Source organism: Vicinamibacterales bacterium, from assembly GCA_035699745.1.
In the GTDB taxonomy this organism is placed as follows: domain Bacteria; phylum Acidobacteriota; class Vicinamibacteria; order Vicinamibacterales; family 2-12-FULL-66-21; genus JAICSD01.
The window spans coordinates 1-99,402 of sequence record DASSPH010000079.1 but is presented as its reverse complement, the minus strand read 5'-3'; the positions used below and the strand labels follow the sequence as shown (position 1 = coordinate 99,402).

Below are 99,402 nucleotides of genomic sequence, written 5' to 3'. Positions count from 1 at the left end.
TGCGGAAGTGGCGGAACTGGCAGACGCACCAGCTTGAGGGGCTGGCGGTAGCAATACCGTGTAGGTTCAAATCCTATCTTCCGCACCAATATCATCTGAGGGGCTTCGCCCCTCAGACTCCCCTGCACGCTCTCTCGCTCGCGGCACCCACCGAACGGCGAGGGCGCCGCTCACTCCGTTCGCGTGGCTCGCTCGCTGCGCTCACTCGCGCGTGCGCGTGACGCTTACGTCCCGCGCACCAACATCATCTGAGGGGCTTCGCCCCTCAGACTCCCCTGCACGCTCTCTCGCTCGCGGCACCCACCGGACGGTGAGGGCGCCGCTCACTCCGTTCGCGTGGCTCGCTCGCTGCGCTCACTCGCGTACCTGACCGTTCGCCGCACACGACCGAGTCACGGCGGCTACTTCGGACACGCGACAGGAGCGGGTTGATGCCGTGCCGTGTCGCACGCAAGCAGCCGGAGGGGAAAACGGGAGAGTTTCGCCGTTACACCGCGAACGTTCCCCAGCGTCGACGACACACCCAGACAAGCGTTCCGGCCGCGACGATGGGACGTAAACCGTTCGCGTCTAAATGGCTTATGCCAAGGTGGCTCGGCGCTTTGAGGGGCTGGCGGTAGCAATCCCGTGAAGGTTCGAGTCCTTTCTTCCGCACCAATAACTTACGGCGTTTCCGGGGGGACCGAGAGCTGGTGAACGTGGGGGGCTGGCTAGAGGCTTGACGATCGTGCCGAATTGATTTCAGTCTATCGAGACCTCGGTTTCACGAGCGAACTTGAGCGAGCGTTATTACACGCGGAATCGAAGTGTTTCTCGCAGCTGACGATGCCTTCGACTTCAAAGCAGTGATGGGAAGCGTCCGGGCGTGTCTAGAAGAGATTGTAACCGCCGCCATTCAAAGATATGGCGACGTCGTCGGGGTCGATCCAAATTGCTGACCGCGCTGGGGATGTTTGGTGCATGCCGTAGTTCGATGGTGAAGAACGGTCTGCTCTCAAAGATTGAAGGCGATGCAATTCAAGCGTTCTATGACTTCTTGTCGGTCGAAGGTGCTCACGCGCTGAGCAGCCAACGGACGCAAGCACGACTCTCAAAGAACATGACCATCGAGTGGGGACTCTTGATTCTGAGTCGGGTTCGCGCGGCTGCGCCGTCGTAGATCTCACTTAGAACGCTGCGCCGGCTCGCTCCGTTTGCCTGACTACTTGCACGGATGGGCTGACGCATCCGTATTGAAGATGTGCGAGTCGATCAGCCAGCCAGAATCAGACCGCCTGAGCGTCCAAATATAGCGGCGCGTCTCCTTGACGGGACTCTTCGCAGCCGACGAACACGGGAGTAAGACCGAGTATGTTCCGGTGTTGTACGCGAGAGGACCCTCGTACACCAGTTGGTCCGAATCCATCGTGACAGACGAGACTCCTGCAGCAAACGCGCGTTGATACCAGCGCTCGATATTTGCGCGACCCTTCACGGCCGGTTCGTTCGATGGAAAGAGGGTCGCGTTGTCCGCATACAACCGCGCGACACCGGCGACGTCTTTATTCGCAAACGCCGCGAGAAAATCAGCCAGGACCTTCGGCTTGATCTGAGGCTCCTGGGCGCGAGCACTCAGGACCATCGTGAAGAGGGCTACTGCACTCGAGACGACTCTCAGCCTAAGCATGACGGCTCCTTGGCTTGTTGCCGATTGACGACGGTGGCCATCGTACATGATCACTGCATACCACGCTCGGGCGGGCTGCGCCATCACCGCAACGTGGCGCAGCGAGTCGGCAGTACCGACCTGCCGGTTGAGGTAGTGCACTCGCCCCGGGGCGAGTGGGCTACCGCGGAGGGTTCGCTTCGAAGCTCGGAGCGCCTGCTTACTCATCGACGAGAAAGCGCGGGGGGGATCGCTGTCACTGGAAGAAGATCCGGCGATACCCGCCGGCGATGAGGGCCGAGACATCTGCGAGCACGCGTGGCAGTCGAAGACCGCCCGGATAGGCAAGATATCGCGGTTCCCACACGGGATCGAACTTCTCTTTGAAGGCGCGCAGCCCCTGGAAGTTGTAGACGGCCTCGCCGTGCTCGTAGAGAAACGACGCGAGTCGATTCCACAACGGCGCCACGGGTGACTGTTCGAACCCCGAGAGCGGGGCCATGCCCAGCGAGAACCATCGGTAGCCCTGCGCCCTGCCCCACAGCATCACGTGCGCGAAGAGCGCGTCCATGACCTCTTTGGGTGCGTGCTGGTCGTAGCGCATGAGATCCACCGAGAGTTCGACCCGCCGTCCGCCCTCCCAGAGGTTGGCGAATGCGACGATCCGACCGTCGCGCTCGATGACCGCGACCGGAAACCGCGCGATATAGTCAGGCGCAAAGAACCCGAGGGAGAACCCCTTCTCGGCCGCGGCATGCCGCGCGAGCCAGTCATCCGAGACGGCGCGCAGCTGATCCATCACCCGCGTCACCTGTTCGGCCGGCAGCACTCGGAACGAGCCCCGTTCCTTCTCGAGCCGTGCGAGGGCGTATCGACGCTTCTTGCCGCGGCCGCCTTCGATCGTGAAGGTCGTCAGGTCGACGCGCGCCTCCTCGCCGAGCTTGACGAACGTCAATCCGACGTCGGCGTAGTGGTGCAGATGCTCGGGCGAGACTTCATAGAACACTGGCACCCCGCCGAAGTCGTCACAGCGTTCCAGAAAGCGTCGAACGAGAGCGCCGACCCGATCCCGTGGCCCCACCGGGTCGCCCAGCGCCGCCCAGGTGCGGCCCTGCACGCCGTACATCACGAACGCAGACCGGTCGTCGTCGAAGAGGAGCGCCTTGTCACGCAGGAAGACGAGGTTCGGGAACGTCCCTGTCTGTGCAGCGATCACGGCGGCGGCGGCGTGCAGCTCGGCATCGGTCGGCTTCGGCGCCTCGTGCGGGGCGTACCCGAACAGGCGCGCAAGGGCGAAGAGGAGCAGGGTGATGCACGCGCCAACCGTCGCGCGCAGCATGCGGGACGCTTCGCCGTGCAACTCGAACTGCCACCACAGGTCGTTCGAATACTCGACGTGCTTGAAGGCGAACAGCCCGAGCCAGAGTGACGCGCCGACCGCCGCGATGACGGCCATGATCCAGCCCGGTGAGAACTTCGTATCGAACAGCGACGCCCGGCGATCAAAGGCCGGCTGCGCGCGCCAGAGTACGACCAGGACCGCGGCGAGGACGATCGCCTCTTCGTAGTCCGCACCCTTGAGGAGCGATGCCAGCATGCCGCCGGCGAGCGCGACGGCGGTGAGCACGTAGGCGGCGTCGAGCCGGCGCGCGAGTCCCTGCGAGAGCAGTAACAGAACCGCCCCGACGACACTGCCCGCGAAATGGGAGAGCTCAATCACACCAATGGGCAGCACGCGATCGAGGAAGCTCAGGCGGCCTGGCGCAGCCGGCGTGGCGCCCGACGCCAGCAGGACCACCCCCGCCAGGAAGGTGAATGCGGCGAGCACCCGCGGCGTCAGCTGCTCGGTCAACCATCCGAGCGCCGCACCGACCCGCGCCGCTTGCGACCGCCGCTGATGGAGCTCGTCGGCCACGAGCCCGATTGCGGCGATCGACAGGGGAAGCAGGTAGTACACGGCACGATAGGCAATCAGCGCGGGCACGAGAGCCGTCGACGGGATGAAGGGTTTCAGGAGCAGCACCATCAGTCCTTCGAACACGCCCATGCCGCCGGGAACGTGACTGGCAAGGCCGAGGAGCTGCGAGGCCAGGAACGCACCGAGCAGGGCGAGAAACGGGACAGCGCCGGACGGCAGCAGCAGGTAGAGGACCGCCGCTGCGATCGTCCAGTCCAGAACCGAGATCGCGAGCTGCGCCAGTGCCAGCGTCGCCGATGGAAGCGGGAGTTCGAGACGCCGAAGCCGGATCGGGCCCAGTCGGAGCGCGGCGGCCGCGACATAGCCGATGCTGATCAGCATCAGCAGCCACCCAATCGGTGCCACCATGGACGCCATCGGAACGCCCAGGTCGCCCGGCAACGGACTTCGCGCGAGACTGAGACCGCCGATCAGCAGGAGACCGAGCCAGAACGTGACCACGTACGAAAAGACGATTCGCGACAGCTCTTCTGCGGAGATCCCCCATCGCGTGTAGAACCGGTAGCGAATGGAGGCCCCCGACAGCATCGCGAACCCCACGTTGTTCGAGATCGCGTAGGCGAGGAACGACGCCATCGCGACATGGCGCGGCGGCAGACGCTTGCCGAGATAGGCAAAGGCAAGAAAGTCGTAGCCGGTCAGGACTGCGTAGTTGACGGCCGTCAACAGGACGGCGAATGCGACGTGCCAGCGTGGAATGTTCGACACGTCCGTCGCCAGTCCATGCCACGTGACCGCCCGCAGTTCCGTCCGCAACACCTCCAGCGCCGCGAAGAACAGCAGCACGCCAACGAGGGCAGGGACCGCGGCGCGGAGCCGTGCGAGCATGCCCCTCACCGCGGAGCGTGCGCGTACACCCAGGCGACGGCCTCGAGCAGCGTTCGGTCGAAGTCGCCGAGATTGTCGCTGAAGCGATGGTTCGACGCGTTGACGATCCAGAGCCGCTTCGGCTCATGGGCCGCCTTCAGGACTCGCTCGACTTCGCTGACCGGCACGAACTCGTCGCGGGTGGAGTGGATGGCCGCCAGCGGCAGCGGCGCGACCCGCGTGACGACCGCAGCCGCGCTGAACGAGGGCTCGTCGGGGGCCCGGTGCGTGAGGTAGATCAGCGAGTCCTTCCAGCGCCAGCCAAGCTCGTTGACGTCGGGCAGACCAAGGCCGATGACACCGGCAATGCCGCGCCTTGTGTCCGGATCGGTCGCCGCGAGCACCGACAGACCGGCGCCTTCGGAGACGCCGATCAGAATGGGTCTCTTCCCCGTGGCCTTCGTCGCGAAGTCGGTCAGGACCCGGTAATCGGCCGGTTCGTCTTCGGGTCTGAGTGTCGACCGCTCCGACGTAAAGCTGGAGAGGTAGATCTTCGCATCGAATCCGACGACGTAGAACCCGCGCGCGGCAAGCGTCTCGGCGACATGAGGTGCCAAGTGAATCCATCCGCCATCGCCGCTCGACACGATGACAGGGGCGCCTTGCGGAGACCCGTAGATGTGCAGCGGCTGTTGATGGCCCCGTATCTCGACCGTCTGACGGCTTTGCGGCCATGCCGGACCCGCCGGCCCGATCGTCGCGGTCACGATCGACGCACAGAGGAGCATCAGTTTCACGTTGACCCGTGCCGCCTCGGTCGTGCTCGTGCTCCCGAAGCGGCGTCCGGCAGATACTGCCACAGGGAGCGCGCTCCTCGTTCAGGGGATGAACGGAATCGCCGCAGTCCAGCGCGCCAGCCGCGACAGCCTGAACGGGTCGTTCAGCCGCAGCATGAAGCGCCAGCCTTCGCCGCCGTGCGCGACGTCGAAGCGTGCCGTCGTCGACGTGTGCGAGTGTACTCGCAGGCCGACGCCGTACCCGGTCTTGTCGAAGCCGAGGTCGCGCACGCGCGCGGCCACGGTGCCCGAGTCGACGAACATCGCCAGGTCCATGTGCTCGAAGAGCGGCCATCGGGATTCGACGGTCGCCAGCAGCAGGTGCCGATCGTGGAAGCGGTAGCTGGCATAGCCGCGGAGGGTGTTCGAGCCGCCGAGGCCGGGCGTCATGTAGAACGGGACCGCGTGACCGGCTGACGTATCCGACGCCACACCCCACGCGTGCAGCGCGATGATCCACCGGTCGCTCAACAGCGGGATGAACTGCTCCCCCTCGATCTCGTAGCGGCGGAAGCTGTACGCGTCCAGCGTGCGATCCGAGTAGGCGGCGGCGGCGGCGCGATACACGCTTCCCCGGGTCGGGTGTCCGGGATGGTCTCGCGTGTCCGTAGTGATCGCCACCTCGGCATGGAGGAATTGCGGCGCCTTCGTCACGATCATCGCCGGGTCGTTCGGGAACGTGGTCTGCGCGTCGAGATAGTCGCGCTTGAACGCGCCGGTGGCCGACGACACCGACGGCCCGTCGAGCCATCCGAAGCTGCCCGACAGCGCCAGCCAGTGCTCAGGGCGATAGCGCGCATACCCGACCACATTCGTCGTCTCGAGGCGGTACTGGCTGCGCAGGTCTTCACGGGAATCCGGACCAAGGCCGAAGTAGCTCACCTGCTTCGAGTCCTGCCAGAGCGTCTCCGTTCCGACCGCCAGTTTCCCGTTCAGCAACAGCGGGAATTCGAGGCTCGCGTCGGCCCTGACATAGCCGCGCCAGGAGACCTGCGCGAAGGTATCGAACACCGCGCGGCCATTCAGGAAGCGTTCGCGGTAGCCAGGACCAACCGAAAGCCAGCCGGCGCCGGCGATCATCTTCCCGACCTTGGGATAGAACCCTTCCTTTGCGTTCCCCGAGTCGCTTTCGAGGAAGCGGTTCACGAAGTCGGTTGCAGCGGTGATCGGCGCGGGTTCGCTGAAGAGGGAGGGAGCTTGCGGCGTCACGGGCGCGGGCGCTTCCTGGGCCAGAACGGGAAACGAGACCACCGTCATCAGAAGCGTCGCCGCGGCGACTCGTGAGCGGCACCCGGGGACAGTCGGCATTGCAGACGTGGCGTGTCCAGCCATGGGTCACCTCGTAAAACTCTGATCGGGCTCGACGCATCGAGCGTGCCACGCGGGGGCGCGGCATCGGCGCGGTATCCCGCCCGATCCGCTCGCAACGAGCCGCCGCCTGGGAGAGGATTGTGCGGAGAATCCCGGCTGCGCGCGAACTTCCCCGCAGGAGACCGGCGTGCGGTGCAGCGCGAATCGATCGCCTAGCGGCCGCGCGACACTGCTGAGAGCGGGCCCAGGTTCTCGAGGAGAATGAACGCGGCGATGATGACGAGGAACGCCGCGAATCCTCGCCTGAGGGCCGATTGCGGCACGAATCGATGGACGTAGCTGCCGGCGGCGATGCCCGGCAGCGTGCCGGCCGCCACCAGCGCCACGGCCGTCCAATCCAGCCTGACATGGCCGAGATATCCCACGAGCCCGACGATGCAGGTGCCGGTGATGACGAGGAGCGAGGTACCGACCGCCTGACGGACGGAAAGACGCATCAGCACCAGCGCCGGCACGATGAGGAACCCGCCCCCGACCCCCACAATCCCGGTGAGCGCTCCGACCAGCAGCCCTGCCGGGACGATCGTCCGCACGGATGCCGCGCGCCCGATCGCCCGATCACCCGATTCCCCGATCACCCGATCACCCGATCGCCCGATCACCCGATCACCCGATCGTCCGATCACCCGATCACCCGATCGCCCGATCACCCGATCACCCGATCGCCCGATCACCCGATGATCCGTTTCCCTCACGCCGCCGCGGAGCATGAACGCGGCCGCGGCCAGCATCACGGCGGCGAAGACGAACAACTGCGTGGCTCCGGGAACGAGGCGAGCGATCCTCACGCCGAACAGCGTGCCGAGCATGGCGACCGCGCCGAAGCCGAGCGCCACGCGCACGTTGACGTTGCCCGCGCGCCAGTGGCTCGCCGTGCCGAACGCGCTGGTCGCGCCCACCACGGCGAGGCTCATCGCGATCGCCTCCTTCGGAGGAAAGCCGAGCACGTAGACGAAGATCGGCACCGTCAGAACAGAACCGCCGCCCCCCAGCAGGCCGAGCGCGGCACCAATCAGCAGCCCCGGAAGGATCGCAGCCGCGAGCACCGGCGCCCCCGGTCCGCTACGCGCGGCCGCGCAGCATGCCGTGCCAGTAGAGACGCGGCAGCGCGTATGCCTTGAGCGCGAACATGCTGAACCGCTCGGTGCGTTGATCGACGGGAAACGTCTCGACCGGCTCCTTGGCATAGTTGAACTCGGCCATGATCAACTTGCCGCGGCCGGTGACCACCGGACAGGACGTGTAGCCGTCGTATCGCGCGCTGAGCGGCCGGCCGTCCCGCAGGGCGAGCAGATTGTCGACCACCACCGGCGCCTGCTTGCGAACCGCCGCTCCCGTCTTGGAGGTCGGCAGGCTGCTGGCGTCACCGAGGCCGAACACCTCGGGATGACGCACGTGCTGCAGCGAGAACTTGTCGACCTCGACCCATCCGTCCGCGTTGGCCAGCGGACTCGCACGCACGAACTCCGGCGGCTGCATCGGCGGGGTGACGTGGATCAGGTCGTAGGCCATGACCTGTTCGGCGCCGGTCTTGACGTCCCTGAAGACCGCCTCCCGTGCAGCTGGCCGCAGCGCGACGAGCTCCTGGCCGAGCTGGTACTCCATGCCCCGGCTCTCGATCACGCGCTCGAGGGCAGGGATGTAGTACGGCGCCGTGAACAGCGCCGGCTTCGCGTTCATGAAGATGACGCGGCTCCTGTCCCGCACGCCGTTGGCGCGGAACGCTTCCTCCGCCAGGTACATGATCTTCTGCGGTGCGCCGCCGCACTTCACGGGCGTGATCGGCTCGGTGAAGATCGCGGTCCCTCCCCGGAACGACCGAATGGCCTCCCACGTCGAGGCAACCGTGTCGTACGAGTAGTTGCTGGTCACGCCGGACTCGGCTTTGCCGACCGACTCGGCGAGCCCGGGAATCTTCGACCACTGCGCCACCACACCCGGCGCGACGACCAGGAAGCCATAGGTCAGCATCGCACCCGACGATGTGACGACCGTCCGCTTGTCGGGGTCGACGGCCGCCACCGCCTCGCGGATCCAGGTGACGCCGTCGGGGATCAGATCCGCTTCGTCGCGCTGCGACTCCTCCCGGCGGAACATGCCGCCGCCGACCAGGGTCCACAACGGCTGGTAATAGTGCTTCGGCGACGGCTCGACGATGGCGATGTGGTGGCCGCCGACGCGAGGGGCGAGCTGCGATGCGACCGTCAGGCCGCCGGTGCCGCCGCCCAGAATCAGAATGTCGTGATGCGTATCCATCGGAGTTCCTTCGGAAGTCAGCGCGGGACGCCCGGCGATTCACGCAGGCGGCGGCCGAAGTGCTCGGCGAAGATGACGAGGAATCCCAGCGCGCGCTGGACGTCCGGCTGCCGCAGCGCGCTCACCAGCCCGAGCACGCCGATCGTCTGCGGCGGCGACGCCGCGGTGTCGGCCAGGGCGCGCCCGAGCTCACCGACGATCCGCAGCGGGCCCGGCTCGAGCACGCCGGAGTTGAGGAGCGCGGCGAGGTCGCGCACTTTCCCGGCGTCCATGGTGGCGCCGAAGCGGAGGGCCGCCTCGGCGCCGTTCAGCAGGCCGCGCTCGACGTCGATGCCGCTGGCGCTCGCCGCCCGCATCGCATCGTCGAACGAGTCGATCAGAATCGCGGCAAACGCCGGCGCCTGGTGCGCGAGCGCGAGCAGCGGGCGCAACGCGTCGGTCACTTCCGCGATCGCACGGGTGCGTTCCTCGATGGTCTGCAAGGCAGCGCCGGCGCCGGGAATCTCGGCGCCGCCGATCGCTGCGACGGCGGTCGCGGTGGCTTCGGGTGTCATCACAGTCCTCACGCAGGCGCGGAGAATTGCTCCGCGCGCCGATAGCTGGCGAAGTTGTCGTTCACGTCGATCGCCTCGAAGCCGAGCCGCTCGAGCATCGCGACTGCGGCAGCGGCGCGCGCGCCGCTCTGGCAGTACACGAGCAGCGGCGCGTCCGGGCGCAGGCTGCCGGCGTTCACCCCGATTCGGGTGTGCGGGACGTTGACCGCCCCGGGGACGTGTCCCGCGCCGAACTCCGCCGCCCCGCGGACGTCGAGCACCTGCACGCCGCCGCCGGCGCGGCGCGCCTCCATCCCGGCCATGTCGATCGTGGCGGTGCGGCGGAGCGGACCGGCCTGCCGCTCGTACTCGGCCAGGGCGGCCGGCGTCACGTAGCCGGCGATGTCATCGAGGCCGACGCGGATGAGCGCGCGCACCGCTTCGTCGAGCCGCGCCTCGTCGACGACCAGGTAGATCGGCGTGCCCTCCTCGACGTACGACCCGGCGATCGAACACAACTGGTAGTCCAGTTCCGTCAGCAGCGAGCCGGCGAGGTGCCCGGCGAAGAAGGCCTGACGCGGCCGCGTGTCGAGGACGGCGACATCTCGCCGGTTCTCGAGCGCCGCGAGATCCGATGCGCGCAGCGCCGGCGGCGCGGGCAGCCCGCGCAGCAGCTGCGGACCGCGGCGGTTGTCCCGCTTCATGCGCGCGAAGTACAGAGGCGGCTCGGGCTGGCCCGCCAGGATGTAGTCGACGAACGCCTGTTCGTTCACGGCCGCATGTATGGAGGGGTTCGTGCGCAGCTCGTAGCCGACGGTGGACGTCGGAACGTCGCCCAGCGATTTGCCGCAGGCGCTGCCGGCGCCATGAGCGGGCCACACCTGGAGGAACTCCGGCAGGCCTCTGAACTCACGCTGGATCGACGCGAACTGCGTGCGGGCAGACGGCTCCATCACGCCGGCGATGCCGGCCGCGCGCTCGAGCAGGTCGGGCCGCCCGACGTCGCCGGCGAAGACGAAGTCCCCGCTGGCGAGGGCGATGAAATCCTCGGCGCCGCCGCCGGCGTCGCGGACGAGATAGCTGAGGTGCTCGGGCGTATGGCCCGGCGTGTGGACGGCGCGGAATTCGATGTTGCCGACCGAGAACTGATCGCCGTGGCCGAGCAGGCGGTGCCGGTAGCCGCCATGACGCAGCCACTCGTACTGCCACTCGGGTCCTCCCTCTTTCGATGCGTACACCAGGACGCCGCGCTCCGCCATCTCCCGCAACCCCGAGAGATAGTCGGCGTGAATATGCGTGTCCGCCGCGGCGGCGATGCGCAGCTTGTGGCGGGCGGCGAGGTCGAAGTACCGGTCGACGTCGCGCTCGGGATCGATGACGATCGCCTCCCCTGTTCGAGGGCATCCGATCAAATAGGCGAACTGCGCGAGCTTCGGGTCAGCAACCTGTCGGACGAGCATGGTTTCCTCCGGGGCGACAGCGATGGACGGGTGGCCGGGCGCCGGCCTGTCCCGCTCCATAGGAGCCAGTCGCGCGCAAAACGGTTCGCCGGGGGCTCGTGCAACGGCGGCTCCACCGCCTCCGGGCCGGCGCCGGCTGAAATTGCGCCGGGTTGCGGACCCGCTGGTCACGCCGAGCTGTCGCGCGCGCGCGGGAAACTCCCCGCGCCCGCGCAATCCTCCGCGCGTCCGATCTCTAACGCGAGTGAACGAGGCTGTGGATGGCGGCTCGGATCGACGCGGCGAGCGGCCGCGGCACGTCCGGCGTCGGCAGTTGCCGGCAGACGGCGAGGGTCCGCTTCAACGACTCGCAGGCGCTGCCGCAGCGGGGGCATTCCGCCAGATGCGCCTCCATCGACGCGCAGACCGCGGGATCGATCTCCCCTTCGAGGTGCCGGGAGAAGAGCGTCAGGATATCGGGACAGGCCGCGGGGCGCGGCGACTGGTTCGGCGGCTGTATCAGGATCGGCTCGAGCGCCTGGCGGACGGCAACCCGTGCGCGATGCAGCCGGCTCTTGACCGCATCGACGCTGACCCCGGTGACCCTGGCGACTTCAGGCGCCGACAGCCCCTCGACGTCGCGCAGGATCAACACTTCACGATAGGGCGGCGCCAGCGCATCGATTGCCCGCGTGAGGACCTCCGCCAGCTCTCGGTTGCTCGCCTCCTGCTCGGGACCCGGTGCGGGATCCGCGATACCTTCGGCAGTGCGTTCGAGAGCCTCGAGCGAGTCTTCGCGCGCCGGCGCGAACTTGCTCCGGCGCCGCTTCTTGATGCAGAACCGCCGCGCGATCGTGTACAGCCAGGTGGAGACCGAGGATTCGCCGCGGAAGTCGGGCAGCGCCCGCGCCATCGAGATGAGGCTCTCCTGCGTGACGTCCCCGGCGTCTTCGACGTTGCCGCACATGCTCAGGCCGAACCGGTAGAGGTGCGGCTGGTACCGCACGAGCAGCCGTTCCAGCGCGGCGGCGTCCCCCTTGCGGGCGGCCGCCACCAGCTCGTCGTCGCTCGCCGCTTCAGCCGCGGGACGCGCCGCAATATCCCCGCTCATCGCTGAAATTCTCCCACGATTCTCTGCTGCCGGTGGGCGGGGCGCCGGCGCGCGCCCGCATCAACTGTCGCAAAGACAACCGTTTGGAACGAGCCGGGGGCCGGCGCTCGCCGCCTCGCGGCCGGGAACACAGATTGTGTGAACCGGTTGTGCGGCCGCTGGCTCTTACGACGCGAGAGGACGGACGCAAGGAGATGACATCGTGACGGGGAGCCTGGGGGTGCGGGCCGCACTGGCGGGGCTGTTCGCCGCCATTGCGGGGGTGAATGGCGCGCTCGCGCAGAGCTCCTTGACGCTCGAGGACGCGATCAAACGCGCACAGGGGGAGACCGCGGACGCGCGGGCGCTCGCGTCGGCGATCGACGAAGCGGACGCGCGCATCCGGCTCGCCCGTTCGGGCTTCTGGCCGCGCGTCGACGTGACCGAGGCCGTGCAGCGCGGCAACCAGCCCGTCTTCGTCTTCAGCTCGCTGCTCTCACAGCGGCGGTTCGCGGCCGCCAACTTCGCGATTCCGGCCCTCAACCAGCCGGATCCCGTCACCAACACGCGGACCACTGTCGCGCTCGAGCAGCCGATCTTCGACGCCGGAATGACGCGGCTCGCCGTGCAGGCCGCGCGGTTGACGCGCGACGCCGCCGCCGCGGCCCGCGACGAGACGAAGCAGGACCTGGCGCTGGGCGCGGCACGGGCGTTCGTGCGAGTGCTGCAGCTCGAGGCGACCGTCCGCGCCATGAACGCAGCGGTGGCAGCGGCCGAGAGCGACCGGCAGCGCGCGCGCGCGCGGCGGGACGTCGGCCTGGTGACCGCGGCGGATGACCTCGCCGTCGACGTGCACCTGGCCGACGTCCGCCAGCGGCAGATCACCGCCGCCGGCGACCTGCAGGTGGCGCGCATGCAGCTGGCTGAGGCGGTGGGTCTGCCGCTGACCGCCTCGATCGTGCCGGTGCGTCCCGCGCCGCGGCCGGCGCCAGACGACGACGCGGCGCTGGTGCGGGAGGCGCTCGCGAAGCATCCGCGGCTCCGTCAGGCGGGCATTCAGCTGCAGCTCGCCGACAACGCGCGGCGGACCGCTCGTGCGGCCCTGCTGCCCACCTTCGGCGCGCAAGGCGGATGGGAGTTCAACGGCGCAACGCTCGGCGGCCAGGAGTCGAGCTGGGTGATCGGCGCCGAACTGCGCGTGAACGTCTTCAGAGGCTTTGCCGACACGGCGCGGATCGCGGAAGCGCGGCACGCCTCCCTTCGCGCCGCCGCCGAGCGCGAGCGCGTCGAGCGGCGCATCGAGGTGGACGTGCGCGGCGCGATCGCCCAACTGACGGCGGCGCGTGCGCGCGAGGAGGCGGGCCGTGCGGCCCTGGCCCAGGCGCGCGAGTCGCAGCGCATCGTCCGCGATCGGTATGAAAGCGGGCTGGCGACCGTGACCGACGTCCTCCGCGCCGCCGAGGCGGCGCTGGAGGCGGAGTCGCGGGCGACGACAGCGGAAATGGACGTGATTCTCCAGGCCGTGGCGCTCGATCGCGCGCTCGGCCGGCTGTGAATCATGTGCCGCAGCAACAACAGAGAGAACCCATGAAGCGACTCATTGGAACGATCGCCGTCACCGTCGCGGCGGGACTGCCGGCGTGCGGCGGGGGGGAGCACGCGGCGCAACCGACGGCACACGCGCCAATCGCCGTCACCGTCGCTCCTGCCGTCGCGCTCGCCTCTGCCGAGCGGCTGGAAGCCGGCGGCGTCGTCGCCGCGCGCGAATCCGCTTCGATCTCGAGCCGGATTGTTGCCACCGTGAGCAGCGTGCGCGTCAAGGCTGGAGACCGCGTCCGCGCAGGTGCTCCGCTGGTCGCGCTGGATGCGCGGGATATCGCCGGACAGGCGGCCCAGTCGCGCGCCATCGCCATGTCGGCGGACAAGGCGCTGGCACAGGCACGCAGCCAGCAGGCGGCGGCCGAAGCCGAGCACCGCCTGGCCACCGCCTGGCAGAAGCGCATCGCGGCACTGCACGCGCGCCACTCGGCCACCGACCAGGAACGCGATGAGGCCGAGGCGCGCCTCGCCGCGGCCGCGGCGCGCCTCTCGGGGACTCAGGCCGGCATCGAAGGGGCCGAAGCTCAACTCGTCTCCGCGCGTGCGGCGGTCGGCATCGCCACCACGACCGAGTCCTTCGCGACGCTGCGGGCCCCGTTCGACGGCCTCGTGACCGAGCGGCTCGTCGATCCCGGCAATCTCGCCGCACCCGGCATCCCGTTGTTGCGGATCGAGTCGGCCGGCGCCCGCCAGGTGCTGGCACGAGTGGATGAAGCCCGCGCCGGCTATGTGCACGCCGGCGACCGGGTGCGCGTCCTGATCGACGAGGACGCCGAGGAGGTCGCCGACGATGCCGGAATCGAGGGCGTGGTCGCGGAGGTGGCGCGCGCCGTCGGTGCGGATCAGCGGGCGTTCACCGTCAAGGTCTCGCTGCCCGGCAGCGTGACGGCGCGATCGGGCAGTTTCGCGCGAGTGATATTCCGCGGCGCGCCCCGCCGCGCCCTGGTGATTCCGGCCAGAGCCGTTCAGCGTCACGGCCAGGTGTCATCCGTGTACGTGGTGCAGAACGGCGTCGCCAGACTGCGGATCATCCAGCTCGGCGCCCCGTCGGCCGATGGCATCGAGGTGCTCGCCGGGCTCGATGCGGGTGAATCGATCGTGACCTCGCCCGCGGGCCGGTTGACGGACGGAGCGCCGGTCACCACGGGGGCTCCCGCTCGAACCGGAGGCGGATCATGACCTCGAGCCCCGGTCTCGCCGGACGGCTCGCCGCCGCCTTCATCCCGTCGAAGCTGACGCCGCTGTTGATCGCCGGCTCGATCGCGCTCGGAGCGTTCGCCGTCGCGGCGCTCCCGCGCGAGGAGGAGCCGCAGATCATCGTGCCGATGGTCGACGTGTTCGTGGCGTTCCCCGGCGCAACGCCCACCGAAGTGGAACAGCGCGTCACCCGCCCGATGGAGAAACTCCTGTGGGAAGTGCCGGGCGTCGAGTACCTCTACTCCACCTCGAGCCCGGGCCAGTCCATGGTCGTCGTCCGGTTCCTCGTCGGCGAAGACGAGGAACGCGCGCTCGTGCGCCTCAACCAGAAGCTCCAGGCCAATTTCGATCGCATTCCGCCAGGCGCCTCGCCGCCGATCGTCAAGCCGCGCTCGATTGACGACGTGCCGATCGCGGCAGTGACCCTGTGGGGGAGCGGTTACGAAGACGATGTGCTTCGCAGCCTCGCGGTGCAGTTGAGGGAAGCCCTCGCCGAGGTCCCGGACGTATCGGAAGTGGTCGTGCTCGGCGGACGTCCGCGCGAGATTGCGGTACAGCTCGATCCGGCACGGCTCGCCGCCGCGGCGATCGATCCGGTGCAGCTCTCGGCGACGCTCCAATCCGCCAACATACGTGCGGCGGGCAGCGGTGCGATCTCCGGCGGGGACCTGGCGCGCCTCGAAGCCGGCCGCCACCTCGACACCGTCGAGGCTCTGCGCGGCGTCGTGGTTTCGGCGCAGAACCAACGGTCGATCGGGCTGGCGGACGTCGCCCGCGTCACCGACACCGATGCCCCGCCCTCGTCATACGTTCGCTTCTACTCGCGCGACGGCGGCTCGCGTCCGGCGGTGACGCTGGCGGTGGCCAAACGCAAGGGGGCCAACGCCATCGCCGTGGCGCACCAGCTCGAAGCCAAGCTGGCGGCGGTCCGGCCGGCGCTGCTGCCCGGGGATCTGAACGTCACCATCACGCGGAATTACGGCGAGACGGCGGCGGAGAAATCGAACGAGCTGCTGTACCACATGTTCCTCGCGGTGGTGTCGGTCTCGGCGCTCATCGCGCTGGCGCTCGGAGTCAAAGAAGCGCTCGTCGTGCTCGTCGCCATTCCCGTCACGCTCGCCCTCACCCTGTTCGCGTTCTGGGCGTACGGCTACACCCTGAATCGGATCACGCTCTTCGCCCTGATCTTCTCGATCGGCATCCTCGTCGACGACGCGATCGTCGTCGTGGAGAACATCGTCCGGCACGCGCGCATGCGGGCGCACGACGGATCGGGCCTGGCAGCGATCGCGGTCCGCGCGGTGGACGAAGTCGGCAACCCGACGATTCTGGCGACGCTCACCGTCGTCGCCGCGATCCTGCCGATGGCCTTCGTCGGCGGCCTGATGGGCCCCTACATGCGGCCGATTCCGGTCGGCGCGTCGGCGGCCATGCTGTTCTCGCTTGCCGCCGCCTTCGTGGTCACGCCGTGGGCGGCCGCCCGGCTGCTGCGAACGGACGGAAGCGCGCACGCCCATGCGCCGGAGGGTGCGGCGACACGCCTGTACCGGCGGGCGATGGCCGGCCTGATCGGCCGCCGCCGAACGCGGCTGGCGTTCCTCGGCGGCGTCTCGTTCCTGCTTCTCGCGTCGATGGTCCTCGTCCCGCTGAAGCTCGTGACGGTGAAGATGCTGCCGTTCGACAACAAGAGCGAGTTCCAGGTCATCGTCGACATGCCCGAGGGCACGCCGCTCGAACAGACGGCGCGGGTTTCAGCGGAGCTGGCGCAGGAGGTCCTGAAGGATCCCAGCGTCGTCAACGTGCAGAGCTACGTCGGGCTGTCGTCGCCGTACAACTTCAACGGCCTGGTGCGCCACTACTTCCTGCGCCGCGCGCCGCATCTCGCCGATCTGCAGGTGAACCTGCTGCCGAAAGACGAGCGCGGCGAGCAGAGCCACGACGTGGCCAAGCGGGTGCGGAATCGGCTGGTGCCGATCGCGAAGCGCTTCGACGCGACGATTCAGGTGTCGGAAGTGCCGCCCGGCCCGCCGGTGCTGCAGACCCTCGTCGCGGAGATCTACGGACCGGATCCGGCGCGGCGCCTGGAACTCGCCGCCCAGGTGAAATCGGTGCTCGAGCGCACCCCCGGCGTCGTCGATGTCGACTGGTATGCCGCCGCGGCGCAGCCGAAGACGTCGCTGGTGGTCGACGAGGCGCGCGCGAGCGCGGCCGGCGTCTCGGCGTCGCAGGTGTCCGCCGCCGTCCAGATGGCGACCGAGGGGCGCACGGTCGGCCTGCTTCACGATCCGCAGGCGCGCGAAGACGTCCCGATCGTGCTGCGCTTGCCGCGCTCGTCGCAGGGATCGCTCGCGGCCGTGCGGGCGCTCCGCCTCGGGCCGAACCTCGTCGCCGTCGGCGAGCTGACGCGCGAAGAGGCGCGGACGGAAGCCGACAGCGTGTATCACAAGAACCTGCTGCCGGTGACCTACGTGACCGGCGACATGGCCGGCGCCGCCGAAAGTCCGGTGTACGCGATCCTGCAGATGAACCAGGTGATTTCGAACGTGACGCTCCCGGAGGGGTACGCGTTCGAGATCTACAACACCCGCCAGCCGTTCGACACGACGAAGTACGCGATGAAGTGGGACGGCGAGTGGCACATCACCTACGAGGTGTTCCGCGATCTCGGCCTCGCGTTCGCGGCCGTGCTCATCCTGATCTACATCCTCGTGGTGTGGTGGTTCGAGGCGTTCGGCGTGCCGCTCACGATCATGGCGGCGATTCCGTTCTCGCTCGTCGGCATCCTGCCGGCGCACGCCGCGATGGGCGCGTTCTTCACCGCGACGTCGATGATCGGCTTCATCGCCGGCGCCGGCATCGTGGTGCGGAACTCGATCATCCTCGTCGACTTCATCGAGATGCGCCTGCGCGAAGGCATGCCGCTCGCCGAGGCGGTGGTCGATGCCGGCGCGGTCCGCTTCCGCCCGATGGCGCTGACCGCCGCGGCGGTGATCGTCGGGTCGGCGGTCATCCTCTTCGACCCGATCTTCCAGGGGCTGGCGATCTCGTTGATGGCGGGGGAGGTGGCCTCCCTGCTGCTCTCGAGAGTCACGGTGCCGGTCCTGTATTTCATGAGCCACGAGAAGCGGCAGGCCGCCGCTCCGTCGATGGCCGCTTCGCCGGCAGGAGCCCTGTCATGAGCCGGATCGCGAACATCACACGGGTGCTGGTCGGGGTCGACTTCGACGACGCGTCGACGGCGGCCTTGAAGATGGCCGGCGTGCTGGCGCGGGCCTGGGATGCCGACATGACGGTGTTCCATTCCGCGCCCCGGGAAGTCCCGGTCTACTTCACTCCCGACCAGATCGAGATGCTCGAAGCGGAGCGCGGGCGGGATCGGGAACGGACGGCTGATCGGATCCGCGCCCTGGCCGCGCAGCACGTACCGCGTCCGGTGCGGGTGGTGGTCGAAGAAGGTCCGCCACAGGACGCCCTGCGGCGAATGGCGGCCTCGTTCGACCTGCTCGTGGTCGGAACCCACAGACGGCACGGCGCGCGACGCTGGTGGCTCGGCTCGGTCGCGGAAGCGGTCGTCCGCCAGTCGCCGCGACCGGTGCTCGTCGTACCGGCCGGCGCGATCGTGCCCGAGGCGCCCCGCGCGTTGACCATCCTCTCGGCCGGGGGGGATCTCGGCGAGACCGACGCCTGGGCGGAGCTGCTGAAGACCACCTTCGGCGGACACGTCGTGCGATCCGCGACCCTCGACCAATGTGCGCCGGATCGTCTGAGGGACACCGACCTCATCGTGATGTCCACCGCGGCTGATCGCAGCACTCAGCCGCCGTCCGGACCCATCGCACAGGTCCTCATGGAGTGCGTCCACCCGTTGTTGTTCGTCCCGTCGCCGGCAGAGATGCTGGAAAGGAGTTCGTCGTGACTGTCGAACGTGCGCTGCGGTTGATCGCGGGAGCCCTGGTTGCCGTCAGTGTGCTCCTGGGAATGTACGTGAACGTGAACTTCCTCTGGTTCACGCTGTTCGTGGGCGTGAACCTGTTCCAATCGGGCTTCACGAACTGGTGTCCGATGATGTCGATTCTGCGGAAGACCGGAGTGCCGGATGCCGTTCCGCCGAATGCGGCGGCGGCCGCGCGATGAGGCCGGGTATCGCGCGCGGTTGAGCATGGTTGGCGCGGCGCTGCTCGTCGTTGGCGCGGCGTCCGCCATCGCGCAGACGTCAGGCATGGGGCGGAATTCTTCGCCGGCACGGTGAAAGATTCCGCGGGCCTCCCTTTCATTCCGCATCACGCCGCGCCGGCTCGCGTGCGGCCTCACGTTTTCACCGTCGCGCCGCAGCGCCGGATGGCACCCCACTTGCCATGTCCCGGAATGACTCGACGTGAGGATCACTGCGCTGACGAACAACCGCTCCCGAGCGCGACGTCGCGGGGTCGCGGCGTGCGTCGCCGCTGCGTTGCTCTCTGCCGGACCGATCGCATGCGCGCGGAGCCGCGCCGAGAGCGCTGGCGCGCGGGGCCAGGGCGTCATTCGCATCATCGGATCCGACACGATGGTGAATCTCCTGCAGGGCTGGGCGGAGCAGTACAGACGCGTCAGGCCCGCCGTCGTCGTTCAGGTCGCCGGCGGCGGCTCCGGGGTAGGCTTCGCGGGCCTGATCGATCGGACGGCCGACATTGCCGCGGCGAGCCGGGAAATCCGCGGCGCCGAACGCGAGCGCCTCAGCGCCATGCACGGCTCGCCCCCGGCGGAGCTGACCGTCGCGCTCGACGCGCTGGCCATCTACGTGCACCGCGGCAACCCGATCGAGCGCATCTCGATCCCCGACCTCGCGGAGATCTATGGTGAGCGCGGCACGGTTGCCCGCTGGTCCCAGCTCGGTGCGCGCCATGCGGGCTGCGCCGGCGACACGATCGTCCGCATCGGGCGGCAGAACAACTCGGGCACCTACGCCTACTTTCGGCAGATCGTGCTCGGCCCCGGGCGCGAGTATCGTCTTGGTTCGATCGACCAGAGCGGCTCCAAGGATGTCGTCGCGCTGGTGTCCAGGATGCCGTGCGCGATCGGCTACAGCGGCCTCGCATACGCCACGCCGGCCGTCGGCGTGGTGAAGGTGGCCGCGGAGCGCGCCGGCGCCGCGGTCGCCCCTTCCACGACCACCGTGCTCGACGGCTCGTATCCGCTGGCACGTCCGCTCTATCTGTACACCGCGACGCCGGCAGCTCCGCACGTGCGGGAGTTCCTCGACTGGGTACTCGGTCCCGGCGGTCAGGCCGTCGTCGGCGATCTGGGATTCGTGTCACCGCCGCGGCTGCTGTCGGCAGCGGTCCTGCGAGGACGATGATGCTCCCGATTCGCCGCCGCGCGACCGGATTGATGGAAGCGCTGATCGACGCGGCCATCCACGTCTGCGGCTGGAGCGCCATCGTCCTGGTGTTCGCGATCTTCTACTTCGTCCTGCGCGAAGGCGCGCCCGTGCTGGCGGGCAGGCTGGACGTCCGCGAGCTCCTGACCAGCACCGCGTGGCGGCCGGATTCAGTGCTCCGCCCGCAGTTCGGCATTCTCGCGCTCGTCGCCGGCACCGCGGCGGTCACCGCCCTCGCCATGGCGCTCTCGGTTCCGATCGGCATCGGCGCCGCCGTGTTCCTGTCGGAGTTCTGCGGCATCAGGGCGCGGGAAGCCCTGAAGATCGTCATCGAGCTGCTGGCGGCGATTCCGTCCGTGGTGTGGGGCTTCATCGGTTACATGGTCCTGAACCCGCTGATCATCGCCATCACGGGAGCGCCGATCGGCGTCAACGTGCTGAACGGCGCCCTGATTCTCGCGTTCATGAGCGTGCCGATCGTCGTGTCGATGGGCGAGGACGCGTTGAAGGCGGTGCCCGACTCGTACCGCGAGGCAGGTCTCGCCCTGGGAGCGAGCCGCTGGCAGATCGTCTACCGCGTGCTGCTGCCAGGCGCGCGGCGCGGTCTCTACGCGGCGGCGCTGCTCGGCGTCGGCCGGGCGGTGGGCGAGACGATGGCGGTGCTGATGGCAACCGGCCACAGCGTGCAGGTTCCACACAGTCTGTTCGATCCGATTCGCACGCTGACGGCGACGATTGCGGCGGAGCTGGGTGAGAGTGTCGCCGGCGGCGAGCACTACCGCGTCCTGTTCGTGATCGGGGCGCTGCTGATGGCCATTTCCCTGTCCATCAACGTTGCTGCGGACGTCATCGTGCGAGGCACGGCGCGGAGGCAACCGTGAGCCCGGTCGTCGGCACGCCGCCGATCGCGCCCATCCAGCCGGCGGTCGCCGCCCCCGCGGGCCCGCCGCCGGCGGAGGACGCGCGCCTCTTTGCCGCCGGTCCGGTCGAACGGCGAAAACGGCGGCTGGAACGCGCCGCCTTTCTTGCGCTGCTCGCGATCACGGCGTCGCTGGTGGTGCCGCTGGTCGCCATCCTCGCCTACCTGCTGATCCGGGCCTGGCCGGTACTGTCGTGGTCCCTGCTGCTCGAGAATCCGCGGCATTACATGCGGGCAGGCGGACTGTGGGCCCCCCTCGTCGGCACTTTCTACTCCGTCCTGCTCTCGCTGATCATCGCCGCGCCGGTTGGCGTGCTGGCGGGCGTGTATCTGCACGAGTACGCCCGGGACAGCCGGGCCACACGGCTCATCAACCTGGCGGTGCTGAACCTGGCCGGCGTACCCAGCATCGTGCACGCGCTCTTCGGCGTGGGCATGTTCGTGCTCGGCGCCGGTTTCGGCCGCTCCGTCCTGGCCGCCTCCTGCACGCTCGCCGTCATGACGCTGCCAGTGATCATCGCGAGTACAACCGAGGCGCTCGCGTCGGTCCCGCGAGCCTTCCGCGAAGCGTGCTGGATCCTGGGAGCGAGCCGCTGGCAGACGGTGCGCACCATCGTCCTGCCGAATGCGATCGGCGGCATTCTGACCGGCGTCATCCTTCAGGTGTCGCGGGCGGCGGGCGAGACGGCGCCGATTCTGTTCACCGGCGCGGTGTTCTACGTCAGCGTGCCCGACAGCGGCCCCGGATCGTTCGCGCCGTACGGCTGGCGCGATCCGTTCATGGCGCTCTCGTATCACCTGTTCACGCTGACGACGCAGGTGACGGGCGTCCCCGACGCGCTGCTGTACGCGACCGCGATCGTGCTGGTCGGCCTGGTGCTGCTCGTCAACGGCGCGTCGATCGTCATGCGCGTCCGGCTGCGCACCGGAAGGCGGTGGTAGCGATGCCCGCTGTCGAACCGCACGTGTCGTTCAGGGACGTCACCGTGCGCTACGGCGCCACGACCGCCCTCGACCGGGTGACGGTCGACATCCCGCGCCACGCGATCACCGCGATCATCGGCCCGACGCGATCGGGCAAGAGCACGTTCCTCAAGTGCCTCAATCGCATGATCGACGTCAGCGCGCCGAGCGAATCGCGGGGGGCGGTGCTGATCGACGGCGAGGATGTCTTTCACGTGAAGAACGTCCACGACCTGCGGCGCAGGGTCGGGATGGTGCTGCCGCTGCCGGTCGCGCTGCCGCTGTCGATCTACGACAACGTCGCCCTCGCGCCCCGGCTCGGCGGGATGCACGACCGGCGCGAGGTGGACGCGCGGGTCGAGGAGTCGCTCCGGCAGGCGGCGCTGTGGGACGAGGTCAAGGATCGGTTGCGCCATCCGGCGGCCTCCCTCTCGGGCGGACAGCAGCAACGGCTGGCGATTGCGCGCGCGTTGTCGCACGCGCCGGAGATCCTGTGCCTCGACGAATTCTCGATCGCCATCGATCCGATCGCGACGATGAGGATCGAAGACGTGCTGGTCGGGCTCGAGCGGCGCATGACGATCGTGATGGCCACGAACCTGGTGCAGCAGGCGCACCGGGTTGCCGATCAAGTACTGTTCATCAATGCCGGCCGGCTCGTCGAGTGCGGCGCGACCGAGACGGTGTTCTCGGAGCATCCGGCCAGCCACCTGACGTTCGACTACGTCCGGGGACGGTTCGGATGACGAACCTGCCCGTCGAGCCGCGCCGCCATGCCGTCCAGACCCGAGCGCTCCATCTCTGGTACGGGGACCTCCCCGCCCTGAAGGGGGTGACCGTCGATATCTGCCGCGGTTCGATCACGGCACTCATCGGACCGTCCGGCTGCGGCAAGACGACGCTGCTCCGCTGCATCAATCGCCTCAACGAACGGTACGGCAACGTGCGGACCACGGGAGACATCTTCGTGCTGGGCAGGAACATTCACGACGCGGACGTCAGTCTGGGTGAGCTGCGCAGGCACGTCGGCATGGTGTTCCAGCGCCCCAATCCGCTGCCGCTGTCGATCTACGAGAACGTGATGTTCGGGCTGCGCGTGCATTACGCGACCGGCGCCGGCGGACGGATGGCGGCCGGCGAGATCGTCGAGCGCGCGCTTCGCTCCGTCGCGCTGTGGGACGACACGAAGGATCGTCTCGGCGCGAGCGCGCTGTCGCTGACGCTCGAACAGCAGCAGAAGCTGTGCATCGCGCGGCTGCTGCCGCTGAAGCCGCAGGTCATCCTGATGGACGAACCGTGCTCGGCGCTGGACGCCCGCGGGACGGAGGCGATCGAAGCGCTCATCGCCAGCCTCACGCCCACGTACACCGTCGTCATCGTCACGCACAACATGGCTCAGGCGAGACGGGCGAGCCAGCAGTGCGTCTTCATGCTGCTCGGTCAGATCGTGGAACAGGCACCCACGGCAGACATGTTTCTGCGGCCGGCGCACAAGCAGACGGAGCTGTACGTCGAAGGACGGTACGGATGAGCAGAGACCGCCGGCCGGCGGCTTTCCGCGCAACGCGGCGAACGGGGGGACGGATATGACTCGCCTGGAACGGGACCTCGCGGACCTGAAGCACCGCGTGCTCGACATGGGGAACCTGGCTGCCTCGATGGTGACCGACTCCTGGCACGGCGTGGCGCGGAACGACGCGGCCTGCCGAAGCGCGGTCGCCGCGCACGAGCCCGCACTCGATCGAACGCAGCTGGAGATCGACCGCGAAGCGGTTCGCCTGATTGCGATCTTCGCGCCGGTGGCGCGCGATCTGCGCTTCCTGCTGATGATCGCCCGCATCACGTCGGAGCTGGAGCGCATGGGCGATCAGGCCGTGGACAACTGTGAGTACGCGGCGCTGATCGGCGCCGCGCCGCCGACCGCCGATCTGACGACGCTGGCCGATTTCGTCCAGCGGATGGTGCGCGACGCGCTGCAGGCGTTCGCCGACGAGGACCCGCGTCAAGCCGAAGCGGTCATGCAGCTCGACGCCCAGGTCGATGCGCTCTACTCGCAGGTGTTCCGCGATCTCATCGAGCACGCCGGCGGCAGCGGCCGGGCGCGAAGCACCGGCCTGATCCTGCTCGCCAGGTCGCTCGAACGCATCGCCGACCACGCCACCAACATCTGCGAAGAGGTCTTCTACCTGGTCGAGGGTGCCGACATCCGGCATCAGGATGCGGTGAAGGCCTGACGGGGCGCGCCGGATTGCGGCGGCGTACGCCTGACGGCAACACGCCATCCAGCGGTCTTCGCTCCGCACGCGACGCATTGCAGCGACAACCGGCCCGGCTCGAAGTGCAGCATCATCTGGTGCCCTCCCAGCCCGCAGCACGCCCGGCGGACTGACGCGAACAGCATGTCGCGCAGCGCGGCCGCGCGGACGGGCATCCAGCGTTCGGCACCCGAGAACCGGGGTGGATGCAGAGTTCTGGCGAACATGACAGCTCCTCCCGGGGCCAGGCCGGCACGCTACCGGGTGCCTGCCACGAGACTCACGTTGAGGGCATTGGTCTCACCCTCGCGGATCTCGACGGTCCCGGCGAATTGGCGATACCTGACTTGCGTACCTCCACCTGATGCTTCCCGGCCTGGACCTTCGAAGATGAGCAAGATGCGCACCGATCGGCTGGACGGGGCCGACCGTGTCGACTCGACGTTTTGCGTGAACCGGCCGCGGACCGCGCCCTGATCCGCCGGGATTTCCCCAACGGCTCGAAAGATCCCGCGGCCCTCCGAGGTCACGCCGGAAAGGCCGTCGCCGTGGACACCGGGCGGGAGACGGCGGTTCGTCTCCGCAGCGCGGCCGCGACCGACGCCCGGCTCCCGGCGGCGACTGCTACCGCGGCGCCCCAGATCGCGCCGTGCAGCGGACTGAGGTACCACTGTTCGTACGAGATCCACCACCACAGCGAGCCGACGATGCCCGCGGCGAGGGCCGCGGCGAAGCGATGGGCACGCGACGGCCGTCCGGACGGCCAGGCGAGGCAGAAGACGGCCGCGACCAGGCCGAAGTGCGCAAGCGGCGCGAGCGCCATCCAGTCCCAACTCTGGTCGAATGGCCAGCGCGACGAGCCGATCGCTGAATCGATCGTGACCCGCAGCGGGTGCCAGGACACGTACCCGCCGAGCCATCCGGCTGCCATCGCGGTCAGCACGCGCCGGGGCCATCCCGCGCCCTGAGCCCAGAGGGCACCGGCAATGCCGGCGAATGCCAGGACGCCGCCATGGAGCGCGCCGGCCGGCACGACCTCCCAGGTGAATACGGGACAGGCGGTGACAGGCCGGGGCAGCTGCGCGTAACAGAGCCACGCGTTGAACCCGCCGGCAATCGCCCCGGCTGCGGAAACACGCGTCATCAGGCCGAGCGCCGGCCGCCATCTCGGCTGCGTACCGGAACTGCGCATGGTGTGTCCTCCCGCGCGAAGAAGGCAACAGGCGTACCGCAGCCCGACGCCGCCAATCCACGCAGCGACAACCCGGCACGCGCCGCCCCGCGTGCGGGATCGTCCGCGAGACCCCGGGAATAGTTCCCGCTCGACGTCGCCGGCGCCTCGGGATCGCGCCGGAAAACGCCAGCGGAGGGAGGCACGCCCCTTGCCCCGTGGACACCGGATTTGCCGCATTCACGCCCTGAAAGGAAGGCGACACATGACACCGAAGAGAACCGCGCTCGTACCCCGCGATCCATTCGCACTGCTGACGCAGATGACGTCCGACCTCGATCGCATGTTCGAGTCATCGGGCTGGCCCTCGTTCCGACTGCCGCTGTTGCCGGCCCGCTCGGGCGCCGATGCGGCCACCTGGTTCCCCGAAATCGACGTGTTCGAGAAGGACAATCGCCTCGTCACGAAGATCGACCTTCCCGGGATGAAGAAGGAAGACGTGAAGGTGGAAGTCACCGACGGACACCTCGCGATCTCCGGCGAGCGGAAGACCGAGGCCGAGGAGAAGAAGGAGAACTTCTATCGCTGCGAACGCGAGTACGGCAGCTTCTATCGCGCCGTTCCGCTGCCGCAGGGGGTCAGGCTCGAGGATGTCAAGGCGACGTTCGCCGACGGCGTCCTGGAAGTCAGCATTCCGCTGCCGGTGAAGGCCGAGGCGAAGCCCCGCCAGGTCGAGATCCAGGAGCCTCAGCGCGCCGCGAAGACGGCGGCGTAGAGGAAACGGCGATGAAGGTCAAGGATCTGATGACGACGGATCTCAGGACGTGCACGCCTGAGACGACCGTCGCCGAGGCCGCCCACCTGATGTGGGAAGGCGACTGCGGCATCCTGCCGGTGGTCGCCGGCGGCGAGCTGGCCGGAATCGTGACCGACCGCGACATGTACATCGCGCTCGCGACGCAGAATGCGCGCGCCTCGCGGTTGACGGTGGGCGCGGTGGCCACGAAGAACCCCATCACGTGTGCGCCGGAAGACGATGTGCAGGCGGCGCTCGCGATGATGAAGCAGGCTCGCGTGCGGCGCCTGCCGGTCGTCGGATTCGGCGGCTCGGTGCTCGGGATCCTGTCGTTGAACGACATCGTGCTGGCCGCCGGCTCCGGCAAGAAGGTGAAGGGCGAAGACGTCCTGTCGACGCTGCAGGCGATCTGCGGCCATCACCACCCCGCGCCTCACGTGGTTGCCGCGTGAGCAGCCGTGCAGGGCCAGATCCGGCAGAACGGGTCCTTGCCCTGCTCACAGCGTCTCTCCCGGACGCGGACCTCGGCCTCGCCGGCTCGTACCGGACGTCGCCGGGGTCATGTCACCGCCGGACGAATCGCTGCCTCAGGGCTCGCCGTGCAGGTCGTGGAGGTAGTGCCAGCGCGCCTCGATCTCGCTGAGTTTCGCGCTCGCGTATCGTGACGCGTCCGCCAGGAGCCGCCGCGCCTCGTCGTCGTGGCGGGTGAGAAGGTCGGGCAGCTGGTGGCCGGCGCCGGCCAGGTACGCGTTGATCAGCTGACGCTCGATTTCGGCCAGAGGATCGTGCAGCGGCTGCTGGTCGTCTTGACGCGCCATGATGGGGCTCCCTTCAGGCGATGCGTTCCGCGGGAATCCCCGCGTAGACGCCTCCCGCCTCGAGTCGAGCGTACTTCGGGACGAAGCTCAGTGCACCGACCTGACAGCCGTCTCCGGCTTCGACGCCGATCTCGACGACGCTGCCCAGTCCAATGGTCACGTCGCTGCCCAGGCGGACGGGGGCCGTCTTCAGAAAGCCCCTCTCCACTGTGTGGCCCGACAGGTGCGCCCCGTCGCCGATCACGACGTCGTCGCCGAACTCGAGCAGGTTGTAGTCGGTGACGGCGAGGCTGTTGACGTAGACACGCCGGCCGAGCCGGGCGCCTGCGAGGCGCAGGTACGCGGTCCACACCGGCGTGCCGCGGAACAGTGCGCCCGCGAATATCCGCACGAGGTGGATCGCCGCCACGCTGCGGGCCCACTGCAGCAGCGGCCACTCGACATCCGCGATGCGCAGTTGCACGTTCGCGGGGGTCTGCCATTTGAGCCCGCGGGCCGCGGCCGCCGAGACGAACATGAGCAGCAGCGCGAACAGCACGTACGACGGGACCGCGAATGCGCTCAGCACGAGAACGGCGAGCATGCCTGACGGTTCGACGACGGCGAGGACCTGCCGCCAGATCAGCACCACCGGGACCAGCGCGATTGCGCACACCAGCCCCTGGACCACCAGGAGACTGGACACCGTCCAGCCGATCCGCCAGAACGAGCCGAGCAGACGAGGCACCGGGCTGTGGACGCCGAGCACAGGGGCGCGCGCGATGTTGCTCACTGCAGTGCCTCGTCGCCGCGGCCGCGTCAGTCCGCGTCTTCCAGGACGCCGTCGATCGGCCGGGACTCCACCACGATCAGGTTCTCGACGTGCGTGATGCCCGGCGCGTCCGCGGCGGCGCGCGCCGCCGACTCCCGCTGCAGCCAGCTTGCGACGGTGCCGCTCAGCGTGGCTTCGGCTCCGGCGACCGCGACGTTGATGTGACGGGCATCGATGTTGGCATTGCGGTGCAGCGCCTGCACGATCCGATGGCGCACGTCGCGTTCGACGGCGCGAGGTGCGACGGTGATGTGGTTCATCACGTTGCGCACGCCGCGAACGTGGCGCACCGCCTTCTCCGCGTCGCGCTGCTGATACACCCAAGCCACCTTGCCGGTCAGCGTGACGCACCCGTTGTGCACGGCGGCCTGCACGCCCCGCGGAATCGTGCTGCGCAGCTCCAGCGCGCGAACGACGTCCGCCGCGATATCGGGATCGGTCCGCTCGAGTCTCAGCCGCACCTCGACGTCGTTGGCGACGGCCCGGACGCCGCGCACCCGCTTGGCGGCACGCTCGGCGGCGAGCTTCCCTGAATACGTGCCGATGAAGCCGGTGAGCGTGACGACGCCGCCCTTTGCCGCCACGCCCACGCCGCCCGCGTCGACCTCGGGATCCCACTCCAACTGGCGCATCACCGCGTCTCGCGTGCGGGCATCAGTGTCGGTCATGCTTGCGGTCGACATCTTTCGCCTCCATCCAAAAAGCCGGCGAGACGGGGAGCGCAAGCGGTGTGCCCGCGGGGAACGCGTCAAATCCGCGAGGATCCACGCGGCACGCCGGGCGAAATCCCGCGCCGGAGAGGAAAAATCCGCCGTGCGCGTCAGGGGATCAGCACGGCCGCGCCGGAGAGACGTCCTGCCCGCAGGTCGTCCAGTGCCGCGTTGGCGTCCGCCAGCGGGTATGCCGTGACGTGCGTGTGTATCGGAATCTCCGCCGCCAGCCGCAGAAACCCCTCGGCATCGGCGCGCGTCAGGTTGGCCACGGATCGCACGATTCGCTCCTGCCACAGCACGCGATACGGGAACGAGGGAATGTCGCTCATGTGGATACCGGCGCAGACGACGGTGCCGCCGGGCTTCACGCGGGACAATGCTTCCGGTACGAGGTGGCCGGCCGGCGCGAAGATGAGCGCGCTGTCCAGCCGCACGGGCGGCGGTTCGTTCGAAGGTCCGGCCCACGCGGCGCCGACCTCGCGCGCGAAACGCATGGCGGCATCGTCGCCCGGAGACACGAAGGCGTACACTGCACGGCCCTGTCGTACCGCAACCTGCGTGATGACGTGCGCGGCAGCGCCGAAGCCGTAAATGCCGATCCGCGCGCCCGGCCCCGCCATTCGATACGCGCGGTAGCCAATCAGCCCGGCGCAGAGCAGCGGCGCGGCGTGCCGGTCGTCATACGCGTCGGGAAGGGCAAAACAGTACCGGGCGTCCGCGATCGTGCGTTCCGCATACCCGCCGTGGATGTCGTATCCGGTGAACCGCGCGCGCGGACACAGGTTCTCCCGCTGCGCCCTGCAGAACTCGCACTCGCCGCACGACCATCCGAGCCACGGTATCCCGACGCGGTCGCCCGGAACGAACGCCTCGACGTTCTCACCCACCGCCTCGACACGCCCGACGATCTCGTGGCCGGGCACGATCGGCAGCGCCGGAACGGGCAGGTCGCCGTCGACGACATGCAGATCCGTTCGGCAGACGCCGCAGGCCAGCACCCGGACCGCCACTGACGACGGACCGGGTGCGTCCGACTCGAGGTCGACGGCTTCGACCCTGCCGAGCCCCCGTTGCCGCAATGCCATGGCACGCATGGATGTCCTCCATCATGCGCCGCCGCACCGCTTCGTGGAAAACGCCCCGGTGTGCGGGGAGAATTCCGCGCGCCCGGCGCCGCTCATCAGCTCGAACAGCCGCGCGCGGTCGCGACGCACAGGCACTGTGCTTGCACATTTGCCGATCACCATGCAGTTGGAGCACGGACCGCGGCGTGCCGGCTTCGCCGATCGCCGGCAAGCCGGGGCGGCGCTCGCTGAACTGCTGAAGCAGTTCGCCGGCAGGAAGGACGTCGACGTGCTGGCCCTCCCCCGCGGCGGCGTCCCCGTCGGCTACGAAGTGGCGCGCGCGTTGGGCGCCCGGCTCGACGTCTTCGTCGTGAGGAAGCTCGGAATGCCGGGTCACTCGGAGCTCGCGATGGGCGCAATCGCGAGCGGTGACGTCCGGGTCATGAATCAGGACGTACTCCAGGCGTATCCGGTCTCCGCCTCGGCCATCGAGGCGGTGACGCGCGCCGAGCGGCTGGAGCTGGATCGCCGCGAGCGCGCCTATCGCGACGGACGGCCGCTCGTGCCGATCGCCGGACGCATCGTCATTCTCGTCGACGACGGTCTGGCGACCGGTTCGACGATGCACGCCGCGGTGCTCGCGGTGCGGCGGCTGCAGCCGGCGCGCGTGGTCGTCGCGGTGCCGGTCGGCGCGAGGCAGACCTGCGACGCGCTGCGCGGGATCGCGGACGAGGTCGTCTGCGCCTCCACTCCGGAGCCGTTCAGAGCGGTCGGCCTGTGGTACGGCGACTTCGCGCAGACGACGGACGAGGAGGTCCGCCAGCTTCTCGCGCGCGCCAGCGCCGGCTCGCCGGCTCCCGCCGGACGGAGCGCGTGATGCGGGACGCCGCGATCGCCGACGTCGTGCGGCGCCACGCGATGCGCGTGGATGTCGAGACCGCGGCGCGGGCGCTGATCGAGGCCGTCGATGCAACGGTCACGCTGGTCCTGATCGGCGAGGCCACGCACGGCACGCACGAGTTCTACCGGATCCGCGCCGATCTCACCCGGGCGCTCGTCCAACAGCGCGGCTTCACGTGCGTCGCCGTCGAGGCGGACTGGCCCGATGCCTACCGCGCGAACCGCTGGGTTCGCCTGACGGGCGAAGACGAGACCGCTGAGCAGGCGCTCGACGACTTCACGCGCTTCCCGCGGTGGATGTGGCGGAATCGTGAAGTGGTGCGGTTCCTCCGCTGGCTCCGCGCCGAAAACGCCGACCGCCCCGGCGACGCGCGCGTCGGCTTCTATGGACTGGATCTGTACAGCCTCCACCGCTCGATGGCGCGCGTCATCGAGTACCTCGAGGCGGTCGACCCGGGCGCGGCGGCGCGCGCGCGGCACGGCTACGCGTGCTTCGATGCGTTCGGCGACGACGTGCAGTCGTACGGGTACGCCGCGACCCTCCGTCTCGGCCCGACGTGCGAGGACGAAGTCGTTCGACAACTGGTGCAGCTGAGGCAGCGGGCGGCAGAGTACGCCGCCCGCGACGGCCGCATCGCCGCCGACGAGTACTTCGCCGCGGAGCAGAACGCGCGCGTCGTCTGCGACGCTGAAGCCTACTACCGGGCGATGTTCCGCGGCGGCGCCGCGGCGTGGAATCTGCGCGACCGCCACATGATGGCCACGCTCGAAGCCCTGTTCGAGCATGCGGCGCGGCAGCAGCGGCCGGCGCGAATCGTCGTCTGGGCGCACAACTCCCATCTCGGCGACGCGCGCGCCACCAGCGTCGCCGCGCGGGGCGAGTTGAACCTGGGCCAGCTCGCCCGCGAACGCCTCGGCGGCGCCTGCTGCTCGATCGGCATGACCACGCACGACGGCGAGGTCACCGCCGCACACGAGTGGGACGATCCTGCCGCGCTCCGTGTCGTGCAGCGTTCGCTGCCGGGAAGCTACGAACGCCTGTTTCACGAGAGCGGCGTCGGTACGTTCGTGCTGCCCCTTGCGCCGCCAGACGTGAGGCACGCCCTCGCCGGCCCGCGGCTCGAACGCGCCATCGGCGTCCTCTACCGCCCCGAGACCGAGCGTCCGAGCCACTACTTCTCCGCGCGGCTGCCCGAGCAGTTCGACGTGGTGGTGCACGTCGATCGCACGCGCGCCCTCGAGCCTCTCGAGAAGTGGGCGCGGCACGAGGTGGACCTGCCGGAAACCTACCCGACGGGAGTTTGACATGCGCGAGCCAACGGCCATCCGAACGACGCCGGTGCAGCTTCGGGCCGGAGCGGTGCTGATCGACGGCGACCTGACGATGCCCGAACGGGCCCTCGGGCTGGTCGTCTTCGCACACGGCAGCGGCAGCAGCCGATTCAGCTCGCGCAATCGGACCGTTGCACAGACGCTCGAGGATGGAGGGTTCGCGACCCTGCTGCTGGACCTGCTGACCCGCCGGGAGGAGGCGATCGATCTGCAGACGCGCGAGTACCGGTTCGACATCGACCGGCTGGCGCAGCGGGTCGTCGCGGCGATCGATTGGTCCGCGACACAGCCCGCCCTGTCGGCGCTGCCGCTCGCCTGCTTCGGCGCGAGCACGGGAGCCGCGGCCGCGCTGATCGCAGCGGCCGAGCGGCCCAACGCCGTACGCGCGGTGATCTCGCGCGGCGGCAGGCCGGACCTCGCCGGAGACGCCCTGCCGCAGGTTCAGGCGCCGACGCTGCTGATCGTCGGCGGCGCCGACGACGTGGTGATCGATCTCAATCGCCAGGCGATGCGGCGCATGCGGGCGCCGGTGTCGCTCGAGATCGTGCCCGGCGCGACGCACCTGTTCGAAGAGCCGGGCACGCTTCAGGCGGTTTCGCGGCTGGCGCTCGCCTGGTGCCATTGCCATCTGAGGAGCACGCGCTCATGAGCATTCGAGAAGTACCGCCGGACGGCTGGCGCTCGTTCCTCGAGCGGTTCAGCGGCGAGCATCGCGGGTGGCGGGCCACCATTCACGGCGTCGAACGAGGGTTCGCCGTCACACGGGTGCCGTCCGAGGCGATCAAGGCCATCACGCTCGAGCGCCACGGTCCGTACGCGATGATGCGGCTGACCTTCCTCAACGGCGTATCGCTGTGCGCGCCGGGCGCGCGTGCGCTGCGCGTGCAGCAGACCGTCGACGGCGCGGACCGCGCCCTGGAAATCGAATTGAACGACGGAGCGTTCATTCGGGTCGCCTTCCGCGCCGCGGCCCGGCCGGAACAGGTCGACGGGATTGCACCCGCCGAACTGGCTGACGAGGTGTGGGTCCTGCTCTGACGCGTGCTCCGGTCGCGCCGGAGAGGATCGACGTATGAACACGCAGCCTCTTGGCAGCATCCGGTTGACCGAGAAGCAGACGCCGTGGTCCACCATCCGCAAGCGCGGCGACGGCCCCGGGGTGGTGCCGAACATGCGGGACTACGAACGCGCCTGGATGGAGTTCGGGTGGGACGAGGCGCGCCGCCGGCTGGACGGCCTTCCCGGCGGCGCAGGTCTCAACATCGCGCACGAGGCGGTGGATCGCCACACCGCCGCCCTGCACGGCAACCGGCTGGCGCTGCGCTGGATCGGCCGGACCGGCGAGCGCCGCGATTTCTCGTACGACGATCTCCGCGATGCGACCAGCCGTTTTGCCAACGTGCTCAAGCGGCTCGGCGCCGGCGCCGGCGACGTCGTCGCAACGCTGGCCGGCCGCATCCCGCCGCTCTACATCGCAGCGCTCGGCACGCTCAAGAACCGCAGCGTCTACACGCCGCTGTTCTCGGCATTCGGACCGGAGCCGATTGTCTCGCGGATGACGATCGCCCGGGCACGCGTGCTGGTGACCACCGACACGCTGTACCGAAAGAAGGTGGAGCCGGTCCGCAACCGGATGCCCGCGCTCGAGCACGTGCTCCTGGTGCGCGAGTCGACGGCGCCCTTGCCCGCCGCCACGCTCGACTTCCACGCGCTGCTCGCCGGGGCGAGCGGCGACTTCACCATTGCTCCCACCGATCCTCAGGACGTCGCGCTGCTCCACTTCACGAGCGGCACGACCGGCTCGCCGAAAGGCGCGCTGCACGTGCACGACGCGGTCGTCGCCCACCACGAAACCGCGCGTCTCGCGCTCGATTTTCATCCCGGCGATCGCTTCTGGTGCACCGCCGACCCTGGATGGGTCACCGGGACGTCGTACGGCATCATCGCGCCGCTGACGCATGGCCTGACGATGATCGCCGACGAAGCGGAGTTCGATACCGAGCGCTGGTACCGGATCCTCGAGGACGAGCGCGTCACCGTCTGGTACACCGCGCCGACGGCGATCCGCATGCTGCTGAAAGCGGGGACGGCGATCGCGCGGCGGCACGACTTGCGCAGCCTGCGCTTTCTCGGAAGCGTCGGGGAGCCGCTCAACCCGGAAGCGGTCGCCTGGGGCCTCGACGCCTTCGGCCAGCCGTTCCATGACAACTGGTGGCAGACCGAGACCGGCGGCATCATGATCGCGAACTTCGCTGCCATGGACATCCGGCCGGGATCGATGGGGCGTCCGCTGCCGGGCGTCGAAGCGGCCATCGTTCAGCGCAACGACGACGGCACGGTCACCGAGATCGCGGAACCCGACGTCCAGGGGCAGCTGGCGCTGCGTCCGGGCTGGCCCTCGATGTTCCGCGGGTATCTCGGCGACGAGGAGCGGTACCGCGACTGCTTCGCGGGCGGGTTCTATCTCACCGGCGACCTCGCCCAGCGCGACGCCGACGGATACTACTGGTTCGTCGGCCGCGCCGGCGACGTGATCAAGTCGTCGGGGCACCTGATCGGGCCGTTCGAAGTCGAGAGTGCGCTGCTCGAGCACGAGGCGGTGGCAGAGGCGGGGGTGATTGGCAAGCCGGATCCGATCGCGGGCGAAATCGTGAAGGCTTTCGTGTCGCTGAAGCCCGGCTTCACCGGCGACGAGGAGCTGCGCCGCTCGATCCTGGCGTGCGCGCGCATCCGTCTCGGAGCGGTGGTCGCGCCGAAGGAGATCGCCTTCATCTCAAGCGTTCCGAAAACCAGATCCGGCAAGATCATGCGCCGGCTGCTCAAGGCGCGCGAGCTGGGACTTCCCGAAGGGGACACCTCGACGCTGGAGCCGGCGCCATGACCGGCACGCTCGACGCGGTTCGCGCGCAACACCTGCTGCGCGAGATGCTGCGCATCCGGCGCTTCGAGGAGAAGTGCGCGGAACTGTACAGCGCCGGCAAGATCCGCGGCTTCCTGCACCTCTACATCGGCGAGGAGGCGGTCGCCGCGGGCGCGATGCAGGCGCTGGCGGCCGACGACGCCGTCGTCGCCACCTACCGCGAGCACGGCCACGCGCTGGCGCGCGGCATCCCGGCCGAGGCGCTGATGGCCGAGATGTTCGGCAAGCAGGAGGGCTGCAGCCGCGGCCGCGGCGGATCGATGCACGTATTCGACGCGGCGACGCGCTTCTATGGCGGAAACGCGATCGTCGGCGGCGGACTTCCCATCGCCGTCGGCCTCGCCCTGGCGGACGCATACCTTGGCCGGCAGCGGGTGACCGCCTGTTTCTTCGGCGACGGCGCCACCGCGGAAGGCGAGTTTCACGAGTCGATGAACCTTGCGGCCCTGTGGCGGCTGCCGGTCCTGTTCCTCTGCGAGAACAACCTGTACGCCATGGGCACCCGGATCGAACGCGCGCTGTCGCAAACGGACTTGACTGCGAAGGCGCGCACCTATGGAATGCCGGCCGAGTGCGTCGACGGCATGGACGTCCTCGCCGTCGAGCGGGCCGCCCGGCAGGCGGCGGACGCGGTGAGGGGCGGGGGCGGCCCGTTCTTCCTCGAGTGCCGCACCTATCGCTTCCGTGCCCATTCGATGTTCGACGCGGAGCTCTATCGCGACAAGGCGGAGGTCGAGGACTGGAAGAAGCGCGATCCGATTGCGCTGCTGCGGACGACCCTCGAAGCCGCAGCGATCGTCGACGAGGCCGCGGCGGCGCGCCTGGACGGCGAGGTACAGCGCGAGATCGCGCGTGCCGTCGAGTTCGCGGACGCAGGCTCGTGGGAACCCGTCGAGCAGCTGACCCGCGACGTCTACACGCCGGCGGCGGAGAAGGCTCATGGCTTCGCCGCCAGCTGACCGCGTCACGTACCGGGAGGCGGTGCGGGAGGCGATTCGAGAAGCGCTGCTGCGCGACCCGCGCGTCTTCCTGATGGGCGAGGACGTCGGCCGCTACGGCGGGGCGTATGCGGTGAGCAAGGGCCTCCTCGCCGAGTTCGGTCCCGAGCGGATCCGTGATACGCCGCTGTCCGAGTCCACGTTCGTCGGCGCCGGCATCGGCGCCGCGCTCGGCGGCACGCGGCCGATCGTCGAAGTGATGACGGTGAACTTCAGCCTCCTGGCGCTCGACCAGATCGTCAACAACGCGGCGACGATTCGCCACATGTCGGGCGGCGGCTTCAGCGTGCCGCTGGTCATCCGCATGGCCACCGGCGCCGGACGACAGCTCGCGGCCCAGCACGCGCACAGCCTCGAGGGATGGTTCGCGCACGTGCCCGGCCTGCGAATCGTCACGCCCGCCACGATCGAGGACGCGCGCGGCATGCTCTGGACCGCGCTGGAGAATCCCGATCCGGTGCTGATCTTCGAGCACCAGGCGCTCTACAACCTGGAAGGGGAGCTTCCGGCCGGCGCCGGCGCGGTTGACATCGACCGTGCCGCGGTGCGCCGGCCCGGACGCGACGTGACGCTCGTCACCTACGGCGGCACGCTGGTCAAGACGCTGGCGGCGGCGGAGACGCTCGCCGGCGAGAACATCCACGCCGAGGTGATCGACCTGAGGACGCTGCGGCCGCTCGACATGGACACGGTGCTCGCGTCCGTGCGCAAGACGCGGCGCGTCGTCGTCGTGGACGAGGGCTGGCGGAGCGGAAGCCTCGCGGGCGAGATTCTCGCGCGGATTGCCGAATCCGCGTTCTACGATCTCGATGCGCCGGTGAGGCGCGTCTGCTCGGCGGAAGTGCCAATCCCCTACCCCAAGCACCTCGAAGACGCCGCGCTCCCGCAGCCCGCGGCGGTGGTCGAGGCGGTTCGGGCGCTCGTCCCCGCCGGCGCCGCCGCATGATCGAGTTCCGCATGCCGTCGCTCGGCGCCGACATGGAAGCGGGAACGCTCGTCGAATGGGTGAAGAAGCCGGGCGATCCCGTGGCCCGCGGCGACATCATCGCGGTGGTCGACACCGAGAAGGGCGCGATCGAGATCGAGGTTTTCGACGCCGGCGTGATTGAGAGCACGGTGGTGGAACCCGGCGCGAAGGTGCCGGTGGGCACGCTGCTGGCCGTCATCCGCGCGCCAGGAGAAGGCCCGGGCGCGCCGGCGGCTGGCGCCGCGGCGTCGGCGGCGGCCCCGCAGCCGCCGTCAGCCGCCGCCCCGAGCCCCGCCGCAGCGATTGTCACGCGCGCGCGGGTCTCTCCCGCCGCGCGCAAACGCGCCGGCGAGCTCCAGGTGGACGTCGGCGCGATCGAGGCGAGCGGGCCGGACGGATCGATCACCGTCGCCGACGTCGAACGCGCGGCAGCTCGACGGCGGGCGCCGGCCGCGCCGGCCGATCGCGCTACCTCCATGCGGGGCGCGATTGGCGCAGCGATGGCGCGCGCAAAGCGCGAGATCCCGCACCTCTACCTCACGACCACGGTGGATCTGTCCCGTTCGCTCGCCTGGCTGACCGCGGAGAACCAGCGACGGGCGGTCGCGGATCGGCTGCTGCCCGTCGTACTGTTCATCAAGGCGGCCGCGCGGGCATGCGTCGAGGTCCCCGCCGTGAACGGCTTCTGGACGGAGAGCGGATTCACCGCCGGCGCCGGCGTGCACATCGGCTGCGCCATCGCGCTTCGCGGGGGCGGTCTCGTCGCGCCGGCGTTGCACGATGTCGACCGGAAGCCGCTCGACGTGCTGGCGCGCGAGCTCGCCGACCTGGTCAAGCGGGCGCGAGCCGGCGGGCTGCGCAGCTCGGAGATGAGCGACGCGACGATCACGGTGACGAACCTCGGCGATCTCGGCGTCGAGTCGGCCTACGCGATCATCCATCCGCCGCAGGTGGCGATCCTCGCCGTCGGCCGCGTCGTCGAACGGCCGTGGGTGGCAGAGGGACGCATCGAGCCCCGGTCCGTCGTGTCGATGAGCGTGTCGGCGGATCATCGCGCGACCGACGGCCGCGAGGCGGGTCTGTTCCTGGCCGCAATCGACCGGGCGCTGCAGGCGCCGGAGTCGTTGTGACGCGCGAGGCGATTCGGGACGCGGTCGTGAAGGCGCTCACCAGCGTCGCCCCGGAGATCGATCCGTCGTCACTGACGCCGGACGGCGAGTTCCGCCAGCAGGTCGATCTCGACTCGATGGACTTCCTGAACTTCGTCATCGCGCTGCACGCGAGTCTCGGCGTCGACGTGCCGGAGGCGGACTATCCCAAGCTCGCCTCGATGAATGCGACCGTGAACTATCTGGCCGCGCGCGTGGGGAGCGGCTGATCCGGTCCGACGGCCGCAGCGCATCCGGCGAGTGCCGCGCATCGAGAACGGACTGACGCAGTCGAATCGTCACTGCGCCAGTCCGCCGCGATCAGATCAGGACATCCGTCAGCCGAGCAGGCCTGCGAGCACCCTGCTGATCTGCCAGAGCAGCGTTTGAACGGCAGTGGGCGCCGGTCGTGGACCGCCCAGCACGTCCGAGAGGCTGCACAGCAGATCGCCGAGCAGGCCGCCGCCGGGGATCGCGGTGATCGTCACCGTGACCGGCCCGTTGTTGCAGTTGTCGAGGATGACTTCGAGGCCCAGCAGATTGAGCTGCACCGGACCCAGCGAGAGATCCAGCACGGTGCACGACGCCGCAATCGCTCCGGTCGGCTCGGATCCGACGGAGTTCGCCGTGACCGCGTCGAGGGCGCCGTTCAGCAGCGAGGTAATCCCGTTGAGGAAACGCGGCAGATTGCCCTGAGCCTCCAGAAGCGCCAGGATGTCGTTCAGCGGTACGCCTTGCTGCAGCAGGTTGGCGACCGAGCACAGTAAGTCCCCGAGCAGACCGCCGCCGTCATACGCGGTGACTTCGAGACAGATCGGACTCGTCTGCACACGAAGTCCGAGCAGGTTCAGATCGATCGGGCCAAGGCTGAGGTCGAGGATCGGACACGCCTGGCCGGCCGGCGCGGCCTGGCTCGCCAGATTGACGACGGAAGTGAAAGGGTTGGTCCCGACGAGACCCTCGGCAATCAACTGCCCATTCTGGACGGTGACGCGACTGATATCGATCTGGACGACGTTGAAGTTCTGCGGTACGCGTTGAGACCGCTGGGCAAACGCGTCGGTGCTGCTCAACAGGAGTGAAGCGAGCACCGCACACGCACTTAGAGCATTCTTGAGACTAATCCGGCCCGTGGGGGTCATCTGGTTCTCCTCGGGCGCAAGGCACAGCTCCGGTCGGCTGTTCCGCGCCCACAGCAGGGTGCGGTCTACTCGGAGCAAGAACGCAGACGTGGAGCGTTCCGGGGCGTCGGACGTGATCAGTTCTTCTTCGGCAGGAACCACTCGCGCGGCAATGCCTGGTCCGGCACGGGCCGGAGCGGCGGCGGGGCCGGCTCGCTCCACTCGTGCCCGCACTGGCCGCAGCGGAACGTTTCGACTTCCGGACTCTGCGGGATGACGCGCCGTCCGCTGGACGATGCACACGCCGGGCAGACGGGCGGAAAGACCAGCATCGCGCTACGTGGCGGCGGGGCCGCGGCCTCCCGCCGCAATGCAGGACTTCACCACATCGACCAGTTTATCCGGTGAGACGGGTTTTCGCAGCACGCACGCCGCATCGATGTCGTCATGCGAGCCGGGCATTCCAGTCACGATGATCACCGGTACGTGCCGCGTGTGCGCATGCGCGGCGATTTCCTGGCGCACGCTCATGCCGCTCAGGCGCGGCAGGCCGAGATCCAGGATCACGGCGTCGGGCGTCTGGGCGTCGATGACGTGGAGGGCGTCGAGGCCATCGCCGGCCTCGAGCACGTCGAAGCCGGCGAGCGCCAGGACCGCGCGGAACATGCGGCGCAAATCGGCATCGTCTTCGACGATGAGAACGGTCTTCACTGCGGACAGAGTATTGCACGATTCGTGACGTCCTTAACTCGACCGTAGGGAGACGCGCGTCACTCGACGTCACGCAGCTGCGATTGCTCTTCCATGACGGTGTCCTTCGGCAGCGTGTCCTCCGGCGGGTGTCCGGACTGGCGCACCATCTCGATCAGCGCCAGGGTCATGGCGACGACGACGGGTCCGAGAATCAGGCCGAGGACGCCGAACACCTGCAGGCCGCCGAGCACGGCGAAGAAGATGAGCAGCTCGTGGAGCGACGCGCGGCGGCCGACCAGCCGCGGGGAGAGAATGTTGTCGATCCCGCCGATGACCAGCACTCCCCAGACGACGAGCACCACGGCCTGGGTGATCGCGCCGGTGAGCGCGAGATAGAGCGCCGCCGGCACCCACACGAGGAACGCCCCGGCCATCGGGATCATCGACAGGAAGAACATCACCACGCCCCACAGCAGCGGCGACGGCAGGCCGAGCACCCAGAAGATGAACGTCCCCAGCGTGCCCTGGATGGCGGCGATCGCCAGGACGCCGTAGACGGTCGCGCCGATCACCTCCTTGGTGCGGGTGATGATGTCCTGCCACTGCACCCGCTCGAGCGGCACCGTCTCGTAGGTCGCCTGCCGGATGCGCTCGCCGTCGCGGAAGAAGTAGAAGAGCGTGAAGATGACCAGCAGGGTCTGCGTGACGGCGCCGACGGCGCCGCCGACGACCATGAGCGTGCTCGCCGCGAGCGTGGTGCCCCAGGTCTGCATCCGCTCGGCCAGGAACTTCCGCGCCAGCTCCCGATCGAGCTGGATGTCGACGTACTGGCCGGCCCAGTCGATCAGGCGGGTCACGACCGCCGGCACCGGGATGTTCCAGCTGTGGTCCGGCGCCTGGAACGACTGCGCCACCTGCGTCAGCTCCCGCACGACGGCGACGGTGATGAAGGTCACGGGCAGCAGGATGAAGAGGACGACGAGCAGGGTGGAGAGCGCCGCCGCGAGGGTGGGCCGCCGTGTCTGGGCGCGGATGCGCCAGTGCATCGGGTAGAAGACGACGGCCAGCACCGCGGCCCACATCAGCACGTTCAGGAACGGCTGGAACATCAGCCAGCAGACGTAGAGCGCGATCAGCAGCCCGGCGATCAGGGCGACGAAGCCCGACATAGGCGTCAAGGGTAGCCTGCGGCGGGCGGATTTGACATCAGCCCGTCTATTCTGATATTTCTGTTGTAACAGAAATGACTGACACATCGAAACACGGGGGCCTCACCCCCATTCAGCAGCGGTTCATCCTCCACTGGGGGGAGATGGGCGCCCGCTGGGGCATCAACCGCACCGTCGCCCAGGTGCATGCCCTGCTGTTTCTCTCCCCCCGTCCGCTCCATGCCGAGGACATCGCCACCACGCTCGGCGTCGCCCGGTCGAACGTCAGCACCAGCCTGCGCGAGCTGCAGGGCTGGGGAATCGTCCGCGTCACGCACCTGCTCGGCGACCGGCGCGATCACTTCGAGAGCCTCAAGGACGTCTGGGAGATGTTCCGCATCATCGTCGACGAGCGGAAGAAGCGCGAGACCGATCCGGTCCTCGCGATGCTGCGGGAGGCGGCGGGCGAGGCGAAGAAGCCCGGCGCCGCCGACGCCTACACGCGCGAGCGGCTCGGCGACATGCTCCAGTTCTTCGAGCAGATGACGAGCTGGGTCGAGCAGACGCGCAAGCTGCCCACCGCCGCGCTCGTCCGGATGGTCAAGGCCGGCGACAAGATCGCCAGGATGTTCGGATGATGGCCGCCGCCGTCGCCGCAGTGTGGCTGATACACGGCCTCTACAACAAGCTGCTCGGCGGATCGCCGCGCCACCTGGCGATCGTGCAGTCCGTTCCGGGGCTCGACGGCGAGACCGGCCGCGGCGTCCTGCTCCTCGTCGGCCTCTGCGAGGTGGCGATCGCAGGGTGGATTCTGTCGAAGCGCGCCCCGCGCACCTGCGCCGCCGCGCAGACAGGGCTGCTCCTCTCGATGAACGCGCTCGAACTGACCTACGCCCGCGACCTCCTGATCTGGCCGGCTGGCCTCCTGCCGATCAACGCGCTGTTTCTCGCCGCGGCGTGGACGGCGGCCGGCTGGCGCGGGCCGCGGCGGCTGCGGGCGAGGCTCGCCCGGCATCCGCTCCCGATCGACGCCCATTTCCGCGAGTGCCTGTCGCTGACCTACGCGCTGCCCGCCGAGGTGCTGCGGCCGCTGCTGCCGCCCGGTCTCGAGCTCGAAACGGTGAACGGCTCCGGCTTTCTCGCCGTGGCGCTCGTGCAGGCCGAAGCGCTGCGCCCCTCTCCGCTGCCCGCCGCGGCGGGCCAGGACTTCTTCCTCGCCGGCTATCGCGTGTTCGCGCGCTTCCGCACCAGGAGCGGACGGTCGCTGCGCGGCCTGCGCATTCTGCGCAGCGACACCGATCGCCGGCCGATGGTGGTCGCCGGCAACCTGCTGACCCACTACAAGTACCACCGCTGCACGGCGGCGCTGCGCCGCCGTGGCGATGCGCTCGACATCGAGGTCCGCACTCCCGACGGCCGCGGCGACCTGCGGATCACCGCGCATCCCTCGCAACACCGGCTGCCCCCCGGATCGCCGTTCGCGTCGACGCGCGAGGCCGGGCGCTTTGCCGGACCGCTGCCGTTCACGTTCGACTACGAGCCCGACACGCACGCGATCGTCGCGGTCCAGGCGTCGCGGACCAGCTGGCGCCCCGCGGCGATTGCCGTCGACGTCGAACGCCTGGCCTTCTTCGATCAGGCGCCGTTCCGGGGCTGCACGCCGCGGCTGGCCGCCGCCTTCCACGTCGCCGACGTCGACTATCACTGGCATCGGGGAGTACGCCATGCGCTTTGAACAGATCGTCCGCTTCAACTGGCCGTACTACGCCGCAGCCGGCGGCGGCGTCGCCGCGGCGCTCGTCGCCGCGCCGCGGGCGCCGTTCGCGTGGATGCGCTACGCCATCATCGGCGGCGCGGCGATCGTGGCGGCGTGGCTGATCGCGTCGCTGGTCGTCTCGTGGATCGTCTACGACCGCTCGCGCCTGATGGACTGGGACTGGGTGCTGCAGGCGCTCGGCTTCACGCCGTCGGCCTGGATCAACCTGCACGCCGGCCACGATCCCGCCAGCCCGGCGCTGCAGCGGATCTTCCCGGGCGCCCGCGGCCGCGTGTTCGACATCTACGACCCGCGGGAGATGCCGGAGTCGTCGATCGCGATCGCGCGCAGGCTGGCCGATCGCGCGGTGCCGGCCGAACCGGCCGACTACCGGCACCTGCCGCTGACCAAAGGAACGATCGACGCCGCGATGCTGCTGCTGTCAGCGCACGAGTTGAGGAGCGACGCCGCGCGGAGCGCGCTCTTCGCCGAACTGCGCCGCGTCCTCGGCCCCGGCGGCCGCGTCGTCGTGGCGGAGCACCTGCGCGACTGGGCGAACTTCCTCGCCTTCGGTCCGGGATGTCTCCACTTCCACTCGCGGCGGACGTGGCTGCGCTGCTTCTCGCGGCACCGCTTCGACGTGCACCGCGAGTTCTCGATCACGCCGTTCGTCCGGATCTTCGTCCTCAGGAGACTGACATGACGCCCGATCCCATGCTGGTCTTTCACCTCCGCACCGTCGGGGTGCTGATGGCGCTGCTCGCGGCGGTGAACCTGTTCGTGCCCGGCCGCTTCAACTGGCGCGAGGAGCTGGCGCGCGTCTCGCTGCTCAACCGCCAGATCTTTCAGGCGCACACGGTGTTCATCGTCCTGGTCATCGCGCTGATGTCGGCGCTGCTCCTGTTCTGCGCGGAAGCGCTGCTCGAGCCGACGCGCCTGAGCCGCGCCGTGCTGCTCGGCCTGACCGTCTTCTGGGGGCTGCGGATGTTGATGCAGTGGTTCTTCTACTCGCCGGAGGTCTGGCGCGGGAATCGCCTGCACACCGTCCTGCACGGCGTGTTTTCCCTCGGCTGGATCTATGTGACGGCAGTCTGCGGCATGGCCCTGCGCGCGATTTCGTAACGACGGATCTGACGGCCCGATCACATTACGGTATGTCCCGAGAAAGCGCTTGACTCGGGCAACCGGCCCGCGCGCACACTAGGAGCACACCCCCGGCGACCTCGACTCCCGTGAGAGGCTCGCATGACTGGCTCGCGCGCATCGGCGTGCTCGTCGACGCTGCTGGTATTCCTGCTCGGCACGGCAACGATCGCGGCGCAACCACCGGCGCCGGCGCAGGTGCCGCGCGCGCGCGTGCTGGTCGAACTGCGCACGCCCGACCCGTATCAGCCCGAAGCGCGGCTGGGCAGCGCCACCGCGGTTGCGGCGCAGCGGCGCGCGATCGAGGCAGCCGCCGATCGGCTGCTGACACGGCTCGCCGGCGCCGGCCATCGCGTCGTGCGGCGCTACCAGACCGTGCCGTTCCTCGCGCTGGAAGTGACACCCGGCGGCCGGACCGCGCTCCAGCGCGCCGCCGAAGTGGTCCGGGTGCTCGACGACGAGATCGTCCGGCCCGTGCTGGCGCAGAGCGTGCCGCTCGTCCAAGGGGACCAGGCGTGGGCCGCCGGGTACGACGGCAGCGGCACGACGATCGCGGTCCTCGATACCGGCGTCGACGCGCAGCATCCCTTCCTGGGCGGGCGCGTCGTCGCCGAAGCCTGCTTCTCGAGCACCGTGCCCGGCGTGAGCCAGACGACATGTCCCAACGGGGGCGAGGTGCAGGTCGGACCGGGCGCCGCGGCGCCGTGCTCGCTGGCGGACTGCCTCCACGGCACGCACGTCGCCGGCATCGCCGCCGGCAGCGGCTCGAGCGCAGGCGTGCCCTACTCCGGGGTCGCGCGCAATGCCCGCGTCATGGCCATCCAGGTCTTTTCCGTGGTCACCAGCGCCACCAGCTGCGGCGGCGCCGCTCCGTGCGCCGGCGCCTTCTCGTCCGACATCATCGCGGGCCTCGAGTACGTCTACAGCGCGCCGGCCGCGCTGAACGTCGCGGCCGTGAACATGAGCCTCGGCAGCACCACCTACGCCTCGTTCTGCGACGATCAACCGTACAAGCCGGCGATCGACAACCTGCGCGCGATCGGGATCGCGAGCGTCGTCGCGTCCGGCAACAGCTTCGCCGGCAACGCGATCTCCTCGCCGGCGTGCATTTCGTCGGCGATCAGCGTCGGCGCGACCACCAAGACCGACGAGGTCGCGTTCTTCTCGAACGTCGCGCCGTTCATTTCGCTCTTCGCCCCCGGCGAAGCGATTCGATCCTCGGTTCCCGGAGCCGGCTTCAGCGAGCTGAGCGGCACGTCGATGGCGGCGCCGCACGTCGCCGGCGCGTGGGCGATCGTCCGGCAGGCGGCGCCCGGCAGGAGCGTCAGCGCGGTGCTCTCGGCGCTGCGATCGACCGGACGGCCGATCACCGATTCACGATGGTGGAGCGTCGGCAGCACCGCGCCGCGAATCAACATCCTCGAGGCGCTCGCGACCCTGGTGCCGATCACCAACCCGGTGCCCGTCATCTCCTCGTTCTCTCCGGCGCGGCTGCGTGCCGGGATCTCGCCGGTCACCCTCACCGTGAACGGCGCCAGCTTCAACGCGTTCTCGGTGGTGTTGTGGAACGGGTCGCCCAGACCGACGACGGTGGTGAGCACGACGCAGTTGACGGCGCTGATTTCGCCGTCCGATCTCACCGCCGCGGCGTCGGCGCAGGTTGCAGTCAGGACGCCGTCGCCGGGAGGCGGCACGACCGCGTCCCTCACCGTTCCGATCGATCCACCGCCATCTCTGGTCCCGAATCGGCTGGCGGTCGCGCCCGGCGCCCAGGTGACCGTGACGCTGGCGAACGGATACGGCGGGTCGGGCGACTGGCTGTCGTTCGCCCCGGCCACGGCGGCCAACTCGAGTTATCAGACGTTCACATATGTCGGCGCCGGCGTCACCACGCGCACCTGGACGGTCACCGCGCCGGCGACGCTCGGCACCTACGAGTTCCGGCTGTTCCTCGACAACAGCTACACCCGCGTTGCGACCAGCGCCCCGGTGGTCGTCGACGTGGGGCAGAACCCGCAGCCATCGATCGCGTCGCTCAGTCCCGCGAGCGTGGCGGCGACGAGTCCCGCCTTCACGCTGACGGTGAACGGCGCGGATTTCGTCACCGGCAGCGTCGTCCTCTGGAACGGAACGCCGCGGCCGACGACGTTCGTGAGCGCCACCCAGGTGCGCGCCGCCATCGACGCCGCGGACGTCGCCGTGGTGGGCCAGTCGTCGGTGGCCGTCTCCAGTCCTGCGCCGGGCGGCGGCGTGTCGAACGCGCTCCCGTTCTCGGCGACGCCGCCGGCGGTGTTGACCGTGAGCGCGACGACGGTGGCGCCGGGGTCGAGCGTGACGGTGACGCTGACGAACGCGCCGGGCGGCGCCTACGACTGGCTCGCGCTGGCGCCGACCTCGGCGGCGAACAGCAGCTACGTGACGTTCACGTATGTCGGCGCCGGCGTCACGTCGCGCACGTGGACGGTGTCGATGCCGGCGACGGCCGGCACGTACGAGTTCCGCCTGTTCCTGAACAACGGGTATACGCGGGCGGGAACCAGTCCCCCGGTCACCGTGTCGGCGGCGGTGAACCCGGCGCCGGCGGCAACGTCCCTGAGTCCCGCGCGCGCGAGCGCGGGCTCCGCCGGCTTCACCCTCACGGTCAACGGCACGAACTTCGTCGCCGCATCCGAGGTGCGGTGGAACGGCGCGCCGCGCGCGACGACGTTCGTCAGCGCGACGCAGCTGCGGGCGTCGATCCCGGCGGCGGACATCGCGGTTCCGTCCACCGCGCAGGTGACGGTGTTCTCGCCTGCGCCGGGCGGCGGCACGTCGGCGCCGCTCGCCTTCACGATCGCCCCCCCGCCGACGCTGACGGTGAGCGCGACCACGGTCGCGCGCGGGACGCCGGTTACGGTGACGCTGACGGACGGACTGGGCGGGCTGTATGACTGGCTGTCGTTCGCGCCGGTAACCGCCGCGAATTCCAGCTTCGTCACGTTCGTCTACGTCGGCGGCGGCATCACCTCGCGGACGTGGACCGTGACCGCACCGTCCACGCCGGGGACCTACGAGTTCCGCCTGTTCCTGAACAACGGCTACACGCGCGCGGCGACGAGCGTGCCGGTGATCGTGCAGTAACAGCTCGCCCGACGGGCCGGCGCGGGGGATCCGCCGGATTCGTAATCCGATTGCAGATCTGTCGGACCGGGCCCGGCAGATCTCTGCAAGTACCTGACAACGCGGCGTTACCGTCTGGCGTGGATCTTGTGAACGTGGCCGCCGCGACATGGAATCCACCGTTGCCCAGGTGATCGCCGTCCCCGCGGCGGCCACGCGCCGCCGCTCGCGGGCGCTCGTGGCGGTCTTCAGCACCACGATCTTCCTCAGCGCCTTCCTGATGTTCATCGTCGAACCGATGATCGCGAGGATGGTGCTGCCGCTGCTCGGCGGCGCGGCGGCGGTGTGGACGACGTGCCTGGTGTTCTTCCAGGCGGTGCTGCTCTGCGGCTATGGCTACGCGCACGGCGCGACCACGCTGCTCGGCCCGCGCCGGCATGCGGTGCTGCACATCGGCGTCGTCCTGCTGCCGCTGCTCTTCCTCCCGGTGGGTCTCGGGGCCAGCACGCCGCCGGCGACCGACAACCCGGCGGGCTGGCTGCTGCTGACGCTCCTCACGTCGATCGGGCTGCCGTTCTTCGCGCTGTCGACCAGCGCCGCGGTACTGCAGAAGTGGTACTCGGTCACGGACGATCACCGATCGAGCGATCCGTATTTTCTCTACGCCGCCAGCAACCTCGGGAGCTTCGCGGCGCTGATCGCCTATCCGCTGCTGGTGGAACGAACGCTGCGGCTCCAGCAGCAGGCGCAGCTGTGGACGGTGGGGTACGCGATGCTCGCGCTGCTGACGATCGCCTGCGCCCTCCCGGTGTGGCGCCGCGGCAGCCACGCCGCGGCGGCCGTCGCCGCGAGCGCAGCCCGGGCGGCCGAGCCGATCGCGTGGAGCCGCCGCGCGCGCTGGACGGTCCTGGCGTTCGTGCCGTCGAGCCTGCTGCTCGCGGTCACCAGCTACATGTCCACCGACGTCGCGTCGGTGCCGCTGCTGTGGATGGTGCCGCTCTGCGTCTATCTCGGCACCTTCATCGTGGCGTTCAGTCCCGGTGCGGCGCGCGCCCGGGCCCTGGGCTCGCGGTTCATGCCGCTCTCCGTCATCGCGCTGGCGCTGCTCCTCGTCGCGCAGATGAGCCGTCCGATCGCGCTGGTGATCCCGCTGCACCTGATCGTGTTCGGCATCATTGCGCTCGCGTGCCACGGTGAGCTGGCGGACGACCGGCCGAACCCGTCGCGGCTGACGGAGTTCTATTTCTGGATCTCGCTCGGCGGCATGCTCGGCGGCCTGTTCAACGCGCTGCTCGCCCCCGTGCTCTTCACCGGTATTGTCGAATACCCGCTGGTGCTGGTGGTGGCGTGCCTGGTGCGGCGCGCGCCGGCGCCGCCGAAGGCGTCGTGGATGGCGGACGCCGCGTGGATCGCCGCCGTCGGCGCGCTGGCGGTGGGCTCGGTATGGCTGAACGGGCTGTTCGGATCGATGTCGCGCTTCCTGATCATCGGCGCGTCGATCCCTGCGCTGCTCGCGTTCGGGCAGCAGCGCCGTCCCCTGCGCTTCGCCGGCTGCGTCGCCGTGCTGCTGTTGTCGGGCGCGCTGGTGCAGAGCCGGTTCGGGCGCGCCGTCTACGCCGATCGCACGTTCTTCGGCGTCTACCGCGTGCGCGTCGACGAGAAGCTCAATTACCGGTTCATGTTCCACGGGCCGACCCTTCACGGGATGCAGAGCATGGATCCGGCGCGCCGCCGGGTCTCGCTCAGCTACTTCCACAAGAGCGGCCCGATCGGTCAGGTGTTCGACGCAGTGCCCAATGCGGCCGCCGCGAGCGAGGTGGCGGTGGTCGGCCTCGGCGTGGGCTCGCTGGCGAGCTATGCAGGGCCGTCGCAGCGCTGGACCATCTACGAGATCGATCCGGCGGTCGAAGACGTCGCGCGGAACCCGGCGTTCTTCACCTATCTCGAGGACTGCGGCGCGCGGTGCACCGTGGTGATCGGCGACGCGCGCGTGTCACTGGGCCGCGCCAGACCCGGACAGTTCGGGGTGCTGATCCTGGACGCGTTCAGCTCGGACGCGATCCCGATGCACCTGCTCACGCGTGAGGCGCTGTCGCTCTACCTGTCGCGGCTGGCGCCGAACGGCATCATCGCGCTGCACATCTCGAATCTCCACCTGTCCCTGAGCCCGGTGCTCGGACGGCTGGCGGCGGATCAGGGGCTCGCGGTGCTGCGCCAGAGCGAGCCCGCGACGGCCGGGTCGCTGGCCGAGGGCAAGTTCCCCTCGGAGTGGATGGTGATCGCGCGCAGTCCGGCGGATCTCGGTTCGCTGGTCAACGACCCGCGGTGGCAGCCGCCGGTCGTCCGCGCCGGGACGCCGCTCTGGACGGACGACTTCTCCAACATTCTCAGCGTGCTGCGGTAGCCGGACTGGCCGGCGATCAGGACGTCACGGCGTCATCGTCCAGAACTCGCCGGTGAGCCCGACGGACGCGAACGCGTCGGTGGCGTCCTGCGGCGTGCGGCGGCGCCAGTCCGGGTGCATTCGATCCGCGTACCACGCCCGGGCGAGCGCCCAGGTCTGCTCCAGCGTGAGAACCGCGCCGCGCGGCAGCCGCCGTTTCACCAGCCAGGCGTCGAGGTGCTCTTCGGAACTGAAGAGCAGAATCGTCGCTCACGTGTAGCCGACGTCGTCCCACCAGCGCCACGGCGGCAGCGCAAAATGGACGACGCCGCGCGTTTCCGTCACCGCGCCGTTCGCAATCTTGCGCTCGAGCACGCCGCCGCAGTCCGGGCAGGTGGTGAAGATGCGCGCGTCGATGCCGAGCATTGCCGGCACGCCGAACGCGTCCCAGGCGCAATTGGCGTAGTAGGCGCGGCCGCCGGCGATGACCGTGAACGCCGTCTGCATGTTCGAGAACGGCATCGCCATCCACACGGTGTGCGATCCGGGGCGGAGGACGAGGACCTTCGCGTCGGCCAGCTCGCGATACGCGGCGGTGATCTCCGCCTCGGGGCGCGCCAGCGCGGCCGCGGTATCCGCCGTCGACGGCGCGGCGGAGGTCTCGATCAGCTGGTTGTAGATATAGAGGCGGACGTCCCGGATCAGGGCGGTCATGGGCCGGCCGGAATTCTAGCAAAGGCTGAGCTTGCGTTCGGGCCGGTCCGCCGCCAAGACTGGAGGGGACCTGGAGCGCCTATGCCCGGCATGACCGCCTGCCCGTTCTGCCAGTCGAACCGGATCCGCGCGCGGCTTCCGATCCATGGCCTCCACGAATACGAGTGCGAGGCGTGCGAGCGCAGCTGGCTCGTCGCCCGTCCGAAGCGGCAGGCGAAGATCGTCGATTTCCCGCGCCCGGTCGCGCGACCGCGCAAGCGCGCCGGCGACGGCGGTCCGCGCTAGCGGATCGTGTGCAGCTCGTCGAACCCTTCGGCGAGCGACGGCGCCACCAGGCGCTTGGCGCTGGCGAAGATCGCCACCTTCGGCACTTTCGCACGCCCCTCCCTCCGCTCGTTGCGCGCGACGGCATCGCGCGGCGTCACCTCGAGGTAATAGCCGATGACGCGCGCGCCGTACTCGCGGGCGATGGCGATGATCGCCGCGCGATCGGCAGGCGTCACGTTCGTGTTGTCCACGAGCGCCGGGCGGCCGGCGGAGAACGCCGCGCGGAGCGCCGCATCCTGGCGCGCCTGCTTGTCACGCGCGCCCGGCGGAAAGGCGTCCTTGCTGATGTAGACGTGCCCGGGAAATCGCGCGCGCGCGAAGGTCGACTTGCCGGCGCCGGGGAGCCCGACGAGGATGACGCATTCCGTCGCGCCCGCCGGCGGGTCCGGACTAGTGGTCACCGCCGAGGCGATACCGGCCGAGCCGCGTCAGCAGCGTGGCCTTGAGATCCGCCTCGGACATGGCCGCGGTGAGATCGACGTCGGCGTCGGCCACCGCGTCGAGCAGCGCGCGGATCAATTGCGCGCGGCTGATCGCCGCGCCGCTCTGCGCGCGGATGTTCGCCGCCAGCCGATCGAGGAACACGATCTGCCGGTTGAAGAGGACCACCGTGACCTTCGTCCAGGCTTCTTCGTGCACTGGAGGGCGTCCGGGCCGGCGTCCGTGCGCTGGACGCGCGCTGGGACGCGTCGGCGTGAAAATATCCTGACTGCTCTTCCCGCCGTTTCCCTTGCGCGCACGCACCATGGTTCCCCCGGATTCCGCCCGCCCGGTCCGGCATTGCTGCCGCCCTTAAATCCCGTAACGAGATGCTGCTGGGTCGGCCCGTATTCAACACGAAAAACGGCACTTACTTCAAGCTCAACTTTACGGGCAAGAGCAATGCGGTAATTATTCCGCCCCTAATGGCACGGCGGCGCGGCGCGTCACCCCCGCACCGGCGCCGGGAGCCGCTGCAGCAGCTCGCCGGCCAGCCGCCGGAACGCATCGGCGGCGGCGGATTTGGGGGCGGCCTCGAAGATCGTCTGACGCCGGGCCGGGGCATCGTTCAGCGCCGCCGCCCACGGCAGCTCGGTGTGGAACACGCGATCGCGGAATTCGGCGCGAAGCCGCTCCGCCAGCTCGCGGCTCGGCTTCCGCTGCGTGTCGATCCCGTTCACGATGAATCCGAGCACGCGCGCCCTGGCGCCCATGCGCGCGCGCACCCGCTCGATCGAGCCGAGCAGCAGCTCGAGCGCATCCAGCGCCAGCGCCTCCGCCGACACCGGCACCACGATCGTCTCCGCGGCGAAGATCGCGTTGATTGCCAGCAGCGAAAAGCCGGGCGGGCAATCGAGCACGACGAGGTCGTAGTCGCCGTCGAGCGCCGCCAGCGCGCGGCGCAGCGCCAGTTCGCGGCCGCGGACGTTGCACAGCGACACGTCGACATTGGCCAGCTCGATCGACCCTGGCAGAAGATCGAGGTTGGCGGTGCTGGTGTGACGGATCGCCTTGGGGATGGGATACTTGTCCAGCAGGCACGAGGCAACCGACGGCGTCAGATGCCGGCGCGGCACGCCGAGCCACAGCGAGGACGAGGCCTGGCTGTCGAGATCGACGAGCAGCACGCGGCGGCGTGCGGTGGCGAGCGCGGCGGCGAGGTTGACGGCGATCGTGGACTTTCCGACGCCTCCCTTGCTGTTCAGAACGGCGATGACCACGGGAGATCTTTCCGGCATTCTATCCACAAATGCCAGGTGCCGCGCGCGCGTGCCACGCGGGCGGTTGTGCAATGCGGGCGCCAGCCACGTCCCCGCGAGGCGCGGATTTGGTTACGTTTGAACACCTGACTGAACAGGCTGCGGGCAGTCGCGAATCGCGACAGGGGAATTGCGGTGCATGGGTCTCTTCGGCTGGCTGCGAGGCAACTCCGGGAATGGCGATCGGCGGGCGTGGCGTGACGAGTGGGCGCGGGCGGTCGCCTCTCTCGACGCCGGCGCGCTCGCGCCGCTGGCGGCGGCGCTCCGCCGTCAGCCGCCAATCGCAGAGGACGTCGAGATGGAAGAGGAGATGCTCGACGGGCTGCGCCAGCTGCTCGACGTCGAGCGCGACCTGAGCGCCGCGCGCCTGCCCATCGTCGACACCACACACCGCGTCGTCGGCGCCGATCGCTGTCACTTCAGCGCGCCGGTCTCATTGCCCGACGATCCGGCGCAGCCCACGGGGCGGCTGCTGCTGACGTCGGCGCGGGCGGTGTTCGCCGGCGGGGCGCGGACGCCGGCGCTGCCCTGGCACGGCGTGCGGGAGGTCGTGCAGACCGGGCGCGACGTGATCATCGTCACGTCGCGCGGCGACGGCGACGGCCAGCGGTTCCGCTGCAACTCGTACGCGGAGGCGCTCTGCGGCGCGGCGATCGCGCGCTTCCTCGTACGGCAGGCGCGAGGGGCACGGCTATAATCCGCTGATGTCCGTCCGGCTCGGTCTCGAACGTCTGCTCGAGGGCCCCGATCGCACGCTGATCGAGGGCCGGCGCATCGGCCTCGTCTGCAATCCCGCGTCGGTGGATCGCGCGCTGGTGCACGCGGCGGATCGTCTGGTCTCCGGCGGCTGCACGCTGACGGCGCTCTTCGGGCCGCAGCACGGCATCCGCTCCGACCTGCAGGAGAACATGATCGAGACGCCGCACGCGCGGGACGTGAAGCGGCGGATCCCGGTGCACTCGCTCTACAGCGAGACCCGCGAGCCCACCGCCGCCATGCTCGCCGACGTGGACGTGCTGGTGATCGATCTGCAGGACGTGGGCACGCGGATCTACACCTACATCTACACGATGGCGAACTGCCTGCGCGCGGCGAGGACGCACGGGGTCCGTGTGGTCGTGTGCGACCGGCCGAACCCGATCGACGGCGAGACCATCGAAGGGGCGACGCTCGATCCCGCCTACGTGTCGTTCGTCGGACAGTTCCCTGTTCCGATGCGCCACGGCCTCACCATCGGCGAGGCGGCGCGCCTGTTCAACCAGCACTTCGCGCTGAACGCGGCGCTGGACGTCGTCCCGATGGAGGGCTGGCGGCGCTCGATGTACTTCGACGAGACCGGCGTGCCCTGGGTGCTGCCCTCGCCGAACATCCCGACCCTCGAGACGGCGGTCGTCTACCCGGGAGCGGTCCTGCTCGAGGGAACGCTGCTGTCGGAGGGGCGCGGCACGAACCGCCCGTTCGAGTTCGCCGGCGCGCCGTGGATCGACGGCGAGCGGTTCGCGGCGGCGATGAACGCGCGCGGCATCCCCGGGGCTCGCTTCCGCGCCGTGTTCTTCGAGCCGACGCATCACAAGCACGCGCAGACGTTGTGCGGCGGCTGCCAGATCCACGTGACGGACCGCGCCGCCTTTGCGCCGATGCGGACGGCCGTCGAGATGCTCGACGAGTTCAAGCGCGAGGCGCCGGCGGAACAGTTGTGGCGGGACCCGCCCTACGAATACGAGTACGTGAAGCCGCCGATCGACATCCTCTACGGATCCGACCGGCTGCGGCGCGGCATCGATGCCGGCGAGACGCCGGCGTCGATCATGGAAGAGTGGGACCGCGACGAAGACGCGTTCCGCACGCTGCGCGAGCCGTTTCTGCTCTACCGCTGAACCGGGGACCGCGGCCGGTCACCGGGTCTGTTTGGCGGCGCGCAGCGCCACCCTGATCTGCTCCGCGTGTTTATGGGCGTGCGGTCCGTAGATGCGCAGCCACGTATCCAGCCCGAAGCGTCCCACCTCGCTGTGCGTGCCTTCGCGCAGCCAGTCCGACTCCGTCAGGCATCCCATCAGCTCGGCCGTCGAGGCGCGGGCGGCGCGGAACAGCTCGAGCGACGCTTCGTGCGGCCGCTCGTAATGCAGCCGATCGGCGAACCGGTCCTGGTCGTAGCCCTTGATCGACGGGCGGTCTTCGGCGACGAGCAGCCGGAACCGGACCGCCGCGGTCATCTCGCTGTCGGCGAGGTGATGCACGATCTGCCGCGCCGTCCACTTCCCCGGCCCCGGCGCGGCATCGAGCTGCTCCGGCGTCGCCTTGACCAGCGCCTCCGCCACCACCCGATAGCCGTCCTTGTATTGCGCGATGAGCTGCTGCCGTTCGTCCGGTTGCATGAAACCTCCGCCACTCTGCTATCCGCGGGTCTTGGCGATGCCGGGCGCCTGTTCCTCCTGCGCCGTTTCCGGCACGAGGTGGAACGCCACGAGGTGATCGCGCAGCTGTGCGAACGCGTCCTCGGGGGTGTCCACCCACTTCAGCAGGTTCAGGTCCGCCGGGCCGATTGCGCCCCAGTCTTCCATCGGCGCCAAATCGAGAATCTCCTCCCAGTACTCGCGTCCGTAGAGGAAGACGCCGAGCTGCTTCGACAGCTTCTGGGTCTGCGCCAGCGTCAGGATCTCGAACATTTCATCCAGCGTGCCAAACCCGCCCGGAAAGATGATCAGCGCCTTGGCAAGATAGGCGAACCAGAACTTCCGCATGAAGAAGTAATGGAACTCGAAATGCAGCCCGGGCGTGATGTAGCGGTTCGCCCCCTGCTCGAAAGGCAGGCGAATGTTGAACCCGATGCTCTTGCCGCCGGCTTCGTGCGCGCCGCGGTTCGCCGCTTCCATGATGCCCGGGCCGCCGCCCGAGGTCACGACGAAGCGGTGGCGGGGTGACTCGAGCGACAGACTCCACTTCGACAGCTTGTGGGCCACCTCGCGCGCGTCCTCGTAGTAGCGGGACCATTCAACCGCCTTGCGGGTGCGCTTCAGCAGCGCCATCTGTTCGGCGGTCCGCCGGACGGTGCGCTGTGCGGAGCGCTTCTGCAGGCGGTCGAGCGCACGCGTCGCATAGAGGCGGCTGTGGATGCGCGCCGACCCGAAGAACACGACCGTGTCCTGAACGTTCTGCTCTTTGAGGCGGCGGAGCGGTTCGAGGTATTCGGCAAGGATGCGCAGCGGCCGCGCGTCATCACTCTCGAGGAACTCGCGGTTCAGATACGCGAGCGGCTGGTCCTGCATATGCAAAAAACTGTATCATTTGCATATGCGCATACGCTGGAGTCTCTTCGCGATTGCGGCCATTCTGTTCGCCGGCAGCTTTGCCGATGCGATGCAGGCGCAGTCGCCGCGCCCGTCGAACCCGAACGGCTGGACTCTCCCTCCCGACGCCGACAAGGAGAAGAACCCGCTCGCCGGCGACGCGAAGGCGGTGGAGTCCGGCAAGGCACTCTTCAAGAAGAACTGCGAGCGGTGCCACGGTCCCGGCGGCAAGGGAGACGGTCCCGACGCGGATCCGGATCACATGCAGGACATGGATCTGACGACGGCCCGGCGCGCCGCGCGCAATCCCGACGGCACCGTGTTCTACAAGGTGTGGAACGGGCGCAAGTCGCCGAAGATGCCGGCGTTCAAGGACGAGCTCACGAAGGACCAGGTCTGGCAGATCGTCGCGTATGCGCAGACGCTGCGCGGCGCTCAGTAGCTCACATGATCTTCGGCAGCCACTCCCCGATGATGTAGCCGACGGCGGCGACGCCGAAGCCGACGGCGAACATGTCCCGGCCGCTCACCCACACGCCGCGGCCGGTGAACAGGCTGCGCGCGGCGCCGATCCCGAAATGCGCCGCCATGCTGATCGCGAGCGACACCCAGACCGCGGGGGCGTGATCCATCACCAGGAACGGCAGAATCGGGATGAACGCGCCGACGGCGGTGGCGGTGCCGGTGACGATGCCGTCCTTGAGCGGCGCGAGCTCGGCGGGATGGATGTTCAGTTCCTCGCGGACCTGCGTCTCCAGCGCGCGCGCCGGATCCATCATGATCGTCTTCGCCATCTCGCGCGCGTTCCCGGGCGGAATGCCTTTCGCCTCGTAGATCAGCGCCAGCTCCTCTTCCTCGAGATCCGGCATCAGCCGCATCTCCTGACGCTCCATCTCGATCTGGTGCGTCTGCACTTCGGCCTCGCTCTTGGCCGCGAGATAGCCGCTCGAGCCCATCGACAGCGCGTCGGCGATCGCTCCCGCGACGCCGGTGACGATGACGACGTGCCCGCCGAGATCGGCGCCGACCACGCCGGCGACGAGTCCGAAGTTGGCCGTGAGTCCGTCGTTGAAGCCGTAGACGATGCTGCGGAGCAGGCCGCCGGCGCCGCCGACGTGCCACGGCTCCCCTTCGCGCCCCATCACTTCCGACAGCTCGCGCGCGTGCACGGCCGACTCGGCGGCGATGTCCAGCGCCGCCTTGTGCGTGGTGGCGTGTGACGAGGCGCGGGCCAGCCCCAGATAGGCCTGGACTTCACGCCCTTCTTCCGCGAGGACGAGCGGCAGCACCGCGCCGGGCCCGAGCATGCGCGCGATCCACGCCAGCCACCGCGTGCGGCGCCCGACGGCGTACGGCGGCAGCGGACGGCCTGCTTCGCGGAACAGCTCCTCCCAGCGCGCGGTGTGCCGATCCTCCACGCCGGCGAGGCGGCTGAACAGATCGCGGCGCTCGGTATGCGTCTCGACGCGGGCGAGCTCGCGATAGAGCCACGCCGCGTCCTTCTCGTCCGCGTAGTGCTCGTCCCAGGTCGCGTCCGCCGTCGGCTTCCCGGCGTGCTCGGTCGCCATCACGCCTCAGTGTACTGCGGTAGCATGGCCGACGCATGCCCCGTTCAGCCGAACCATCCCCGGAGTTCGACTATTCGCTGCTCATCAACGCCGCGCCGACCCGGGTGCTCGCCGCGTTCTTCGATCCGCACGCCCTCTCGATCTGGTGGCAGGCGGTCCGCTCGGTGACCGCGCCGCGCCCGATCGGCGTGTACGCGATCGAATGGGCGCCGACCGCGGAGGCCGATGACGTGCTCGGACGGCTCGGCGGCATCTTCCACGGGCGCGTGATGGAGTACATGCCGGGGCGCGAACTCTTCGTCGCCGACGCGTGGTGGCTGCCGCCCGACGGTGAACCGATCGGTCCGATGGCGCTGGAGGTGAGCTGCCGCATGTCCGGTCCGGCGTGCCGGCTGCAGGTGAAGCAGACGGGATTCGAGGAAACGCCGCGGTGGCGCCGCTACTACGCCGTCATCGCCAGCGGATGGCGATCGTCGCTGGCCGCGCTGAAGGACTACGCGGAGCACGGCTCGTGAACGACGCGGCGCGGCTGCTCAAGGTCCTGACGCTGCGCGACGTCGTCCTGATGAACGTCGTCGCGGTGATCAGCGTGAGGTGGATCGCGCGCGGCGCGCGCGCCGGCCCGCCCTCGCTGACGCTCTGGATCCTGGCGTGGATTGCCTTCTTCGTCCCGCTCGCGCTCGCGGTGGCGGCCCTGGCCCGCCGGTATCCGGAGCAGGGCGGCGTCTACACCTGGGTCCGCCGCGCGTTCGGATCGGGGCACGGGTTCCTCTGCGGCTGGTGCCTGTGGGTGAACAATCTCTTCTACTTCCCGTCGCTGCTGCTGTTCGGCGCGGCCAACTTCGCCGCGATCGGGGGGGAGCGCTGGCAGGGGATGGGCGCGGCGCGCTGGTATTCGGTTGTCTTCGTGCTGGCCGGCATCTGGATCGCGGCCGGCATCAACATCGTCGGGCTGCGCTGGGGCAAGTGGCTGCAGAACGCCGGCAGCCTCGGCGTCTGGGTGCCCGCGGGGCTGCTGATCGGCTGCGGCGCGCTGGCGCTGGCGCGGTTCGGATCGGCGACGCCATTCCAGGCGGGCGCCCTGGTGCCGCGCGGCGACGTCCTCGAGACCGTCGCGCTGTGGTCGGCAATGTGCTTCGCCTTCTCCGGGTTCGAGATCACCTCGCTGATCGGACAGGAGATCGAGAAGCCGGAGCGGACGATCCCGCGCGGCATCTTCATCGCCGGCGCGGTGACGACGGTGGTCTACATCGTGGGATCCGCGTCGGTCCTGGTGGCGGTGCCGGTCTCGTCACTGAAAGAGCTGAGCGGGATCACCGACGCGGTGCAGCTCGTCGCCGGCCGGGTCGGCGTGACCGGGCTCGGCGTCCTGACCGGCGCTCTGCTCACGTTGGGCGCCCTGGCGGGAACGGCATCGTGGACGGCCGGCGCGGCACGCGTTCCGTTCGCCGCCGGCGTGGATTCGGTGATGCCGCGGGCGTTCGCGCGCCTGCACCCGCGATACCGGACGCCGCACGTGGCGTTGATCGTCCAGTCGCTGGCCGCTTCCGCGATCTTCCTCGGCAGCGTGTTCTTCACGGTGGCGGGGCGCTCGACGTCGATCCAGGAGGCCTACGACATCCTGGTGAATCTCACGATCCTGATCTACTTCGTGCCGTACCTGTATCTCTTCGCCGCGCAGATGCGGCTGCTTCCGGAGACCTCGCGCTGGCCTCCAGTCGTGGGTTTCGCGGCAACGGCGGTGTCGGTGGGACTCACGTTCGTGCCGCCGCCGGGCGCGAACGCGCTCACCTACGAGGTGAACCTGATCGCGCAGGCCGCGGCGATGCTCGGCCTGGGTGTCGGTCTGTACTCGTACAGCCGCAGGTCGTCCGCTTGACGCCGGAGGTCACGAGGACAGCTGCTGGACGTTCAGGAAGTTGGCGTCCTGCCGCGTCAGGTCGGGCGTGATGTTGATGAAGACGACGACCGCCCGCGGACCAAGGTGGCCCGAGAGGCGGATGGGGCCTTCCAACGCGCGCAGATCCTGCAGGTCCGAGACCATCGCCTGCACCCCCCAGTAGAGATTCAGCCGGCGGGCGATCTCCCCCGACGGCGTGACGGCGAGGATCGCGGCTGGCGGCCGCAGGGAGGAGAGCAGCTGGGCGGTCTTGCCGAACCGCGTCACCGCGACGATCGCCTCCGCCTGTCCGGTGGACGCGAGCGTCACGGCCGCTTCGCACATCGCGCGGCCGTGGCGGGTCTTGAACGTGTCGAACCCGTCAGTCGGCCCCGTCGTGTCGCGCCCTTCGAGCAGCACATCCGCGCTGAGCAGCGCCGCCGGCGTCGCCACGGTCTCGGCGTCGGCGATGATCGCGGCCAGCGTCTGAACCGACCGGACGGGGAACTCACCCGAGGCGGTCTCGCCCGACAACATGATCGCGTCGACGCCCTGATCGACCGCCGTCGCGGCGTCGCTGACCTCGGCGCGCGTCGGCCGCGGCTCGGTGCGCATCGACTCGAGCACCTGCGTCGCGAGGATGACGGGGCGCCCGAGCGTGCGCGACCGCGCCACGATCGCCTTCTGGATCCGCGGAATCTGCTCGAGCGGACATTCGAGCCCGAGGTCGCCGCGCGCGACCATGACGCCGTCCGCCGCGGTGAGGATCGCGTCGAGGTGCTCGAGCGCCTGCGGCCGCTCGATCTTGGCGATGATCGGCACGTCCTGCTTCGCCTGCCGCACGATCGCGCGGGCCTTCTGCACGTCGCCGGCGGCCTGGACGAAGCTCAGCGCCACCAGGTCGACCCCCAGATCGAGGCCGAATCTCAGATCCGTTTCGTCTTTGGGCGTCACCGCGCAGGGCGGAAGCTGCACGCCCGGCGCGTTGATCCCTTTCTTCTCGGCGAGCGTGCCGCCGTTCACCACCGTCGTGATCAGCTCGCCGCTGCCCCTGCTCTCGACGCGCAATTCGATCTTGCCGTCGTCCAGGAGCAGGCGATCGCCGGCCCTGGCGGAGTCGATCAGTTCGGCATATCGCGTGAAGATCCGCTCGCGGCTGCCTTCCCCGTCGCCGGCGGCGAGCCGCACTTCGTCGCCGTCCTTCAGCTCCACCGGCGCTCCGCCGGCGAGCCGTCCGGTGCGGATCTTCGGGCCGCTCAGGTCCTGGAGGATCGCCACGTCCCGCCCGGCGCGGCGTGCGGCGGCGCGGACCGCGTGGAAGGTCGCGGCGTGTGATTCGTGGGTGCCGTGCGAGAAGTTCAGCCGGAAGACATCGACGCCGGCGGCCACCAGCGCGTCCAGCGTTCCGGGCTGGCTGCTCGCCGGCCCGAGCGTCGCCACGATCTTCGTGCGCCGGTGTATCGGGCAACGAGCCGTCGTCATAACGAGGGATCGACCAGCGCCTTGGGAATCCGCATCGCTTCCGCGTCGGCGAGCGCCTCGTTGAGTTGCAGCAGTCCGTAGCGGCGCGCGCCGATCTTCCGGAACGGCAGATGGGGATGACGCTCGAGGATCGACAACGCGCGCAGGAAGTGGCGCGCCTCGCTGCCCCAGCAGCCGCGGATCTCGAGATGCTTGCGGTTGATCTGGTGGTGCGCGTTGACGGACGCCGGCCCGACGTCGGTGTAATGCCCGGCAATCACGTAGCGGCCGCCGGCACGCGCCAGATCGAGCCCCTCGGGCACCGCCGCCGCGGCGCCGGCCGCTTCGAGCACGACGTCGGCCCCTTCGCCGTGCGTCGCGTTCAGCACGATCTGGCGCCGCTCGTCCGCGGAGGTGCGCGCCAGGTCGAGCACGACGTCCGCGCCCATCTCTCTCGCCAGCGCGAGGCGATCCGCGGGGGCGCCGATCGCAATCACGGTTCCTGCGCCAGCGATTCGCGACAGCGCGATGGCGCTGAGGCCCACGGCGCCCACGCCCTGCACGACCACGGCATCGGCGAGCCGGATCTCCGCGCGTTCGACGATGTGGACCGCGGTGAGCAGCCCGCAGCCGCCGCCGATGTAATCGTCGAGGGCGACGCCGTCCGGCAGCCGCGCAAGCGCGACGCCCGGCTCCAGATAGATCGCTTCGGCCCAGCCGCCGAACAGCCCCTCGTCGGCCGAGTCGGTGATGCCGTACACGCGGCGCGCCGCGCAGCGCGTCGGCGTGCGGTGCACCGTACACGCGCGGCAGCGGCCGCAGGTACGGTGCACGTCGAAGAACACGGCGCGGTCTCCCTCGCGCAGATCGGATCCGTCGATGCCTGTCAGCGTCCCTCGCGCGGCGTCGATCGTTCCGGCGGAGACGTGCCCGGGAATGATCGGATACGGGACGCCCGACAGCCGGCCGTGCCACAAGTGCACGTCGGTGCCGCAGACCTCGGATCGCAGCGTGCGCAGCAGCGCCGCGCCGGGCGGTAGATCGGGCCGGGGGAACTCGCGCACCTCGATCGGCGCGCGCGGTGCCGTCATCACGGCGGCACGAATGGGAGCGCTCACGCGGTTTACGTTATCCTTGAACGGATGCTGATACAAACCGCATCCGCGCTGTGGCTCGTCGCCGCGCTCGCCGCGCCGGACGCCGCGCCGCAGACGTACCGCGCGGCGAAAGCGCGGCGTCATTTCATCAGCGTCTCGTACGAGACGCAGTACGTGCAGCCGTACGGGTTCGCGAAACATCCGCTGGAGGAGCTGCTCGGCCGGAAGGTCAGCGAAGTTCATCTCGAAGCGTTTCAGTACCGGACCGAAGACGGGCAGACGCTGGTGAACGTGATCGAGTACGGGAAGCGCGCCGCCGCGGTCGGCGCGACCGTCTACCCCTTCGGGTCGAGCGTCGGCCCGACGCTGGCGATCCGCGGCAGCATCGAGAGCCTGCCGCCGATCCGCGTCAGCTTCAGCGGCCCCGCGCCGATGCCCGGCTACGTCCTGACCGGCGGCCGCGCCAGCGATCTCGGGGCCGGCATCGACGTCAGCGACCGCGCCCCCGGGTGGGGTGTGGGCGCGCATGCGTTCGTCCTCGGCGGCATCGGCCGGGTCCACACCGACCAGCTCGACGGACGGCGCTACTTCCTCGAGGGGGGCGGCGGCATCACGTCCGGTCCGCTCGGCGTCGACATCGCGTTCAAGTACGCCATGAACCGCTTCACGACGCCGATCACGCACAGCGTACACATGATCCCGATCAGCGTCCGCGGGACGCTCACCTTCTGATGACCGCCGACGTTGCCGCCTGGCTCGCGCGCGCGGTGGCGGACGCGAGGGCGCGTGACCTGCCGCAACTCGAGCCGCTGCTGACATCCCTGGCGGCGTCGCTGCAGACGCTGCGAGACGCGGACGCGGAGTTCGGACATCCCGCGCTCGAGGTTGTGCCCTCCGAGTCCGGGGAGCCGGCCGACGATGCATAGCCTGCGAGACGTGAGCGTCCGGCTCGAACGCCGCGAGGCGGCCTCCGCGGATCTCACCCGCGCGTGTCTCGAGCGCATCGCGGCCGGCAACGAATCGCTGCGCGCCTTCATCACCGTCATGACCGAACAGGCGATGGCGGACGCGGCGCGCGCCGACGCCGAGATCGCAGCCGGCCGGTATCGCGGCGCGCTCCACGGCGTGCCGATCTCGGTGAAGGACCTGGTGGACGTCGCCGGCACGCCGACGACGTCGGGGTCGAACGTCCCGCCGCGACAGGCGACGCACGACGCGCCGCTGGTCGCCAATCTCCGCCGCGCCGGCGCGGTCATCGTCGGCAAGACCAACCTGCACGAGTTCGCCTTCGGCACCACCAGCGACGAGACGGCGTTCGGCGCGGTGCGCAATCCCTTCGACCTGTCGCGCTCGGCCGGCGGGTCGAGCGGCGGCGCGGCGGTCGCGCTCGTCGAGGGGATGTGCTACGGCTCGGTCGGAACCGACACTGGCGGGTCGATCCGCATCCCTGCCGCCGCGTGCGGCGTGATCGGATTAAAACCCACCAGCGGGGAGATTTCCGCCGAAGCGGTCGTTCCCCTGAGCGTGTCGCTGGATCACGTCGGTCCGCTGGCGTCGGACGTCGCCGGCGCGGCGCTGCTCTATTACGCCATGCTCGACGGCGACGCGCGCCACGACCGGGTGCCCGCCGCCGCCCCGGGGCCGCTCTGGCTGGGGGTTCCGGAACCGTACTTCCTGGACAAGCTGGACGACGAGATGGCGCGGCTGTTCGCGGAGGCGCGGCAGACGCTGACCTCGGCGGGGCATTCGGTTGCCTCGGCGTCAGTCGCGCACGCCGAACGCACCGCGGCAGTCTACCTGCACATCGTCCTCCCCGAGGCGAGCTGGTACCACGCGCCGCTGATCGAGCGGCACGCCGGGGGCTACGCGCCAGGTGTGCGGCTGCGCCTGGAGATGGGCCGTTACGTGCTGGCGGAAGACTACTTGCGGGCGATGCACGCGCGCACCGTGCTCAGGAAGGCGGTCGACAAGGCGCTCGAAGGGCTGGACGCGCTCCTGCTGCCGGCGCTCGCGATTGGCGCCCCGCCGATCGGCGCGTCAACGGTGACGATCCGCGGCGCCGTGGAGCCGGTGCGCGCGATCATGCTGCGGCTGACGCAGCTGTTCAACATCACCGGCCATCCCGCGATCGCGATCCCGTGCGGCCGCGGCTCGGACGGCCTGCCGCGCGCGCTGCAGCTGGTGGGCCACCGCGGCGGGACCGATCGGCTGCTGGCCGTCGCCGCCGCCGTGGAGCATCAGATAATTGGCGGGGCGGGATCCGTCGGCGGCGGCGCCGGATGAATGTCCGGGCTGGTCTCGTCGGGCGGCTTCCCTGTCGGAACCGGGTGGTTCACGACCTCGCCGGGTTTATGCACCAGGTCGGGCGGCTGCGGAGTGTCGGGTTTGGGCGGCTGTTCGATCATGCGGATATTGACGTGCAAAAAAGATGACTATCAAACACATCACGGTTCAGCAGGCTCATCAGCAGCAGAGCGCGGGGGCGAAGTACCTCGACGTGCGGTCCATCCCCGAGTTCGAGCAGGGGCATCCGGAAGGGGCGTTCAACGTGCCGCTGATGCACGCCGATCCCGCCACGCGGCAGATGCGGCCCAACCCGGAATTCCTCGCGGTGGTGCGCGCCAACTTCCCGCCGGATACGCGCCTGGTCATCGGCTGCCAGATGGGGGGCCGGTCGGCGAAGGCAGCCGAGATCCTCGCAAGCGCCGGCTACCATGAGGTCGCGAACGTGCTTGGCGGCTACGGCGGCGCGCCGCAATTCGGCCATCCCGGCTGGGTCCAGGCGGGCCTGCCGGTCGAGACCACCGCGGGGGACGAGCGCGAGTACTCCGCGCTGCAGGCCAAGGCTGCCGGGGCCCGCTGAGGCGTGATCGCCCGCGCGTTCCACCGTTGGGAGCGGCGGCTCGCGGCCATCGCGACCGATCGCGTCGCCCGTCCGTTCGAGTGGGGCGTCGACTGGCTGTTCGACCAGGCGCTGCCGCCGGGCGATCCGCGCCGCGCCCTGCAGGCGTGGGGTGAGGCCACGGTCTCGCGCAGCGACGATTTCTACGCCGTGCAGCCGGCGGCGGACTACGCCGTGCGCGGCGGCGTGCTCACGTTCTCCAGCGCGCTGCGGACGCCGCATCCCGAGAACGATCTCGTGCACGCGCGCTTCTTCCCCGAGCGGTCGGCGCGCGGACGGAAGCGCGCGGTGCTCGTCCTCCCGCAGTGGAACTCGGACGCCGAAGGGCACGTCGGCCTCTGCCGGCTGTTGAACCGCTTCGGGATCTCGGCGCTGCGGCTCAGCATGCCGTATCACGACGCGCGCATGCCGCCCGAGCTCACCCGCGCCGACTACATCGTCAGCGCCAACGTCGGGCGTACCGCGCAGGTGTGCCGGCAGGCCGTGCTCGACGCGCGGCGCGCGATCGCATGGCTGCACGCGGAGGGCTACACCTCGATCGGGATCCTCGGCACCAGCCTCGGATCGTGCCTGTCGATGCTGACGGCGGCGCACGAGCCGCTGATCAAGGCGGCGGCGCTGAACCACATCTCACCCTACTTCGCCGACGTGGTGTGGGAGGGACTGTCGACGATGCACGTGCGCGAGACGCTGGAAGGCAACGTCACGCTCGACGAACTGCGGCGCATGTGGCTGCCGATCAGTCCGCTGCCCTACCTGGAACGCGTCCGCGATCGGCGGCTGCTGCTGGTCTACGCGCTCTACGATCTGACGTTCCCGGTGGCGCTGTCGCGCAGCCTGGTCGCGGCGTTCACCGAGCGCGGGATCGCGCACCAGCTGCTGGTGCTGCCGTGCGGCCACTACAGCACGGGCGTCACGCCGTTCAAGTGGATGGACGGCCTGGCGCTCAGCCGGTTTCTGAATCGCGCGCTCTAGGCAGCGCGGCGCGAGCGAGCGTGTTGGGGAGTCTGAGGGGCGGAGCCCCTCAGAGATATTTGATGATGCCCTGGAGGGCGTCGTAGAGGACGTCGGCCAGCGCCTTGACCAGCGGCGAGACGTTCCCGTCCGCCGTCGCCGCCTGCACACCGGTGGCAACCTTCACAGGGTCGGTAATGACGAGCCACAGCGACGCGGCCGCCAGTACCGCGGCGAGCACACCCACCACGCCGAGCAGGCTCAAACTGAACCGGGCGGAGGTCATAGCGGAACGGGCCCAGTGTACAACCGGGCCGGTTCATCCGCCAGTTTGACGGAGGAGCCCGGCGGTCTGTTCCTGGTCCGATCGCTACTTACGGTTTCCTTGCGGTTTGGTTATCACGCCGATCAGGTGACGCTCACGTCGGCGATGTCCCCGGCGTCGAGCGCGCGGAGGGACGGCAGCACCTTCTCGCGATCCCCCACCACCACGCTCAGCAACTTTGCCGGATCGATGTGCCTGGCGGCGATCGCCGTCACCTCGTCCTCGGTCAGCGCGAGCACCGTCGGGACGAAGCTGGTGAAGTAGTCGTCCGGCAGGCCGTAGAGCGAGAGCTGCGCCGCGGCGCGCGCGATCTGATCGGCGGTCTCGAAACTGCGCGGGTACCCGCGCGTCAGCGAGGCGCGCCCGAGCTCCAGCTCCTGGCGCGTCACCGGGCGCTCGCCGCGGATCGCGCGAATCTCGGCGATCGATTCGCGGAGCGCCGCCGCCGTCGCGTCCGCCTGCACGCTGGCGTACAGCACGAACGGGCCCGGCGCCCGCCGGAACTCGAACGCCGTGCGCGCCCCGTAGGTGTAGCCCTTGTCTTCGCGCAGATTCATGTTGATCCGGCTGACGAACTGTCCGCCGAGGATCATGTTGGCGACGAGCGCGCCGTGATAGTCCGGGGACCGGCGCGGCAGCGCGACGTGCCCGATCCGCAGCTCCGACTGCGCCGCGGCGCTGCGGTGCACCAGCGCGAGGCGCGAGGCCGGCGCCGCCGGCGCGGGAAACGCGTCCGGATCGGGGATCGGATCGGGCGACTCGGCGCGCCAGTCCGCGAACGCGCGCGCGATCGCGGAGGTGAGCGCCTGATGCGGCGCGTCGCCGACGGCGATCAGCGTGATTCGCGACGGCACGTAGGCGCGCCGGTGGAACGCGGCGATGTCGCGAATCATCAGCGCGCGCAGCGATCCCTCCGAGCCGATCGGCAGGTGCCCGTACGGATGGTGGCGATACAGCAGCTGCGTGAAGGCGCGATCCGCCAGGGCCGGCGGCATGTCCTTCATCTGCAGCAGCCGGTTCAGCCGCAGATCGCGCACGCGATCGAACTCGCGCTGCTCGAAGCGCGGGCGGATCAGCATGTCGCGGACGAGCTCCAGCCCGCGATCGAGGTACCGCTCGAGCGTCGTCAGCCCGAGCACCGTCGCGTCGTGGCCGACGTCCAGCTCGAGCTGCGCGCCGATCCGTCCCAGCGCCTCGTGCACGTCGAGCGCGGAGCGATCGCCGCTCCCCTCGTCGAGCATGTCGCCGGTGATCGCCGCGAGCCCCGGACGATCGGGCGGATCGGCGGACGCGCCGGCCGGCACCAGCGCCAGCACCGACACGAGCGGCACCTGATGATGCTCGACGGTCCACACCTTCAGGCCGTTGTCGAGCGTGGTGCGATGGATGTCGGGAAACGTGAACGAACGCTCGGGCCCGAGTGCCGGCGGGCGGCCGCGATGGGCCGCCATCAGGAGACCGCCACCGGCGCCGACCCGGGAAGCGCCAGCGCGACCCGGCCGCGCGGCACGACGCTGAGCACGACGCGTGCGGACGGCTGCAGATACTTGATCGCGGCGGCGCGAAGCTGATCCGCGGTGGCGTTGCGGTAGCGATCCAGATCGCGCCCGAAGTACGCCGGGTCGCCAAGGAACACGTTATAGGCGTTCAGCTGATCGGACTTGCCGCCGAACCCGCCGACGGTCTGCAGCCGGAACAGGAAGTGCGCCTCCGCCTGCGCCAGGCATCGCTCCATCTCCGGCGCCGTCGGGCCGCGGTCGAGCAGCGCGGCAATCTCCTTGACGATCGCCCGTTCCACCTCGGCGAGCGTGCGCCCCGGCGCCGCGGTGGCGACGATCTGAAAGAAGCTGCCCAGTTCGCGCGAATTCTGCGACGCCGCCACTTCCGTCGCGATCCGCTGCTCGTAGACCAGCGCGCGATACAGCCGCGACGTCTTCCCGCTCGCCAGGACTTCGGCCACCAGATCGAGCTCGGCGTCGTCGGCGGCGAACAGCGCCGGCGAATGCCAGGCCATGTACAAGCGCGGCAGCTCGACGCGATCCTCCAGCACCAGTTTGACGTCGCGGGGCGGCGCCGGCGCGGCCAGCGTCAGCGGCGCCGGCTTCTCGCCGGCGGGCACTTCGCTGAAGTATTCGTCGGCGAGCAGGATCCCCATGTCGGCGTCGACGTCGCCGGCCAGCGTCAGCGATGCGTTCGCCGGATGGTAGTAGCGCTGGAAGAACGCCTTCACGTCGTCGAGGTGCGCGGCGCGGATGTCTTCCGCGGCGCCGATGGTGAGCCAGTGATACGGATGATCGGGCGGGTACAGCGCCGAGACGATCGCCATGCCGGCGAGGCCATAAGGTCGGTTCTCGTAGTTCTGGCGGCGCTCGTTGAGGACGACGTCCCGCTGGTTCGAGAATTTCGCTTCGGTGAGCGCCGGCAGCAGGTAGCCCATCCGATCGGATTCCATCCACAGCGCCAGATCGAGCGCGTTGGTCGGCACCACCTCCCAGTAGTTGGTGCGGTCGGCGTTGGTCGATCCGTTGAGCGCCGCGCCGGCTTCCTGCAGCGGATGGAAGTAGCCGCGGTCGTAGTGCTGCGAGCCCTCGAACATCAGGTGCTCGAACAGGTGCGCGAACCCGGTGCGCCCCGGCACTTCGTTCTTGGAGCCGACGTGATACCAGACGTTGACCGCGACGATCGGCAGCGAGTGGTCCTCGTGGATCAGCACGTCGAGGCCGTTGTCGAGCGTGTACTTGGTGAACGGGATGTTCATGCTACCAGGCGACGATCGCGCGTTCGCGCCGCAGATCCGCACCGCCGCGGAGTTGACCGCTCGCCGGATCGATGCCGGCGGCGACGATCCCCGTCGACATGGCATGGGCGCGGCGCAGGAGCAGGGTGTGGCCGCGCGCCTTCAGCTCGTCCTGCACCGCGGCGGGAAACGACGCCTCGATCTCGAGCACGCCGGGCTGGGCGCGATGGTTGTCGAACGAGCTGACCGGATGCAGCGAGTTGACGCGGGGCGCTTCGATGGCGGCCTGCACGTCGAGTCCGAAATCGATGATGTTCAGCAGCACGAGCAGGATCTGCTGGTCCTGGCTGTCGCCTCCGGGCGTGCCGATGGCGAGAAACGGCTTGCCGTCCTTCATCACCACCGTGGGCGTCAGCGTGGTGCGCGGCCGCTTGCCGCCGGCGAGGACGTTCGGGCTCGCGGGATCGAGGTTGAACGCCTGCATCCGGTTGCTCATCGGCACGCCGGTGCGGCCGGCGACGAAGGCCCCCCCGAGCAGCCAGCCGGAGCTGGGCGTCGCCGAAAAGAGATTCCCGGCGGCGTCGGCGGCCTGAATCGAGGTGGTATCGCCCGGTTCCCTGGCTGCAGCCGAATCCTCGAGTGCGATCCGCGGATCTTGCGAATGAAGGGGCAAGCTGCCTGCAGATCTGAATTCACCGGTTGCGTTGCCCGGGTTGCCCGGCCGCTGCTCCACGCTCGCCTTCTTCGGATCGATCAGCCGCCGCCGCGCCGCCGCGTACGGCTCGGACAGCAGCACCTCCCCGGGGACGCGGACGAAATCCGGATCTCCGTAGTAGCGATCGCGATCCGCGTATCCCAGCTTGATCGCTTCCACGATGGTGTGCACGGCGTCGGCCGATCCGCGCCCCATCGTTCGCAGATCGAAGCCTTCCAGGATGCGCAGCGTCTGCAGCAGCGACGGACCCTGGTTCCAGAAGCCCGCCTTGTGTACCGTGTAGCCGCGGTAGGTGACGGTCGCAGGCTCCTCGATCCGGCCGTGATAGCCGGCCAGGTCCTCCTCCGTCATCACCCCGCCCGCTTCCCGGACGGCGGCGGTCATCTCGCGCGCGATCGGCCCCTTGTAGAACGCGTCGCGCCCCGCCTCGATCGCCCCCTCGCGCGGGAGGCCGCGCGACAGCGCCGCCTTCTCCGCCGCCGCCAGCGCGCGCAGCGTGGCGGCGAGATTCGGCTGGCGGAACGTCTGACCGACCGGCGTGATCCCGTTGGCGTAATACGTCGACTTCGTCCACGCGTACTGCTCCGACGCCGCGCGTTCGCTGCGCAGGTAATTGTGCAGGAACTCGTACATCGGGAAGCCGTCCGCCAGCTCGATCGCCGGCTGCAGCACCTCGGACAGCGACTTCGTTCCGTACCTGGCGAGCGCGATCGCCGCCGAATCGACCACCGCCGGCAGCGTCGCGCCGAGCGGGCCGTTCCCGGGGATGGCGTCCTTGCCGGCGAACATCTGCGGATTGGCGGCTTTCGGCGCCGGGCCTTGGCCGTTGATGACGATCACGCGCCTGTCGCGCGCCGAATAGATGATGATCGGCGCTTCCCCGCCGAGGCCGAAGTGCGAGATCTCGGTCACCGCCGCGGCGAAGATCGCCGCGACGCCGCCGTCAATCGCGTTGCCGCCCGCGGTCATCAGGCGCGCGCCGGCGTCCGCCGTGAAGGTGCGTCCGGCGGCCACCAGGCCGTGGCTGGCGCGCACTTCGCCGCGAACCGGCGCGGCGGGCGTCTGAGCGAGCAGCGTCGCTCCGGCGGCCGCGATCGCTGTAACAGTGGGGAGAATGCGCCGGCTGAGCACAGACCGATCCTATTACGGTTCAGGGCTGCCGGGTCAGGCGCCGCATCGCCAGCGCGCCCAGCAGCGGGCCCGGAGCGAGGAACAGAAACGCCCACTGCCAGCCGGCGGTCGCGCTGATCGGCGGCACCAGGCGCATGCTCACCATCGTGAGGAGGAATCCCGCGCTGGTCTGCAGCGTCAGCGCCGTGCCGACGTGCGTTCGCGGCGTGTGATCGGTGACCAGCGCGGAGAACTGCGCCGAATCAGCGACGACGGTAAAGCCCCAGATCACCGTGAACGGCAGCAGCGCCGCCAGCGGCGCGCCATAGAACAGCGGCGACACCAGCACGCAGGCCGCGCTGCCGAGCATCGCCGCCCCCGCGATCCGCGCCTTGCCGAACCGGTCCGCCCAGAATCCCGCCGCCACGCAGCCCACGGCGCCGCTGGCGATCGCGATGAAGGCGACCAGCGATCCCACGCGCGCTCCGTCGAGCGATGCCGCGGCGGCCGCGCTCAGCGATGCCGAGGCGAACACGGCAATCCACGTCCACATCGCGTACAGCTCCCACATGTGCCCGAAGTATCCGAGCATCGCCAGACGGGTGCCCCGGCTGCGCAGGACGACGCGCAGGGCGTGCCGGTCGAACGGCGCCGACGCGCTCACGTACGGCCCGTCCTGCACCGCGAGCGCGACGATCGACGCCCCGACGACCGCCAGCACCGACGAGGCGCTGACCACGAGGCGCCACGGCAGCCCCGCGCCGAGCCACGCGAGGAGATGCGGAAACGCCGACCCGACGCCGACCGCCCCGACGACGATGCCGAGCGCGGTGCCGCGGCGCTCGCGGAACCATCCGGCGGCGATCTTCATCCCGGGGGGATACACCCAGGCCAGAGCCACGCCGGTGAGAAAACGCAGCAGGATCACCGCGGCGTCCGACGGCACGAAGGCGATCGCCGCGTTCACCGCGGCCCCGCCCACGCAGCCCATGGCAAACAGGCGCCGCGCGTTGACGGCATCGGCCAGGTTCGTCACCGCGGTGATCAGCGTGCCGGCGACGAACCCGGCCTGCACCGCCATCGTCAGCCAGGCGAGGCCGCCTGCCGCCATGCCGAACTCCCGCACGATTGCGGGAGCGGCCGCGGTGGCCGAGAACCACAGCGTCATTCCCAGCACTTCAGCCACCGACACCAGCAGCAGCATCCGCCGCGCGGGAGTGACTGCGGACTGCTGACTGGTGACTGCCAACGCCCGTCCGCTAACGGACCTGCGTGAGGGGTATCGCCTTGGACTGCGGCTTGAAGGCCAGCGCGGCAAGCGAGACGGCGAGCTGGTGCGCCGCGGCGCGGAAGGCCTGCGCCGCCGGCGACTTGGGTTCGCCGACGCAGATCGGCACGCCGGTGTCTCCGCCGATCCGGATCGGTTCGTAGATCGGAATCGCGCCGAGGAACGGCACGTTCATGTCTGCCGCGAGCCGCTGCCCGCCGCCCTGGCCGAAGATGTCGCTCGCGGTGCGGCACGTCGGACAGATGAAATGGCTCATGTTCTCGACGAGCCCCATCGGCGGGATGTTGAGCTTCTCGTACATGCGGACCGCGCGCCGGGTGTCGGCCAGCGAGACCGTCTGCGGCGTCGTCACGAGCACGGCGCCGGCCACCGGGACGCTCTGGCTGAGGCTGAGCGCGATGTCCCCCGTGCCGGGCGGCAGATCGACGATCAGGTAGTCGACGTCATCCCACGCCACTTCCCGGAAGAACTGCTGAACGACGCCGTGGAGCATGGGGCCGCGCCAGATCACCGGCACGTCGTCCTGCGTCAGGAACGCCATGGACACGAGCTGGATGCCGTACTGGTCGGCGGGAACGATCCGCTGGCCGTCAGTCGTCAGCTGCGTGTTGATGCCGAGCATGATCGGCACGTTCGGACCGTAGACGTCCCCGTCGATCATCGCGACGCGCGCCCCCGACTGGCTGAGCGCGATCGCCAGGTTCACCGACACGGTCGTCTTGCCGACGCCTCCCTTGCCGGCGCCAACCGCGATGATGTTCCTGACCCCCGGGACCGGCTGCTTCGAGAGGTCCGGAATCACCGCCGGACGCACCCGCGCCGTCATCGTCACCTCGACGGAGGACACGCCGGGCAGCCGCTTCACAGCGGCGCCGGACTGCTCGCCCACCTGCTGGCGGGTGGAGGCGCCGTGAATCGCCTGCTCGACCGTGAACGATACGCGGCCGCCATCGATCTTGAGGTCCTTGACGAACTTCGCGGTGACGATGTCGCGATCGACGGTGGCGTCGCGCACGCCTTTGAGAGCTTCGAGAACGGCTGTTTCTGAGATCACCAGATCACCACTTCAGCAAATCACGAGGTCACGTGCGGTCGGCGGCAAGCTGGCCGACCAGCGGCAGCTTGAACTCTTCACCTTGGTACGCCTTGAACATCATCAGCAGCCAGAGAACCGCGGAAGCCGGAACGACGATGAACACCATCACCAGCGCGCCGAGGATCGGCACGATCTGGAGCAGGATGTCGATCGCCACGATGCCGGCGAACAGCAGCGTCGACTGCAGGGCGTGAAAGCGGACGAACCGGTTCTCCTTCTCGACCACCAGGAAGATGATCCCGGTCACGAAGCCGACGAGATAGCTGAGAGCCGCCGCGACGTTGGCGTCGAGTCCGGTCGACGTCTTCTCCGTATGTTTCGCCATCACCGGGCCGCGGCGCGTTCGGCCACGGCGGCGGATTCGAACAGCGCGCGCACCTCGTCGTGCAGCAGCACCCAGAACGTATAGATCGCAAGCGCGGTCCCGAACGGCAGCACGAACAGGTTCAGCAGCGCCAGCAGCATCGCGCCGGTCCGGCCGGGCGAGCGGTAGCGGCGCAGTGCACGCCCGACCCAGACGCTGGCCGCTCCGGCGGTCGCCACGGCAAGGGCGAACACCACGAACAGAAACGCCGTCGCGCCCGCCGTCAGCGGATCCGCCTCCGGCTGCCGCGCGATGGCCGCCGCGCCCGCGGCGAGGAGCAGGAGCGATGCGCCGAGCAGCAGCCCCATCCCGCCCCAGGTCAGTTGGAGCAGGGCGAGCAGGCTGACGTGGGAACGCACGTCTTTTATCTTATGTTGATCCGGGCGTCGATCAGTGTCGGACGGGTGCCGGGCGCCGCCACGCGAAAGCGGACTCTGGACCCGTCGCGCACGCCGGCGGGGATGCGGAGGTTGATCGCCTGCCGGCCGTCGAGGTCGCCGACGCCGCCGCAGTCGCCGCACCAGTCGTTCCAGATTTCACCGCGCCCGCCGCAGCGGCCGCAGGTGCGGCGGACCGGCACGTCGAGCGGGACGATGGCGCCCCAGAACGCCTCGTGCGCGGTCACCACCACGTCGGGCCCGTCCCCCGGCCGCGCGCCGCCGCCGAAGAACGAGTGCCGCATGCGATCGAGCACCGTCAGCACGGACGGGAAATCGCGGTGGACCTCGTCGGCGAGACAGTCGGCGACGGACACGGAGAGCTCCTCTCCGGAGATGTCCGGATGGTAGCGGCGAGTCAGCTGGCGGTGGGCCCGCTTGATCTCGTCCGCGCCCGCGTCGCGGGCAACGCCGAGGACGTCGTAGTAGTCGCGCACGCTGGAATCACGTTACCATGCCGGCCAATGGCTGACATCAAAGAATGTCCGCTCTGCGGCGAGGCGATGCGCATGACGCTGCGCGATCTGACCGATCGCGTGCCGGGTACCGGGCAGTCCACGACCCGTCAGGTCCGCGAATGGGTGTGTCCCGAATGCGACTACTGGGAGGAAGCCGAGGGCAACGAAGGGAGAGCCTAGCGGGCGCCGAGCGTCAGGAGCATTTCCTTTCGCACGTCATCGTCAAAGTCCTCGAACTTGAGCGCGGTCTCGCACTCGTCGCAGAGGACTTCGATGACCGCGGGGCGGCCCTCGTCGTTCACCTCAACGCGCGCGTCGTCGAGGCGGACGACGTGCATCTGCAGGGTCTTCACCAGAAAGTTATGGTTGTTGCCACAACTCGGACAGGTAAACGGCATGGGTGAAATTGTATGGAATGGATCGGGCCGAACGCAATGAAGATCGGCTTATTCTTCGTCGTCTTCGGTTTCGAATTCAGCGGGATCGCCCAGGCGCAGCACCTGACCTGACGCGTGGCCCGCGAGAATGCAGTGCGGCCCCTTGGCCTCGAGGGAAACCACCGCGACGTCCCACGGCCGGGCCCGATACGCCGCCGCCACGCAGCCGCACGGCAGCCCTTCGAGCGCTTCGAGCTCGAAGATCGTGCCTGTCGGCCGGACGGAGCTGATGGACGCCGCTGGGACTGCCATGCCGTTACCCTCCAGTCGTCGGCCACCCGCTGTGGCTGACGTCCGCTGACCCTCACTGCAACTTCGGGACCAGCTATTGCGTTAGACCAGGTATCGGCGGCTTTGGTTCCCTTCGACAGAGAACTTCCTTTAGAAATAACGACTTCGCGCCGGTGTCCGCCCCCGCACGCAGGCTGGTGCGCCTGACGCCTGCAGGAGACAGTTCTGCCGCCGGAGCCCGGGCGGCCCGTCCGCCGCCGGGAAAGCGCTCACAGGGCGCGGGTTAAGAGATATCTGCCGCGCTGGTGTGTCGTACCGTCACACAGCACACAAGAACGGTCACGAATTGCAATTCAGGAAACTGCCGTTGACGGCCGCGCCGGGGAACAGGCGCTGGGCCGCTTCCACGTAGAGCGCGAGCGTCTGCTCGTGTTTCGGCGACGTCGGCCCGGCCACGCACATCATGACGTCGACCGAACCTTCGCGCCTGATCACCGCGTCGATCGTCCCCCGGATCACTCGTCCGTGCGAGGGATCCGGCAGCGAGAACGGGACGTCGAACGTCGCCTCGGCGCCGGCCAGCGCCGCGGCCGTCTCCATCTGTTCCGTCAGGATCTGCCACGCGCCGGGTTGGACGCCGGTACTCGTTTCGGGCGCGTCTGCGGCCACGCGCTCGACCGCCGCCGAATCGGCGAGCCCTCCAAACAGGTCCGTGCCGGCGGCGGGCCTCACGTCGGTCACGGCTGACTCAGCGATCGCACCCGTCGCGGCGTCGGCGCGGCATACGGAGAAGCGGTAGCAAATACCCGATGCCGCGGTCCAATCGACGGCATCTCCCGGGTCGCGCGCGGCGCGCACGAACAGCGCGCGCATCGTCTCGGGCAGCACCTCGCCCAGGCTGCCGCGGCCGGTCGCGAAGGCGCCGTCCTTGAGAATGCTGCCGAGGTAGAGGCGATCGCGCGCGCGGGTGAGCGCCACGTAGAGCAGCCGCTTCGTTTCCTCGCGATCGCGCAGGCGCTCGGCTTCGTCCATCTCGGACACGAACGGCCCCACGGACACGTCCTCGCCGGCCACGCGCACCGGACGCGGGAACCCTGCCGCGCCTTTCGCCAGATTCACCACGAAGACGATGGGAAACTCGAGGCCCTTTGAAGCGTGGATCGTCATCAGGTTCACGGCGTCGAGCGCTTCGAGCACCGCGTTGGACTCGTCGCCCGCGGTCAGCGAATCCAGGTGATCGGCAATCCGCGAGAGCGTCGCGTAGCCGCGGTTCTGGATGCGGCGGATGAGACCGCGCATTTTCTTCAGGTTTTCCCACGCCTGGTACCGGCGCCCGCCGCGCAGCTCATGGGCATAGGCCGTCGCCGGGATGAGCGCTTCGATCAGGTCCGCCGGCGGAACGCGGTCCACCTGCTCGATCCACGCCGGCGCGAACCGCCGGATCAGGTCGAGCGCGCGCCGATCGTCCTCGTGCAGCAGCGCGATCGCGGCGGGAGGCTCCGGCGCGGTGACCGCCGCCGCGAGGTCCGGAGCGAGCGCCGCGAGCCCCGCGTCCGACAGCCGAACGAAGCGCGACCGCAGAAACGCGGCGGCGCGGAGCTGCGACGAAGGATTGGCGAGGTAGCGAATGAGCGCGGATACGTCTTTGATCTCGTCCGCGTCGAAGAACCCCAGCCCCTTGTAGACATAGGTCGGAACGCGGCGCGCCTCGAGCGCCGCCTCGAGCTCGCGGTGGCTCGCGCGCGATCGGAACAGGATGGCGATGTCCCCCGGCCGCGCCGGACGCGGGATTCCGGTCTCCTTGTCGCGCACGGTCGCCGTCCGAAGCAGCCGCCGGATTTCGTCCGCCACGGCGGCGGCGCAGGCATCCGCATCGGCGCCGGCGACGATTCCCAGCAGCGCCGAGGTGTCCGGCACGACCGCCGCGTCCGGCGGGCCTGCCGGGAACCTGTCCTCCTCGTCGTACTTGAAATCGTCCGCCCGGCGTGCGTCGCGTCCGATCTCGGCAAAGAGATCGTTCACGAACGCGAGCAGCCCGGGAACGGCGCGGAAGCTGCGCGAAATCGCCCGGCGCGCGCTGCCGCCGGGGCGCAGCGCCGAGATGAAGGCGCCGGCCTCCTGCAGTACGGCCACTTCGGCGTCGCGGAACCGGTAGATCGACTGCTTGCGATCGCCGACGATGAAGATCGAGGGCTGCGCGATCATCCCGATGCCCTCCCCCCACGCTTCGACCAGCAGGGAGATCAGCTCCCACTGCTTGCGGCTCGTATCCTGGAACTCGTCGACGAGGACGTGGTGATACCGCCCCTCCAGCCGGTAGCGGCTCTGCGAGAACTCGTCCATGCGGGCGAGCAGCTCGACCGCGCGCTGCAGCACGTCCGAGAAGTCCAGCAGCGATCGATCGTTGAGCGCCGTGCGGTAGTGCGCCAGCGCGATGGCGAACATGCTGCGGATCCCGCGGGACAGCACCACGTTCAGGTCGCGGCTGAAGGCGCGGCGGATGTTCTCGAAGGGGGGGCCGAGCCGCAGCGCCTCGAGCCGATGCCGCTTGCCTGCCTCGGGCGACGGATAGTCGTCGTTCGTGTACGGATGAATGCGATCGGCGGTCCGCGGCCTGCCGTCGGATTTCAGGAAATGCGCCGCGGCCCGATCGATGAGTCCGCGCACCGCCGCGTTGCCGGCTCCGCGAAACGATTCGAGCCGCCGCAGGTCCTGCGCCAGCAGCCGATAGCGCGGCTGGCGTACCGGCCCTTCGGCGAGGAACCGGTCGCGTCCGCCGGAGACCGTGGCGAACAGATCCACGAGCGCGTCGACCGCTCTGCGGCACACCGTGTCCGCGTCGAGGTCCGCCGGGCCGCGCTCGAGGAACCGATCGAGCACGTCCCACGCCACCAGGCGCCGCTGCAGCAGGTAGGCGAGCCCTTCGCGCGCGCGCGTGAGCCCCAGCTGCGCCAGCACCAGGGCGATGTCGGGATCGCGCCTGGCGAGGGCAACGAAGGCGGCCAGCGATTTATCGAGCGACTGATCGATCAGCCGCGGCACTTCGGTCTCGTCCGCCATGCCGAAGCCGGGATCGAGATCCGCCTCGAGCGGGAACTCGCGCAGCAGCGACAGGCAGAACGCGTCGATGGTGCTGATCTGGATGTCCGCGAGCCGATCGCGAATCGCCGCCCAGCCCCCGCGATCGAACGCCGCCTGCTCCGCCGACCGGCGCAGCTCGCGGATGATCCGCTCGCGCATCTCGGCGGCGGCCTTGCGCGTGAAGGTGATCGCCAGGATGTTCGCCGGGTCGACGCCGCGCGCCAGCAGGTTCACGTACCGGGTCACCAGCACGCTCGTCTTCCCCGTGCCGGCGGAGGCTTCGAGGACGACGTTGTTGGCCGGATCGCGGGCGAACTCCCGCGCCGCAGCATCCGGATCTCCGATCCCGGTTCCCCGGCCCCCGTTCCCCGATCCCTCAGAAAACAACGACATCTGGTTCGGCATCAGAGATCGTCTCCCACATAGTCCTTGCGGCAGACCCCCGGATACGCGCACCAGTTGCAGAGAAACGGCTCGTCCGGCTGCACGGGGAATTCACCCCGCTCCACCGCGTCGATCACCGCCAGCAGCCGCTCCTGCCCTTCGCTCGCCGCTTTGCGCACGTTGGGCAGCTCGACGAAGGCGGTCTTTTCCTTGAAGGCGATGTAGCCGGCCCGCGCCAGCGTCCATTGGCGCCCATGGCGGCCGGCCAGCGCCTGTTCCGCGCAGGCGCCGTATATCGGCAGTTGCAGCGAGCGCTTGCGCTCCGGCGCGCGGCCGATCTTGTAGTCGACGATTCTGAGCGTGCCGTCGGCGAGCAGGTCGATGCGATCGGCCTTCGACCGGAGCGCGACCCGGCGCTGCGCCCCCGCGGCCTCGAACGTGAACACGCCCTCGAGCTGATGCTCGAGCAGCCGCTCGACCACTGCCACGTCGTCCTCGATCTCGAACGCGAACGCGCGCTCGCCGAACCCGGCCGCCGCCGCGGAGCCCAGCAGCAAGGTGCGTTCGAGCGCCCGATCCCCTTCAGGCAATTCGTCCAGGTGCCGCGTGGCGATCCGATCGAACAGCTCGATCGCTTCGGCCATGTTCGCGGTCGTCACGGCTCCACGGCCGAGGCGCTGCCATTCGGTGAAAAAGCTCTCGAACACCTCGTGGACGAACGAGCCGCGCTCCTGCGGCGTCATCCAGGCCTGCTCGTCGCGCTCCTCGGGCAGCTTCAGCACGTGCGCCGCGTAGAACTTGAACGGGCACTCGAGGTATCGCTCGAGCCGGCTGACGGCGTAGACCGACGCGGCCCTCGGGCCGGTGACGCCGCGGAAACGTGCGGCCTCGAAGCTGCGGCCGGCGCGCAGCGCGAGCCACGCCGACGCCTCGCCGGCGAGCACGCCCGGCACCACCGGCGGCAGACTGAGCGCTTCGTGCGCGAAGACGCGCGCCCCCGCCAGGCCGGGCGCCGGCGTGAATCGTTCGATCGGCAGTCCGACGGCGTCGACATCTTCAATCAGCGGCGACGGCGACACGATGGCATCGTCTTCCAGCGTGATGGTCGAGAGTGAGACGCGGCGGCGGGGCAGCCGCAGCAGATCCTGGAACCGCGCGCGGGACGCCGACAAGCGATCCTGATCCTTGGGCCATCCGAGCTGGGCGAGCAGCGATTGCGGATAGAAGATGCTGCGCGCGCCGCGCTCCGGCCAGTCCGCTTCGGTGAGGCCGACGAGACGCAGCTCGTCGAGATCCGCGTAGGGCACCGCCGACGCATCCAGGAGGGTGACCCCGCTGTCCCCCAGGCGCGGCGAGAACGTCTGTCCGTCGATCCACCGCCGCACCGACCCGGAGAGCTGCGCGATCGACAGCGGTGCGGGATCGTGGGCGGCATGCGCATCCCGCAGCATCGTCAATGCCGACCGCACCGCGGCGCGGGCGCGCAGATGGCGCGCGAGCCACGGCTCGTCGCCGCGCGCAGGGCGCTCGTGCTTCGCGATGAACCCGAGGATGCCCTCGATCTGGGCCGGGGCGGTGGCGGCAGCGGCGGCCGCCGCGAGCTCGGACGCGATCTGCGCGGCCGCCGACAACCGGTGTTCACCCTGGCCGCGCAGCTCTTCGGCCAGCGCCGTCAGCCGATCGATGCCTCCGAGGTACTTGCGATCCACCAGCAGGCGATCGAGAACGTGGACGTCGGCGATCGTCAGCGGCGCGCTGCCGGCGATGAACACGAAGTGGGGGCATCGCAGGAGCTCGATCAGCGCGCCGCGGGTGAAATCCGCCGCGATCGCGCCGAACACGATATCCACCGAGGCGGCGAACGGCTCGCCGGCGAGCGGCAGCGCATCGAGCGCCTGATACGGCATGCCGGCATCGGCGAACACCTGCCGCGCGAGATAGAGGTACGGCAGCGGACGCTGGAACGCGATCGCGGTTCGTGACAGCGGGGCGGCGGATGCTCCGCGCGTCTTCAGCGCGCGCACGAACGCGGCCAGCTCCTCCTCGCGATCGCGGCACAGGAACACGCGCGCCGGCTCCGCGCCGGGAGCCGCGTCCGGCACGACCAGGATCGGCAGCGGCGCCGCGGCCGCGCCGAACCGGACATCCTCGATGCCCGGCAGGATGGTTTCGTGCAGCCGCTGATGGAAGCCGGCCTCGAGCAGCGCCTCGGTCGCGATGACGTCGATCTCGGCGAGGCCCGGCATGCGCGCCAGGAGATCGAAGTCGGCCGTCCACAGGCCCCGCTTGTCCGCCGACTGGTCCGGCACCGTGACGACGACGCGCCGATACAACGGGCGCGGCGATTCGAGGGCGAGCGCGCGGATGCGATGTTCGTCCACGCCGCCGACGCCGGCGAGCGCCTGCTCGAACTCGGTGAACGCCGCGGTCAGGAACCGCGTCTGCGCCAGCAGACGGGCGGCGCCGCGATCGTATTCGGCGCCGGGCTCGAGCGCGCCGGTCATGAGGCGATCGAAGTCCGCGACGGTCCTGTGCCGGCGGCGCAGCTCGTCGTACAGCGCGAGGATTTCGACCACGAGTCCGGCGCGCAGATTGAACGGGGGCTCGGCTCCCGCCTGCGTCGCGCGGATCGCACTGCGCCGCAGCAGCGCCTCGCGGTGAAACGCGGTCAACAGCGGCGGCGCGCCCGGCAGCCGCTCGCGCAGCCGCGCGTACCACTCGTCGCGCGTCGCCAGGTCCGGAATCACGATCGCCGCGCCCGCGGCGAGCGCGGCGTTCTCCATCGTCCGCCGCAGCTCTTCGGCGGCGCTCCGCGACGGGACGATCACCGCGCAGCCGCGCGCCGCGATCGGATCGGCCGGAATCGACGCGAGGATGGCGCGCTGAAATGCCTGCAGGTCGGCTGCCCGTACCAGCCGGGTGGTGCGCGGAGTGATCACGATCAGCGCGGCCCGGCCGGCGGAAGCGCCGGCAGCGCGGCGAGCGCCGCCAGCTCCTCGTTCGCCCGTTCGAAGAACATGAGGGCGCCCGCCGCGGCCGACGATGCCTCGTTGGCGGGCAGCATCTCGCGGGTGGCGACGGCGCGCAGGCGGAGCTCGCCGGCGCGCGCCGCGAACTGCACCGCGCTCTTGACGATGGCGTGGGCGGCCGCCGCTTCGGCGGGAGCGCCGATCGCGGCCATCAGGCGCGCCGCCTCGCTCATCCGCGCGTTGAGGCGCTGCAGCACCGTGTACGACGGGCCGGCCAGCCGTTTGATCTGATCCAGCGAGTCGCGCGACACGCGCAGCAGCGACAGCGGCCGCGCCACCGCCGCCCGATAGGTGCGCAGCGCGTCGGCCCGGAGGGCCCAGTTGTCGCGCGCCAGGCGGAGCCGCCTGGCCGCGTCGAGCTTCGTGTCCAGGGTCGCCAGCAGCGCCGCCATCTCCTGCGGCCGCCGCTGCCCGAGTCGATCGTCCTCCGACAGCGCGCGGCGGATGATCCGCTCGACGCCGGTGACGTCGGCGGCGCGCGCGTAGCGATCCGCTGCCTGCATCGCGTCGCGCGTCAGGGCCTCGTAGGCGCGGCTGGCGCGCTCTTCGGCGACCAGCGCGCTCCGCGCCCGCGCGTACAGCGGCACCGTCGCCGCCGAACGTCCGACCCCGGCCTCCACCAGCACGCGTTCGATCGAGCGGAGCAGGGAAATCCGCTCGCTGGCCTCGGGGGACAGCGCGGCGGCGCGGAGCGCCTGATCGATGTGATCCTCGAACGACGGCGGCGGCAGCAGCGGCACGGACGGCGGCGCCGCCATATTGGCGACCAGGCTCAAGTCGACGTTCACCGCGCCACCCTGGGCGCGCGTTTCCGCGATGACGCTGTCGAAGAGCCCGGCCAGCTCGGCGACGCGCTCGGCGCGATAGCCGAAGTGGTCGGCCGCCCACTTCGTCACGTTCTGCCGCGCCTCGGCCGCCATCGCCACCTTGCGCGCCGGATCCGCCGTCAGGGCGATCTCGTTCAGCGATCGCGACACCGCTTCGTTGAGCAGCGCGAAGTCGTCCGGCCCGCGCGTGGCGGCATAACGCGTCGCGCGCACCGAGTCCGCATATGCGTCCGTCTTCTCCCAATCCACGGTCTCGGCCGGAATGCTGAGCAGGTGCAGCGGCGGACCTGCGACCAGCGACGCCGGATCGCTCGACGGCGGCGCGGCGTCGAGCGGCAGCGACACCACCACACGGTCGGCGACGCGCGCGAACTCGCCGTAGCTCAGGAGCGTCGTGCCGTCGTTCAGGAAAATCCGGTACAGCGAGACGTCTGCCGGCGCGGTCTGCGCCGACACCGACAGGCTGCACGACAGCATCGAGACAACGGCGAGAGCGCGGCGGAACCGCCCTGTGGAAAACATGTGGATGAACGGTGGAAAGCTTGTGGACATTCTGACACGGCAGCAGAATTTTTTCGCGGGCGCGCCGACATTCATGGCGTCTGCTGCATGTGGATGCGCCTTCGCGCCTTCTTTCGCTTGCGCCGCACGGACGCGGCGCTAGAATGCTGCCTCGCCGTGAGAGTCCAACGCTTCGACGAAACCATCAACGGCCGCGAGTACAAGATCGAGGTCTCTGCCGTCGGGACCAAATGGCGCGCCCAGATCGCGCGCGCACCGGGCGGCTCCCGCGCGATGATGCCGTTCTACGGCGCCACGCCCCACGAAGCGGTGCACCACTTGAGCAGCTGGCTCACCCTGAACTGCGCGCGCACCCCCCGTCAGGTATAGTGGCGCCATGCGCGCTTCCATCGTCTCTGCCGCGCTTCTTTTGACGCTCGCGGCGGGCGTTCGGTCCGTCGCGGCGCAGCCGCCTGCCGGACAGACCGCCGCCGCCCCGTCCCAGGCCGCGGCCGACCTCCCGCGCGTCCGGCTGCTCGCAACCGGCGGAACGATCTCGAATCGCAACGGCGGCCGCCTCTCCGCCGCGGAGCTCGTCGCATCGATGCCCGATATCGGCCGCTACGCCCGCGCCGAGCACGAGCAGTTCGCCAACACCTCCAGCTCCCAGATCACGATCGAGCAGTGGCTCGCGCTGGCGCGGCGGATCAATCAGCTCTACAAAGACGACGCCGGCCTCGCCGGCATCGTCGTCACCAGCGGCACCGACACGCTCGAGGAGCTTGCCTACTTCCTCAATCTCACGGTCCGCTCCGACAAGCCGGTGGCGGTGGTGGGATCGATGCGCAATCCGAGCGAGCTCGGATACGAAGGCGCGGCCAACCTGCTGGAGGGTTTCCGCGTCGCCGCAAGTCCGGCGGCGCGCGGACGCGGCGTCATGGTGGTACTGAACGACGAGATCAACGCCGCGCGCGAAGCCACCAAGACCGACGCCTTGCGGCTGCACACCTTTCAGACGCGCAACTACGGCGTCCTCGGCGTCGTCGACGACGACCGCGTCGCGTTCTACCGGAAGGTGGAGAAGCGGCACACCGCGCAGAGCGAGTTCGACGTCCAGGACATGACGTCGCTGCCGCGTGTCGACGTCATCCTCACCTACCAGGGAGCGCCGGGCGACCTCATCAAGGCGGCCGTCGATCACGGGGCCAAAGGAATCGTCATGGCCACGGCGGGCGCCGGCGCGACCAGCGGAACCCAGGGCGAAGGCATCCGCTACGCGCTCGAGAAAGGCGTCTTCGTGGTCACGACGACGCGCGCCGGCAGCGGTCGCATCGCCGCGCGTCCCCGCGCCGCAAGCGCCGGCCCGTCAGCGGCGCCCAACCCCCGCGAGCGCGCCATCGCCGGGGAGGATCTCGCGCCGGTCAAGGCGCGCATCCTGCTGATGCTGGCGCTGGCGAAGACTCAGAGCCCCGGCGAGATCCAGCGGATGTTCATTGAGTACTGAGCAGCGCGAAGCGCCCCACGTCGAACACGAGCACGCTGACCCGCCGCTCGCCGATTGATGCCGTCGTAATCCCTTCGGGCTTCAAGCTCCGTGGAAACGTCGCCAGCACCGACAGCGGACCCGCCGCCGCGGCGTCACCCTTCCATTCGAGGATCCGGAACTCCCGCGTCTCGTCATTCAGCGCCGCCCCGCTGATCACCCGGAAGGCGCGCGCGCCCGCATCGTACTCGAGGCTGCGGATTCCCGCGCCCTGCAGCGGCAGGCGAATCGCGGCGCCGTCCACCCGCAGGTTCGCCGCCGATAAGGGACCGGCCGCATCCTGCAGCTTCAGCGGAATCACCAGCGCCTTCCCGGCGATCACCGGCGCCCGCAACCCGAGCAGCAGGCGGCCGCGCTCAGGGTCCCACGCGATCGCTTCGATGTTGAGCGCTTCGTCGCCGAGCACGCGCGCGGTGCCTTTCAGCTCGGGCACCCGGTCCGCCAGCCACGCCTTGAGGCCGCGGATGCGCTCGACATCGGTCGTGCGGCGGGTCCGAGGATCGAAGCGGAACCGCACCAGTCCGTCGCCGTCGAAACCGGTGTGCTTGGATTGCGATCCGACCACGTAGAAGCGGCTGCCGTCGAACGTGATCCCTTCGAGATCCGTGACGTCTGCGCCGAGTGAGATCGGCAGCGCCGCCGACCGCTGGCGCCCCTCGGCGCTCAGCTCCATCCAGAAGATTTCGCGCGTGCGGCCGTCGTCGACGAAGAGGACGCCGTTGGTGCCGGGGACGTGCGCCACGCCGGAGGCTTCGAACCTGCCGCCGGCGATCCGCTGCGGCACGCTGGCTGCCGGCGCCGACGCGATTCCCGCCCGGACCATGAACCAGGCGGAAAGCACGACCGCACTGAACGCCGCGGCGCCGATCAATCCACGCGTGGTGCGCACGTCGCAACAGATTACACGTTGAACTTGAACAGCAGCACGTCGCCGTCGGCGACGACGTACTCCTTGCCTTCCATCCGGTAGAGTCCCCTGTCCCGCGCGGCGGCAACCGAGCCGCAGGCGACGAGGTCGTCATAGGCGACGGTCTCCGCCTTGATGAAGCCGCGCTCGAAATCCGAGTGGATGACGCCTGCGGCCCTCGGCGCGGTGTCGCCGGCGTGGATCGTCCAGGCGCGCACTTCCTTCTCGCCGGCGGTGAAGAACGTCTGCAGCCCGAGCAGATGATACGTCGCCCGGATCAAGTCGCCCATGCCGCTTTCCTGCACCCCGAGCGCGCGCAGGTAGGCCTGCGCTTCGTCGGGATCCAGATCGACGAGATCGCTCTCGATCTGCGCACTGATGACGACCGCCTCGCACGCCAGATGGGTGCGGACATACTCGCGGACCTTGACGACGCCGGGATTGGCGTCCGCGGCGGCGAGCTCGGCCTCGGCGACGTTGCAGGCGAAGATGGTCGGCTTGTCGGTGAGCAGGAACAGTTGCCGCGACAGCGCGCGCTCCTCGGCGGCAAGCTCGACCGTGAGTGCCGGCCTCCCCGCGTCGAGTGCGGACTCGACCTTCGCCAGCACCTCGTCTTCAACGGCCGCGGCTTTGTCCCCCCGTCTGGCGTCCTTCGACGTGCGCTCGCGCCGCTTCCGCACCGTTTCGAGGTCGGCCAGCATCAGCTCCGTATTGATCACCTCGATGTCCCGCACCGGGTCCACGGTCCCGCTGACGTGATGCACGTCCGGATCCTCGAAGCAGCGCACCACCTGGACGATCGCGTCGACCTCTCGTACATGCGTCAGGAACTTGTTGCCGAGTCCTTCGCCCTGGCTGGCGCCTTTCACCAGCCCGGCGATATCGACGAACTCGATCGCGGCGGCGATGACGACATTCGTCCTGGCGATCCGCTGAAGCTGCTGAAGACGCGCGTCAGGCACGGTGACGATGCCGACGTTCGGGTCGATCGTGCAGAACGGGTAGTTGGCAGCCTCGGCTTTCCGCGTCCGGGTGATGGCGTTGAAGAGCGTGGACTTGCCGACGTTGGGGAGACCTACGATTCCGGCTCTGAGCATGGATGGAACCTACGATGATAACATCGCGCGTTCAGCCGGGACGCGCGTGGGCCTGCCTCTCCAACCGCCGATCGAGCCGATGCTCGCGAAGCTCGCCACCGATCTTCCCGAGGGTGACGGCTTCATCTACGAGCCGAAATGGGACGGCTTCCGCGCGATCGTGTATCGCGGCGGCGGCGACGTCTACATCCAGAGCCGCGACCTGCGGCCGCTCGATCGTTACTTCCCGGAGCTGCACGACGCGTTGATCGCGCAACTGCCCGAGGGGTGCGTGATCGACGGCGAGATCGTCATCGCCACCGCCACAGGCCTCGACTTCGACGCGCTGCAGTTGCGGCTGCATCCGGCCGCGTCGCGCGTCGCCAGGCTCGCGGCGGCGACGCCGGCGTCGTTCGTCGCGTTCGACGCGCTGGCCGCGGACGGCGAGGATCTGCGCCAGTCGCCGCAGCGGGAACGGCGCGCGCGGCTCGAACGCGTCCTCGCCGGCGCCAGGCCGCCGGTCCATCTCACGCCGATGACGCGCGATCGCGGCCAGGCGGCCGAGTGGCTGTCCCGGTTCGAGGGAGCGGGGCTCGACGGCGTGATCGTCAAGCCGGATTCCGCCGTCTACGAGCCCGGCAAGCGGACGATGATCAAGGTGAAACACGTCCGCACCGCCGATTGCGTGGTGGCCGGCTTCCGCTGGCACAAGAACGGGCGCGGCACGCTGGTCGGCTCGCTGCTGCTGGGCCTCTACGACAACCGCGACCGCCTGCATCACGTCGGCGTCACGTCGGCATTCAACATGGCGGCGCGCCGCCAGCTCGTCGGGGAGCTGGCGCCGCTGCGGAGCAACGCGCTCGAGCATCACCCGTGGCGGGACTGGGCCGAGGCCGGCGCCGGCGAGATGACCCGCATGCCGGGCGGCCAGAGCCGCTGGAGCGCCGGCAAGGATCTGTCGTGGGAGCCGCTTCGGATCGAGCGCGTCTGCGAGGTCAAGTACGACCACATGCAGGGGGATCGATTCCGCCACGCGGCGGTGTTCCTGCGGTGGCGATCCGACAAGCGGCCCGCAGACTGCCGCTACGACCAGCTCGAGATCACGACTCCGTACGAGCTCGAGAAGGTTTTCGGGGCCGCCGGCCGGAGTCGCTGACGTGCCAGTCGGCGGCGATATCGTCGTTCGGATCGAGCGGTTCCTGGGGCGGCCGCAGCTCCGCCGGCACGTGCTGCAGGTTGACGCGGACCCGCGTCCACGTGTGAAAGCGGCCGCGCATCGCGTCCACGAGGACGTCCGCCGGCTGGAGGTGGGCGGCGGCGTCGGGATGGCGCTGCTTCCACCGCTCGAAACCGTCGAGCGCGTCCGACTTCTTTCGCGCGCGCCCGATCTCGACGAGCGGATGCGCCGGCGTCCGCCGGCGCGAAGGAGCGACGCGCGGACCTTCACCCGCCTGCTTGCGGTAGTGCGGCGGCCATGGCGCGTCCCCCTGCCCTTCTTTTTCCTGGCGCGCCGACAGCTCGAGCAGCGCGTCCAGCGACCCGGCGCGATCGTCGATCGCGGCGTGGCAGTCGCCGATGGCCGCGAATCGGCCGGGCATGGTCAGCAGCGTGAAGTCCCCGGGCTCGCAGGCGTCGACTTCGTCCCACGCCAGCGGTGCGGAGACGCGGGCATCGGGCCGCGGGCGCACCGAGTAGGCCGCCGCGATCGTGCGATCCTTCGCGTTCTGGTTGTAGTCGAGGAACACGCCGTGCCGCTCTTCCTTCCACCACTTGCTGGTGGCGAGCTGCGGCGCGCGCCGCTCGACTTCACGCGCCAGCGCCAGCGCCGCGCGGCGGACCTCGGTGAAGCTCCACCGCCGCTCGATGCGCACGTAGACGTGCATGCCCCTGGATCCGGAGGTCTTCGGCCATCCGGTGAGCCCCGCGTCCACGAGCGTCGCGCGGACGACGGCGGCGACCTGGCGAATCTGCGCCCAGCCGATGCCCGGCACCGGATCGAGATCGACGCGCAGCTCGTCAGGATGGTCGAGGTCGTCGTCACGAACCGGATGCGGGTGCAGCTCGAGGCAGGCGAGATTCGCCATCCAGGCGAGCGCCGCGGCGTCGCGCGGCACCACTTCCTCGGCGGTGCGCCCGGAAGGAAACTGCAGCGCGACCACGTCGATCCACGGCGGCCGGGACGCCGGCGCGCGCTTCTGGTAGAAGAACTCGCCGTCGATGCCGTTCGGATACCGCACCAGTACGTTCGGCCGGTTTCCCGCCGCGCGCAGCGCTCCGTCCGCGACCGCGAGGTAGTAGCGGACCAGGTCGAGCTTCGTCACGCCCGCGCCGGGAATCAGGATCTTGCGCGGGTTCGAGATCGGAACTTCCCGCCCCGCGGCCAGGACGATCTCGTGATCGGTGCGACTGGGCATGGTTCACGATGGATGCGGCTAGCTGCCGCCTTTCAGCAGCGCGAGCAGGTCCGCCTTGGTCAGCGGCCGATCGGGATTCGGCGCGTGCACCGTCACATGACGCTCGAAATCCAGCTTCAGTCGCTCGGTGTTGTCGACCAGCGTCCTGATCGCCGGACTGACGGGCTGGCCGGCGGCGGGCACGTTGAAGTCGCCGGTGAAGAGGATGCGCTCTTTCGGCAGGAAGGCGATGAGCATGCCGTCGCTGTGCTCGAGATCCTTCACGTGGTGCAGCTCGATCGTCCGGGCGCCGTCGGTGAGCACGCGCTTGTCGCCGGCGCCTTCCACCATGGGCTTGCGCCGTGATTTCGCGAGCGCGTCGCCGGCCAGGGTCCGCGCGTTGCCGAGCGCTCTGGCGAGGAACGCGGCATTGTTCGTGTGCGTGATGATCGTCACTCCGTCCGCCGCGAATGGCGCCAGCCCGCTCGCGTGATCGAAGTGCGCGTGCGTGTTCACCACGTAGCGGATCGGCTTCGACGGAAAGAGCCGCTTCGTCTCGCCGATCACCGCGAGCCCGCGCGCCTCGTTCTGCCCGCCCTCGAGGACCACGACCTCGTTCCTGAGCTCGACGGCGAGCGCGACGTAGCCGCCGGTGATGCGGAACACGCCGTCCGCGAGCTTCTCCGACTGCACCGCCGGCGGCGCGGGCGGTCCGGCGGGCGCCCCGCCGGGTCCGCCGGCGCGGCCGCCGCCCGCGGTGGGCGGCTGGAGCAAATCCGCCAGGTTCGGCGGATTCGCGATCGCTTCGTTCACCGTGGCCTCGAACGTCTGCATGCCGCCGCGCTTCTGGACGATGCGTCCCGGCACTTTCACGCCGTTGACGTCACGGTAGTCGCTGTAGCTCTGCTCGACGTGCAGGTCGCCCATCACGGGATGCTCGATCCACGTCTCCACCCGCTCGATCATCTGCCGATCGTTGACATAGCCGATGACGCGATAGGGCTGCCCGGACGGAGCTTTCTGGGACGGCGACCAGGTCAGCGCTGTGAACGGCTTGCCGTCGATCCGCTGAGCGCGTGCGGTGGCGTTGTTCGCCGCCGCGCCCTGGAGGAACCCCCACGGGGTGAGCCAGATCTCGACCTGCTGCGGCCACGTCGCCGTCGGCGCGATGCCCTGATTGAACGTGCCCGGCTGCGGCGGCGGACCTCCCGCCGCCGCCGGCGGCATCGTCGTGCCGATCGCACGTGAAGACGGCTGGCTGAGATCGAGCGTGCGGCGGTAGCCGGCAATCGCCGTCATCGCCAGCGGGCCGGCGATGTTCTTGCTCTGCCCGAAGTTGCCCGTCGCCGCGGCGCCCGAATAGGTGATCGAGGTCAGCGCCTCGGCTCCCATGGCCTTCTTTACGGCGGCGATGGTGCCGGCGGCGTCCTGAGCCGAGACGCCGGTCGACAACACGGCGGCGAACGCGAGTCCGATGGCGGTCTTGCGCATGCTTCCTCCAGTGGCGGCCATTATAGGTGTGCGCGGCGCCCGGTCATTCCCGGCGAATCGTGCGCGCGCGCTTGTCCGTGCGCAGGCCGAGAAATGCGGCGTGCCGGAGGTGACCGTCCGCGGTCCATTCCACGAACCGGACCTGCGCGACGAGGCGCGGCTCGACCCAGCGCATCTCGCGCATCTGCTCGGCGGTGACGCCGCCGCCCCAGCGCGAGGGTCTGGCGTTGGGCAGATCCGGGAACGGACAGCGCGCGACCTGCAGCGGCGCGAGGGCGGCGGCGACCTCACGGCGGAGCCGGGGCGTGAAGCCGGCGCGGACCTTGCCGGCGAAGCGCAGGTCGCGCCCCTCGAACACGCCCACCAGCAGCGCGTCGATGCCGTACGGCCCGGGCCGGTAGCCGCCGATGACGAACTCCTGCTGCCTGTCGAGCTTGAGCTTCACCCACGCGCCGCCGCGCTGGCCGGCGCTGTAGCGCGAGCTCCAGCGCTTGGCGATCACCCCCTCGAGGCCCAGCGCGCGTACGGCCTCGGCGACCTCGCCGGCGCTGCCCGGCAGCGGCTCCGACAGGAGCAGTCCGGAACTGCCGACGATGGCCGGAAGCTTCGCGCGCCGTTCCTTCAGCGGGCGCGCCTCGAGGCTTTCGCCGTTCACGTGCAGCAGGTCGAACGCGTAGAACACGATCGCATGGCCGGCGTGCGCCGAGCGGTGCTGCAGCGCCTGGAACGACGGGCGGCCGGCGGCGTCGACGGCGACCACCTCGCCGTCAATCACGGCGGATTGCGCCGTCAGACGGCGGCCGGCGCTCACCACCTCCGGATACGCGCGCGTCAGATCCTTGTCGTTGCGCGACCGCAGCCGGACCTCGGCGCCGTTCTTGATGACGAGCGCTCGATAGCCATCGAGCTTCAGCTCGTAGAACCAGTCGTCTCCCTCGGGGAGGCGTTCGACCAGCTCCGCCGCCATCGGCGGGATGAATTGGGCACGCATGCCGGCTCGCATTCTAGTGTGCGTTATGCTTCGCCGGAGTACCGGCGCCGCATGCCTCCACGCGACCCCCGCCGAGCGTTCACCGCCGCCGTTGACGCGCTCGCCGCGCAACTGCGCGGCGACACCAGCATCCTGGCCGCGATCCTCGGCGGCAGCCTGGCTCACGACACCGTCTGGGACAAGTCGGACGTCGACCTGGTGCTGATCACGATCGACGAAGCGAAGATCGCGGCGGACAGCATCTCGCTCTACGCCGACGGCGTGAACGTCCACGCGATGCTGATCACGCGCGCCGCGTTCCGCAAGCTGGTGCAGGGATCGCTGCAGAACTCGTTCATGCACTCGTTCCTCGCCAAGGGACGGCTGCTCTACACCCACGACCAGACGATCGCGCAGCTGTGCGACACCCTGCACACGCTGGGGGAGCGGGATCGCGAGCTGCAGCTGCTGCGGGCGGCAACCGCCGCGCTGGGGCCGCTCTACAAGGCGCACAAGTGGCTGATCACGCGCGGCGATCTGGACTACGCCGCGCTGTGGCTGCTGTACACCGCGACGCCGCTGGCGATGATCGAGGTGATCGGCGCCGGGCGCGTCGCCGGGCGCGAGGTCATTCCGGAGGCGCTGACGTTGAACCCTGCTGTCTTTTCGGCGATCTACACCAGTCTGCTGCATCAGCCGGTGACGCGGGCCCGCATCGACACCGCGCTCGCAACCGTCGACCGCTACCTCGCCGACCGCACGCCGGCCCTGTTCGCCGCGGTCTTCAAGTACCTGCGCGACGCCGGCGAGGCGCGCGGCTGCGCCGAGATCGAGCATCACTTCACCCGGACGCTGGGCGTCGACGGCGTGACGATCGCCTGCGAGTATCTCGCCGATCAGAGACTGATCGGCAAGGTCTCGCTGCCGGTCCGGCTCACGAAGCGAAGCACGGCGATGGTGCAGGAGCTGGCATTCGTGCACCTCCAGCCGGCGGCGGACCCGCTGGACGACGAACACTGGGAACCAGGCGAGCCGGGCACGGGACGGCGATGACACGATCACGGACGGCGCGCACGACGGTGGCCGTGCAGGGGGCCCGCGTCCACAATCTGAAGAACATCTCGATCGAGATTCCCCGCGATCGGCTCGTCGTCATCACCGGGCTGTCGGGCTCGGGCAAGTCGAGCCTCGCGTTCGACACCATCTACGCGGAGGGGCAGCGCCGCTACATGGAATCGCTGTCCACCTTCGCCAAACGGTTCATCGCGCAGGTGACCAAGCCCGACGTCGACTTCGTGTTCGGGCTCTCCCCGGTGATCTCGATCGAGCAGAAGACGCTCGCGAACAATCCGCGCTCCACCGTGGGCACGATGACCGACATCGCGAGCTATCTGAACCTGCTGTTCGCGACCATCGCCCAGCCCCACTGCCCGCGGACCGGCGAGCCGACGCCGAGCCGCAGCGCGAGCCAGATTCTCGAGGCGATTCTCGCCCTGCCGGAGGGAGCCGAGATCGAGCTGCGCGCGCCGGTCTTCAAGGTCTACGGCGAGGATCTGGAGTACGTCTTCACCGAGCTGCGCAAGAAGGGCGTGCGCCGCCTGATCGTCGACGGCCGGCCGATCGATCTGTCGGAGAAGACCGAGCTGGAGGCGTCGGACGTCGAGCACATGGACGCGATCGTCGACCGGTTCGTCGTCGGCCGGCGGCACGAGAAGGCGATCAAGGCGGGGATCGCCGCCGCGCTGCTCGTCGGCGACGGGCTGATCCAGCTCCATGCCGGCAAGGGCGCGGGCAAGGCCGACGCGGAGCGCCTGTACAAGTCCGTCACGAGCCCGTCCCAGCACTTCGTCTACGGCGAGATCGGGCCGGACTTCTTCATGTTCAACAACCCCGAGAGCGCGTGCCGTACGTGCGGCGGCCTCGGTGTGGACAAGCTCACCCACCCGGAGCTGCTGGTTCCGGATCCCAGGCGCAGCATTCTCGGCGGCTGCTTCGTGCGCGAGGCGTTCAAGTACAACCCGGACACGTGGGACGGCCGCCTGATGTACAGCCTGTCCCGGAAGCTCGGATTCGGTCTCGATACGCCGTGGACGCAGTTGCCCGAGCACGTGCGGCACGCGATCCTTTACGGGATCGAGCCGGCGAAGGTGCGCATCGCCTCCCCGCCGGAGGCGAAGGTGAAGCTGCCGCCCGACCAGGAGGGGCGCGAAGTCGGCTTCGGCGGCATCGCGCGCCGGATCGAGCGGTACTACCGGCGCTACCGGCAGCGCGGCGAAGTGAACTCGCGCATGGAAGCGTGGCTCGACAAGGTGATGGTCGAGCACGTCTGCCCGGACTGCAAGGGCGCGCGCGTGCGCGCCACGCGGCTGCTCTTCACCATTGCCGGACGGACGCTCTACGACGTCGGGCAGCTGAACTTCGACGAGCTGCAGGCCTTCCTGCAGACGATCAAGCCGTCCGGCCGCGGCGCCGACGCCGGGCGCCAGGTCCTCAACGAGATCCGCGCACGGCTCCAGCTGCTGCTGGGGATCGGTCTCGACTACCTGAACTTCAACCGCCGCTCCGGCACGCTCTCGGGCGGCGAGTCGCAGCGCATCCGGCTGTCGACACAGATCGGCTCCGGCCTGATGGGCATGCTCTACGTGCTCGACGAGCCGAGCATCGGGCTCCACCCCAAGGACAACGCCAAGATGATCGCGACGCTGAAGAGCCTCCGCGACATCGGCAACACCGTCATCGTCGTCGAACACGACGAGGACACGATCCGCGCCGCCGATCACGTCATCGAGATGGGACCGGGACCGGGCGTCCACGGCGGGCGGGTCGTCGCCGAGGGCACGCTCGCCGACGTCATGAAGTGCAAGGCGTCCCCGACCGGCCAGTTCTTCTCGGGCAGGCGGGCCATCCCGGTGCCCGGCCGCCGGCGCGGCGGCAACGGCCACTCGCTCCTCATCCGCGGTGCGCGCGAGAACAATCTGAAGAACATCGCGGTCCGGATCCCGCTCGGAAAGCTGGTCGCCATCACCGGCGCGTCGGGGTCCGGCAAGAGTACGCTGATCAACGAGATTCTCTACAAGGCGCTGTGGAAGCGGCTCGAAGACACCCGCACGCTGCCCGGCGCGCACGACGGCGTCGACGGCCTCGAGCACGTCCACAAGGTGGTGAGCATCGACCAGTCGCCGATCGGCCGCAACAGCCGCTCGAACCCCGCGACCTACGTCGGCTTCTACGACACCATCCGCGATCTCTTCGCGGCCGCGCCCCTTTCGGTCGAGCGGGAGTACCAGCCCGGACGCTTCAGCTTCAACGTGAAGGGCGGCCGCTGCGAGGAGTGCCAGGGCGAAGGCTCGATCACCACGCAGCTCTACTTCATGCCGGACGTCGAGGTGACGTGCGGCGCCTGCAAGGGGGCGCGATTCAACAGCGACACGCTGGAAGTCACCGTCCGCGGCAAGACGATAGCGGACGTGCTCAACATGTCGATCGAAGAAGGAGTGACGTTCTTCAAGACCGAACCGGCGCTGGCGCGCAAGATCGAGGTGCTCGACGCGCTCGGGCTCGGCTACCTCACCCTCGGGCAGTCCTCGACGACCCTGTCAGGCGGCGAAGCGCAGCGCATCAAGATCGCGACCGAACTGAGCAAGCTGCAGCGCGCGAAGCACACCGTGTACATCCTCGACGAGCCGACGACCGGGCTGCACCTGGCGGACATCGAGCGGCTGCTCCTGGCCTTGAACCAGCTGGTCGACGCGGGACACACCGTGATCCTGATCGAGCATCACATGGACGTCATCAAGACCGCCGATCACGTCATCGATCTCGGGCCCGAAGGCGGGCACGCCGGCGGGCGCGTCGTCGCCGCCGGAACGCCGGAGGACGTGACCCGCAGCAAGGCTTCCCACACCGGGCGCTTCCTCAAGACGCATCTGGCCGCCCGGACCTGATCCACTCGGCGAGCGCCGGCGGGTAGGCCGAGTGCTCGTCGCCGGCGAGCATCGACCAGACCAGCGCTCCCTCGTAGCCCGCCTGCTTCGCCGCGTCGAGCACGTCGCGGAGACGCGCGCTGCGCCCCGAGAATTCCCCGAGAATGGCGGGACGGTCGTCGAGCCCGAGTTCGCTGACCGGCCGCCGCAGCGCGTCCCAGCCGAAACGGTCGTACCAATGCACCTGGTAGAAGTCGAGCTCGAGCCCTCTGACCAGATCGAGGTTCCACGTCCCGGCGGAGCCGACCGTGACGGGCTGTCGGGCCGCGTCGTGGATGCAGCGCACCGCCTCTCTGAGAAAACCTTGCATGGCCGCGAACGGAATCGCCCGTTTGCGGGAGAACAAGCCACCGCGCAGGCACCACTCCGGCTCGTTCATCACGTCCCAGGCGACGATGGCGGGCTCGTCGGCGAACGCCGCGACGATCGGCCGGACGACGCGATCGACCAGGATGGCAGCGTCCCCTGCCTCTGCAATCAGATGCGATCGTCCGCCGAGCTGAACGCCGTCGACGATCTGTTGCGGCGCGCAGAGGTGAAAGTCGAACAGCACGGGCATCAGACCGACGTCGTGCCGGCGCGCCGCGGCGACCAGCGCCGCGGCGTCAGGCAGAACGGCGGCGTCGATCGACGCCGGCACGCCGTGCGCATCGAACAGCACGCCGGATCGCAGATCGCACAGTAGAAACACGCGCACCACCCGGATGCCGTCGCCGGCGAGCGTCGCGAAAGCGCGATCGAGCGCCTCGAGCGACGCCGGCTGCCGTGCCAGGCCGACGTCCGGGTACCACGCGCTCGCGCCGATGTCCGTCCCGTAGCCGACCCAGGGAAGATTGACGCCGACGACAAAGCGATCGGGATCGGGCGTACGCCACATGCGCGACACAGGTTACCGCGGCCCGCCGCCTGCATCGACGGCCGACACCCACGAACTCCCGAGTCCGGTCACCTCGCGGTGCGGACGACGCGCGACGTCAGCGGCCGAGCCCGGCCGTCTCAATGGCATCCTGACGGGTGATAATGGCCGCGAGGTGACCGTGATGACCCGCTGTGCGCCGACGATCGCGCTGCTGGCGGCGCTTCTGCTCGCGGACGGCCGCTTGCCGGCCGGCGCGCAGGAGTTCCGCGATCTGTTCAACGGCCGCGATTTGGCCGGGTGGGTCAACGTGAACACCGCGCCGGACACCTGGCGGGTGCGGGACGGCGTGTTGATCTGCTCGGGCCGTCCGATCGGCGTGATGCGCAGCGCCAGGGAGTACGAGAACTTCGTGCTGCACATCGAGTGGATGCACACCGAGCCGGGCGGCAACTCGGGGGTGTTCATCTGGAGCCGGGCGACGCCCGATCCGGAGAGCCGGCTGCCCGACGGCGTCGAAGTGCAGATGCTGGAGCTGGACTGGCCGAAGCTGAACACCCGGGACGGCCGTGTGCCGCCGGTCGCGTACGTGCATGGAGAATTGTTCGGCGTCGGCGGCGTCAAGACGGTTCCCGACAACCCGCGCGGCGAACGCAGCATGTCGATCGAGAATCGCGCGAAGGGACGCGGCGAGTGGAACACCTACGACGTCGTCGCCGTCGATGGTGTCGTGAAGCTGGCGGTGAACGGCGTGTTCGTGAACGGCGTCAGCAAATCGACCCAGAAGAAGGGCTACCTCTGCCTGGAATCCGAGGGAGCGGAGATTCACTTCCGCAATATCCGGATCATGGAGCTGCCGAGAGGAGTCAGCTAGATGGCGGACGTGAAGAACCCCGGCGTCGCGGCGGTGCTCAGCGCGTTGGTTCCCGGCATCGGCCAGTTCTACAACGGCGACTTCCTCCGCGGGATCTTCTGGTTGATCGTCACTCCGGGCTTATGGATCGGCTCGGGCGGCCTGCTCGGCTGGATCTGCCACGTGATCGCCGCGATCACCGCCTACAACCGCGCTCGCCGCAAGAACGCGGTCCGGCTCCTCGTGCCGTAGCGCCGCGGCCGAATGATGGAGCCGTGGACGCGCTGATCAGGAACCGTGAGGTGGTCGAGGTCCCGGCGCCCCTGGGGCATCACGGCATCGTGCTGCGCGCACGATCGAACGCGCCGGCGTGCTCCAGCGTGTACTCCGCGATGGTTCGCTCGGCGGAACCTGCCCTGCCGGTCACGGTGACGTGAACGCGCGTCGCGGGAAGCGCGCGGAGCTGTGCCGCCGGGAACGCGTTCAGGATCTCCAGCTGCCCCGGCCGCACGGTGACGTCCGACACGCGGCGGATCTCTTCGCCGGAGGCGCGGCGCGTCACGACGCTCACCGTCTCGACGCCGGTGAAGTCGGCGCGGATCCGCGACACGACCAGGTCGTCGTCGGCCCATACCGCGCAGGGGACGATGCCGGAGCCTTCGAGCGTGAACATCCGGATGCGCACGCCGTCGGCGGCCAGGCGATTGAGGATGGCGTCGGTGACGATGGTGTGCAGCCGGCCCTGGCGTGCCATCGCCGCGATGCCGCGCGCCAGCGCCTCCCCCGCCTCGAGCTGCCGCGCGCACTCGGCGCAGGTGAACACGTGGTCTTCGATGCGCGCTTCGTCCGCGCCGCTCAACTCGCCGGCCCAGTAGTCGGCGACGTCGGCGAAGGCAATGGGCGCGCCGCAGCGCATTCCGGTCATGTCGTCCTCGCTCCGTGCAGGCCGACGCAGTCGCGCAGGCGCTCGAGCGCGCGATGGCGTGCAACCCGAACCGCGGCGCCGGTCAGTCCGAGATCCGCGGCAATGTCCGCCGAGCTCTTCTCGGCATAGAAGGTCAGCACCAGCACGCGGCGGTCGCGCTCGGCGAGTTGACGCAGGCAGCGCTCCACCGCCCCGATGTCCGTCGCGTCCTCGGTCGCCGCGGCGTAGAGTTCCGGCACGTGGAACTGCGACGTCAGATGCTCCCGGCGCCGGGTCTTGCGCTCCGCGGAACCGGCCAGCATCCGGCTCGTGCCGAGAATGAAGGAGCCGATCTCGTCGGGATTCCGGACTTCGCCCGCGCGCAGCCGTTCGATGGTGAGGAGCAGGACCTCCTGCGCGAGGTCGTCGGCGGCCGCGGCGTCGCGCAGGTGCTTGATGCCGTACAGCCGCACGCGGCGCGCGAAGCGCCGGTACAGCTCGGCCTCTGCCGCCTGCGCCGAACCGGGTGACGCCGTCGCGATCGCTTTCGCGACGTCGGCGTCGCTCGCGGTGGCCGGACCCGCGCCTGAGATCTCCTGCACGACTGGGACGCTAACAGCCGTCCCAGCCGTGGTCAAGTCGCGCCGCGCCGTCGCGGCAGCGTGTCAGCGCGTCGGCGGCCGCTTGCCCAGATTGCTCCTGGTCGGCGGGCCGCTGACCCAGTTGACGTCCCACCCCGCGTCCACGGTGATGAAGACGAGCGCGTCGTCGGACGCCCACGCCTGGTGGTGCATGCGCGCGGGCAGGTAGTTGAAGCCGCCCGGGCCCAGCTCGTGCCGCGCCCCTTCGTGCTCGAAGACGAACGTTCCCTTGATCACCGTGTGAGTCTCGTTGGCGCTGTGCCAGTGCATCGGCACGTGGATCTGCCTGGGGATGCGAATCAGGAGCTGCGTCGCCTGCGTCTTCGGATCGACGCGCAGGATCGCCGCCTGCGGCGAGTCGGCGCCGAGCTCCGGAACCATGATTTCCCACTTCAGATCGTCGTACGCCGTGCTGGCGCTGGTCTTCGGCGCGCCCTGATGCGGGTGCGCGGGCGCCTGGGCGGCGAGTGTGAGCGCGAAGAGAAGGCTGGCGATCGTGAACATGTCGGTGCGACTCCTTGTTGGACGCCGTGGTTTCGTGCGTTCTGACAGGAAGTGCCGCGACCGGCGGGAGCGTTACAGGCGACCTTCACCGGTGTCCTGAGTGATGGCGCGTCCGCGCCGGGAAGACGCGCCGCGGCAGGATGCCCCGGCGTCGACTAGAATGGGCTGCCCGCGGTGATCACCGGCCTGGTTCTGGTCTCGCTGTCGCTCGATGCGGCTGCCGCCGATGCTGAGGGTGTGCTGAGGCTCGTCTGAGTCGCCATCGATCGAGCCGCGGCTTGGGGTCGATCAGGGAGGATGTATGCGCCGCGTTCTGCTCGTGGTGATGGTTCTGCTGCTCGCCGGTCACGTTACGCGTGTCACCACTGCAGAACAACCGTCGAAGGCGCCGGCGCCTGGTGCGCAGTCCCGGTCGCCTTTGGAGGGCGTCTGGAAGGTCGTCGAGCTGTCAACGCGAGCGCCTGGAGCGGACTGGACGGCCGCCACCCCGCCGTACTTGAGCGTCTACATCTTCACGCCCAGGCACTACAGCTACATCTTTGCGCCGGGAGCGGGACCGCGACGGTTGTTCGCCGGTGGTCCCGGTCAACCGTCGGACGCGGAAAAAATCGCGGCGTATGACTCCATCGTCGCCGGCGCGGGGACCTACACGCTCGAGGGGACCACGCTGACGATGACGGCCGTCCTGCATAAGAATCCCAACGAAATGACCGGCGAACCCATCAGGTACAGTGTCGAGATCGAAGCCGATCGCGTGCGGATGACGATTGCCAATCCGCCGTTCGCGCCGGGCCGTGAGCGGCGCACGCTGCTCGCGCGAGTCGAGTGAGACACACGCATGCGCCGGTCGGGGCCGCCGCCGGCGAATCTTGACCGCAACTGGCGCGTCGCCGACCGACGGCGTCAGCGCACCTTCATTACGATGAAGGTGAGATCGTCGTACTGCTCCGCCTCGCCGATCCACTCTTTCAGCTCCGCGGAAAGACGCGCGCCGATCTCGTTCGCCGGGAGGTGAGCGGTCCGGCGGAGCAGCACCTGCAGGCGTTCCTCGCCGAACTCCTCGTTCTCAGGACTGTGCGCCTCGGGAACGCCGTCGGTGAAGGCG

101 protein-coding genes and 1 tRNA gene are annotated in these 99,402 nt (G+C 69.5%); 49 read left to right on the top strand and 53 right to left on the bottom strand.

Annotated elements, in window-relative coordinates; genetic code table 11:
* Position 1: 1 nt before the first annotated feature.
* Positions 2-88, top strand: a tRNA-Leu gene (locus tag VFK57_20050).
* 1,113 nt (positions 89-1,201) lie between these two features.
* Here VFK57_20050 and VFK57_20045 read toward each other — a convergent pair.
* From VFK57_20045 to VFK57_20005, 9 genes are all read right to left on the bottom strand, one after another.
* Positions 1,202-1,807: a DUF4440 domain-containing protein gene (locus VFK57_20045; protein ID HET7698017.1), complete on the bottom strand. Its 606-nt coding sequence runs from the start codon at positions 1,805-1,807 to the stop codon at positions 1,202-1,204.
* A 94-nt stretch (positions 1,808-1,901) separates the two neighbouring features.
* Positions 1,902-4,451, bottom strand: a complete 2,550-nt coding sequence (mprF, locus tag VFK57_20040; protein ID HET7698016.1) for a bifunctional lysylphosphatidylglycerol flippase/synthetase MprF — start codon at positions 4,449-4,451, stop codon at positions 1,902-1,904.
* 5 nt (positions 4,452-4,456) lie between these two features.
* A complete protein-coding gene (locus tag VFK57_20035; protein HET7698015.1) occupies positions 4,457-5,290 on the bottom strand; it encodes an AcvB/VirJ family lysyl-phosphatidylglycerol hydrolase in 834 nt (277 codons plus the stop codon).
* Between the two features lie 18 nt (positions 5,291-5,308).
* Positions 5,309-6,598 carry a BamA/TamA family outer membrane protein gene (locus VFK57_20030; GenBank protein ID HET7698014.1) on the bottom strand — a complete coding sequence of 430 codons (1,290 nt, stop codon included), beginning with the start codon at positions 6,596-6,598 and terminating at the stop codon, positions 5,309-5,311.
* A gap of 191 nt (positions 6,599-6,789) precedes the next feature.
* Positions 6,790-7,683 (bottom strand): sulfite exporter TauE/SafE family protein, encoded by an 894-nt coding sequence (locus tag VFK57_20025; GenBank protein ID HET7698013.1) that lies wholly within the window; start codon positions 7,681-7,683, stop codon positions 6,790-6,792.
* A gap of 16 nt (positions 7,684-7,699) precedes the next feature.
* Complete coding sequence (locus VFK57_20020) at positions 7,700-8,893, bottom strand: FAD/NAD(P)-binding oxidoreductase (GenBank protein HET7698012.1); 1,194 nt, start codon at positions 8,891-8,893, stop codon at positions 7,700-7,702.
* Positions 8,894-8,910: 17 nt separating this feature from the next.
* Positions 8,911-9,447: a DUF1641 domain-containing protein gene (locus VFK57_20015; GenBank protein HET7698011.1), complete on the bottom strand. Its 537-nt coding sequence runs from the start codon at positions 9,445-9,447 to the stop codon at positions 8,911-8,913.
* A gap of 8 nt (positions 9,448-9,455) precedes the next feature.
* Entirely contained in the window at positions 9,456-10,886 is a 1,431-nt protein-coding gene (locus VFK57_20010; GenBank protein ID HET7698010.1) for an MBL fold metallo-hydrolase, read from the bottom strand.
* 235 nt (positions 10,887-11,121) lie between these two features.
* Complete coding sequence (locus VFK57_20005; GenBank protein HET7698009.1) at positions 11,122-11,976, bottom strand: sigma-70 family RNA polymerase sigma factor; 855 nt, start codon at positions 11,974-11,976, stop codon at positions 11,122-11,124.
* A 202-nt stretch (positions 11,977-12,178) separates the two neighbouring features.
* Here VFK57_20005 and VFK57_20000 point away from each other — a divergent pair, with 202 nt between their 5' ends.
* The 11 genes from VFK57_20000 (at position 12,179) to phoU (ending at position 24,226) form a co-directional block, all read left to right on the top strand.
* Positions 12,179-13,510, top strand: a complete 1,332-nt coding sequence (locus tag VFK57_20000) for a TolC family protein (protein ID HET7698008.1) — start codon at positions 12,179-12,181, stop codon at positions 13,508-13,510.
* A 32-nt stretch (positions 13,511-13,542) separates the two neighbouring features.
* Positions 13,543-14,733 carry an efflux RND transporter periplasmic adaptor subunit gene (locus VFK57_19995; GenBank protein ID HET7698007.1) on the top strand — a complete coding sequence of 397 codons (1,191 nt, stop codon included), beginning with the start codon at positions 13,543-13,545 and terminating at the stop codon, positions 14,731-14,733.
* Complete coding sequence (locus VFK57_19990; protein HET7698006.1) at positions 14,730-17,930, top strand: efflux RND transporter permease subunit; 3,201 nt, start codon at positions 14,730-14,732, stop codon at positions 17,928-17,930. Before VFK57_19995 ends, VFK57_19990 begins: the two co-directional genes overlap by 4 nt.
* Complete coding sequence (locus tag VFK57_19985) at positions 17,927-18,667, top strand: universal stress protein (GenBank protein HET7698005.1); 741 nt, start codon at positions 17,927-17,929, stop codon at positions 18,665-18,667. The genes VFK57_19990 and VFK57_19985 overlap by 4 nt, the downstream gene beginning before the upstream one ends.
* Positions 18,664-18,885 carry a DUF2892 domain-containing protein gene (locus VFK57_19980; GenBank protein HET7698004.1) on the top strand — a complete coding sequence of 74 codons (222 nt, stop codon included), beginning with the start codon at positions 18,664-18,666 and terminating at the stop codon, positions 18,883-18,885. The genes VFK57_19985 and VFK57_19980 overlap by 4 nt, the downstream gene beginning before the upstream one ends.
* 241 nt (positions 18,886-19,126) lie before the next feature.
* A complete protein-coding gene (locus VFK57_19975) occupies positions 19,127-20,089 on the top strand; it encodes a phosphate ABC transporter substrate-binding protein (GenBank protein ID HET7698003.1) in 963 nt (320 codons plus the stop codon).
* A complete protein-coding gene (pstC, locus tag VFK57_19970; protein ID HET7698002.1) occupies positions 20,089-20,991 on the top strand; it encodes a phosphate ABC transporter permease subunit PstC in 903 nt (300 codons plus the stop codon). The genes VFK57_19975 and pstC overlap by 1 nt, the downstream gene beginning before the upstream one ends.
* A complete protein-coding gene (gene pstA, locus VFK57_19965) occupies positions 20,988-21,971 on the top strand; it encodes a phosphate ABC transporter permease PstA (protein HET7698001.1) in 984 nt (327 codons plus the stop codon). The genes pstC and pstA overlap by 4 nt, the downstream gene beginning before the upstream one ends.
* A 2-nt stretch (positions 21,972-21,973) precedes the next feature.
* Positions 21,974-22,738 carry a phosphate ABC transporter ATP-binding protein gene (locus VFK57_19960; GenBank protein HET7698000.1) on the top strand — a complete coding sequence of 255 codons (765 nt, stop codon included), beginning with the start codon at positions 21,974-21,976 and terminating at the stop codon, positions 22,736-22,738.
* Positions 22,735-23,523, top strand: a complete 789-nt coding sequence (locus VFK57_19955) for a phosphate ABC transporter ATP-binding protein (GenBank protein ID HET7697999.1) — start codon at positions 22,735-22,737, stop codon at positions 23,521-23,523. The genes VFK57_19960 and VFK57_19955 overlap by 4 nt, the downstream gene beginning before the upstream one ends.
* Positions 23,524-23,578: 55 nt before the next feature.
* Positions 23,579-24,226, top strand: coding sequence for a phosphate signaling complex protein PhoU (phoU, locus tag VFK57_19950; protein HET7697998.1), 648 nt, complete (start codon positions 23,579-23,581; stop codon positions 24,224-24,226).
* On the opposite strand, the gene VFK57_19945 is transcribed toward phoU, so the two are convergent.
* Together VFK57_19945 and VFK57_19940 are read right to left on the bottom strand one after the other, a co-directional pair.
* A complete protein-coding gene (locus VFK57_19945; GenBank protein ID HET7697997.1) occupies positions 24,205-24,474 on the bottom strand; it encodes a hypothetical protein in 270 nt (89 codons plus the stop codon). The two genes, phoU and VFK57_19945, sit on opposite strands and share 22 nt — an antisense overlap.
* Positions 24,475-24,773: 299 nt before the next feature.
* On the bottom strand, positions 24,774-25,439 hold the full coding sequence (locus tag VFK57_19940; protein HET7697996.1) for a hypothetical protein: 666 nt from the start codon (positions 25,437-25,439) through the stop codon (positions 24,774-24,776).
* 244 nt (positions 25,440-25,683) lie between these two features.
* Here VFK57_19940 and VFK57_19935 point away from each other — a divergent pair, with 244 nt between their 5' ends.
* Positions 25,684-26,193, top strand: coding sequence for an Hsp20/alpha crystallin family protein (locus VFK57_19935; protein HET7697995.1), 510 nt, complete (start codon positions 25,684-25,686; stop codon positions 26,191-26,193).
* Positions 26,194-26,204: 11 nt separating this feature from the next.
* Entirely contained in the window at positions 26,205-26,666 is a 462-nt protein-coding gene (locus tag VFK57_19930) for a CBS domain-containing protein (protein HET7697994.1), read from the top strand.
* Between the two features lie 135 nt (positions 26,667-26,801).
* On the opposite strand, the gene VFK57_19925 is transcribed toward VFK57_19930, so the two are convergent.
* The 4 genes from VFK57_19925 to VFK57_19910 all read right to left on the bottom strand — a co-directional run bounded on the left by VFK57_19925 (position 26,802) and on the right by VFK57_19910 (position 29,650).
* The gene (locus VFK57_19925) at positions 26,802-27,032 is read right to left on the bottom strand and encodes a hypothetical protein (protein ID HET7697993.1); all 231 of its coding nucleotides are present in this window, start codon (positions 27,030-27,032) and stop codon (positions 26,802-26,804) included.
* 13 nt (positions 27,033-27,045) lie between these two features.
* A complete protein-coding gene (locus VFK57_19920; protein HET7697992.1) occupies positions 27,046-27,804 on the bottom strand; it encodes a hypothetical protein in 759 nt (252 codons plus the stop codon).
* A gap of 26 nt (positions 27,805-27,830) precedes the next feature.
* Positions 27,831-28,511 carry a BON domain-containing protein gene (locus VFK57_19915; protein ID HET7697991.1) on the bottom strand — a complete coding sequence of 227 codons (681 nt, stop codon included), beginning with the start codon at positions 28,509-28,511 and terminating at the stop codon, positions 27,831-27,833.
* A 152-nt stretch (positions 28,512-28,663) separates the two neighbouring features.
* Complete coding sequence (locus VFK57_19910; protein ID HET7697990.1) at positions 28,664-29,650, bottom strand: zinc-dependent alcohol dehydrogenase family protein; 987 nt, start codon at positions 29,648-29,650, stop codon at positions 28,664-28,666.
* 151 nt (positions 29,651-29,801) lie between these two features.
* On the opposite strand from VFK57_19910, the gene VFK57_19905 reads away from it, so the two are divergent.
* The 9 genes from VFK57_19905 to VFK57_19865 are packed head-to-tail and all read left to right on the top strand — an operon-like array spanning position 29,802 to position 38,115.
* On the top strand, positions 29,802-30,497 hold the full coding sequence (locus tag VFK57_19905) for a phosphoribosyltransferase (GenBank protein ID HET7697989.1): 696 nt from the start codon (positions 29,802-29,804) through the stop codon (positions 30,495-30,497).
* Positions 30,497-31,825, top strand: coding sequence for an erythromycin esterase family protein (locus VFK57_19900; GenBank protein HET7697988.1), 1,329 nt, complete (start codon positions 30,497-30,499; stop codon positions 31,823-31,825). Before VFK57_19905 ends, VFK57_19900 begins: the two co-directional genes overlap by 1 nt.
* Before the next feature lies 1 nt (position 31,826).
* Positions 31,827-32,501, top strand: a complete 675-nt coding sequence (locus VFK57_19895) for an alpha/beta family hydrolase (protein ID HET7697987.1) — start codon at positions 31,827-31,829, stop codon at positions 32,499-32,501.
* Positions 32,498-32,890, top strand: a complete 393-nt coding sequence (locus VFK57_19890; GenBank protein HET7697986.1) for a hypothetical protein — start codon at positions 32,498-32,500, stop codon at positions 32,888-32,890. Before VFK57_19895 ends, VFK57_19890 begins: the two co-directional genes overlap by 4 nt.
* Positions 32,891-32,924: 34 nt before the next feature.
* Positions 32,925-34,733, top strand: a complete 1,809-nt coding sequence (gene acsA, locus VFK57_19885; protein ID HET7697985.1) for an acetate--CoA ligase — start codon at positions 32,925-32,927, stop codon at positions 34,731-34,733.
* Positions 34,730-35,731 (top strand): pyruvate dehydrogenase (acetyl-transferring) E1 component subunit alpha, encoded by a 1,002-nt coding sequence (gene pdhA, locus VFK57_19880; protein ID HET7697984.1) that lies wholly within the window; start codon positions 34,730-34,732, stop codon positions 35,729-35,731. The genes acsA and pdhA overlap by 4 nt, the downstream gene beginning before the upstream one ends.
* Positions 35,712-36,716 (top strand): alpha-ketoacid dehydrogenase subunit beta, encoded by a 1,005-nt coding sequence (locus tag VFK57_19875; protein ID HET7697983.1) that lies wholly within the window; start codon positions 35,712-35,714, stop codon positions 36,714-36,716. The genes pdhA and VFK57_19875 overlap by 20 nt, the downstream gene beginning before the upstream one ends.
* Complete coding sequence (locus VFK57_19870; protein ID HET7697982.1) at positions 36,713-37,867, top strand: dihydrolipoamide acetyltransferase family protein; 1,155 nt, start codon at positions 36,713-36,715, stop codon at positions 37,865-37,867. The genes VFK57_19875 and VFK57_19870 overlap by 4 nt, the downstream gene beginning before the upstream one ends.
* Positions 37,864-38,115: a phosphopantetheine-binding protein gene (locus VFK57_19865; protein ID HET7697981.1), complete on the top strand. Its 252-nt coding sequence runs from the start codon at positions 37,864-37,866 to the stop codon at positions 38,113-38,115. Before VFK57_19870 ends, VFK57_19865 begins: the two co-directional genes overlap by 4 nt.
* A 108-nt stretch (positions 38,116-38,223) precedes the next feature.
* Here the strand turns inward: VFK57_19865 and VFK57_19860 are convergent, their stop codons facing one another.
* From VFK57_19860 to VFK57_19845, 4 genes are read right to left on the bottom strand one after another with little or no spacing between them, the layout of a single operon-like run.
* Positions 38,224-39,168, bottom strand: a complete 945-nt coding sequence (locus tag VFK57_19860; GenBank protein ID HET7697980.1) for a hypothetical protein — start codon at positions 39,166-39,168, stop codon at positions 38,224-38,226.
* Entirely contained in the window at positions 39,144-39,338 is a 195-nt protein-coding gene (locus tag VFK57_19855) for a hypothetical protein (protein HET7697979.1), read from the bottom strand. The genes VFK57_19860 and VFK57_19855 overlap by 25 nt, the downstream gene beginning before the upstream one ends.
* Positions 39,339-39,342: 4 nt before the next feature.
* On the bottom strand, positions 39,343-39,717 hold the full coding sequence (locus tag VFK57_19850; protein HET7697978.1) for a response regulator: 375 nt from the start codon (positions 39,715-39,717) through the stop codon (positions 39,343-39,345).
* 59 nt (positions 39,718-39,776) lie between these two features.
* Positions 39,777-40,868, bottom strand: coding sequence for an AI-2E family transporter (locus VFK57_19845; protein ID HET7697977.1), 1,092 nt, complete (start codon positions 40,866-40,868; stop codon positions 39,777-39,779).
* 74 nt (positions 40,869-40,942) lie between these two features.
* Here VFK57_19845 and VFK57_19840 point away from each other — a divergent pair, with 74 nt between their 5' ends.
* The 6 genes from VFK57_19840 to VFK57_19815 all read left to right on the top strand — a co-directional run bounded on the left by VFK57_19840 (position 40,943) and on the right by VFK57_19815 (position 49,249).
* Complete coding sequence (locus VFK57_19840) at positions 40,943-41,485, top strand: MarR family transcriptional regulator (GenBank protein ID HET7697976.1); 543 nt, start codon at positions 40,943-40,945, stop codon at positions 41,483-41,485.
* Positions 41,485-42,582, top strand: a complete 1,098-nt coding sequence (locus VFK57_19835; protein HET7697975.1) for a DUF2071 domain-containing protein — start codon at positions 41,485-41,487, stop codon at positions 42,580-42,582. Before VFK57_19840 ends, VFK57_19835 begins: the two co-directional genes overlap by 1 nt.
* Positions 42,572-43,306, top strand: coding sequence for a class I SAM-dependent methyltransferase (locus VFK57_19830; protein HET7697974.1), 735 nt, complete (start codon positions 42,572-42,574; stop codon positions 43,304-43,306). Before VFK57_19835 ends, VFK57_19830 begins: the two co-directional genes overlap by 11 nt.
* The gene (locus VFK57_19825; GenBank protein ID HET7697973.1) at positions 43,303-43,725 is read left to right on the top strand and encodes a hypothetical protein; all 423 of its coding nucleotides are present in this window, start codon (positions 43,303-43,305) and stop codon (positions 43,723-43,725) included. The genes VFK57_19830 and VFK57_19825 overlap by 4 nt, the downstream gene beginning before the upstream one ends.
* 123 nt (positions 43,726-43,848) lie before the next feature.
* A complete protein-coding gene (locus VFK57_19820) occupies positions 43,849-46,866 on the top strand; it encodes a S8 family serine peptidase (GenBank protein ID HET7697972.1) in 3,018 nt (1,005 codons plus the stop codon).
* Positions 46,867-47,014: 148 nt separating this feature from the next.
* Positions 47,015-49,249, top strand: a complete 2,235-nt coding sequence (locus tag VFK57_19815; protein HET7697971.1) for a fused MFS/spermidine synthase — start codon at positions 47,015-47,017, stop codon at positions 49,247-49,249.
* Between the two features lie 24 nt (positions 49,250-49,273).
* Here the strand turns inward: VFK57_19815 and VFK57_19810 are convergent, their stop codons facing one another.
* Positions 49,274-49,450 carry a hypothetical protein gene (locus tag VFK57_19810; protein ID HET7697970.1) on the bottom strand — a complete coding sequence of 59 codons (177 nt, stop codon included), beginning with the start codon at positions 49,448-49,450 and terminating at the stop codon, positions 49,274-49,276.
* Between the two features lie 48 nt (positions 49,451-49,498).
* Positions 49,499-49,942, bottom strand: a complete 444-nt coding sequence (gene merB / locus VFK57_19805; GenBank protein HET7697969.1) for an organomercurial lyase — start codon at positions 49,940-49,942, stop codon at positions 49,499-49,501.
* An 81-nt stretch (positions 49,943-50,023) separates the two neighbouring features.
* On the opposite strand from merB, the gene VFK57_19800 reads away from it, so the two are divergent.
* Positions 50,024-50,227 (top strand): hypothetical protein, encoded by a 204-nt coding sequence (locus VFK57_19800; GenBank protein HET7697968.1) that lies wholly within the window; start codon positions 50,024-50,026, stop codon positions 50,225-50,227.
* On the opposite strand, the gene VFK57_19795 is transcribed toward VFK57_19800, so the two are convergent.
* The 3 genes from VFK57_19795 to VFK57_19785 form a co-directional block, all read right to left on the bottom strand.
* Entirely contained in the window at positions 50,224-50,670 is a 447-nt protein-coding gene (locus tag VFK57_19795; protein HET7697967.1) for an ATP-binding protein, read from the bottom strand. The genes VFK57_19800 and VFK57_19795 overlap by 4 nt on opposite strands.
* Positions 50,660-50,908, bottom strand: coding sequence for a hypothetical protein (locus VFK57_19790; protein ID HET7697966.1), 249 nt, complete (start codon positions 50,906-50,908; stop codon positions 50,660-50,662). Before VFK57_19790 ends, VFK57_19795 begins: the two co-directional genes overlap by 11 nt.
* A 287-nt stretch (positions 50,909-51,195) precedes the next feature.
* Positions 51,196-51,969 (bottom strand): ParA family protein, encoded by a 774-nt coding sequence (locus VFK57_19785; protein HET7697965.1) that lies wholly within the window; start codon positions 51,967-51,969, stop codon positions 51,196-51,198.
* Positions 51,970-52,147: 178 nt separating this feature from the next.
* Between VFK57_19785 and VFK57_19780 the strand changes: the two genes are divergently transcribed.
* Together VFK57_19780 and VFK57_19775 are read left to right on the top strand one after the other, a co-directional pair.
* The gene (locus tag VFK57_19780) at positions 52,148-52,705 is read left to right on the top strand and encodes a hypothetical protein (protein HET7697964.1); all 558 of its coding nucleotides are present in this window, start codon (positions 52,148-52,150) and stop codon (positions 52,703-52,705) included.
* Positions 52,706-52,712: 7 nt separating this feature from the next.
* Positions 52,713-53,885, top strand: a complete 1,173-nt coding sequence (locus VFK57_19775) for a DUF1343 domain-containing protein (GenBank protein HET7697963.1) — start codon at positions 52,713-52,715, stop codon at positions 53,883-53,885.
* 18 nt (positions 53,886-53,903) lie between these two features.
* Here the strand turns inward: VFK57_19775 and VFK57_19770 are convergent, their stop codons facing one another.
* On the bottom strand, positions 53,904-54,383 hold the full coding sequence (locus tag VFK57_19770) for a DinB family protein (protein HET7697962.1): 480 nt from the start codon (positions 54,381-54,383) through the stop codon (positions 53,904-53,906).
* Between the two features lie 18 nt (positions 54,384-54,401).
* Positions 54,402-55,274, bottom strand: coding sequence for an LOG family protein (locus VFK57_19765; GenBank protein HET7697961.1), 873 nt, complete (start codon positions 55,272-55,274; stop codon positions 54,402-54,404).
* Between the two features lie 25 nt (positions 55,275-55,299).
* On the opposite strand from VFK57_19765, the gene VFK57_19760 reads away from it, so the two are divergent.
* A complete protein-coding gene (locus VFK57_19760; GenBank protein ID HET7697960.1) occupies positions 55,300-55,737 on the top strand; it encodes a c-type cytochrome in 438 nt (145 codons plus the stop codon).
* Position 55,738: 1 nt separating this feature from the next.
* Here VFK57_19760 and VFK57_19755 read toward each other — a convergent pair whose 3' ends face one another.
* Entirely contained in the window at positions 55,739-56,863 is a 1,125-nt protein-coding gene (locus VFK57_19755; protein ID HET7697959.1) for a VIT1/CCC1 transporter family protein, read from the bottom strand.
* A gap of 35 nt (positions 56,864-56,898) precedes the next feature.
* Between VFK57_19755 and VFK57_19750 the strand changes: the two genes are divergently transcribed.
* Both VFK57_19750 and VFK57_19745 read left to right on the top strand, forming a co-directional pair.
* A complete protein-coding gene (locus VFK57_19750; protein HET7697958.1) occupies positions 56,899-57,378 on the top strand; it encodes an SRPBCC domain-containing protein in 480 nt (159 codons plus the stop codon).
* Positions 57,375-58,742 (top strand): APC family permease, encoded by a 1,368-nt coding sequence (locus tag VFK57_19745; protein ID HET7697957.1) that lies wholly within the window; start codon positions 57,375-57,377, stop codon positions 58,740-58,742. Before VFK57_19750 ends, VFK57_19745 begins: the two co-directional genes overlap by 4 nt.
* 9 nt (positions 58,743-58,751) lie before the next feature.
* On the opposite strand, the gene pyk is transcribed toward VFK57_19745, so the two are convergent.
* The gene (pyk, locus tag VFK57_19740) at positions 58,752-60,224 is read right to left on the bottom strand and encodes a pyruvate kinase (protein ID HET7697956.1); all 1,473 of its coding nucleotides are present in this window, start codon (positions 60,222-60,224) and stop codon (positions 58,752-58,754) included.
* On the bottom strand, positions 60,221-61,321 hold the full coding sequence (locus VFK57_19735; protein HET7697955.1) for a zinc-binding dehydrogenase: 1,101 nt from the start codon (positions 61,319-61,321) through the stop codon (positions 60,221-60,223). The genes pyk and VFK57_19735 overlap by 4 nt, the downstream gene beginning before the upstream one ends.
* Positions 61,322-61,345: 24 nt before the next feature.
* Here VFK57_19735 and VFK57_19730 point away from each other — a divergent pair, with 24 nt between their 5' ends.
* The 5 genes from VFK57_19730 (at position 61,346) to VFK57_19710 (ending at position 65,177) form a co-directional block, all read left to right on the top strand.
* Positions 61,346-62,032, top strand: a complete 687-nt coding sequence (locus VFK57_19730) for a hypothetical protein (protein HET7697954.1) — start codon at positions 61,346-61,348, stop codon at positions 62,030-62,032.
* Positions 62,032-62,226 carry a hypothetical protein gene (locus tag VFK57_19725; protein HET7697953.1) on the top strand — a complete coding sequence of 65 codons (195 nt, stop codon included), beginning with the start codon at positions 62,032-62,034 and terminating at the stop codon, positions 62,224-62,226. The genes VFK57_19730 and VFK57_19725 overlap by 1 nt, the downstream gene beginning before the upstream one ends.
* Entirely contained in the window at positions 62,219-63,583 is a 1,365-nt protein-coding gene (locus tag VFK57_19720; GenBank protein ID HET7697952.1) for an amidase, read from the top strand. Before VFK57_19725 ends, VFK57_19720 begins: the two co-directional genes overlap by 8 nt.
* Positions 63,584-63,728: 145 nt before the next feature.
* Positions 63,729-64,163 carry a rhodanese-like domain-containing protein gene (locus tag VFK57_19715; protein ID HET7697951.1) on the top strand — a complete coding sequence of 145 codons (435 nt, stop codon included), beginning with the start codon at positions 63,729-63,731 and terminating at the stop codon, positions 64,161-64,163.
* Positions 64,164-64,166: 3 nt separating this feature from the next.
* Entirely contained in the window at positions 64,167-65,177 is a 1,011-nt protein-coding gene (locus tag VFK57_19710; GenBank protein ID HET7697950.1) for a hypothetical protein, read from the top strand.
* A gap of 49 nt (positions 65,178-65,226) precedes the next feature.
* On the opposite strand, the gene VFK57_19705 is transcribed toward VFK57_19710, so the two are convergent.
* From VFK57_19705 to VFK57_19665, 9 genes are all read right to left on the bottom strand, one after another.
* The gene (locus VFK57_19705) at positions 65,227-65,442 is read right to left on the bottom strand and encodes a hypothetical protein (GenBank protein ID HET7697949.1); all 216 of its coding nucleotides are present in this window, start codon (positions 65,440-65,442) and stop codon (positions 65,227-65,229) included.
* Between the two features lie 122 nt (positions 65,443-65,564).
* Entirely contained in the window at positions 65,565-66,932 is a 1,368-nt protein-coding gene (locus tag VFK57_19700; GenBank protein ID HET7697948.1) for a pitrilysin family protein, read from the bottom strand.
* Positions 66,932-68,239, bottom strand: coding sequence for a pitrilysin family protein (locus tag VFK57_19695; protein ID HET7697947.1), 1,308 nt, complete (start codon positions 68,237-68,239; stop codon positions 66,932-66,934). The genes VFK57_19700 and VFK57_19695 overlap by 1 nt, the downstream gene beginning before the upstream one ends.
* Position 68,240: 1 nt before the next feature.
* Positions 68,241-70,064 (bottom strand): gamma-glutamyltransferase family protein, encoded by a 1,824-nt coding sequence (locus VFK57_19690; GenBank protein HET7697946.1) that lies wholly within the window; start codon positions 70,062-70,064, stop codon positions 68,241-68,243.
* A gap of 19 nt (positions 70,065-70,083) precedes the next feature.
* Positions 70,084-71,292 carry an MFS transporter gene (locus VFK57_19685; GenBank protein HET7697945.1) on the bottom strand — a complete coding sequence of 403 codons (1,209 nt, stop codon included), beginning with the start codon at positions 71,290-71,292 and terminating at the stop codon, positions 70,084-70,086.
* Between the two features lie 10 nt (positions 71,293-71,302).
* The gene (locus VFK57_19680; protein HET7697944.1) at positions 71,303-72,385 is read right to left on the bottom strand and encodes an Mrp/NBP35 family ATP-binding protein; all 1,083 of its coding nucleotides are present in this window, start codon (positions 72,383-72,385) and stop codon (positions 71,303-71,305) included.
* Between the two features lie 28 nt (positions 72,386-72,413).
* Entirely contained in the window at positions 72,414-72,752 is a 339-nt protein-coding gene (locus VFK57_19675) for a hypothetical protein (GenBank protein HET7697943.1), read from the bottom strand.
* Complete coding sequence (locus tag VFK57_19670; GenBank protein ID HET7697942.1) at positions 72,752-73,150, bottom strand: hypothetical protein; 399 nt, start codon at positions 73,148-73,150, stop codon at positions 72,752-72,754. Before VFK57_19670 ends, VFK57_19675 begins: the two co-directional genes overlap by 1 nt.
* A gap of 5 nt (positions 73,151-73,155) precedes the next feature.
* Entirely contained in the window at positions 73,156-73,665 is a 510-nt protein-coding gene (locus VFK57_19665; protein ID HET7697941.1) for a DnaJ domain-containing protein, read from the bottom strand.
* Between the two features lie 27 nt (positions 73,666-73,692).
* Between VFK57_19665 and VFK57_19660 the strand changes: the two genes are divergently transcribed.
* Complete coding sequence (locus VFK57_19660; GenBank protein ID HET7697940.1) at positions 73,693-73,866, top strand: hypothetical protein; 174 nt, start codon at positions 73,693-73,695, stop codon at positions 73,864-73,866.
* Here VFK57_19660 and VFK57_19655 read toward each other — a convergent pair.
* From VFK57_19655 to VFK57_19635, 5 genes are all read right to left on the bottom strand, one after another.
* Positions 73,863-74,039, bottom strand: a complete 177-nt coding sequence (locus tag VFK57_19655; GenBank protein ID HET7697939.1) for a hypothetical protein — start codon at positions 74,037-74,039, stop codon at positions 73,863-73,865. The two genes, VFK57_19660 and VFK57_19655, sit on opposite strands and share 4 nt — an antisense overlap.
* Positions 74,040-74,132: 93 nt before the next feature.
* Entirely contained in the window at positions 74,133-74,375 is a 243-nt protein-coding gene (locus tag VFK57_19650; protein HET7697938.1) for a hypothetical protein, read from the bottom strand.
* A gap of 318 nt (positions 74,376-74,693) precedes the next feature.
* Complete coding sequence (locus VFK57_19645) at positions 74,694-77,828, bottom strand: UvrD-helicase domain-containing protein (GenBank protein ID HET7697937.1); 3,135 nt, start codon at positions 77,826-77,828, stop codon at positions 74,694-74,696.
* 11 nt (positions 77,829-77,839) lie between these two features.
* Positions 77,840-80,758: a PD-(D/E)XK nuclease family protein gene (locus tag VFK57_19640; protein HET7697936.1), complete on the bottom strand. Its 2,919-nt coding sequence runs from the start codon at positions 80,756-80,758 to the stop codon at positions 77,840-77,842.
* 2 nt (positions 80,759-80,760) lie between these two features.
* Complete coding sequence (locus VFK57_19635; protein ID HET7697935.1) at positions 80,761-82,197, bottom strand: hypothetical protein; 1,437 nt, start codon at positions 82,195-82,197, stop codon at positions 80,761-80,763.
* Between the two features lie 156 nt (positions 82,198-82,353).
* On the opposite strand from VFK57_19635, the gene VFK57_19630 reads away from it, so the two are divergent.
* Together VFK57_19630 and VFK57_19625 are read left to right on the top strand one after the other, a co-directional pair.
* Positions 82,354-82,566, top strand: a complete 213-nt coding sequence (locus VFK57_19630) for a hypothetical protein (GenBank protein ID HET7697934.1) — start codon at positions 82,354-82,356, stop codon at positions 82,564-82,566.
* A 7-nt stretch (positions 82,567-82,573) separates the two neighbouring features.
* Positions 82,574-83,680: an asparaginase gene (locus VFK57_19625; protein HET7697933.1), complete on the top strand. Its 1,107-nt coding sequence runs from the start codon at positions 82,574-82,576 to the stop codon at positions 83,678-83,680.
* On the opposite strand, the gene VFK57_19620 is transcribed toward VFK57_19625, so the two are convergent.
* Together VFK57_19620 and ychF are read right to left on the bottom strand one after the other, a co-directional pair.
* A complete protein-coding gene (locus tag VFK57_19620) occupies positions 83,667-84,608 on the bottom strand; it encodes a DUF3616 domain-containing protein (GenBank protein HET7697932.1) in 942 nt (313 codons plus the stop codon). The genes VFK57_19625 and VFK57_19620 overlap by 14 nt on opposite strands.
* 11 nt (positions 84,609-84,619) lie before the next feature.
* Complete coding sequence (gene ychF / locus VFK57_19615) at positions 84,620-85,723, bottom strand: redox-regulated ATPase YchF (protein HET7697931.1); 1,104 nt, start codon at positions 85,721-85,723, stop codon at positions 84,620-84,622.
* 46 nt (positions 85,724-85,769) lie between these two features.
* Between ychF and VFK57_19610 the strand changes: the two genes are divergently transcribed.
* Complete coding sequence (locus VFK57_19610; GenBank protein HET7697930.1) at positions 85,770-86,858, top strand: ATP-dependent DNA ligase; 1,089 nt, start codon at positions 85,770-85,772, stop codon at positions 86,856-86,858.
* On the opposite strand, the gene ligD (VFK57_19605) is transcribed toward VFK57_19610, so the two are convergent.
* Genes ligD (VFK57_19605) through ligD (VFK57_19595) form a run of 3 tightly spaced genes read right to left on the bottom strand, consistent with a single transcriptional unit; the run spans position 86,803 to position 90,577 of the window.
* Positions 86,803-88,116, bottom strand: a complete 1,314-nt coding sequence (gene ligD, locus VFK57_19605) for a non-homologous end-joining DNA ligase (GenBank protein ID HET7697929.1) — start codon at positions 88,114-88,116, stop codon at positions 86,803-86,805. The two genes, VFK57_19610 and ligD (VFK57_19605), sit on opposite strands and share 56 nt — an antisense overlap.
* Before the next feature lie 18 nt (positions 88,117-88,134).
* Positions 88,135-89,586, bottom strand: a complete 1,452-nt coding sequence (locus VFK57_19600) for an MBL fold metallo-hydrolase (protein HET7697928.1) — start codon at positions 89,584-89,586, stop codon at positions 88,135-88,137.
* Positions 89,587-89,629: 43 nt separating this feature from the next.
* The gene (gene ligD, locus VFK57_19595; GenBank protein HET7697927.1) at positions 89,630-90,577 is read right to left on the bottom strand and encodes a non-homologous end-joining DNA ligase; all 948 of its coding nucleotides are present in this window, start codon (positions 90,575-90,577) and stop codon (positions 89,630-89,632) included.
* Between the two features lie 51 nt (positions 90,578-90,628).
* Here ligD (VFK57_19595) and VFK57_19590 point away from each other — a divergent pair, with 51 nt between their 5' ends.
* Entirely contained in the window at positions 90,629-91,609 is a 981-nt protein-coding gene (locus tag VFK57_19590; protein HET7697926.1) for a hypothetical protein, read from the top strand.
* Positions 91,606-94,500, top strand: a complete 2,895-nt coding sequence (uvrA, locus tag VFK57_19585) for an excinuclease ABC subunit UvrA (GenBank protein HET7697925.1) — start codon at positions 91,606-91,608, stop codon at positions 94,498-94,500. The genes VFK57_19590 and uvrA overlap by 4 nt, the downstream gene beginning before the upstream one ends.
* Here uvrA and VFK57_19580 read toward each other — a convergent pair.
* The gene (locus tag VFK57_19580) at positions 94,472-95,416 is read right to left on the bottom strand and encodes a hypothetical protein (GenBank protein HET7697924.1); all 945 of its coding nucleotides are present in this window, start codon (positions 95,414-95,416) and stop codon (positions 94,472-94,474) included. The genes uvrA and VFK57_19580 overlap by 29 nt on opposite strands.
* 163 nt (positions 95,417-95,579) lie before the next feature.
* Here VFK57_19580 and VFK57_19575 point away from each other — a divergent pair, with 163 nt between their 5' ends.
* Both VFK57_19575 and VFK57_19570 read left to right on the top strand, forming a co-directional pair.
* Positions 95,580-96,269: a DUF1080 domain-containing protein gene (locus tag VFK57_19575; protein ID HET7697923.1), complete on the top strand. Its 690-nt coding sequence runs from the start codon at positions 95,580-95,582 to the stop codon at positions 96,267-96,269.
* Positions 96,270-96,500 (top strand): hypothetical protein, encoded by a 231-nt coding sequence (locus VFK57_19570; GenBank protein ID HET7697922.1) that lies wholly within the window; start codon positions 96,270-96,272, stop codon positions 96,498-96,500.
* Between the two features lie 79 nt (positions 96,501-96,579).
* Here VFK57_19570 and VFK57_19565 read toward each other — a convergent pair whose 3' ends face one another.
* The 3 genes from VFK57_19565 to VFK57_19555 form a co-directional block, all read right to left on the bottom strand.
* Positions 96,580-97,173: a zf-HC2 domain-containing protein gene (locus tag VFK57_19565; GenBank protein HET7697921.1), complete on the bottom strand. Its 594-nt coding sequence runs from the start codon at positions 97,171-97,173 to the stop codon at positions 96,580-96,582.
* The gene (locus tag VFK57_19560) at positions 97,170-97,754 is read right to left on the bottom strand and encodes a sigma-70 family RNA polymerase sigma factor (protein HET7697920.1); all 585 of its coding nucleotides are present in this window, start codon (positions 97,752-97,754) and stop codon (positions 97,170-97,172) included. The genes VFK57_19565 and VFK57_19560 overlap by 4 nt, the downstream gene beginning before the upstream one ends.
* Before the next feature lie 63 nt (positions 97,755-97,817).
* Positions 97,818-98,297: a cupin domain-containing protein gene (locus VFK57_19555; protein HET7697919.1), complete on the bottom strand. Its 480-nt coding sequence runs from the start codon at positions 98,295-98,297 to the stop codon at positions 97,818-97,820.
* Between the two features lie 301 nt (positions 98,298-98,598).
* Between VFK57_19555 and VFK57_19550 the strand changes: the two genes are divergently transcribed.
* On the top strand, positions 98,599-99,126 hold the full coding sequence (locus VFK57_19550; protein ID HET7697918.1) for a lipocalin-like domain-containing protein: 528 nt from the start codon (positions 98,599-98,601) through the stop codon (positions 99,124-99,126).
* Between the two features lie 74 nt (positions 99,127-99,200).
* Here the strand turns inward: VFK57_19550 and VFK57_19545 are convergent.
* Positions 99,201-99,402: SpoIIE family protein phosphatase (locus VFK57_19545; GenBank protein HET7697917.1), on the bottom strand; the 202-nt coding region annotated here is incomplete at its 5' end.

Bases quoted from the DNA above. Each gene is read 5' to 3' on its own strand.
- mprF (HET7698016.1), bottom strand. From the start codon at position 4,451: ATGCTCGCACGGCTCCGCGCCGCGGTCCCTGCCCTCGTTGGCGTGCTG.
- VFK57_20030 (HET7698014.1), bottom strand. From the start codon at position 6,598: ATGGCTGGACACGCCACGTCTGCAATGCCGACTGTCCCCGGGTGCCGC.
- VFK57_20020 (HET7698012.1), bottom strand. From the start codon at position 8,893: ATGGATACGCATCACGACATTCTGATTCTGGGCGGCGGCACCGGCGGC.
- VFK57_20015 (HET7698011.1), bottom strand. From the start codon at position 9,447: ATGACACCCGAAGCCACCGCGACCGCCGTCGCAGCGATCGGCGGCGCC.
- VFK57_20010 (HET7698010.1), bottom strand. From the start codon at position 10,886: ATGCTCGTCCGACAGGTTGCTGACCCGAAGCTCGCGCAGTTCGCCTAT.
- VFK57_20005 (HET7698009.1), bottom strand. From the start codon at position 11,976: ATGAGCGGGGATATTGCGGCGCGTCCCGCGGCTGAAGCGGCGAGCGAC.
- VFK57_19995 (HET7698007.1), top strand. From the start codon at position 13,543: ATGAAGCGACTCATTGGAACGATCGCCGTCACCGTCGCGGCGGGACTG.
- VFK57_19990 (HET7698006.1), top strand. From the start codon at position 14,730: ATGACCTCGAGCCCCGGTCTCGCCGGACGGCTCGCCGCCGCCTTCATC.
- VFK57_19985 (HET7698005.1), top strand. From the start codon at position 17,927: ATGAGCCGGATCGCGAACATCACACGGGTGCTGGTCGGGGTCGACTTC.
- pstC (HET7698002.1), top strand. From the start codon at position 20,089: ATGCTCCCGATTCGCCGCCGCGCGACCGGATTGATGGAAGCGCTGATC.
- VFK57_19960 (HET7698000.1), top strand. From the start codon at position 21,974: ATGCCCGCTGTCGAACCGCACGTGTCGTTCAGGGACGTCACCGTGCGC.
- VFK57_19955 (HET7697999.1), top strand. From the start codon at position 22,735: ATGACGAACCTGCCCGTCGAGCCGCGCCGCCATGCCGTCCAGACCCGA.
- phoU (HET7697998.1), top strand. From the start codon at position 23,579: ATGACTCGCCTGGAACGGGACCTCGCGGACCTGAAGCACCGCGTGCTC.
- VFK57_19945 (HET7697997.1), bottom strand. From the start codon at position 24,474: ATGTTCGCCAGAACTCTGCATCCACCCCGGTTCTCGGGTGCCGAACGC.
- VFK57_19940 (HET7697996.1), bottom strand. From the start codon at position 25,439: ATGCGCAGTTCCGGTACGCAGCCGAGATGGCGGCCGGCGCTCGGCCTG.
- VFK57_19935 (HET7697995.1), top strand. From the start codon at position 25,684: ATGACACCGAAGAGAACCGCGCTCGTACCCCGCGATCCATTCGCACTG.
- VFK57_19930 (HET7697994.1), top strand. From the start codon at position 26,205: ATGAAGGTCAAGGATCTGATGACGACGGATCTCAGGACGTGCACGCCT.
- VFK57_19925 (HET7697993.1), bottom strand. From the start codon at position 27,032: ATGGCGCGTCAAGACGACCAGCAGCCGCTGCACGATCCTCTGGCCGAA.
- VFK57_19915 (HET7697991.1), bottom strand. From the start codon at position 28,511: ATGACCGACACTGATGCCCGCACGCGAGACGCGGTGATGCGCCAGTTG.
- VFK57_19910 (HET7697990.1), bottom strand. From the start codon at position 29,650: ATGCGTGCCATGGCATTGCGGCAACGGGGGCTCGGCAGGGTCGAAGCC.
- VFK57_19905 (HET7697989.1), top strand. From the start codon at position 29,802: ATGCAGTTGGAGCACGGACCGCGGCGTGCCGGCTTCGCCGATCGCCGG.
- VFK57_19900 (HET7697988.1), top strand. From the start codon at position 30,497: ATGCGGGACGCCGCGATCGCCGACGTCGTGCGGCGCCACGCGATGCGC.
- VFK57_19895 (HET7697987.1), top strand. From the start codon at position 31,827: ATGCGCGAGCCAACGGCCATCCGAACGACGCCGGTGCAGCTTCGGGCC.
- VFK57_19890 (HET7697986.1), top strand. From the start codon at position 32,498: ATGAGCATTCGAGAAGTACCGCCGGACGGCTGGCGCTCGTTCCTCGAG.
- acsA (HET7697985.1), top strand. From the start codon at position 32,925: ATGAACACGCAGCCTCTTGGCAGCATCCGGTTGACCGAGAAGCAGACG.
- pdhA (HET7697984.1), top strand. From the start codon at position 34,730: ATGACCGGCACGCTCGACGCGGTTCGCGCGCAACACCTGCTGCGCGAG.
- VFK57_19875 (HET7697983.1), top strand. From the start codon at position 35,712: ATGGCTTCGCCGCCAGCTGACCGCGTCACGTACCGGGAGGCGGTGCGG.
- VFK57_19870 (HET7697982.1), top strand. From the start codon at position 36,713: ATGATCGAGTTCCGCATGCCGTCGCTCGGCGCCGACATGGAAGCGGGA.
- VFK57_19855 (HET7697979.1), bottom strand. From the start codon at position 39,338: ATGCTGGTCTTTCCGCCCGTCTGCCCGGCGTGTGCATCGTCCAGCGGA.
- VFK57_19845 (HET7697977.1), bottom strand. From the start codon at position 40,868: ATGTCGGGCTTCGTCGCCCTGATCGCCGGGCTGCTGATCGCGCTCTAC.
- VFK57_19840 (HET7697976.1), top strand. From the start codon at position 40,943: ATGACTGACACATCGAAACACGGGGGCCTCACCCCCATTCAGCAGCGG.
- VFK57_19835 (HET7697975.1), top strand. From the start codon at position 41,485: ATGGCCGCCGCCGTCGCCGCAGTGTGGCTGATACACGGCCTCTACAAC.
- VFK57_19830 (HET7697974.1), top strand. From the start codon at position 42,572: ATGCGCTTTGAACAGATCGTCCGCTTCAACTGGCCGTACTACGCCGCA.
- VFK57_19825 (HET7697973.1), top strand. From the start codon at position 43,303: ATGACGCCCGATCCCATGCTGGTCTTTCACCTCCGCACCGTCGGGGTG.
- VFK57_19820 (HET7697972.1), top strand. From the start codon at position 43,849: ATGACTGGCTCGCGCGCATCGGCGTGCTCGTCGACGCTGCTGGTATTC.
- VFK57_19815 (HET7697971.1), top strand. From the start codon at position 47,015: ATGGAATCCACCGTTGCCCAGGTGATCGCCGTCCCCGCGGCGGCCACG.
- merB (HET7697969.1), bottom strand. From the start codon at position 49,942: ATGACCGCCCTGATCCGGGACGTCCGCCTCTATATCTACAACCAGCTG.
- VFK57_19800 (HET7697968.1), top strand. From the start codon at position 50,024: ATGCCCGGCATGACCGCCTGCCCGTTCTGCCAGTCGAACCGGATCCGC.
- VFK57_19780 (HET7697964.1), top strand. From the start codon at position 52,148: ATGGGTCTCTTCGGCTGGCTGCGAGGCAACTCCGGGAATGGCGATCGG.
- VFK57_19775 (HET7697963.1), top strand. From the start codon at position 52,713: ATGTCCGTCCGGCTCGGTCTCGAACGTCTGCTCGAGGGCCCCGATCGC.
- VFK57_19770 (HET7697962.1), bottom strand. From the start codon at position 54,383: ATGCAACCGGACGAACGGCAGCAGCTCATCGCGCAATACAAGGACGGC.
- VFK57_19765 (HET7697961.1), bottom strand. From the start codon at position 55,274: ATGCAGGACCAGCCGCTCGCGTATCTGAACCGCGAGTTCCTCGAGAGT.
- VFK57_19760 (HET7697960.1), top strand. From the start codon at position 55,300: ATGCGCATACGCTGGAGTCTCTTCGCGATTGCGGCCATTCTGTTCGCC.
- VFK57_19755 (HET7697959.1), bottom strand. From the start codon at position 56,863: ATGGCGACCGAGCACGCCGGGAAGCCGACGGCGGACGCGACCTGGGAC.
- VFK57_19750 (HET7697958.1), top strand. From the start codon at position 56,899: ATGCCCCGTTCAGCCGAACCATCCCCGGAGTTCGACTATTCGCTGCTC.
- pyk (HET7697956.1), bottom strand. From the start codon at position 60,224: ATGACGACGGCTCGTTGCCCGATACACCGGCGCACGAAGATCGTGGCG.
- VFK57_19730 (HET7697954.1), top strand. From the start codon at position 61,346: ATGCTGATACAAACCGCATCCGCGCTGTGGCTCGTCGCCGCGCTCGCC.
- VFK57_19725 (HET7697953.1), top strand. From the start codon at position 62,032: ATGACCGCCGACGTTGCCGCCTGGCTCGCGCGCGCGGTGGCGGACGCG.
- VFK57_19720 (HET7697952.1), top strand. From the start codon at position 62,219: ATGCATAGCCTGCGAGACGTGAGCGTCCGGCTCGAACGCCGCGAGGCG.
- VFK57_19715 (HET7697951.1), top strand. From the start codon at position 63,729: ATGACTATCAAACACATCACGGTTCAGCAGGCTCATCAGCAGCAGAGC.
- VFK57_19705 (HET7697949.1), bottom strand. From the start codon at position 65,442: ATGACCTCCGCCCGGTTCAGTTTGAGCCTGCTCGGCGTGGTGGGTGTG.
- VFK57_19700 (HET7697948.1), bottom strand. From the start codon at position 66,932: ATGGCGGCCCATCGCGGCCGCCCGCCGGCACTCGGGCCCGAGCGTTCG.
- VFK57_19695 (HET7697947.1), bottom strand. From the start codon at position 68,239: ATGAACATCCCGTTCACCAAGTACACGCTCGACAACGGCCTCGACGTG.
- VFK57_19675 (HET7697943.1), bottom strand. From the start codon at position 72,752: ATGGCGAAACATACGGAGAAGACGTCGACCGGACTCGACGCCAACGTC.
- VFK57_19660 (HET7697940.1), top strand. From the start codon at position 73,693: ATGGCTGACATCAAAGAATGTCCGCTCTGCGGCGAGGCGATGCGCATG.
- VFK57_19650 (HET7697938.1), bottom strand. From the start codon at position 74,375: ATGGCAGTCCCAGCGGCGTCCATCAGCTCCGTCCGGCCGACAGGCACG.
- VFK57_19645 (HET7697937.1), bottom strand. From the start codon at position 77,828: ATGTCGTTGTTTTCTGAGGGATCGGGGAACGGGGGCCGGGGAACCGGG.
- VFK57_19635 (HET7697935.1), bottom strand. From the start codon at position 82,197: ATGTTTTCCACAGGGCGGTTCCGCCGCGCTCTCGCCGTTGTCTCGATG.
- VFK57_19625 (HET7697933.1), top strand. From the start codon at position 82,574: ATGCGCGCTTCCATCGTCTCTGCCGCGCTTCTTTTGACGCTCGCGGCG.
- ychF (HET7697931.1), bottom strand. From the start codon at position 85,723: ATGCTCAGAGCCGGAATCGTAGGTCTCCCCAACGTCGGCAAGTCCACG.
- ligD (HET7697929.1), bottom strand. From the start codon at position 88,116: ATGCCCAGTCGCACCGATCACGAGATCGTCCTGGCCGCGGGGCGGGAA.
- VFK57_19600 (HET7697928.1), bottom strand. From the start codon at position 89,586: ATGCGCAAGACCGCCATCGGACTCGCGTTCGCCGCCGTGTTGTCGACC.
- ligD (HET7697927.1), bottom strand. From the start codon at position 90,577: ATGCGTGCCCAATTCATCCCGCCGATGGCGGCGGAGCTGGTCGAACGC.
- VFK57_19590 (HET7697926.1), top strand. From the start codon at position 90,629: ATGCCTCCACGCGACCCCCGCCGAGCGTTCACCGCCGCCGTTGACGCG.
- uvrA (HET7697925.1), top strand. From the start codon at position 91,606: ATGACACGATCACGGACGGCGCGCACGACGGTGGCCGTGCAGGGGGCC.
- VFK57_19580 (HET7697924.1), bottom strand. From the start codon at position 95,416: ATGTGGCGTACGCCCGATCCCGATCGCTTTGTCGTCGGCGTCAATCTT.
- VFK57_19575 (HET7697923.1), top strand. From the start codon at position 95,580: ATGACCCGCTGTGCGCCGACGATCGCGCTGCTGGCGGCGCTTCTGCTC.
- VFK57_19570 (HET7697922.1), top strand. From the start codon at position 96,270: ATGGCGGACGTGAAGAACCCCGGCGTCGCGGCGGTGCTCAGCGCGTTG.
- VFK57_19565 (HET7697921.1), bottom strand. From the start codon at position 97,173: ATGACCGGAATGCGCTGCGGCGCGCCCATTGCCTTCGCCGACGTCGCC.
- VFK57_19555 (HET7697919.1), bottom strand. From the start codon at position 98,297: ATGTTCACGATCGCCAGCCTTCTCTTCGCGCTCACACTCGCCGCCCAG.
- VFK57_19550 (HET7697918.1), top strand. From the start codon at position 98,599: ATGCGCCGCGTTCTGCTCGTGGTGATGGTTCTGCTGCTCGCCGGTCAC.